Raw genomic sequence first — 115,343 nt, 5'->3', positions numbered from 1 at the left:
AGGTCTAAAATACAGAGCAATTTGACTGTGTTGTGGAAAGTCGTAATGAGATTCAACAGCACGGTTTGAAACAGAATCACACCCGAACTCAAAATCGGCTGATTGTTGCCCTTCACAAATATCTGCGACTGGTGTGCCTATTTCCCCAAAAATCCATCTTGAGTTAAATATCAATCCATCTTGAGTTAAATATCAATCCATTTTGTCCTTCAATTGCTAAAACAGCATCGGATAAACTTTCAACGGCAACGTGAAAAGCCACATTAGACTCATGCTGATAGTATGCTTTTTCATTGGCACTTAAAGTTCCACTGAGTATTGCAATCAGTAAGTAAAAACCACTTCTAAACATCTTAATTCTTCAAGTACTAAATCAGCAGAAATAGGTTAGCACACAAGCTGATAAGTTAATCATTAAACAGACACCCACTTTATTTAGAGCCATAACCAGATCATCAAATTGGACAGCCACGTTAAATAAATTTCACGAAAGCTAGTGCGCTTCCCCAAAAATGGACACCCACTTTAAATGGAAATCCACTTTAAAAGTAACTAGACACCCATCTTAAATAACGTTAACTAGACACCCACCTTAACCCACCTTAAATAACAAAAATTTATGCTAGACACAGGCGAGCTCTCGGCACCCGACTTTACCGAGAATAATAAATAAGTTAATAATTGATAGCTGACCAATTTTGCACGGCTAATAAACAGGGTTATCAATGGCTAGCTTTCAGAATGTATTTATCTTTATTGCATCCCTATTGTTTGTTGGTTATGGGGTGTTGGGATTATTAACGGATAAAATTCGTGTAGGTAGCCGAAGTTATACAGGGAGCATTACCACCATCTATAGGCACCAAGAACCAGTGCGCTTTTATTTTTGGTGTTGCTTATTTTTATTTGCTGGCTGTGGAGGATTTTATTACCTTTTAAAATAATAGGTAATAAAGAAAAAGCCCTAACAGTTTGCTGATAGGGCTTTTGGTTGAGAGTCAATCTGTATTAATTGGCGTGACGCTGTTTAGGTACTTTGATCTTAAACAGCATGGTATAGAGCACAGGCACAACAATCAGTGTTAGCACTGTCGCAAAACCAAGACCAAACATAATGGTTACCGCCATTGACTGGAAGAATACGTCAAATAGCAGTGGGATCATGCCTAAAATGGTGGTAATTGCTGCCATCGCTACAGGGCGAACACGGCTTACACCTGAGTCAAATACTGCTTTGTAAGGGGCTTTGCCGCTATCAAGTTCAAGGTTAATTTGATCAACTAATACAATGCCGTTTTTGATGAGCATACCGCTTAAGCTCAGTAAGCCAAGCAATGCCATGAAGCTAAATGCTGCATTCATTAGTAATAAACCAGCTGATACACCCACAATGGCAAGTGGCACTGTTGCCCAAATCACTAGAGGCTTTTTAACTGAATTGAACAGCAATACAGTTATAGCGAACATGGCTAAGTAACCAAGAGGTAATGAGCCAAAAATCGCTTTTTGCGCATCTGTTGATGACTCATATTCGCCGCCCCATTGCAATTCGTAGCCACGAGGTAGTTCAATAGCTTCTATGTCTTTGCGAACACGTGCAAACAGCTTCGCTGGAGTTTCATCGCCAATAACATCGTGGTCGGCCATTACAGTGATGGTACGCTTACGGTCACGTCGCATGATCAAGCTGTCTTCCCACTCAACAACAAAATCATCAACCACTTGTGTCACCGGAACAAACACTCCTAACACTGGGCTGTAAATTTGTAAGTCACGCAAGCTTTCAACGTTTAAACGCTCTTCAGCAGGTGAGCGAGCAATAATAGGCAGCATTTGCGTGCCGTCTTTATATACGCCCACTTGTTTACCCGATAAGCTAGTTAACAGCAGCTGATCAAGGTCTGATTTAGCAATCCCTAAACGACGGGCTTTTTGCTCGTTAAATTGTGGACGAATTAACTTCGAGCGAGCACGCCAATCGTCACGAATATTAAATGCCCCCGCATCTTGATGCAGAATGTCTTTCGCTTCTTTTGCTAATTGGCGAAGTACCACAGGATCAGCACCAGAAAAGCGCGCTTCAATTTTTGCATCTGTTGATGGGCCAATTTCCATACGTTTAACTTTAAGCTGAGCATCAAGTACATGTTCATGTTGGTAATCGCGTACTTTTTTAATCATGGTTGTAACAGCTTCGCGGTCTTTTACTCGAATAATCAATTGCCCATAGGCTGGGTATGATTTCTCAGGTGCGTAAGTCAGCATGAAACGCGGTGCACCTTGACCAACCGTTGTGGTTATTTCTTCAACCAGTGGGTCGGCTTGTAAGAATTTTTCGAGCTTTGCAACACCATCCATAGTGGTATGAATATCAGCGCCTTGTGTATGCCAATAATCAACATAAAACATAGGAGTATTCGATGCTGGGAAGAACGACTGCTTGATAAATTTAAAGCCATAAACTGAGCTAACAAGCATGATCACCATCAGCAGTAGCGTGGTTTTACGGTACCGCATTGCTGTATGTAACACGCCTTTATAAACATTAAAAATAACACCTTGATAAGGGTCTTCATCGTGATGCGGCTGTTTTTCAGTGGCTTGTTTAAACATTAAATCAGCGAAAAAAGGCGTTAAGGTAATGGCGGTGATCCAGCTTAGTAACAAGGAAATAAACAACACCCAGAACAAGCTGCCAGCAAACTCACCACTGGCATCTGAACTCAAGCCAATCGGTGCAAAGGCAGTAATTGCAATAACCGTAGCCCCCAGTAATGGCCACTTGGTTTGATTAACGATGTTAGTCGCCGCTTGCAGTTTTGTTTGACCGCGTTTGAGGTTTATTAATATGCCTTCGGTTACTACAATGGCATTATCTACCAGCATCCCTAAAGCTATAATCAAGGCGCCAAGCGAAATCCGCTGTAAATCAATGGCAAACAACTTCATGAAAATGAAGGTACCTAATACGGTCAGTAGCAGTATTACACCAATCAGTACGCCACTTTTAAAGCCCATAAATATTAAAAGTACAATAATAACGATGGCAACAGCTTCAAGTAGGCTGATAATAAAGCCACTAACTGACTTCTCAACCTCTTCTGGTTGGTTATAAACGCTGTTAATTTCCATACCATGTGGTCGTTGATACTCTAGTGACGCTAAATGGGCATCAATATTTGCACCTACATCAACAACGTTAACGCCAGTGCTAAACGACACACCTACCAGTAGTGCTTGCTGCTGGTTATAGCGAATAATATTGTTAGGGACTTCTGCGTACTCACGAAAAACGGTGGCAACGTCACCTAAGTAAATAAGCTCATTTTCACCAGGCTTAGAAATCAGTAGGTTTTCGAGCTCTTTTACGTCTTTAAATTCACCGGTTGGGTGTAAGCGAATTGATTCATCGCCAACACGCACTTTACCAGCGTTCGACACGCTATTTTGAGTTTGTAAAAGTTGATAAATACGATTAGGCGAAATACCTAACTGGGCAAGCTTGCGGGTTGAAATCTCAACCATAACTTGTGCTTGTTGCTCACCACCCACTGTTACTTTACTAACGCCATCAACCAAAACAAGCTCACGTTTTAAATAATCAACGTAATCTTTTAGCTCATCGTAAGAGTAACCATCGCCAGTGACTGCATACATCACCCCGTATACATCACCAAAGTCATCCATAATCTTGCTTGGATAAACACCTGAGGGCATCGACGATGCCTGATCATTGATTTTACGACGCAGTTCGTCCCATATTTGGCGTAAGTCTTGTTTACGATAATTGCTTTTCATCTCGACGGTAATTTGCGATTTACCCGGTGATGAAATACTGGTTACGTAATCAACATACGGCAGCTGTTGAATTGCATTTTCAATAGGGAAGGTGACTTCTTCTTCAACCTGCTGTGGTGACGCGCCCGGATAAAGGGTGATCACCATGGCTTTTTTTAGGGTGAATTCAGGGTCTTCAAGTTGTCCTAAGCCAAAGTAAGCGACGGTTCCACCAATAAGTAGAAACAGCGCGAACATCCAGCTAATGACTTTTCTTTCAATAGCGAGTGCAGCAAAGCTCATTATAAGCCTCGCTCTTTTTGCCATGGACGCACTTTCATGCCTTCTTCTAAAAAGTGCACACCAGCAGCCACAACGATTTGGCCTTCTTTAATACCTGATAGTACTTCAATGCCATCACGGTGTAATTGGCCAACTTCAACAGCTTGCTTGTGCACTAAACCGGTATTTTCGTCGTAAAGCCACACAAAGCTGTTGTCGTTTTCAGACTCAGTAGGCTCTGAGAATACCGCCTCAACAGGCAGTAATGTATAAGGTGATTGTGAACTGGTGATTTTGCTTAAGTCTATATCAACGCGGCCAGTCATACCGGCAAGTAGATTAAAATCTTCTGGCACAGGTAATGAAAACACAACTTTATACGTTAAAGTAATTGGGTCGGCTTGGGTATCAAACTCTTTAATGGTTAATTGATATGACTTGTTTGGATAACCATCAAATACAACATCAGGTTGATAGTGAACGTCTTTATCGATGCGTGCAATGAGTTTTTCAGGCACTTGAATAACCACATCCATTAGGTCGCGGGTTTCAAGGCGTAGGATGTTTTGTTTTGCTTGAATGTTTTCAAAGTTTTTCACAAATACCTTTGCCACAGTACCCGCGAACGGCGCGCGTAATTCGCTATTATCTAGGTTGGTTTTGGCAATTTTAAGCGCTGACTCAGCAACTTGTTTATTAGCAAGGGCTTGGTCTAACTCAGATTGGCTGGCAATTGAGCGGTTAAATAGCTTTTGCACACGCTCAAGTTGAGACGCTGCAAGTTCATAACGTGCTTTGCGCTCATCATATTGTAGTTGAAAATCTTCAGGATCCAGTTTGGCTAAAAGCTGGTCTTTCTCAACGTGTTGGCCCGCAAGAGCAGGGAACTCAAGTAACTCACCATTTACTCGAAAGGCAAGGTAAGATCCTTGGTTAGCAACCACTTCAGCAGGAAAGCTGCGAATGCTCTGCTCCGAATTATTACCAATATTAAACAGTTTTACAGGGCGAACTACCGGCTCTGCTTCACCTTGTTGTGCTTGCTCTGAACATGCCGCAAGTAACAGAAACATACTGCTCATTAACACGGCGGGTGCCAATCTCATTGTCTTCTCCATAGATAAGAAAGCATAAATTTGCTGCAGGATACGCTGCAAAGATATAAAATAAAAATTATTAAATTTTAGAAACAGCATAAGTTTTATTTATATAGTTTGCCATTAATGAATTTAAATCAATTAATCATTCTAGATGCTATTGTGCAAAGCTCTAGTTTGAGCCAAGCCGCACTTAAATTGCATAAGACTCAACCTGCGCTCACGCTAGCGATTAAGAAGCTGGAGTCAGAGCTAGGTTTTGAGCTGCTAGACCGTAGTCAATATCGATTACACTTAACTGAAAAAGGCCGAATTTTTTATCGAGAAGCCCGACAATTGCTTAATGCAAACAGTGAGTTAAGCTCACTCGCTAAAGAGCTTGCATTAGGTAATGAGGCCAATTACAAAATATGCTACGAGCAACTTTGTCATCAAAACAGCTATAACCAAGTGATCAGTCGTACATTTAAACGTTTTGCCAGTACAGAGTTTAGTATTTCTTCAGGTAAACGTTTTGTATCTCTTGAGCAAGTTAATAGCCATGAGGCTGATTTAGGAATTGGCCCTTGGTTTGATTTGTTTCATGCAACAGGGGATCTAGAAAGTTTGCCAATTGGTAAATTTGATATAGGTATTGTCAGCGCGCCTGATGTGGTGCCAAGTTCAATCACCTTTTCAGAAATTCAAAATTACCCGTGTTTAGCCATGTTTGAAAGCGACTTGAGCTTTGATAGCGATAGGCTTTCTTATACCTTAGGCTCTGCATTAATGAAAATTGACGATATAACCAGTGTTAAGTCGTTTTTACTCTCTGGTGCTGGCTGGGCAATGATCAGTTTGCAACATTGCCAAGCAGAAATCGACGCTGGTTTATTACAACAAATTAAAATAATCGATCGTGAACACCAGTTTGGTGCAGAAATTCGTGTATTTAGACAGCACTCGGTTCATCATGGCCCTGTTGCAAGAGCTATTTGGCAAGATTTTAGCGAGGTCAGTAAACATTATTTGGAGTCGAGTCGTGCAGCAGGCAACTAAAGAAGAGTTAATTTATACCATTATTTGTGCCATTCCTGAGGGGAAAGTTGCCAGTTATGGGCAAGTAGCAAAGCTTGCGGGATACCCTAATAACTCAAGGTTGGTGGGGCGGTTATTAAAAGTGATGCCCGAGGGATCAAGCATTCCGTGGCATCGGGTGGTTAATAGTCAGGGTAAAATATCGTTTCCTGAAGGCAGCAATAAGTATCTTGAGCAACGACAAAAACTACTCAGTGAAGGTGTTACCTTTAATAAAGCTAGAATTAACATGCGCCTGTACCAGTGGGACTAATATACATACAAGCTAATTGATAAGTAGTGACAAACACAGCCAACTAACACGAATACATGCCAAATTGCATGACTGTAATGGCGGGTTTTAGCGCTGTAAAACACAGTACCTAAACTGTAGGCAATCCCGCCAGCTAGCAGCCACCATAAAGCGCTTAAATCAAGGTTCAAATAAAGTGGGTAAACAAGTGCTAAGGCAAACCAGCCCATCAATAAATAGGTAGCGAGAGAGACTTTTTTATTCGTGTTTTTGACCAGTAATTTATACGCAACCCCACTAAGCGCTAAAGACCAAATAAATACCAAAGCGGCAATTGCCCAAGCCCCAGATAACGAAATAACTAAATAAGGCGTGTAGGTACCGGCAATAAGCAAGTAAATCGCACAGTGGTCACATTTTTTATAAATGGCTCGTATGCGCTCTCTGGTACTGGCGTGATATAAGGTCGAGGCTAAAAATAATACCAGTAGACTTGAGCCATACACGATGGCGCTCACCGTAGCTGACACAACTTTAGATTGTGAAATTAAGTCCCACAGTACATATACCGAAAACAGGACTCCCATGCCGTGAGTAAGCACATTAAGTTGTTCTTCTTGGTGTGAATAAGGGAGTTGTTCTGTCATATCTATCTACTAAAAATGAGTGAATAAAACAGTTTCAGTGTACAAGTGTGCGCTGAAGTTGGCAATGCTTATTTTTTCACTAAATGTTGGTCAAAAAATTTAAATTTGTTGGTTATATTAACCAGTCCTGAATGAGGTTGAAAAATAAAATTATATTTAAATTCTTATAAATCAATTAATTAAAAAATATTTTCAGTGTGGCACAACCTTTGATTAAGTAATTACGACTAATTACTTAAAGAGACAAGGAATACCACTATGAATAACTCACTTAAATTAACTACTGCTGCGTTACTTGTATTAGGGTCAACTCAAGCAAGCGCTACTGACTTTGAATTAGATATCAGCAACACAATTACACAATCTGTTAAAAGCTATGTTCAACAAGCGAGTAACGAGCTGAAGGAAAGTGTAATGAACAGCATTGAGTTTGATGCTCAAAAGTTACTAGATACTTACATGAGTGAAGATGCAATTGCTTCGAAAGAAGACGAAGTAAAAATTGCTCAAGCTCCTAAAGCAACAAACAAGCAGTAAGGAAACAAGACAATGAGTAGTGAAATCAGCTTATTTTTACTTATGGTTGCACCGGTTTTGAGTTTACTCAGTGCGTATGCATCAATCGAATTATTTCGTAACGTTGCGCAATGGTTCAACTTCTAGAGTACTAAGTAGATATTAAGATTTCATGAAATATTGATCGGCGGATTAAAAACGCACGTAATTAAAGGCATGTGGTTTTAGAATAGTAGACTTTATGAAGCGTGCGATTTTTCCTTTACCGGTTTTTATTTTACCTGAAGGGTTCACCAAGCTAAGAATTTTTGAGCAGCGTTACTTAACGATGGTCAAAGAAGCTGTACAAGATAATACAGGTTTTGTGCTGTGCACTTACCAACACGACACAGATCTTAACTTGCCAGAAATGGGTTGTTTAGTGCAAATAACCGACTTCAATCAAGATGATAGTGGCCAATTATTAATTGATGTTTATGCTGAACGTGCAGTGTCTATGCATAACGCATATCAAGATAAGCAGCAACTACGCCATGCCGACATCGAACTAATTACGTCGCCTTCATGGTATGTAAACACACCAATCAATGACGAAAACACCTTACTAAGCGACACGCTTCGTGCTGTGTTTGCAAATCAGCCTGATTTAGCAGGTCTATATAAAACCCCACAATTTGACAATCTTGCTTGGGTTGTTGCCCGCTGGCTTGAAATTTTACCTATTTCATTAGTTAAAAAACAACAACTTGCCTTTAAATCTAATTTTGAAAACTTGCTAAGTTTCCTCCATACTCTAATTAACAACGAATTTACTGATTAATGTGATCTCACATCAACTTTTTGGCGTATAAGTTTTTACGACAATAATTGGATGACACAAAGATGGTAAGTCAACAACTTCAAACCGGTTGTAAACCTAACACAGGTCAATATTCTGCCATGCCAGATACACCAAGCAAAGAGCTTGCTGATGCCTTATTTGCTGTAGCAACGCACCGTGATAAGCGTGCTTTTGCTGTGCTGTTCCAATATTTTTCGCCGAAAATAAAACGTTTTGGGATCAAACAATTTGGCTCTGAAGCGCAAGCGATGGAATTAGTTCAAGAAACCCTTACCTCTGTATGGCGCAAAGCGCATCTTTACCACAAAGAGAAAGGTGCGGCGACAACTTGGGTGTATACCGTGATGCGTAATGCTTCTTTCGATATGCTTAGAAAAATGAAGAGCAGTAAAGAAGAGTGCATTAGTGAAGATATCTGGCCATTGATTGATGAAGCCGAGCCAGGCCAGCATGAATTTAGTGACCATTTAGAAGATAAACAGATTAAACAATACCTTGATAAATTACCCCTTGCGCAACGTGAAGTTGTGCGCGGTGTATATTTCCAAGATATGTCGCAAGAACAGCTTGCTGAACATTTAAATATTCCCGTAGGCACAGTGAAGTCTCGTCTTCGCTTAGCCTTGCAGAAGTTACGCAATGAAATGGGAGATCACCATGATTAAGCACCATCCTAGCAACGAATTACTTGCCAAGTTCAGTGAAGGGAATCTACCTGCCACTTTGAGTGTTGCAGTCGCTATTCATGTTGAAATGTGTCCTGTGTGTCAAAAAGAGCTCGCTGCGCTTGAAGCGAAAAATGCAGACAATGTATTTACTGAAATAGCTACCGACTTGGATGATATGTTCGATCAAACACTTTTTGATGCCATCACCGCTGATGAAACGATTGATGAAGTGTACGAGCAAGCGCAGGTATCGGTTGATGTTAAAGACAAAACCTACACCTTACCCAGAGCGCTCACGCGTATTGGCCACAGCAAGTTTATGCAAATTGGTAAGCTTGCCCGCTCTCGTATTGATTTAGATGATGGCGCGTTACGAGCAAGCCTGCTGCATATTGATGCGGGTGGTGAAATACCTGAGCACACACATACTGGATTTGAGCTCACTTTATTACTAGATGGGGAGTTTAGTGATGAAGACGGAGACTATGTACCAGGTGACTTTATGATGTTAGATGGCCGTCACAATCACACACCAAAAACGATTGAAGGGTGCTTGTGCTTTACAGTTGTTAGTAGTGCCCTACACTTCAATAAAGGTATTAGTAAATTACTGAACCCAATTGGTAATCTTATCTATTAGAAGAGTTTATATGCAGCAATCGACAATTAAAATTGGTTTAAGTGCCTGTTTAGCTGGCGACAAGGTTCGCTTTGACAGCGGGCACAAGAAATCTAATTTTTGCATGGATGAGTTGGCTAACCATGTTGAATATAAAAAGTTTTGTCCTGAAGTAGCGGTAGGGCTGCCAATCCCTCGACCAACTATTCGTCAAGTGCGTGTTGGCGATACTATTAAAGTGTGTCGCCCAGATGGCACTGGCGATGTTGGCCCTAAATTAACTGAATACGGCAAACGTGTTGCAACAGAACAAACGGCAGATTTAAGCGGCTTTGTGTTTTGCGCGAAAAGTCCTAGTTGCGGTATGGAACGTATTAAAATCTACAACGAAGCGGGTACTGGCAATACCTCAGAAGGTATCGGCTTTTTTGCAGAGCAAATAATGGCGCATAACCCATTGTTACCATGCGAAGAAAACGGTCGTTTAAATGATATGCACCTTCGCGAAAACTTTGTAATGCGTGTTTATACCTACAAACACTGGCAAACATTAAGCGAACAACCACTCACAGTTCATCGATTGACTCAGTTTCATGCCCAATATAAGTACTTATTGATGGCTCATAACTACGAAGCTTACCGTAGTCTAGGAAATCTACTTGGCACTTTTGATGGCGAAGATATCCAAACTTTGGCTGATGAATATATTTTAGGGTTAATGACAGCCCTTAAAAAACCGGCTTCACGTAAAAATAACGCAAATACCTTAATGCATTTGCAAGGTTATTTTAAAAAATCGCTTTCTAAGATTGAAAAGCAAGAACTACGTGATGCCATCGATGAATATCGCCAAGGCTTAGTGCCACTATACGTACCACTTACGCTAATTAAGCATCATTTAAAAGTGCATCCAAACGAGTATCTTGCTAAGCAAGTGTATCTTGACCCCTATCCGAACGAATTAAAACTACGCTACGGAATTTAATGAATACATTATTTTGGTTTAGGCGCGATCTGCGCCTTTTTAATAACGACGCCTTGTATTATGCAATCGAAAATGGTTGCAGAAATGCGGTATTTTTTATTACTGAAAAGCAATGGCAAAAGCATGATGTGGCTGCTATCCAGCTAGATTTATTAAAGCGTAGGCTTAGCTTCTTGGGGGAGCTTTTAGCTAGCAAAGGTATTGAATTACATATTATTGATGCAGCCGATTACGCAGGCTGTGTTGAAAAATTAGCGTCATTTTGCGAGCAGCATCAAGTAAAAAATGTCTACGCTAACAACGAATATGAGCTTAATGAAGTAAACCGAGATAAAGCCTTTTTACAGCACGCTGACAGCTATGGGATTGCTTTTTATGCATACGACGGCGATGTGATTGCGCCACCGGGAAGCATCAAAAATCAAAGCGGCGAAATGTTTAAAGTATTTACGCCATTTAAAAATGCATGGCTAAAAGTTTATCAAGACACCCACTTTTATTTTGCTGAGCCGCCGAAGATGTTCGAGCCAATTGAGTGGCAGCCAAGTGAGTTATTAGCCTCAGACGGCAGCTCAGAAAAATGGCCTGTTGATGATGAAACGCTCAGTCACGTTTGCGCGCGCTTTATTGAAGAAAAACTCGCAACATATCAAGACCAACGAGATATCCCAAGCATTAAAGGCACCTCGGGGTTAAGCCCTTATTTAGCCCTTGGTATTGTCAGCGTTCATCAATTATTGGCACTGATCCAACAGCACCACCCAGATGTACTACGAAGCAGTAAAAGTAACTTATTTTGTTGGGTTAACGAATTGATTTGGCGTGAGTTTTACCGTCACCTTATCGCGATTTATCCAAACCTAAATAAGTACGAAAATTTTAACGATAAATACAACGCTGTGAAATGGCGTGATGATGACAGCGACTTTAAAGCATGGTGCGAAGGTAAAACAGGCTACCCGTTAGTTGATGCTGCAATGAGGCAGCTTCTGCAAACTGGCTGGATGCATAACCGATTACGCATGGTGGTTGCGAGCTTTTTAACCAAGCATTTATTAATTGATTGGCGTAAAGGCGAGCGTTTTTTTATGCAGCACCTAATAGACGGCGACCTTGCATCTAATAACGGTGGCTGGCAATGGGCTGCTAGTACAGGGTGTGATGCTCAGCCATATTTCCGAATTTTTAACCCTATCACCCAAAGCGAGCGGTTTGATCCAGATGGTGAATTTATCCGTAAATATTTACCAGAGCTGGAAAAAATACCTGCTAAGAAAATCCATTTTCCGCATGATTACCTAGCGAAACAGGGTAAGTCGAGCAGTTATTGGCCAGCAATTGTTGATCATAAAGCCGCACGAGAGCGAGCGCTTAACGCATTTAAGGTGTGACATGGACAAGGCGATCCTTGATAGGTTTATTGATGTTTATCAAACACTCAATAAAGACAATTTACAGTTATTGAATGAAATCTATCATACAGATATTCATTTCGCAGATCCCTTGCATGCGGTAAATGGTCTTGGGGAACTGCGTGAATACTTCAAAAACCTTTACGCCAATGTACTTTCTTGCGAATTTGTTATTGAAGACAGCTATGTTACTGAAAATACCGAGGGCAAAGACGACATCGCGTTTATCTATTGGACTATGCAATATCGACATCCAAAGCTTAACAAAGGCCAAGCAATCTCGGTTGCAGGACATAGTCGTTTAAAGTTTGCTGGCGATAAAATAATTAATCATCGCGACTATTTTGACGTAGGCGCTATGCTTTACAGGCATATTCCCGTGCTTGGCTCGGCTGTGAAATACATCGATAAAAGAGCGAGTGCATAATGACGACATTAATTACAGGTGCAACTTCAGGTATTGGCGAGTCATTAGCAACGCTTTATGCAGACAATAATGAACAGGTCATTGCATGCGGTAGAAATTCAGAAAAGCTTGCTAAATTGAGCCAACATCAAAATATTGAGTCTTGCCAGTTTGATGCAACAGACCTTCAAGATATTCGTTCGAGCACAGTGGCTTATACGCAATTTGACCGGGTTATTTTAAATGCTGGCAATTGTGAGTACATTGATGATGCTCGCAATTTTGACAGTAGCTTGTTTGAACGGGTGATCACGACCAATCTGCTCAGTATGGGCTATTGCCTTGAGGCGCTATTACCAAAAATAAAGCCCGGTGGTCAGCTGGTGCTCGTAAGCTCTAGTGTGACTTATTTACCCTTACCGCGCAGCCAAGCATATGGTGCGTCTAAAGCCGGTGTAAGTTATTTAGCTAATAGCTTAGCGGTTGATTTAAAAGATATCGATGTCACTTTAGTTCACCCTGGTTTTGTTAAAACGCCGCTGACTGATAAAAACGACTTTCCTATGCCTATGGCGGTGAGTGCAGAAAAAGCGGCAAATTATATTTATAAAGGGGTCGCGAAAAGGCGCAAAGAAGTGCACTTTCCGCACCGTTTTACCTTCATTTTAAAATTTTTAAGAATGCTTCCTACGCCACTTTGGCTGAAGCTTGCAAAAGGATTATCACGTTGAAAAAAGTGGCTGTTATTGGATCTGGCATAGCGGGTTTAAGCTGTGCGCACCTATTGCATAAACACTACGATGTAACCGTATTTGAAAAAAACGACTACATAGGTGGCCATACTGCAACCATAGACGTAAAAGTTGATGGCGTTGAGTACGCTGTTGATACAGGCTTTATTGTCTTTAACGACCGAACTTACCCATATTTTGAAAAACTACTTAAGCGCTTGGGCGTTGAGCGTCAGAAAACCCAAATGAGCTTTAGTGTGCATAACGAACAAACAGGCTTTGAATATAACGGTCATACTTTTTGGAGCTTGTTCGCACAAAAACGCAATATCTTTCGCCCTAAATTCTGGAAACTTTTAAAAGACATTGTGCGCTTTAATGATGTGTGTAAATCATTACATGCTGAAAAAAATTACAAAGCAAATCAAACTCTAGGTGAGTTTTTAGACGAGCATGATTTTAACGAGTTCTTCCGTTTTCATTATATCTTGCCGATGGGCGCTGCTATTTGGTCAACAAGCATTAAAGAGATGGCGCAAGTTGGCGTAGAGTTTTTTGTTAAGTTCTTTTATAACCATGGTTTGTTGGACATCACTAATCGCCCGCAGTGGTATGTTATTCCGGGTGGCTCTCGCGAATACATTAAACCTATGATCCAAGGTTTTGCTGATAAAATTCGTTTAAATAGTAATATCAGCTCGGTATCTCGAAAAGATGACAATGTGCATGTTCATTTTGATGATGGCCACAGTGAATCATTCGATAAAGTTGTGTTTGCTTGCCACTCAGATCAAGCTTTAAAGCTGTTATTAGACCCAAGCGAAGACGAAAAAAGTGTTCTCTCAGCGATACCTTATACGGCTAATTCAGTGGTACTACACACTGATACTACACTGCTACCAAAACGCAAAGCAGCATGGGCGAGTTGGAATTATCTGTTAAATAACAACACAGACAAAGCTGCTGTTGTAACTTATCAGATGAATATTTTGCAAGGGATTCAAAGCGACACGCAATTTTGTGTCACGCTTAACCACCTTGATGGCATTAAAAAAGATAAAATTTTACGCGAGTTTACCTATCATCACCCGGTATTTAATAAGCAGTCGATTGCCGCTCAGCAGCAAAAGTCTCTTATTGACGGTAAAAATAACAGCTATTTTTGCGGAGCGTACTGGTACAACGGCTTCCACGAAGATGGTGTAAGAAGCGCTGTAAATGTGGCAAAGCAACTCGGAGTCGAGTTTGAATAGCGCCATATATGTAGGTGATGTTCGCCATAGGCGCTTTGCCGTAAAAGAGCATCACTTTAAATACCCGCTTTATATGATGTGGGTCGATTTAGCTAAGCCTGATGAGCTTAATGGAGTTCATCCTTGGCTTGGCTTAAGTGGTTTCAAGGCGCTTAAATTTAATCAGAGCGACTATTTTAATTATCAAACCGATATGCAGTTGCCACTCAAGCAGCGTGCACTTAACAAAATTAAAGAGCTTGGCATTGACGATGAATTTACCCATGTTTTTATGCTCGGACAGGTGCGCTGTTTAGGAATTTATTTTAGCCCGGTTAACTTTTTCTTCTTCCAAACTAGTCATGGCGAGTTCACTCACATGCTTGCTGAAGTCAGCAACACGCCCTGGAATGAACGTCATTATTATGTCGTACCCCTTGAAAAAAAAGTGAACTTTAAAAAGGTTTTCTCCGTATCACCTTTCATGAACTTAGATATGAACTATCATTGGCATATTAGAATGAATTCTGATAACACCATGATTCATATTGAAAATAAAAAAGACGACACTCTTTTGTTTGATGCAACCCTGCGTTTGCAAAAGCAGCCTCTCACGAAAGAGCAGGTTAGTGCCGTGCTTAAACAGTTTCCGGCTATGACGTTAAGTATTTTTAAAGGTATTTACCTTCATGCTTTGAAGTTGTTTTGCAAACGTGTGCCATTTATTGGCCACTCGGGCAAATAAGAGAATTCAACTAGGTGATGTGATGGAAAAAGTATCAAATTTAACACAAGCCCAAACGACCGGCTGGATGACAAAGCTTTATAAAAAACTGGTAATAGGTGCATTCAACAGTATCAACATCGGTTGCATTACTCTTAAAGAGGGTAACCAAACAGAGCAATTCGGTGACATTACAAGTGATTTACACGCAACGGTCACGGTAAATGATGCTGCTATGTATAAGTCATTTGCGTTATCTGGCAGTGTGGGTGCCGGAGAGGCTTATATTCTCGGCTATTGGGATTGTGACAACCTCACTAAACTTATCGAAATATTTGCCCTTAATCAAGATCAGCTAGATGCATTCGAGAAAAAATTCGCCTTCTTAAGTGGCATTGCGCACCGAGTTAATCACATTAAAAATAAAAACTCAGCAAGCGGTTCAAAAAAGAACATTGCGGCGCACTATGATTTAGGCAACGATTTATACAGTGCATTTTTAAGTGACGAAATGTTGTATTCATGTGCTGTTTACCCGTCAAAACAAGCTAGCCTTGAAAAGGCCCAAGCGCACAAACTAGCATTGATTTGTGAGCAGGTTGATTTACAACCTGGTGATTCGGTGATTGAGATTGGCACAGGGTGGGGCGCATTTGCGATTTATGCAGCAACACATTTTGATTGCCATGTAACAACGACCACCATTTCTGATGAGCAACATGCCTATGTTGAACAAAAGGTTAAAGAGCTTAACCTTGAGCATAAAATAACGTTATTAAAGCAGGATTACCGCCTCTTAGAGGGCAAGTACGATAAGCTTGTATCAATTGAAATGATTGAAGCTGTTGGGCATGAGTATTTGCCAGGCTTTTTTGCCAAATGTCAGTCTTTATTAAAAGACAGTGGTGCAATGCTTATTCAAGCAATCACCATAGCTGATCAGCGTTACAGTCATTACCTTAAAAATTCCGATTTTATTCAGCAGTACATCTTCCCAGGTGGCTGTTTACCTTGTTTAGACGAAATGAACAAGCAAATAAAGCAGCAAACAGACATGGTTGTGCACAGTGTAAAAGATATTGGTGTTCACTATGCAAGAACTTTGGCTGATTGGCGTGAGCGTTTTGTGGCTAGCTGGCCTGAAATAGATAAAGTGAAATTTGACCAGCGATTCTATCGCTTATGGTTATTTTATTTAGCTTACTGTGAAGGTGCGTTTAGAACCCGTGCTATCAGTACCGTTCATTTAGTTGCCCGTAAACCTCGTTTTGGCCATTCTGGCGATGATATCGCGCTCGATTATTAATTTTGCTTTGTTTCAAGGGGTATGGTTTATGGCCTTACTCCTTGAGCACAACTCTCTGATACCCGCTTTAGCTGTTGTCGCTTTGATGATTTATCTATCAAAGCAACGCCAGCAAGATAGTTGGCTACTCTTATGTGGTTTGCCTCTCGCACTGGGCTATGAATGGCTTGCCAGCAGCTTAAATTTACTTGCCTTTAAAGTAAGCCCTTTTCCTCTATGGCTTGCTGTACTTTGGGCTGCACTACTTTTAACCATTAATACTTCGATGCACTTTCTACAAAAGCTGCCTTGGTATATTGCTTGGGGTGTTTGCGCGCTATTTGCTCCTGCTAGTTACTATGCTGGAATGCGCTTTGAAGTGCTTAATACTGAGCTCGTTCTTTGGCAGTTTTGGCTCGTTTATGGTTTGGGTTGGGCAAGTATGTTTATGGCTATTATCGCTATTAATAAGCGATTTTTAGCGGCTAAATGATCAGTTTTAGGTGGTTTTTCGTAGTGTTTTACAACACAACTTTAAGGATTATTCGATGAAACAGTCACTTAATTTAAGTTTATTTGCTGCGTTATTGTTCTCTGCGGGCGTATATGCAAATGGCTTTAAAACGGTGGGCCAAGCGAAAATGGAGTATCTGTTTTGGGATGTTTATAACGCTAAATTAGAGACCCCATCGGGTTCGTATCAGTTTGGCCAACACCCCAGCAAACTTACACTGACTTATTTGCGGGATTTCGATGCGAAAGACATCGTCAAAGCAACCAACGAGCAATGGCAACATTTAAAGCTCAATGACATGGTTGGTGCTTACGATAAACAATTATTAGCCCTTTGGCCTGATATCAAAAAAAACGATTCGTTGTCGTTTCAAACCAACGAGCAAGGAATTGGTACTTTCTACTTTAATGATAAAAAGCTAGGTCAGATCGATGATAATAGATTCGCTGACAACTTCTTAGCAATTTGGTTAAGCGCCGATACGTCTGAACCATCACTTCGTAAACAGCTTATTGGAGGGAAACATGATTAAGCTCAAAGCACTCTTTATTTTTGCTATGGTACTGTTAATTACCAGCTGCTCTGCGCCTGATGTTGATTATTATCAAGGAACAGAGCCTAAGTTTGACTTTAAGCAGTTTTTTAGTGGTGAGCTCAAAGCCTACGGCGTTGTGCAAGACCACAAGGGCGAGTTAACTCGTAAGCTGGTAGTTGACATGCAAGCATCTTGGAACGGCAATCAGGGAGTGATTGACGAGCAATTTGTTTATGATGATGGCGAAACGCAAACCCGTGTTTGGTACATTACCATTAATGATGATGGCAGTATCACAGGGACAGCATCAGATGTGATTGGCGAAGCAAAGGGTGAGAGCAATGGAAGCGTGTTCCATTGGACATATTCTGTCGAGCTTCCATATGATGGTAGTACTTTAGTGGTAAATTTCGATGATTGGATGTACTTGGTAACACAATCACGCTTGATAAACCGTACCGCTATTGATAAGTTTGGCTTTGAGGTCGGGGAAGTTACCTTGGTTATCGAGAAAATTGAATGATGGTTTGGCTATCATAAAATTTTGTGATGGAAGTTAAATTAAGTCTTTATTAATACTGATGTCACTAACCTTGTGATTGATAGTTAAATAGTAGTCATTTTTGAATAAATTACGTAAAAATAGCAATTTGCTGTTGCTAACTTCTCAAAAATGCATAAAGATAGGTTTTGCGAAGGCAAAATAATAACGAATAGGAATCTAACAATGAATAAAGCTCAATTAGTTGAAAAAATTGCTACTGATGCAGAAATCTCAAAAGCGGCAGCAACTCGTGCACTAGATGCATTCACTGGCGCAGTTACTAGCTCTCTTAAAGAAGGTAACTCAGTAGCATTAGTTGGTTTCGGTACTTTCTCAGTAAAAGAGCGCGCAGCGCGTACTGGCCGTAACCCACAAACTGGTGCAGAAATCCAAATCGCAGCAGCAACTATCCCAAGCTTTAAAGCGGGTAAAGGTCTTAAAGACCAAGTTAATCCTTAATAGGGTAACTTACTAATTATTGAAAAAAGGGCTTATAGCCCTTTTTTTGTATCTGGAGTTTTGTCGCGCTAGCGAAAAAGGCTTATGCCTTTAACGCTTTATCACCACGACCAATACCAACCGCACCTGAACGTACAACTTCAATAATGTCTGATTCATGACGCAAAGTATCAAGGAAGGATTCAATTTTTTCTGTGCTCGCGACAAGCTGCAGTGTGTAGCTGTGGCGCCCCATATCTAAAATAGCACCTTGGAATACATCAGCAACACGCGTTACTGCTGCTCGAGTGGTTTCATCTTGGGCAAAAACTTTCACTAATAATAGCTCACGCTCGATGTGCGCCATTTCGGTTAAGTCAATAATCTTAAGAACATCTACAAGCTTGTTCACTTGTTTAGTGATTTGCTCAACGATGCGATCATCACCCATGGTTGTAATGGTAATACGCGAAAGAGAATGATCGTCAGTCGTGCCAACAGTCAGGCTATCGATGTTGTAAGCGCGCTGTGAAAATAAGCCTACAATGCGCGATAACGAGCCAGGTTCGTTTTCTAATAAGATTGATAAAATACGGCGCATTATGCTTTTACTCCTTTACGTAACCACATATCATCGACTGCCCCTAGCTTGATTTGCATAGGGTAAACATGTTCTTTTTCATCTACACAGATGTCTAAAAATACCAGTCTGTCGTTAATAGACATGGCTTTTTCAATAGCAGGTTGTAGTTCATCAATATGATCAACGCGAATACCTACGTGGCCATAGCTTTCTACTAATTTCACGAAATCGGGAAGTGATTCCATGTAAGAAGATGAGTGACGACCTGAATACATCATATCTTGCCACTGACGTACCATGCCCAGTGAACGGTTATTCAACGACACAACTTTCACAGCTAAATTGTATTGTAAGCAAGTTGATAGCTCTTGAATGTTCATCTGAATTGAACCATCACCCGTCACACAGATAGACTCTTTATCAGGGAAGGCAAGCTTAACGCCCATTGCCGCAGGTAAACCAAAGCCCATGGTGCCTAAGCCACCAGAGTTAATCCATTGGCGAGGGTGTTTAAACGGATAATACTGAGCTGCAAACATTTGATGCTGACCTACATCAGAGCTAATGTAAGCATCACCATTGGTTGCCTTATAAATTGCCTCGATAACCGCTTGTGGTTTGATTTTATCGCCATCCGTGCTGTAGCTTAGGCATTTTTGTTCACGCCAGCTAATGATTTGACGCCACCAATCTTCTTGTGCAGAACGATCAATTGAAATAGGGCTTTTATCAATCGCTGTTTGTAACTGTTCAAGCACTGTTTGTAAGCAGCCAACAACCGGGATGTGCGCTTTAATTGTTTTAGAAATTGAGGTTGGATCTACATCAACATGAACGATAGTCGCATTAGGGCAGAACTTTTTAACGTTATTTGTTACCCGATCATCGAATCGAGCGCCTAAAGCTAAAATAACATCAGCATTTGCCATGGCTTTATTTGCCTCAAGGCTACCATGCATACCTAACATACCAATAAAGTTAGGGTGAGTACCGCTTATACCACCTAGGCCCATTAAGGTGTTAGTGATTGGCGCATTTAATGATTCAACCAAGTGAGTCAGTTGCTCAGAGGTATTTGATAGAATAATGCCGCCACCTGAGTAAATAACCAGTTTTTTAGCTTCTAAAATTGCGCTCACTGCTTTGCGAATTTGTTTTGAGTGGCCTTTAGTGTTCGGGTTATAAGTTCGAAGCTCAGTTGTTTTTGGAAATTCGAATGGGAACTTTAACTCAGGGTTAAGCATATCTTTAGGTAATTCAACCACAACCGGACCAGGGCGGCCTGTGCTGGCTAAGTAGAATGCTTTTGCTAAGATTGTTGGAATATCTTTTGCGCTACGACAGTTATAGCTGTGCTTTACGATAGGGCGAGAACAACCAACAATATCTGTTTCTTGGAATGCATCATCACCAATTAAACCAGTAGGAACTTGGCCAGATAACACCACCATTGGGATAGAGTCCATGTATGCTGTCGCGATACCTGTTACACAGTTTGTCGCGCCAGGGCCTGACGTTGCTAGCACTACACCGACTTCACCGGTAGCACGGGCATAACCATCAGCCATATGAGTTGCGGCTTGTTCGTGACGTACTAAGATATGTTCAATATCTTCTTGTTGAAATAACGCGTCATATAAATCAAGAACAGAGCCACCTGGGTAGCCAAAAATATACTTAACATTCAATTCTTTAAGTGCCCGAACAACTAGTTCGGATCCATTATATTCAGTTGTACTCATCCTCATTCCTCTGTGTGTGCAAGCATAAATGCATAAAAAAACCCCCGCATATGGCGGGGGTTTTTAAAAAGCGTGCTTTCACCTTTTAATAGCCTCCCGCTGGGCTTGTAACTAAGACCAGTACGAGAACGTTGACGACTAAAAGGTGACGGCGAATAATCATTATTCTTTAATTTTCTTCTAAAAAATACACAGCCGACTAGATGGCTGCTGTTTAAAAAATGTTAGGAGTATTTTTAAGCGTTTTGGAAACTGATGTCAACCGTAAATGTGGCTTTTTGCATTAATTTTTCTATATTTGAGCTTTTTGATATTTTTGTTGCATCTAGATGCTTAGTTGTCATTATTTTGGGGTGTAAATATGCATTGAATTGTTCGTGTGGAAAATGGCTAATCAAACCAATAGATAATACATTTACGTTACTGCCTTGCATAACTTAGCTACTATCAGAATCGGTTTCTTTTTTATAATTAGACACCCACTTTAACACCTCGCTACAATAAGGTTTGGATATTTTTATTAAATAGACACTCAACTTATATTTAATCAGTTTAATGAGACACCCAACTTATTTTTAAAAAGATGTAGTTTAAGTAAGATGTGAATTATTGAGAACAAGCTGAATTGCTAGAAAGAATAGTGATTTTTCATTGTCATTTATTAAATTTCAGCCTTATGTGCTGAGTTAATCTTTAAAATTTTACACACTGGTCAGCGCTAGTTGCAAAAGTCGTTATGCCTCTAGAATTAAAAGGATTGGATTTGTAAGACTGATTTTTAGTGTCGAATGCGTACCTAAGTAAATAAGGCTAAGCTATTAGCTATAGAACTTCTTCGTTTTCGTTTCATATGATTTGTATAAGCTGTGATAGCTTGTTCTTTACCCGCCGTATTTTTAAATGAGCGTGAAAAAGAGGTGGTGAGTGTAAGCCAGTTATCAATACAAATATTTAATCGTTCAAGAATTGGTAACGCATCTTCGGGGATTCTCCCTGGCTTATCTTCTCGTATTGAGCGGCCAGTCCAATCGACGAGTTGTAGGTATGTTTTGAGCTCAAAAGGTAGTCCGTTAGGCATATGTTTACGTGGTTTACCTGCAAAACGCATAAGTGATTTTGGTTGCTTATTGTTTTGAGCTGCATGAATTCTAGATTTAATACTGGTGTAGTCAGATTCTTCTGGTAAATCAGCCGCTTTTGCTCTTACAGGGTTCAAATCAACATAGGCAAGACAAGCGGCAAGTGCTGCTTCATCAAGTAAAGCTTGTGACTTAAAGCGACCTTCCCAAAACCGTCCTTTGCACTCATCTTCTTGATTCGCTTTTCGTGCAATACCCTCATTAAGAACACGCATAAACCAACTAATGCTGCTGAGCCTCTCACGATATAAATTTACTCTGGTATTAACTGAAGCGAGTTCGGCTTGTGTTAGCAATTCACCATTTAAGAATCGTTGGCATAGGAATGTAATTTTAAATAACTTGTGCCACCTAATCAGAATAGCCTTTTTATTTAGACGCTTAGCTTTTGCAATATCGATATGAAGAACGAGATGAGTGTGATTACTCATAACCGCGTAGGCGCAAATATCAATACAAAATATCCTGCCAAGTTGAAGTAGTTTCTTTTCAACCCAATCGCGCCTGTGTTCATATGAACGACCAGTTAGTGGGTCTTGCCCGCACAAAAAAGCGCGACGAACGCAGCGTGAAATACAATGATAGTAAGGTGTGCTTGAAACGCTAATTAAGTTTCTACGAGGGGTTGCCATGCTCTTCTCCTCCATGAGTTGAACAGTGTAAGTTTAGTCATAATTTTGAGAAGTGAGAAATATTAAATTGGATGTCTGGTTAGTATATTGAAAGAATAAATGTGGGTGTCTAGTTTTATGTGTTTAAATCTTGTTAGATAAAGTGGGTGTCTGATTAAGTTGTTGTTAGATAAAGTGGGTGTCTGGTTAAGTTGGGGTAATAAAAAAGCCAGTCGTAGACTGGCTTTTGCTAGGTGGTTAAGGGCTAAGTTTATTAGCCCCAAACAAGTGTTCTATTATAGACGCTCAATTACAGCTTGAGTGAAGTCTGTAGTACCGTGGCTGCCACCTAGGTCACGAGTTGTACGGTCGCCTGACTTGATAACATCAGCAACTGCGCTGCGGATGCGCTCTGCAGTGTCGCCCATACCTAAGTGCTCCAGCATTTGGATAGATGCTAAGATCACTGAAGTTGGGTTTGCAAGGTTTTTGCCTGCAATGTCTGGTGCACTACCATGTACAGCTTCGAAGATAGCAGCATCTTCACTGATGTTTGCGCCAGGAGCCATACCTAAACCACCAACAAGACCAGCACATAGGTCAGATAGGATGTCACCGAATAAGTTTGTAGTAACGATTACATCAAACTCATCAGGAGTCATAACTAGTTTCATACAAGTTGCATCAACAATCATTTCGGTTGATTCGATTTGTGGGTAACGCTCAGCTACTTCACGTGCAACTTTTAAGAATAAACCAGATGTAGATTTAAGGATGTTAGCTTTGTGTACAGCAGTTACTTTTTTACGGCCTTCACGTACCGCTAGCTCGTATGCAAAAGTAACGATTTTTTCTGCACCTTCACGGGTGATTTTTGACATTGCTTCTGCTTCGTTACCATCTTCAGAAACAACTTGGCCAAGACCTGAGTACATACCTTGCGTGTTTTCACGAATAGTGATGATGTCGATGTCATCGTAACGAGCTTTTGTACCTGCAAATGACTTAACAGGACGAACGTTAGCGTAAAGGCCAAACTTTTTACGTAAAGTTACGTTGATCGAAGTGAAACCTTCACCAACTGGTGTTGTTAATGGACCTTTTAAAGTGATCTTGTTACGCGCGATTGTGTCGATTGTTTCTTGCGGAAGTAACTCACCAGTTTTTTCTAGGGCAGCAAGGCCAGCATCAACGAATTCATAATCAAAATCGCAACCTGCAGCTTTAAGGATCTCAAGTGCTGAATCAATAATGCTAGGACCAATGCCGTCGCCTTTGATCACTGTGATGGTTTGTTTAGCCATTTACTTTTCCTATTTATGAGTAGATAAACACGTAAACTTATCGCGAAATAGCATGCGATTTACTTGTTAGAGGGCTTACGTGGATGTGTTTGAAAATTTAAGCGGCTTTTATAGCAATTTATTCAGCTTTTTGCCAGTTTATCCTGTGAATACTGACTATAAATAGACTAAAGTTCATATTTATTTAACGTTTTCGCACTTTTTAACAACACAATCTAAAAATTGTCTGCAAATTCACAGTTTTTGAGATATGCATAAAAATCTGCTTTTGATTGCCATCCAGCGGCCGATAAACTATCGAAAATAATTTGTTCCTGCCAACTACTAAAAAGTGCTTTTGGCTGAAAAACATAATAAGTAAATAGCTTAATCGCGACCCAATGCTTTTCATTGATATCAAGTGTTTGTTTATCATGTTGCTCACTACCAAGTAAATGTTGTGTCCAACTGTTATCGCCAATCAGTTGATTTAAATACGCCGTTAGTGGTTCTTGGTTTAACTGACTAATCCCAAACAAACAGCCAAGAGGAGGGCTAATCACTTGTTTTTCAGCTTGCTCAAATACCGTTTTACGGGAAATACTGGTTGCTTGATGTTCACAAAGATAAAGAACATAGGCATACAATGGCAAAGCAACCTGCTCAAATTGAATTGAATCGATGTGTTTAAATAACGCTTGGATAATACGTACCATGTTCTCAAGCCGCTTAGAGATATGCTGAAAAAGTGGGTGAGAGGTGGTTGCGACTAAGCGTTGAAATAATACTTTTTGAATAATCGCAGGGGCGTTATCGTATCCGACCATAGATAAACAATGGCGCAAGTCTTTAGCTCTTTGCTGCTCTTTATTATAGGGTTTAGCGGCAACAGTGAGCTGTGTTATTAATTCAGGGTAGGGGCTTAAAAGCTTATTTAAACCTTGATAGCTATATTCTTTTGATACTTTTAATGCACTAATTAACGTTAAATATTGTTGCCTACGTTGCTCATTTATTGGTTGTGGCTCAGCAAAACTTATGTTCTCACTAAACCATACTGTGTAGAGCAAGCGAGTATCTTTACAAGGCCTTTGCTTAGCGCAAGTCGTTAAGCTTGCCTTGATGCGATGCCAACGAATTTTTTCAGGACGACTCACATCGACTAAAATATGACGACCATGTTCATCTGTCGCTAAATAGATAAGTACTTGTTCGGCATATTTTACTTCACTGGCCGGAATGTAAGGGCCAATATGCGCAATCAGAGCTTTTATGGCATTTTGTGCAAATTCGTTCGGTGTACGCAAATATATATCAGCTAACGCTTTGTATACGCTTATGTGCCCACCTGACTCGCGATAAGTCGTATTCATCGCAATAATATTAGCCAAAGCAACTAAGGTTGTTGCACCATCGTAAATCATAATTTTCGGTGCACTTAGTAGTGCTTGTTTATACTTATTTAGACGCGCTAATAAATGCTGAATAGGCAGTGTATGCGAGCCTGACTCTTTTAGTAATTTTGCCGCTAATTGATGACGGCATTGCCATAGTTTTTTATCTTGCGGGGTGAGTGCTTTACTTGCTGCCAATTTATTACTTTGCGATTGCACGCACAGGTAATTAGCTAAGCAGCAACTAATAATTTGCTCACTAATAGCTTGGTTGTAATTAAGACTACGGCATAAAATGCAGGCTACAACACATTGGTTTACGACTAAATTTGTGGTGTAGCCGTGGTTCGCTACATACAAGCTTAATTGCGCTTGCATCCCTTTTGGGTAGGCTTGGTATAATAGGTAGTACCGCTCAGCAAGGTTACTTAATAAAGGGAAGATTTGAGACCATTTTTGCTTTTGATGGTAAAGTTTAAGTAATTGGTGCGTACTATCAAATAAGCGCGCTAGCTCCCGAGGGGTTACATTTTCCATCATAAGCGTTTAGGTTTCTTGTTGATAGCTTTCATAGGCACTTGGCCCCCATAACACCAACTGACCATTCTTAAAAAGTAGGCCCGTGCACTCGTCTATTGTCGTTATTCCATCGGATTTAACGTGCTGAGTGCGGTAAAAAATTATTTGCCAAACATTGTCTTCGGTGCGTTTTGCATAGGTTAGATCGGGGCTGCCTAAATAATCAAGCACCGCATTTAGATTTTCAGGTTTATCAACAGACAGCTTTGCAATATATCGCTTATTGAAGGCTTCACGGTCTTGCCAGATCATGGCTTGCGGATCATCTTTATAAAAAGTGATCACGAGGGTTGCTATCAGTGCATAAACACCTAACCCAAGTACCAGATATTGGAAAACCTTTTTAAACATGTGTAACTCTATAAAATTAACGCGAATTTTCAGTATACGCTCAGTTGGCCAACTGTGCTACGAGATTGCGACTAATTGAGCCTTAGCTGCTTTAAACTAAAGCCTAAGTTAATATCAGTACGCAGCATGACGAGGTTTTTTGATATCACAAACATCTCCATTTCTGAGCTTAGCTTGCGTTTAAGAGTAGGGTTTAGCTCATCGTCGTTTATGGCCGCTTCTATCGACTCATAATCATTAATTAATTGCTGTGCCGACTTATTACCGATCCCTTTAACACCAGGAATATCATTGGTTTTATCGCCTGCCAAAGCCCAAAAATCAGCAAGTCGATGCCTGGGTACATTAAAGCGCTGTTTAATATCTTCAACTTCAATGTATTGCTTTTTAAAGTAGTCATAGATAGCTATTTGTTCAGATAAAAACGGTAAAAAGCCTTTATCAGTAGACACGATAGTCGAAGCTACATTATTTGTAGCTGCTTTGTGAGCAAGGGTGGCAATGATATCGTCGGCTTCATCATTATCAGGTGAAAACACCACAATGCCAGTGTCTTCAATTGCTTGTTTAAAGCGTGATAAGTTTTGCTTGAGGGTGTCAGGCATTGGTGAACGAGTACTTTTGTAGGCCTCAAAGTAGTGATAGCGCCAGCTTCTTTCGCCATCAAACACGGCAATGGCATGAGTTGCATTAGATTGCTGTCGTAATTTTTTGCAAGCATGTGCCACTCGGGCACAGCTTGCTTTTATCATATGTTCTTCACTGTGATGACTCTGATTACTATCAACAGCATAGATGCGCCTAATAAGATTTAGCGCATCTATTAAAAGTAATTGGGTTGTCACATAGTCTCCTGTTAAGCTTTGATCTCATAGCAAGGGATGTACTTACTGCCAGGCAACTTCATGCGACCTTGATAAACAAATGCTGCCAGCAGCTTATCCATATCAGCCATTAACGAAGGCTCACCACTGAGTACAAAGCGGCCATGTTGTTTGATGGCTTGTAGACCTTCGTCTTTAACATTACCTGCAACAATGCCTGAGAATGCTCGGCGTAAGTTAGCTGCGAGTTGCTGAGTTGGTTGATCTAAATGTAAATCTAAGTTCGACATATTAGCATGAGTTGGTGCAAACGGCTGTTGGAAATCATGGTCGATTTTTAGCGTCCAGTTAAAGTAGTAAGCGTCACCTTGACTCTTTCGGTATTCACGCACATCAGCCATTTTCGCTTTGAGTGTTTTACCCACACGTTCAGGGTCATCAATGATAACTTCAAACTTCTCAAGCGCCGCTTTACCGAGTGTTTTCTCAACGAATTTACACAGCTCAATAAAGTAGTTTTCACTTTCTTTAGGTCCAGTTAAGATCACTGGTAAACATTGTTTTTCGTTATCAGGATGCAACAAAATACCTAAAAGGTATAACAACTCTTCTGCAGTGCCTGCACCACCTGGGAAAATGATAATGCCATGTGCGGTACGAATAAATGCCTCTAAGCGCTTTTCGATATCGGGTAAAATTACCAATTCATTTACAATCGGGTTAGGTGGCTCAGCGGCAATAATACTTGGCTCGGTTAAACCTAAGTAACGATTATCTGTAATACGCTGTTTAGCATGGCCGATGGTGGCACCTTTCATTGGGCCTTTCATTGCACCTGGGCCACAACCAGTACAAATGTTTAAGCCACGAAGGCCGAGTTCGTAGCCAACCTGTTTTGTATATTTGTATTCAACTTCGTTAATTGAGTGGCCGCCCCAGCAAACTATCATGCTCGGATCACTATTCACTCTCAGTGCGCCTGCATTTCGCAGCATGTCGAAGACCATATGAGTAATGGTTTTTTGCTCTGTTAAGTCTTTTTCGTATTTTTGACAAATAAACAGAATATCGCGAATAACCGAGAAGATATGTTCATGTATACCAGTGATAATTTCGCCATCAACAAAAGCGGATTCGGGTGGGTTTTCAAGTTCAATTTTAATACCACGCTCGCGGCTTAATAAGCGAATATCAAAGTCTTCGTATTTATTGTAAATTTCAGAGCTTGAATCGGTGTGGCTGCCCACATTGAGAACCGCGAGCACACAGTTCCTAAATAATTTATAGCGCTCGCTGGTGGATGACTGTTCGAGTAGATCAACTTCTAGTTGCGATAGTAAATCCAGTACACCTGTAGGATTCAGTTGTTTTAACATAAGCACTCTCCTGGCTCATCTATGAGCCTTTATCATTGTGTGTCAAAGACCTCACCATTGAGATAAGGGCTTTATTTGCTAATGCAAACTTTATTTCGTCCTTCATTTTTTGCTTTGTACAGAGCATCGTCGGCACGATCAAAAGCAATGAGGGGGGTATCACCTTTTTTAAGTTGGGTAGCACCAAGAGAAATAGTGATTTCTACTTGCTTATCTTTAAATTTAAACGGTATTGCCTGAATATTTTTGCGCAGTTTTTCAAGAGAGCTAACTGCATTTTCAATAGACATGCCTGTCATTAATAACACAAATTCCTCACCACCGTAACGGGCAATAAAGTCTGATTTACGAATTGATTTTTGTAGTGCTTTAGCAATAACTTGCAATGTTTTATCGCCAGCACTGTGGCCATACCTATCATTAATAGATTTAAAGTGATCGACATCAAGCACCACAAATGTCACATCAGACTCTTGGATGTTAAATAAATGAAATTCATGATTAAAACGTTCATCGAACGCGGCTCTGTTTGGTAGCTTTGTTAAACCATCAAGTAAGCTTTTATAGCGTTGTTCATTTAACCGTTTTTTGTAAGTTGAGAGCTTGCTTTCTAAATGACTTATTCTTTTATTAATGTCGTTAAAGCTATTTAATAAATGCTCTCTTTCACTCTGTTCTAATTTTTCTTTTGCAATTAAATCATCACTTAATGATTTTAACTCTTCTTCGACTAGCTCTTTGAGGGACGATATTGACGTTGCTTGTTGCGTCTGAGTATTAAGGTTTTTAATTTTTGCTTCTATTTGCTTATTTAGCGACTCGTACTCAGCGCTAAGTGACTCAGAATGTTTACTGGTTGAAACAATTGAATGATGTAAATCTTCAATTGTTTGATTTAAAGAGATCAAAAAACTCTGTGCTGATTGACGCTCTTTACTCATATTACGAGTAATAATCGTGATAATTTTTAGAGCAGAATCAAGTAAATCATCAATACAGTCGTTATGTGTAATGTTATTCTTTACTGCTTTGATTTGTTCAGCGCTTTCATCCTCTAAAACGAGATCATTTGCTAGGTTAAGTAGTTCGGCTGCAAGCTCGGGTTTAATTTGTGATTCAGTTTCACTTTTTGTCGAAAGCTTTGCCTGTAAAGCTTGATGATAAATTATTACCAGCTTAGATAATAAAGGGATAAAGTCATGGTTAGATTGGATGTTATTTAACTCATGATCAAGCAAATGGCGTAAAGAACGACGGGCATCATCCGGTAAACCTTTTACTTTTTGTAGCTGCTTTCCTGCATCAGTGACACTGTTGTTAAGTTCGCGTTGTAAAGCAATTTGCTTTGCTTCTTGGTGTTTTAATAGCCCTAGAACATCATCAATAAAAGGTGAAAGAAGGTTAAAGTCAACCCCTTTTTTCAGAGCACTTCTAAACTTAGCGAGGCGATTATCTAACTCAATATCTAAGCCCTTACAACTTAGAGATAACTTTGCAGCAAACTGAGAAAGAACCTCAACTTGGTGTTTGCGTGCATCCTCAACAACCGTCCGGGCATCGATTGCTTGTTTTAACTTTTTATTAAGAAGATCATGCTGTTGCTGCACCGAGTAATACCGCCGTTATTAATCAACTGTCTATAAGCTAAGTTTACAACAAAATAGTACGAAATGTAGGTTCCAAGTCAAAAACTTAGCCATTTTGTCTATCAAACTTGTTGCAATGGCTGTTTATCGGTTTTTAATTCACATTTTTTATCGCAATTGTTAGTCTATTTGGTAATTTTGATAGTAATAAAAAGAGTTGTTATGAAAAAGTTTTTGGCCATGTCTATTTTGGCGGCCTGTTCTAGCAGTGCGTTTGCAGATGTAAACTACTCACTGTCTATTACTCAGCCTGAACACCACCTAGGTAATGTAAGTGTTGAGTTTCCGCAAACTGCACAAGCACATTTAGATATTAAACTTCCTGCTTGGCGTACTGGTCGTTACGAAATTTTAAATCTTGCCAATGGCGTGCGCTTTTTCGAAGCAAAAGATGATGATGGTAAGGCATTAGAGTGGGAAAAAATTGACCACAGCACGTGGCGTGTTCACCTAAACGAACCTACTCAAGTCAATGTAGATTACCAAGTGTACGCTAACGAGCTAGGTAAACGTGCTCGTCATATTGATGACAGCCATGCCTTCATTGATGCATCAGGCTTTTTCATGTTCAGTGAATCATTCCGTCAAGATCCAGTTAAAGTTGAACTAGATGTACCAAAAGCATGGCGTTCAGTATCGGGTATGGAAAATGCGGGCTCTAAACACAGTTTTAAAGCCGCTGATTACGATATTTTAGTTGATTCACCAATCGAAACGGGTATCAACGAGCTACACAAGTTCACCGTTGATGGCCGTGAATATGAGTTAGTTATTTGGGGTGAAGGCAACTACGACGTAGATCAAATGCTAACTGACCTTAAAAAGCTAGTGACAACCGGTAATGTAATTTGGGATAGCTACCCGTATGAGCGTTATGTATTTATGGTGCATGCTACGTCAGGAGCAGGCGGTGCAACAGAGCATTTAAACTCAACAATTATCCAACGCCCACGTGACCGTTTTGGTTCTCGTAAAGATTACCTTGCGTTTATCAGCACCGCAGCACACGAATTTATTCATACTTGGAACGTAAAAGCATACCGCCCTAAAGGTATCGCACCGTACGACTACACCAATATTAACTACGCGAAAACATTATGGATTGCAGAGGGCTCAACCAGCTACTTTGAAGATCACTTAATGGTGCGCGCTGGTATTGAAACAACCGATGAGTTCTTCGGTACGTTAACAAAAACCGTTAATCGCCACCTACAAACACCGGGTCGTGAAGTACAAAGCGCAACTGAAACCAGTTTTGATAAGTGGATTAATCAAGGCGGCGACCACGCTCGCAACTACAGCACTAATATCTATTTAGAAGGTGCGTTGATTTCAATGGCACTCGATATTGATTTGCTAGAAAAAAGCGATGGCAAAATTAGTTACCGCGATGTACACCGTGCGCTTTATAACAAGCACCGTTTACCAGATGGTTTTACGCCAGATGATGTTAAAGCGATTTTAAAAGAGCTAACTGGTCGTGATTACAGTGCTTGGTGGCAATCGAATGTGGACGAGCCAGCTGCTATCGACTTTGATGAGCTACTTGCAAAAGTAGGCTTAGGTTTAATTCGCCCAGAAGGCGCAAAATCAGTACCGAGTATTGATTCGTTTGCTAAAAACAGCGGTGAGTTATTAACCCTAACGCATGTTCGCCGTGGTGGTGCTGCATGGCAAGCGGGCTTAACAACGGATGATAAAATCGTCGCGTTTAACAAAAAGCATGTGGGTAAAGATTTAACAGCCAGCCTCGAAACGTTCAAAGCAGGCGACACAGTGACTGTTGATTTCATTCGACGCGATGCACTGCAAAGCACAACGCTAACACTTAGCGAAGACTTTGATAAAGAGAAAAAGGTCAAAGCATTAAAAGATGCAACACCAGCTCAAATGGCATTGTTTAAAGCATGGATGGGTGTTGACCACCCAAATCAGGCTAAATAAATCGTTAATGGTTTTTGATTGGTAAGAGAGGGGCTGCGGTTCCTTTCTTTTTGCTTGGTACTTGCTGCGCTTTTACAAACTGATTAGTGTATTTTGCGTTTAGTAGTGCACTTTGTAGCTGCTGTTTTTTACGTCGCCAAAACGACTTTTTAACTTTGACTGATCTATCCCTAATATCGCTTTGTGAATTATCGGGTTGTGATACCGGGTAAGGCAGCAAAGAATACCCATAAACACCTGTTTCCCACACATGCTGTAAATCGCAGTCAACGGGGCGGCCAAATGTGGCTGTGGCTTTTAACAGCGCTTTTGCACCTTCAAAACTAACAGCAGTTGCACAGCAGCCAGACATAAGCTTTTTATGAATGACTAAGTGTTGCTCATCAGCAAGGTGTTTTGTAAAGGCAATTTCCCGACTTCGGTCTTTATAAGCGGCCAATTTTATTAGCTGCCAAGGCTGTTTTAATGTACTAATGTTTTCAATTGCACTGTGAATAGAGCGGTCGAGAACAAAGTCATCTTCTAAAATAATGGCGTAATCTAATTGCCTATCGACAATGGTTTGCCATGCTTTTCTGTGACTCAGGTAACATCCAATTTCACCTTTACTCAATGGCTTGTGGTATTTTTTCAGGTTTAAATCAGCACTGTAATGCTGGGCAATTGCTGTATCGGACAGCTTTCTACCATCAATTGCATCAAGGCGTTCAAATGCTAAATTTTGTGCGTTGAGTTCATGGCTTACACGGTTCAATCGTTCAGTAGAACTTGCTAAGTTGATTACAAAAATAGCGGTCATTATCGTTACCAGATGGTCAGTTTGAATCAGGCTAACAAGCTTTAATGACGCTTGGGTGTCAGAACTATTTCGCTTTTATGTCAGGGCGAGGAGTGTTTAAAATCGCTTGCTTTTCTTGCTCGGATAAAATGATCCAATCAAAAATCTCATCATTACTGCGACCACAGCCAGTGCAATAACCATTTAGGCGATGACATTGACCGATGCAATCTGTTTTGTATTGGCTGGTTGGTATTTTTGAATGTGTCATAGTGATGTGAAGGCTAATCTCTATTAGCCTTCCTAAGTGTATTACTTGCCTTCAATTGGCTTACCAATTTCAAGGGTAGTAGACCAAGGCTGTTTACGCGATAGGGTTTTACCCGAATGAATTGAGATAACAGGGTTGTTTTCGTCAAGTACAAACGTGGTGCGTAGCGATTCTGCAGACTCTTTTTGTGTTTGATGCCAGTTATTACTTGCTAAACAAGCTTGGGTAAAATTAACCGCACGGGTGTGATCGGCAACAGCTTGTTGCTGTTGCTCGTAGTTGCCTACACAGCGGTAGGTAACATTGTCTTTATCAAGCGCCGTGATTTGACAGTTATCGGCAATAAGGTTGTATTTCGCTGTCCATGTTTCCATGTATTTTGTATTTACACGGCTACGTTTTAAGCCTTCAAAGCGGTTGTCGTAAGCACCTAATAGGGCATTGATTTTCTCGCAAGGGGTTAAGTTATCAATGGCTGTTTGTTGTTCAGTTGTAAGTCCTGTACAACCTGTTAAAACAAGGCCAGTTAGTAAGGCGGCGAGTGGCTTTTTCATATCAGGCTATCCTTTTAAATAGCAGTTCCTTAAACGTTTCCTAAAGGATACCTAAGCCCTTGTAAAAATGCTAATAAAGATTGGTGATTACAAAGCAAAATGCCCTCGTAAAGGAGGGCATTTTAGTTGCGTATATGGTAAAAGCGCAGGCTTACATTTTAGTTTTACCAGCAATGTTGGTCACTTTTACTGAGCCAGAACCATCACTTAGTAACTCAAAGTTTGCTGCAGTATCAACGCGAATGCTGCCTGAGCCATCTGAAACGACAACATCACCCGAAATATCATTTAAGTCGATACCACCAGAACCATCGTGTACTTCGATATTGCCTTGTGCGTTGGCAACATCAATATTACCTGAGCCGTCATGAATTTTAATATCACGGCTGATATTACGTGCCTCTATGCTACCCGAACCATCATTGATTTCTAATGTGCCTGTAATGTCATTTGCGTTAATTGAACCTGAACCATCGTTGATCACAGTATTCTCAACTTTGCTAATGATAATTTCACCAGAGCCATCATGTACATTTACATTAAATGAGCGAGGGATCGCAACGGTTAAATCAATGCGAGTTTGCTTATTGGTGTGGTAATCGCACTGGCCTGCACTAAGTGCTGCGTTATTGCCTTTAGCTTTAAGGTCTAAGCAGTATTCATCATGAGGCTTTTCTTGATAAATCTCGGCTTTAACGGTTACTTGATCACTGTCACTACCGGTAATGTGTAAAAAACCAGAGCCTGCTTCTACTTTTAAAGCGCTTAATGAGGCTGCATCTAGCGTTAGGTTTTTCGTTGCTTGTAGAGGCATATCACCCCAAGCAAATGTTTGTGCTGATAATAAGCTTGCGGCAATGAGTGAGAGTGTTTTTACTGTACTTAACATGGTTCTTCCCTTTCATATCTGTTGTGTTATTAGCTTAGTCGCAGGTGCTGATAAAAAAGGTTTAAAGGGTTTAAAAATTTTTTATAAAAATAATAGGCTGAACTTATGAATTCTAAGGTTAAGGCTAATAATTACAAAGTACTGCGATAAGTGGGATTAATAAATGTACCTGTATTTTCTATGTACGAAATAGAACATTTAATAAGACTAACATTCTGATATACACGATTAAGTAGAGCTTGAATCATCAAGCCCTACTAAAAAGGACAAATTTTTAGTTTAATAATTTATTTCTATTTGACCAACTGAAACAGTTCCTTGCTGCCAAGTTGTTCTACATGTCAATGAAAGAATAGAATTGTCTTGATAATTATTATCTAAACTTGTTGTGAAATTAACACTTTGTTTAGATGAGTTATTTAGATCAGATATGCTAATCCAATCAAAACCCTGTCCAGTCCCATATTTAAGCCATACTTCACTGTTGCCATCATTTACTTTTTTAATCTGTGAAATTGAGCAACCACCAAAAGAGTTATTTAAACCTTGAGTAGTACCGTGAACTGTTAGTTGGTATTGACCAATGTTATCGTTCAATGGAACTGCACAATTGAAGTAACGTGAAGTTCTTGAAAATGTTGGGTTGAAAATAAAGTATCCGTTAGCGGTTGCGCCAACATTTTCTAAAGAGACTTCTTTTAGTGCTGATAAATCGCCATTTGTAGCAATTAGCTCGTTTAAAGCTGAAGTTTTTTTCACAGTATCTTCACTACAATGCGCAGAGCCAGTAAAAGTAATTGTTTGTGAAAATGCTGATGTTGATGCTATCGCTAAAAGGGTAGCAATTGATAATGAAATTTTATTCATGATAAGAATCCTTCTTCTTTGTCCTTTTCAATTGAATTAGACCATAATTAGACTTACTAATCAAATACTGAAATTATATATATTGTTGAATTTATTGCATTTATTTCAAGTTGACCATCAATTCACGTTTTTACTGTTATTGCAATGGATTCTAAAATCACACTTTATGTGAGGAGGTGACCTTGCAGGACTTAAAGGCTTTAGTGAACATGACTTTACCCGTGATGTTTTAAAGCACAGGGTAGATAAGAGTGGATTTAAGAAACACTAAAAAAGATGCACCTAAAAAGGTGCATCTAACTGAACTTCAATTACTTATGGCGACCTTGTAAACAGCTCACCACATCAGCCAATGATAGGCCTTGGCGCTGTAATAACACGGTTAAGTGATACAGTAAGTCAGCCGATTCATTGGTTAATTCATCGTTATCATGTTTCATGGCTGCAAGGGCAACTTCAACGCCTTCCTCACCCACTTTTTGGCAACTACGGCTTAAGTCTTTTGCAAACAAAGACGCTGTGTAGCTTTTACTTGGATCATCGTCTTTACGCGAGACAATCACTTGTTCAAGCTCAGCTAAAAACGATAAGCTAGGTTTAGCATCATCGCCGAAGCAGCTTTGTGTACCAAGGTGGCATGTTGGCCCAAGCGGGTTTGCCAGTACTAATAGTGAGTCGTAATCGCAGTCGGTGTGTACAGAGACGACTTCAAGGTAGTTTTCTGATGTTTCGCCTTTGGTCCATAAACGCTCTTTAGAACGCGAGTAAAAGGTTACTTTTTGCTTGTCGAAAGTGGCAGCTAATGCATCTTGATTCATAAAGCCTTGCATTAAAATTACCCCAGAGCGTGCGTCTTGCACGATAGCTGGGATCAATTCGCTTTTGGCAAAGTCGACTTGAGAAAGAGTGTCTTTGGTTAATTGCATAGTCTTGCCGCTACATTATTATCAGTTAAAAATTGTTTTAGTTCGCCAATATCAATGACGTTCTTGTGGAATACGCTGGCAGCGAGCGCGCCATCAACTTGGCTTTGTTGAAATACATCAACAAAGTCCTGCATTGTACCTGCGCCGCCCGATGCAATTAGTGGAATATCACACAGTGCACGCATTTTTGATAACTGAACATTGTCGTAGCCTTTACGCACGCCGTCTTGGTTCATGCAATTGAGCACGATTTCACCAGCACCTAGGTCTTGCACGCGCTTAACCCATTCTTCGGTTTTATAGCGAGTACGGCTTGATGCATTTGGGTCGCCAGTCAGTTGGTACACTAAATATTCGCCAGTGGTTTCATCATAAAAGCTATCAATACCCACAACCACGCATTGTTTACCAAACTCATCGTGTAATTCTTTGATAAGCTCAGGGCGAGCAATTGCAGGGCTGTTAATACTGATTTTATCTGCACCACGTTCTAAAACACGTGCTGCATCAGCAACAGATTTAATGCCGCCTGCTACACAAAATGGAATATCAATGTGGCGTGCAATATTCTCTACCCAATTAACATCAAGTAGGCGTTTTTCGACGCTGGCACTGATTTCATAAAACACCAGTTCATCCGCACCGGCATCGCTGTAAGCTTTGGCAAGCGTTAAAATATCACCAACCACTTCATGACCTTTAAATTTAACACCTTTAACGACTTGGCCGTCTTTTACATCTAAACAAGGGATTATGCGTTTTGATAACATGCTAGCGCCTCCTCAACATTAAAGGCACCATCGAGTAATGATTTACCTAAGATAACACCGCCAACGCCCAGTTTTTTCAGCTTTGCAATATCATCAAGTGAGCTTACACCGCCTGATGCTTGAACTTTAATCTCGCTGTTGTGGTTGGTTAAATCTTCATAAAGTGCAAACGAAGGGCCGGTCATGGTGCCGTCTTTACTGATGTCAGTACACAGAAAATCAACCACGCCAAGTGCCACGTAAAAATCAACAAGTTCGAACAAACCAAACTCAGATTCACTTAACCAACCATGTGTTGCGGGTGCCCAGCCGTTGTCAGTTTTATTAACATCTAGTGCGATAACAAAGTGAGAGCTGCCAAATTTTTCAATCCACGCCTTTACTTGTTCGCGCTTTTCAACGGCCATTGAGCCGATCACGACTTGGTTAGCACCGGCTTCAAGCCAGTCAGCAACATCTTGCTCTGAGCGAATACCACCGCCCACTTGATAAGGAACATTAAGCGCTTTGGTTGCAGCTTGAATATGCTGCCACTGTTTTTTATTTGGATCGCGCGCGCCTTCTAAATCAACCAGGTGCAATTTACCTGCGCCGCTGTTTGCGTACTCTTGTAGGCGGGCGCCAAGTTCGTAAGGGTAAAATTGTGCGGTATCATACTTACCTTGGTATAAGCGCACAATTTGGTTTTGTAATACATCGAGTGCTGGAATAATCACGTTTATTTCTCTTATTTTTTGCTGCGCTTACAGCTGCCAATCTAAAAAGTTTTGTAAAAGTCGCGTGCCTACTTTGGCGCTTCGCTCTGGGTGGAACTGCATGCCTGCGTAGTTATCTTTAGCAACAATTGCTGAAAAAGCTTGCCCATATTCACCGCTAACTAGGGTGGCATCGTTCACTGTGTGAGCAAAGCTATGCACAAAGTACACTTGATCTTGCGCTGATAACCCTTTGGTAAGAGCATGCTCTTTTAACACGCTTAGGTCATTCCACCCCATGTGTGGTGAGGTTAATGTGCCCACTTCTAAGTGCTTAACAACACCTGGAATTTTGCCAAGGCAATCAACGTTGCCTTCTTCAGTGCTGTCGCAAAGTAATTGCATGCCTAAACAAATGCCCATCAACGGACGCTGATATTCATCAATTGCTTGCTGCCAACCACCGTCTTTTAAGCGTTTCATGGCAACAGAGGCATGGCCTACGCCTGGTAAAATAGCACGTTCAAAGCCTTTTAGTTGCTCAGGTGAGGTGATCACCTCAGGCGTTTTCCCTAAGCGCTCAAAGGCAAAACGAACTGAGTTAATGTTGGCACAACCGGTATTAATTATGGCAATCATAAACACCCCTTAGAGCTGGCAGTTTGTTGCGAGGCATCTTTTGCAATCGCAGCGCGAAGTGCTCTTGCAAACGCTTTAAAAAGGCCTTCAACTTGGTGATGACAGTTACCATCGCTAACCGACAAAATAAGGCTCATGGCGGCATTATCACTTAAGCTTTTAAAGAAGTGTTCAACCATTTGCACGTCTAAGTCGCCCACTTTTTCACGGCTAAAATCGGCATTTAATACAAACGAGGCGCGGCCTGATAAGTCAATTTGCGCTTCTGCTTTGCATTCATCCATAGGGAGTGCAAAACCATAGCGACCAATTTGCGTTTTTGTACCTAGCGCTTGTTTAATGGCAAGGCCAAGTGCAATGCCGATATCTTCAACTAGGTGATGCTCATCAATGTGTAAGTCGCCAGTGGCTTGAATATTAAGTCCGATATTGGCGTGTGTACGAATTTGGTCAAGCATGTGGTCGAAAAAGCCAAGGCCAGTGCTAATTTCGCCATTTTTTGTTTGGTCTAAATTAACTTGCACATCGATTTGCGTTTCTTTGGTATTGCGAGTGACACGGCCTTCACGGTTCGCGGTTGTCAGCTTAGTGACAATGGCATCCCAACTGCCATCATACAAAATGCCTTCGCAGCATAAGTTATTAGCAAGTCCAATATCAGTTTGGCGGTCGCCAATCACAAATGAGCGTGCTAAATCGACTTTACCTGAGCGCATCAGCTCAGTAAGTAAACCTGTTTTTGGTTTACGGCAGTCACAATTTTGCTCATCAAAGTGCGGGCAGATCAGAACGTCATCAAATTTAATCCCTTGACTATTTAAGATATCCATCATCTTGTCTTGAGCAATATCAAAATCAGCGGTCGGGAAGCTATCAGTGCCTAAACCATCTTGGTTTGAAACCATCACAAGGCGGTAACCTGCCGCTTGAAGTTGTAATAGAGCAGGGATCACATTCGGCAAGAACACTAATTTTTCTAGGCTATCAACCTGTTTGTCGGTGATTGGCTCTTCGATAATCGTGCCATCGCGGTCAATAAATAAATACGGGTTGCTCATGATAATTCCTGTTCTACTGTTTTACTGGTCAGTGATAAGCCATCTAACCAAATTTTTACTTGTTCTAGTTCTTGCTCGTTACCGATAGAAATTCGTAACCAATCATTTTCGCCATACAAGGTGAAGGCACGCATCACGAGTCCTTGCTCAAGTGCGATATTAAATGATTGTTTGTCTTTTAGTTTTAAGGTGACGAAGTTACCTTCACCGCTCAGTACTTTGATAACAGCAGGTGATTGCTCAAGCCAACTTTTTAGTTTGCTTTTTAAGCTATTTAGAATTGTCACCTGACGGCGCATTGAAGCGATGTTGTCGCTGCTTAATGCATCTGCGGCAATGCTCGCCACCACCGTTGATACAGGGTAAGGCGCAATCACTTTACGAATAGGCGCAAGTAGCTCGCTGTTGGCTAGCGTAAAGCCTGTTCTTAAACCCGCAAGTGCAAATGCTTTTGATAAGGTCCTTAGTACCACAAGGTTACTAAACTCGTTGATCAGGCTTGCCGCTGTTTGTTCAGGGCAAAATTCTATATAAGCTTCATCCACCACGACAATCGCTTTACCCGCAAGTTGCTGGGTGATTTTTCTGATTTTGTCTAGGCTTGTCATGCTGCCGGTAGGGTTATTTGGATTACAAATAAATACCAGCTTTGAATCAGCAACCGCAGTGACAATCTCATCAACCGTGCCTTTTAATAACAGCCCTTGAGTTAAACCGTAAATCGCAATGTTGTGGGTATCAGCAGTGACTTTGTACATACCGTAAGTTGGCAAAAAGAGTGCGATGCTATCTTTAGCAGGGCTACAAAAAGTGCGTACTAATAGCTCAATACCTTCGTCAGCGCCACGAGTCATCAGTACTTGCTCTGGCTCCAAATTAGCATAGCAAGCGTAACGAGTGATCACTTGCTGAGGCTGCGGATCAGGGTAGCGATTTAAATCCGTTAAATTGATATTTGGCGTACGTGAATACGGGCTTTCATTGGCATTTAACCACGTTGTGCCTGTCAGCTTTTCACTTTTCGCTGAACTATAGGCTGTTAGCGCTGCAATGTTGTCTGGCAACAGCGTTGTTATTTTTGAATTATCGCTCATTATTCATAGCCTCAAGACGAATTGAAACAGCATTAGCGTGAGCATCAAGCCCCTCTGCTGCAGCTAAAGGTAAAATTGCTTTAGATAATTCACGTAAGCCATTTTTACTGATGGTTTGCACTGTGTAAGTTCTAAAGAAGTCCAGTAAGTTTAAGCTCGAATAGGTCGCACTGTAACCATACGTTGGTAGTACGTGGTTCGTACCCGATGCATAGTCTCCGGCAGACTCCGGAGTGTAATCACCCACAAATACTGAACCGGCATTTTTCACTAAGCTTAAATAAGGCTGCGCATCAGCAAGCTGTAGAATAAGGTGCTCAGGACCATATTGCGCAGACACTGCAAATGCTTGATCAACCGAGTCGACTAATATCAAGCTTGAGTTAGCAAGGGCTTGCTCGGCAGTGTCTTTACGACTTAATTTTGCTAGCTGCTCTGTTAATGCTTGCTGTGTTTTTTCAATAATGCGTTCGCTGTTACACAGTAAAATAACCTGTGAATCTGCACCGTGCTCCGCTTGCGATAATAAATCTGCCGCAATAAACTCTGGATTTGCACGCTCATCAGCAATCACTAACACTTCAGAAGGGCCCGCTGGCATATCAATCGCCATACCCGGAATAGTTTGCGCAACAAGTTGTTTTGCCATGGTGACAAAGCTATTTCCCGGGCCAAAAATCTTGTTCACTTTAGGCACTGATTCTGTACCGTAAGCCATCGCTGCAATCGCACCCGCGCCGCCACTTTCTACAATGGTTTTAATACCACATAGTTTTGCCGCATATAAAATGGCAGGGTTGATAGTTTCATCGGCTTTCACAGGTGTAGTAAGCACAACGGTTTGTGCACCACTCAACTGTGCAAGCACCCCTTGCATAATTACTGACGATGGCAGTGGCGCACTACCACCTGGCACGTAAATACCTACCGCTTCAATGGCTTGATATTTAAGTTCACACAATACGCCAGGTTGCGTTGTTAACTTAATATCTTTAGGTAATTGTGCTTGGTGAAAGCGTTTTACATTGGCGTAGGCCGTTTCGATGGCGGCTTTTAACTCGTTTGATAATAACTGCTCAGCTTGGTTTATTTCTTCAACTGGCACTAATAAGCGAGGTGTTTCGCGCTTATCAAACTCTTTTGCCATCTTTAATAACGCTGCGTCACCTTGTGCTTTAACTGCATTTAAGATGTCGATGCAAATTGCTTCAACCTCTTTACTTGCGGTAACAGCAGGGCGGGTAAGTACCGCCTGCTGTGCTTGTTGATTTTCCTCATTCCAGCGAAACATGGATAATTACTCCATCATTTTTTCAATTGGCATAACAAGAATTGAGTTAGCGCCTAGTGCTTTTAACTGTTCCATTGTTTCCCAGAAAAGGGTTTCGCTGCTAACCATATGTAGCGCAACATAATCGTCGCTACCAGCAAGCGATAGTAAAGTTGGTTGACCTGTGCCAGGTAGTAAGTCGCATACTTCATCAAGCTTTGCTTTTGGTGCGTGTAGCATGATGTATTTACTTTCTTTTGCTTGGCGTACACCACGTAAACGCGGCATTAGCGTATTGATTAAATCAAGTTTGCTTTGATCAGTTAGATTCTTGTTTTGAATTAAACATGCGTTTGATTCTAAGATGGTATCGCCTTGCATTAAGCCGTTTGCTTCTAACGTTGCACCTGTAGATACTAAGTCACAAATTGCATCAGCTAAACCAGCACGCGGCGCAACTTCAACAGAGCCCGTTAACATAACTGTGCTTGCGTTAATACCTTCGCGTTTTAGGTATTGGCTTAAGATTTCTGGGTAGGTAGTGGCAATGCGTTTACCTTCGAACCAGCTTTTATCTTGTGGACCAAGTTCTTGCGGCCATGCAAGTGCAAGGCGACAGTAACCAAAATCAAGCTTAGAAAGTTTGTTTACTTCGAATTCCACACCTTGGCGTTCGCGTTCGGCTTGTACTTCAACAAGTACGTTTTCACCAACGATACCCAGATCACACACACCGTCCATTACTAGGCCCGGAATATCGTCATCGCGTACACGCAGTACATCAATTGGCATATTGGTGGAGTGTGCGATTAAACGTTGTTCACGAAGATTTAATTTCACACCAAGTTGCTTTAGCAACTCTTGGCAGTCTTTTGATAAGCGGCCGCCTTTTTGGATGGCGATTCGTAAACGGTTGGTATTGCTCATTATTCATTTTCCTTTAATTCAAAAACTAAAAAACCCGAGGGAACCTCAGGGCGAAAATAAATAATTTGGTTGATTGCTCGCCAGAGGTTCCTTTTAGGAATAACCTCTCAGCGAAAAACCTGACAGGCTATTCCGGTGAATGATGGTGATGATGGATAGTTGTCAGATTGAAGCGCATAATTTTTCCTGTATTGCACTCGTTTATGTAAACCAGTGCGTTAATCTGTTTAAATAAGTTACGTATATAGATAAACATGCTTTGCTAATCTTTGGCAAGCATTTTTTTGCGAAATTAAAGTATATGCTATAACCGCCGATAATAAATGGATAGATAGGAGGTACAAATGGATATCATGATCCCCTTTTTAGGTCGAATTACACGGCTACAGTTAGAAAGTAAAGGCGCATTTCACATTGCGGGCGTAAAAGATGCGAACGTGCAGCGAATTGAACTTGAAAAACGCCAAAAACGAGAAATAGAGCGACGAAAAAAAGCTGCTAAAAAAGATGATAAAAGCGGTAAAAATGCCATAGAAGAAGATGAAGAGGGTAATAAACACCTAGATACATGGGCATAGCAGAAATTTAAGAAATTGTTTGTATGCAATAGACCATTTTTTTCTGCTAGGGTTAAGAAATACATGTGATTTTGATCAAAAGGCAATCTAATGGAACGACCAGCAGTGCCGTTAAACGAGCAAGCTAGGCTTGAAGAGCTTCGTTCGTTGAATGTTTTAGACTCTCAAAGTGAGCCTGCCTTTGACCGAATCACTCGCCTTGCCCAACAATTTTTCTCTGTACCCATTTGTGTTATTAGCTTAATTGACGAGCATCGACAGTGGTTTAAGTCATGTGTGGGGTTAGATGTGACAGAGACTGCAAGAGACATTTCTTTTTGCGCCCATGCAATTTTATATAAAGACCCCTTAGTGGTTGAAAATGCCTTAAACGATAAACGTTTTGCAGATAACCCGCTGGTAATGGGTGACCCAAATATTCGTTTTTATGCAGGTTGCCCAATCACACTTAAATCAGGAAATAGAATTGGCACTTTGTGCCTTATTGATCACCAACCTCGCAGTTTTAACAATAAAGATACTAAAGTTTTAAAAGACTTTGCAGCAATTGTCGAGCGTGAGTTTGCGGTTATGCAATTAGCAACCACAGACGAGCTTACCTTATTACCCAATCGTCGGGGTTTTATTAGCACAGCTGAACATTACCTTGATTTATGCATTCGCCAGCATTTAAAAGCAAAATTGGTATTTATAGATTTAGATAACTTTAAAGCAATTAACGACCAGTTCGGTCATGCTGCAGGCGATCGGTTGCTAAAAGATTTTGCAAGGTTGCTGGAAAGCTGCTGTCGCAAAGCGGATTTATATGCGCGGTTGAGCGGTGATGAGTTTGTAATTTTGTTTACAGATTTAAATACCAGTGATTGCGAGGCTATAATGCAGCGTTTATTTTTGTCATTCAGTCACTTACCTAATAGTTTTAATAACCAGGTTGAACTTAGCTTTTCCTATGGCATTGCCGATTTTTCAGATCAGCAGCCTTGCTCGCTGACTAAATTACTTGCTGTTGCAGACGCACGAATGTATGCCGATAAAGCACAAAAAAAGGCTCGATAATCGAGCCTTTAAAGTAAAAATCAGTGCTTAATTTTTCGCTTCTGCTGATTGAATACTGCTTTGGATCAACGGCGATATTGTCAAACCTTGTACGATAATCGAAAAGATCACCACCACATAAGTGACAATAACAATCAAGTCATGTAAATCAGAGCCTGCGATCATTACTTGATCGCGTGGGATGGCAGCTGCCATTGCAAGCGCTAAACCACCCCGTAAGCCACCCCAAGTGAGTATTTTCACTGAGTGCTTATCGTACTGGCGATACTTTTTAAAAAATACAAATGGCGTGCCTACACTTAAAAAACGAGCCAGCAACACCACAGGCACCATGAGTAAACCTAAGCCAATTTCTTCAAGAGTAATAGGCATGGTGACAATTAGCATTCCGATGATCAAAAACAGCAAGGCATTTAAAAAGCTATCTGTGGCATGCCAAAAGTCTTTCACGTAGCGAGTATCTTCAGGCCCGGTACGCTCTGTTGCTTTTGAACGAGTAATATTGCCAAGTAAGATACCACTGGTGACCATAGCAAGGGCACCTGAGATTTCCCAAATATTTGCTGCTGCAAAGCCGGCTGTTGGAATGGTCAGGGTTAGTAGCAAACGAATGTTCACATCGCGGCTATTAATAATTAAAAAATGCCCGACTAACGCAATCACCAGACCAAACACGATACCGCCAATTGCATCAACTAAAAACAATTCTGCAACGTCAGTAAAGGTGGCTTCGGTGCCATAAAAGGCCACTGAAAATATCGTTGTGAAAATCACCAAACCAATACCATCATTAAACAAAGACTCACCTTCAACTTGCACAGAAATACCTTCTGGGGCTCGCATTTGTTTAATAATGGCTAACACTGCAATCGGGTCGGTTGGGCTGATTAAAGCACCAAACAATAAACAGTAAATAAACGGCACGGGCCAGCCAACAAAAGCAAACAAATAATAGCTCAAGTAACCAACAATGACCGTTGAGGTTATGGTTGAAAATAACACTAATGCGGTAATTTCCCACCGTTGCTTTCGAAGGGCTGCTAAGTTGATTTCTAGCGCACCCGCGAACAGCAAAAAGCCGAGCATCCCTTTTAATAGCAACTGATTAAAGTTGATACTGGAGACAACTTGAGTCATTTCGAGGGCGGTGGTATCACCAAGCATTTTAACGGCAAGTATAAGAAGTAGAGAAATAACAACAGAACCTGTTGTTATAGCAATTGTAGTTTGCATTTTGAGGATGAATTGGTTAGCAAAAGCAATAAAAATAGCTAATGCTGAAAGAAAACAAATGAGGTACCAAGCATTCATTGTTTGACCTTAAATATTTGTATAACAAGACGCAGAAAGCAGTCACTTTCTGGCCGCATATAGTACGCCTCTAAAATAGGTATGTCACAGTGTTTATGCGATTTTTATGACATTTTAGAGTAAAAATTCAAGATGCTGATTGCATATGTATAATCGCTGTTAATAATGTCTCAAAAGAGACAAAAAAAACCTGATGAATGTGCAATTATGATAACTTCAGTTAGGTCAATCAGCCTGTTTAAAGTGGGCTGATTCTTGGCTGGTATTTATAGCTCTGATTGGGTAAGGGATCACAATTCCTTCTTTTGCGTAACGTTGATGTAATGCTTTGATAAACGCAGATTTTACCCAAAAGCGGTTAAAGTACTCTTTTGCTCTTAACATCACCGTAAAATTGATGCTTGATTGGTCAAAAGTATGAAAGACCACAAAGGTCTCGTAATCGTCGATGCCCCATTCATGCTTAGTCCTTAAATTCTAGGTACTTAGTATTGCTGCAAATTATGTACCCAGGCTTTTTGTGGATATTTAAGCCTTTAGCTTTGAACCACAAATAATGAAATGAGCAATATTAAATACAAATAAAAGGTACAAATGTATACCAAACGTTATTATTTTGTATCAATAATTTTACACTTTCACTTTATTTGTTAACAATTAATAAACTTTAATTTTCTTATCCTACTGTTAATTATAGGGTTTTAGTTTAGAGTTAATACTTTATTTGTAAATTTTTTGTTTCATTTTCAATTTCGTTCCAATCAATCTAGGCTGGTCACTAATCGGGAACAGTGCAGTCCGGTTACTAGGAAAATATTAAATACATAACAATCTAACGGAGCGTAAACGTGAATTTATCTAAAATCACACTAGCAACTCTTGCTGCTTTTGCTTTGACTCAAGCAACAAGTGCAGTAGCTGCGAACAAGAAATACCTAAACGAACAAACAGGGATTAACCAAGCTTTGCAAACCAATGCATCATCTGTATTGAGTGCAAATCCAAATCAGTTAGTTGGTTTAGGTGCAGGGAATGATTTAGTTGTATTAAAAGAAATCAAAACCAGTAACGGCAACACCACGCGCCGTTATCAGCAGATGTATCAAGGTCTACCTGTCATCGGCGATACGGTTAGCCTTACATTTGATGGTAATGGCCAGTTAAAGCGCGCACATGGTGCAGCGGTGTATGACATTGCCGCCGACATCGACTCAGTGTCTCCGGCACTTAACAAGAAAAAAGCAATGGCGAAGGGTCTTGCTAACTCACCCGCTGCAATTAAATCAGTTGGGTTAAAAAAGCATAATGAAAAATCCCGCTTAGCTATTTGGCTAGATGAAGACAGCGTTGCACACCTAGTGTATGAAGTATCTTATGTGACGTATGGCGATAACCCATCTCGTCCGTATCAAATTATTGATGCAAACAGCGGTGAAGTTTTATTTAGCTTCGATAACTTACAACATGCCAGTGCAACGGGCCCAGGCGGTAACTTAAAAACCGGTAAATACATTTACGGTACTGATTTTGATAGCCTAGATGTTACTCAGTCAGGCAGCACTTGTACGATGAATAACGCTAACGTAAGAACCATTAATTTAAATGGTGGTACAAGTGGTTCGTCAGCGTATTCGTTTACATGCCCAGAAAATACCTTTAAAGAAATAAACGGTGCGTACTCGCCATTAAATGATGCACATTATTTTGGTAACGTTATTTTCAATATGTATAGCGACTGGTTAGGTACCGCGCCTTTAACCTTCCAGCTAAAAATGCGTGTTCATTATGGTAATAACTACGAAAATGCGTTTTGGGATGGTAGTGCTATGACTTTTGGTGATGGTCAAAATACGTTTTATCCACTGGTTAGCCTTGATGTATCGGCCCATGAAGTGAGCCATGGTTTTACCGAACAAAATTCAGGGCTTATTTATTCTGGTAAATCAGGTGGTTTGAACGAAGCTTTCTCTGATATGGCAGGTGAAGCAGCTGAGTTTTACATGAAAGGCTCAAATGACTGGTTAGTGGGTCAGGAAATCTTTAAAGGTAACGGTGCATTACGTTACATGAATAACCCTACCCAAGATGGCAGCTCGATTGACCATCAAAACAATTATTACTCTGGTATGGATGTACATTACAGCTCAGGTGTATTCAACAAGGCATTTTATAACCTTGCAACCACACCAGGTTGGGATACGCAAAAGGCGTTTGTTGTGATGGCGCGCGCTAACCAACTTTACTGGACTGCCAGCACAAACTGGGATTTAGCAGGTAACGGCGTGATGGATGCGGCGTGTGATTTAAGCTATGACCCAGCAGATGTTCAAGCGGCACTTGCTGCGGTTGGTGTGACTTCGAGCTTGAGTGCGGGTAGTAGCTGTGGAACAACTGAGCCACCTCCAGGCGGTGATGAAGAACTAACCAATGGTGTGCCACGTACAGGGATCAGTGGTGCTGCTAAAGATCAAATGTTCTTTACTCTTGAAGTGCCAGCAGACGCTACGAACTTGCAATTCAATACAACTGGTGGAAGTGGTGATGCAGACCTTTACGTTATGTACGGCGCAAAACCAACACTGAGCAACTTTGATTGTAAAAGCACTTCATCTAGCAGTACAGAAAGCTGCGCTATTAGTAACGTACAAGCAGGTACTTACTACGTAATGGTTGAAGCGTGGAATCAAATTTCTGGTGTATCACTTACAGGTAGCTTTGATTCGGGCAGCGGTGGTGGTGTAACACCAATTAACCGCACTGAGTCTAACTTAAGTGTTGGCACAAATAGCTGGACTCGTTTCACGCAAGACCTAGATGCTGGTTATTCATCTCTTGATGTGACTATTTCTGGTGGCTCTGGTGATGCTGACTTGTATGTGAACTTTGGCTCGCAATCGACAACATCTAGCTATGATTGCCGTCCTTATAAAAATGGCAATAGTGAAACCTGCACATTTACAAACCCACAAGCGGGTACTTGGTATATCGACCTTCGCGGCTATCGCGCTGCAAGTGGTGTAACACTCACCATTTCGGCTAACTAGCCACCCTTTTAGGGAGCTTCGGCTCCCTTTTTTATTTTCATTAAAATACACATCATAAAAGGATTGATTATGACAACCCGCCTAACACAGTGCTTAGTAGGCTTTGCAACACTGTCACTGAGCCAACTAAGTTATGCAGCGCAAGACGAAACAATTTGGGTCACTATTGATGCCCTTGCTGCAGAGCACTTTCAACAAGATACCGTGAGTAAACGTAAACTAAACAGCAATTTTGCGATGCAAAAATCAGTTTTGAATCAAGTTAATTTTATGCGCGTTAACAAGCAGGATATCGCTGGTTTAAGTGAGTTTATGCACGATAACTATCATCGCTGCGGTGGTTTTGTAGCCCATGACTCATTAGCAGATGCAGAGCTCTATACTCAGCAATTAAATGCGGTTTCACAGACTGCGATGAATGCGAGCCTAGTAAACTACAGTATTGATAATGCCGCGACAGTTAACGCGCTAATATCATCGATTGATAGTAGCGAACTGAGCGATACGGTTAATAGCATGATGAACTTTCATAACCGATATTATGCCGTGCAAAGTGGTGTTGATGCAGCTGATTGGTTAAAGAGCCATTGGCAGCAAATAGCCAGTAGCCGCAGTGATATAAGCGTTGAGTATTTTAACCATAGTTTTTCGCAATCATCAGTTATTGTGACCATTCCTGGTGCAGAAAAAGCAGATGAAATCGTCGTTATTGGTGGTCATTTAGACTCAATCAATCAGTCTAATCCAAGTAATGGTCGTGCTCCTGGTGCAGATGATAATGCCTCTGGTATTGCAGTGCTCACACAAACCCTCAAAGCAATTGTGGAAAATAACTACCAACCTCAGCGAACCATTCAAATTATGGGGTTTGCCGCTGAAGAAGTGGGTCTTAGGGGCTCAAAAGATATTGCTCAGAGTTATAAAACTCAGGGTAAGAATGTTGTAGGTATGGTGCAGTTTGATATGACTGGCAATAACGGCAGCAGCACAGATATTGTGATGATGACCGATTACACAAACTCTTCTCAAAATCAGTATTTATCGCAGTTGCTCGATGCTTACCAGCCCACAGTGAGCTATGGCTTTGATCAATGTGGTTATGGCTGCTCAGATCATGCCTCTTGGTATCAACAAGGGTTTGCCGCCTCAATGCCATTTGAATCAACAATGAGTGATATTAACCCATTGATCCACACATCAAATGATGCTCAATTTGATGCGGCTCACGCGAGTAAATTTGCAAAATTGGCAGTGAGCTATGTTGCTGAAATGGCAAAGAACGCTGGTGATGTGGTAACTGAGCCGACTAATCAGCTTGAAAATGGCGTAGCTAAAACAGGTTTGTCGGGCGCAGCAAAAGATCAGTTATTCTTTACACTTGATGTACCCGCAATGAGCAGTAACCTTGAGTTTGTAACTGAGGGCGGCTCGGGCGATGCCGATTTATACGTTAAATTTGGCAGTAAACCAACTTTACAAGACTTTGATTGTAAAAGCACAACCTCTACAAGTAATGAAAACTGTGTGATGTCGTCAGTTCAAACTGGCACGTATCATGTCATGGTTGAAGCGTGGAATGAGATTTCGAATGTGTCACTCACGGGAAGTTATAGCACCTCAGGTGGCGGCGAAAACGTTGACCGAACTGAGACAAACGTGAGTGTCGCTACCGGTAGTTGGCAGCGCTTTACTCAACAAATACCGGCAGGCCTTAGTAATTTAACGGTGACTATATCTGGCGGTAGTGGCGATGCAGATTTGTATGTTAACTATGGCTCAGCGTCAACAAGTTCAAATTATCTATGTCGGCCCTACAAAAATGGTAACGAAGAAAGTTGTCAATTTGATAACCCACAAAGTGGAACTTGGTACATAGATTTACAGGGTTACCGAGCTGCATCGGGCGTTACATTAACGATTCAAGGACAATGATTTAAACGCAATCATACTTTTAACCATGAGGAAGCCTTGCTTCCTCATTTAGTCTTGCCCTTGGCAAGTCAGTTACGTAAAATCTGCCCATCACTTTTAATCTATTGGCGAAGTTTATCAAACAACTTTTCAGTGCCACTGGCCCCCTTGCACTTTCTCTTGATGGATATACTCCTCGGCAGCCACAAATTGACATGGCTGTTGCAGTTGATGATGCCTTAAAAAAACGTCACCAATTAGTGGTTGAGGCGGGCACAGGCACGGGTAAAACCTATGCTTACTTAGCGCCTGCGTTAAAATCAAAAGGCAAAACCATCATCTCTACGGGTTCAAAAGCACTACAAGAGCAGTTGTTTCACCGTGATTTACCCAATTTAGTCAAAGCACTGAGCGCTACTAAAAAAGTTGCCCTTTTAAAAGGCCGCGCGAATTATTTGTGTACGTATCGTTTAAGTCAGCATGTTGCGCATGTGCCAACTGATGATCCTGATGTAATGCATCAACTTGCGATGGTAGCAAAGTTTGCAAGTGAAACCCGTTCCGGCGATTTGGCAGATTGTATCGGCATAGAAGAAGACGCCAAGGTACTGCCTTATGTTAGCTCAACCGCTGATAACTGTTTGGGTAAAGAGTGCCCCGATTTTCAAGACTGTTATATTCGCAAAGCCCGCTTAAATGCCATGGAAGCCGATGTAGTGGTGATCAACCATCATTTGTTTTTTGCTGATATGGCTGTGAAAGACACAGGTTTCGCTGAATTAATGCCCACGGCAGACGCCTACATTTTTGATGAGGCGCATCAGCTCAGTGAAATTGCCAGTGACTATTTTGGTGAAAGTGTTAGCACTAAAAAGCTGGTGGATTTAATTAATGACTTACGTGCGATATACCGTGCAGATATCCCAGATATGCTGCAATTAGGTAAAACCCTCAACAAGTTAGAAACCAGCGTGGCAGATTTACGCTTGCAGTTTGGGCTTGATGGTAGCCGTGGTGATTGGCGTGAAAAGCTGGCTGATAAAGAGATTTGTGCAGCACTGCACCGGGTCATTAGCGACCTCGACTTTTTATACCAAGTATTAAAGTTATGCTTAGACCGTAGCGAAAAAATAGAGCATCCGTTTGAGCGCACACTGGCCTTTAAAGGTCAGTTAGAGCGGGTATTTGATACCGCACAAACGGGTTATAGTTATTGGTACGAAACCACTCGCCGATACCTAACGGTAAACATTACACCGCTTAATGTATCGGCTAAATTTGCACAGATGATGAAAGACACAGGAGCAGGTTTTGTGTTTACATCGGCGACTTTATCGGTCGATAACGACTTAGCGCACTTTAACGCTAGTCTTGGCTTAAAGCCAACGCAAAGCATGATTGTTGAAAGTCCGTTTGATTATCAACAACAAGCATTACTTTGTTTGCCGCGCTACTTACCTGAGTCTCATGCGAATAATATGCCCCATGCAATTATCAAGCTGACCCTTGAGTTGATTAAATCAGCAAAAGGTCGCTGCTTTGTGCTGTTTACTAGCTATCGTATGATGCACTTAGTGGCGGAAGGTTTAACCACGCAGATGGATTATCCGGTTTATATGCAAGGGCAAATGTCTAAACGCATTATCCTTGAGAAGTTTACCCGTCACGGTAATGCCGTTTTACTCGGCACAGCCTCATTTTGGGAAGGCGTAGATGTTAGAGGCAGCACATTAAGTTGTGTTATCATTGATAAATTGCCGTTTGCCGCACCTGATGACCCATTATTGCAAGCAAAAATGCAAGATTGCCAGTTACAAGGCAAAGACCCATTTGCGCATATTCAATTACCTCAAGCGGTCATTGCATTAAAGCAGGGGGTAGGGCGACTTATTCGCGATAGTAAAGATAAAGGTGTGTTGGTTATTTGCGATAACCGCCTAGTAACACGCCATTACGGCCAAGTATTTTTAAAAAGTTTGCCACCCATGCGCCGCACGCGCGACTTAGCAATGGCAAACGCGTTTTTAGAACAGATCAATTAGAGTAACTTAGATGATTAAACACAATATTCTTGCCTTAGATGCATCAACTGAAGCTTTATCGCTGGTGCTACATTATCAAGGGCAAACATTTCATCATTTTGAAGAGTGCCCTCAGCAGCACAGCCAAAAGATTTTGCCTTTAATTGATGAGTTACTCGCAAAGGCGCAATGTAAACTAACCGATTTAGATGTAATTGGTTTTGGCCAAGGGCCGGGTAGCTTTACGGGCGTGCGTATCAGTGTTGCGATTGCACAAGGTTTAGCTTATGCCGCACGCTTACCTTTGGTTGGCGTATCAACATTGCAGATGATGGCACAACAAGCGTTTGAACAAGACCAAGCCAGCGATGTGTTTTCTGCCATTGATGCACGTATGGGTGAGATTTATTACGCTCATTATAAAGCTGATGACAATGGCTTAATGACGCTTGTTGATGAAGAGCAAGTCATTAAACCTGAGTTGCTAACGCTACCTGAAATGGCTGCAACAGCGGTGGGTACGGGTTGGCAGAACTATCCTGCACTTGTTACAGAACTAGCAAATGTAAGTTTAAATGAAAACATTTTACTACCTGATGCGAGGTACATGCTGGCCTCGGTTGCAACGGCTTTTGCTAACGGTGAAACGGTGACTGCAGCTAATGCGCAGCCTAAATATGTTCGTGATACAGTGACTTGGAAAAAGCTACCAGGCCGAGAGTAACTGAAAGAATAACGGGACTTGCGTGCCCGTCAGTTATGGCACATAATTTAGTCATGTTTGATGTGGAATTACGAGTTTGACTTTACCTATTGGCTCAGGCTTTTATACCGGTGACATTCCCGGTCAATATAGCCGTAAAAATACCGTTACTGATAAGCCTAAAGCGATATCAGATCAAACGGCTGAGCAAAAATCGTCAACAGAGTATGTTAAATCAAGCCCTCAAGCTGTTGCTATTGCCGATGAATTTAAAGCTGAGTCGCAAAGCTATCAGCAAACAATTTATGACAAACCAAGCAACCCAAAAACCAGTCGCGCGATTTCAACCTATACGGAATTTGCTAACTTAGAGCGCCGCGCCGAAGTGCAAAGCCTTATTGGCGTTGATGTATATGCATAAGCTAACTGGTATGATTAATAAAAGCTAAAACTGAATTCACAAAAAAGCCTAAACAATATGTTTAGGCTTTTTTATGATTGAATAGTATTTCTAAGCAATAAAATTACTGCTTAATAAAATCTATCAGCTTGTCGGCAATCGCAGTATTGTTTTGCGAACCGTAGAAATCTTCTGCACGTTTACCATAGGCAAATACTTGTACATCAATAGCGGTGTGGCCACCAGTAGTCCACCCCGTGAAGCTGGCATGATTGATGATATCTTTTACAGCAAGTAGCAGTGCTTTATCACCCATTTTCTTAGCTTCGCTTAGCTTGATGCTGTTTGCATCAGTGAATTCGATATCAGAATACTTTTGCCATACTGCTTTTAAGTCATCGCTTTCAAGTAGATCTTTTGTGATAGTGCCAGCAGTTGCTTTAACACCTTTAACAACGTCAGTTTCCCACTTATATTGACCATGCGCACCCAGTGTTAAGCCACCTGTTGAGTGATCGGCAGTGATAACAAGTAGGGTATCTGGGTTTTTATCTACATACGCCTTTGCTTGTTCAATCGATTTAGCAAAGTCATCCATTTCGCCCATTGCACATGCGATGTCGTTTGCATGACCACACCAGTCAATTTGGCTGCCTTCGATCATCACAAAGAACCCTTTGTCGTTTTGACCATCCAGTAAATCAAGCGCTTTAGTTGTCATTTGCGTAAGACGCGTTGGATTTTCGTCAAGCGCAAACGGTAAACCCACTTCAGCGAATAAACCAAGTGCTGGAACCTGTTTTAAGTCACTCATTGCTGCAAAGTCATCACTGTACTGATAACCTGCTGCTTTAAACTCTTCAACTAGGTTACGGTCTTCACGAACGTAATATTTCGTGCCGCCACCTAGCATTAAATCAACCGGTAATTTACCTGCGATTTTGTTATCGATATAGTCGTTAGCAATCTCGTCGTAGTTACGGCGTGATTCGTTATGTGAAGCAAAGCTTGCTGGTGTGGCGTGGTTAATTTGCGAAGTAGCTACGAGAGCTGTTGTCATACCGCGCTCTTTGGCAACTTCAAGCATAGTTTTTACTGGTTTTTTATCAGTATCAACGGCAATTGCGCCATTATAACTTTTATGACCACTGCTTAGTGCTGTTGCACCTGCAGCGCTGTCTGTTACATAGGTATGATCGTCAGGGTAGGTATGAGCCATACCACGTAAAATTGTATCGAAAACAGTTGGGTCAACTACTTTAGTATTTGGATCATCTTTAAAGTAACGATATGCAGTTGTATACGCCGGGCCCATACCATCACCAATCATATAAATGATGTTTTTTGGTGCTGATTCAGCCATTACTGAGCCTGCTGAGCATAATAATGCTAAAAGACTTAATTTTAATTTCATTGATGTAACCTTATTATTGTGCCCTTATTTATACTGCGAAGATTATTGTATACTAGCCAGACGATAAATAAACGCCTTTAAGTTGAAACGCTTAATAAATAGGAGCAATTGTGCAACCTTTTTCTTTTCAAACTGGCACTCAGGCAATGCATGGCCTAACCTTTGGTCATGGCGAAGAGGTTGTGATTGCCTTACATGGTTGGCTTGATAACGCACATAGTTACATACCTATGTTACAAAATGCGAAGCTAAATCAGCGTTGGTATTGTCTTGATTTTCCTGGTCATGGTTTATCTGATTGGCGAAGTAGTGACGCCCATTATTACTTTATTGACTACGTTGATGATGTATATAAGTTTATTGGGTCACTTGAGGTAACGAAAGTGCATTTAGTTGGCCATTCAATGGGCGCTATGGTTGCTGGGGTTTTTGCTAGTTGTTTTCCTGAAAAGGTAGCATCGGTAAACTTTATTGAGGGAGTTGGTTGCGTTACAACCAACAGCAATGAAGTGAGCGGCCAACTTCGCAAGGCAATATTAAATAGAGCGCGGGTAAACAATAAAGGGCCACGTGCATTTGACTCAAAAGCGCACATTATTAGTGCAAGGCTTGCAAGTGGTGACCTTGAATACCCACAAGCTGAGTTATTAATGACACGAAATAGCTACGAAAAAGCAGGCAAGTGGTACTTAACAACCGATCCAAAGCTTAAAAATCACTCAGGATTTCGCTTTGATGAAGCACAATGTATTGCAACCATTAAACAAATTAACGCGCCATGTCAGCTTATTTTAGGCGATGAGGGGTTTCCTTTTGTAAAGCAAAACTTAGAAGCATATGGTAAATATTACAAAGAGTTAAAAATTCATAAGATACCTGGTGGTCACCATTGCCATATGCAATTTCCTGCATTAACCTTAGAACACGTTCATGCATTTATTGGGCAGTATAAAGCAAGTTAATTGTATAATTGCACCAAATGTGGGATTATCTGCACCATTAGAGTATTTACTCCATTGAGAAACGGCCTTAGTTAGCTTAAGGTTATTAAAAAATATAATTATAAACAGGAGCTAAGAGTGGAAAAAATCTGGCTTAAACGCTACCCAGAAGGTATGCCTGAAACAATCGACCCTGAGCATTATCACTCGCTACTCGACTTGTTTGAAAAAAGTTTTGCTGACTTTAGTGACCTTCCAGCTTTTACCAACATGGGTAAAGAGTTGACCTATCGTGAGTTAGACAGTGCTACAAAACGTGTTGCGTCGTACATTCAAAATGATCTTGGTCTTAAAAAAGGCGATAAAGTAGCGGTTATGATGCCGAACTTACTACAAACGCCTGTAACTATCTTAGGTATTCTTCGTGCAGGCTGTGTAGTGGTGAATGTAAACCCACTTTATACCGTGCGTGAATTAGAGCATCAGTTAAATGACTCAGAGTCTTCAGCAATTTTTATTCTTGCAAACTTTGCCGATACTCTAGAGAAAGCATTACCAAAAACTAACGTCAAGCACATCGTGGTTACTCAAGTGGGTGACATGGTCGGCGGCCTTAAAAAGCACATCGTTAATTTTGTGGTGAAGCACGTTAAGAAAATGGTGCCTAGCTACTCATTGCCAAATGTGATCAAATTTGCAGATGCGCTTGCTGGTGATGAAGCGGGTTACAAAAAACCTGAAGTTGATTTAAACGACTTAGCATTTTTGCAATACACAGGCGGTACAACGGGTGTATCTAAAGGTGCAATGCTATCGCATGGCAACATGGTTGGTAACCTTGAGCAAGTATCAGGTTGTCTAGACAAAGTATTAGAGCGCGGAAAAGAAGTGGTTATCACAGCACTGCCGCTTTATCACATCTTTGCACTCACAGCGAACTGCCTAACATTTATGAAATACGGTGGTTTAAACGTACTTATCACAAACCCTCGTGATATGCCGGGCTTTGTTAAAGAGCTAGCACAGCACAAATTTACGGCGGTAACGGGTGTAAATACGCTATTTAACGGTTTACTAAATACCCCAGGTTTTGCTGAACTTGATTTCTCAAGCTTAAAAATGTCACTTGGTGGTGGTATGGCGGTACAGCGTCCAGTTGCTGAAAAATGGCAAGCTGTAACGAAGACCAAATTAATGGAAGGTTATGGCTTAACTGAATGTGCGCCACTTGTAACTGTTAGCCCTTACGACCTTGAAGGTTATAACGGTTCAATCGGTTTACCTGCTCCTAGCACTGATATTAAGCTTATGCTTGAAAATGGTGAAGAAGCAGCGAAAGGTGAGCCGGGCGAGCTTTGGGTTAAAGGCCCACAAGTTATGCAAGGTTATTATAACCGCCCAGATGCAACAGCAGAATGCTTAAAAGATGGCTGGTTTGCAACAGGTGACATTGCTACTTACGATGATGAAGGCTTCTTCTACATTGTTGATCGTAAGAAAGACATGATTATCGTATCTGGCTTCAACGTGTTCCCTAATGAGATCGAAGAAGTAGTCGCTATGCACGATGGCGTGCTTGAAGTAGCAGCTATCGGTATTCCTCACGAGGTCAGTGGCGAACAAGTTAAAGTTTTTGTTGTGAAAAAAGATCAATCTTTAACTGAAAAAGATATAATAAAGCACTGTCGTGATAATTTAACGAACTATAAGGTGCCTAAACTCGTTGAGTTTAGAGATGAACTACCAAAAACAAACGTTGGTAAGATTCTAAGAAGAGCCTTAAAGGACGAAGAAAAATAATTAAAGCCGGCATTAGCCGGCTTTTTTATGGTAAAGAAAGGGGTATAAGTGCAATATCAACTGATCGAAACGCAAAATCAATTAAATGATTTTGTAGAAAAAATAACAGGAAAACCGGTACTGGCAATTGATACCGAGTTTATGCGTCGTCGTACGCTTTACCCTGAAGTTGCACTTATTCAAGTATACGATGGTGAGCATTTAGCGTTAATCGATCCTCTGGCTGAGCTGTCGCTTTTTGATTTTTGGCAAGTACTTAAAAATCCTGAGGTGTTAAAGGTACTACATTCACCGTCAGAAGATATTGAAGTGTTTCAAAAATACGCTGGCTTTGTACCAACACCACTGTTTGATACCCAGTTTGCACTACAAATACTAGGCCATGGTAACTGCATGGGCTTTGCGCACATGGTTAAAGAGTTACTTGATATCGAAATTGATAAAAGTGAATCGCGCACTAACTGGTTACAGCGCCCGCTAACAGAAAAGCAGCTAGATTATGCCGCTGCCGATACGTATCACTTATTGCCTTGTTTTGAAATTATTAAAAACCAAATTGATGAAGCTGGCTTTTTTGACATTGTGATCAGCGAAAGTGAGTTGGTCGCGCAAAAGCGTGCTTATCAAACACCTGCAGAGCAGCTTTATAAAGACATTAAAAATGCTTGGCAATTACGACCGCACGACTTAGCGGTATTACGCGAACTTGCCGCATGGCGCCGTGAAAAGGCTGAGCGCAAAAACCTCGCGCTCAACTTTGTGGTTAAAGAGCACAACATGGTTGAAATTGCTAAGCGCAAGCCTGCAAGTTTAAATGCGTTACGCAGAGTGCCAGGTGTTGAGCCAATGGAAGTTAACCGTTCGGGCGTTGAAATTTTAAAATGTATTGAACGTGGTAAAGCCGTTCCTGCAAGCGAACAACCTGCACAATTAAAACGATTAATTGATTTTCCGGCATATAAAAAAGCCGCAAAAGATATTAAACAAAAAATCACTAAAGCTGCAAAAGAGCGGGGCATTCCTGAAGATGTATTGGCCTCTAAAAAACAGATTAACCAGCTGATCAGCTGGAATTGGAAGCTCGATGCCGATGAACGTAAAGCAGCATCAAAGCCAGATCTATTCAACTCATGGCGCTATGAGTATGTGAAAGACGTACTTAAAGAGTGGCAAAACTAATAAAAGCCCTTTATTGCTATTTACTTATCATTATAGGCCCTGAAACTTGCTGCGTTTATGAGTTACCTGTAACCAATGCAGCAAGTTATAATCATACCGTTTTAATCTTTGTAGTTGTCTAGACGTTAAACTATAAAAAGGGGCAAAAGTAAAAAACTTTTCACCTATAATAATTACACAATTAAACCCAAACTTAGAATATTGTTTAATCAACTTCGTTTTAGTTGCTTCTATATGCGCGTTGCCAAAAGGCGAGCTATAAAATACTCCGTGGCGACAGATTGTGAGTTCATTTTTACTACTAAGTATTAATAATGTTAGAACTAACGAAATTAACATGAATAGTATAAGAAGCGGCTCATATAAAAAGTGCTTCTGTGAAAGGGTTTTTAAAAGGTATACAAAAATAGCCTCAAGGGTAGCTAACATCAGCCATATGCTTTTTTCAGAAGTCTTTCTTAAATTCAATACTTTCATTCTCAGTCCTTGAGAGGCTTTTTTAATATAATACTTCGCAACTTAGATAAAACAATCTGCCGAAAAAATGAAAGTAAAAGCTGTTTTTAATGTTTTATTATTAATTCCTAATGGTGTGATTTATTTATCTTGTTGAAAATAAATAAGATATTAAACAATGAAAGGTATAAGATATATCTAAAAGAGGGTAGTAGAATAAGTCACGTCATATATCTCCATTAAGGATAATGAGTTATTGAAAACGGCCAAACTATTCTTTGTACATATTTTTGTGAAAATGATCGACGCGAGTATATTAATGTATTTAACTTTACATAAAAGATTTTAAAAAACTTGTGATAGCAATACCTTAAGTAATTTGTTAAAACTATATCAAAGAGGTAAGCCACATAACAAACCGCTGTAGATCTGGGAGGAACATGCTGGGATTAAAGGATGTGAATCGTCCCCGCTTGTTAATATAGCCATCCTTTTTGTCCCTATGCGAGATGGGTGGTACATTTAAGGTATTCCCGCAATTAATTTTGACGTTGGTATTTTTTAAATATAAACAGATGCATTGAACGGAAATTTAGGAGTGCTTTTGTGAAAGGGACTGCATTCACTCTTCTCATCGTAGCAGCTTTCGGTATTCTTAAATTCGTTGCTCCAAAGATTGTGGAGTTTTTGCCTGAGTGGTAAATGGACTTATTTTTCTCATTGTATTTTTAGTTTTGTGTTTTCAATTTGGGCGATTTATCTTTAAACACCGAAGAAAGGACGATTAGCTGTTCGTTTTAAAGCGTATAACAAACAATTTAAGCCGTCGTTCGGTCGTTTCCACAGTGTGATTTTGGCATCAATAGGATTAAGATATGGAAAACTATGCACTAGCTGGCTTGGGGTTACTAATACTGTTCAATATATTAATTAGTTTAGTAATTTCTAAAAGAAATGATTTTGAAACTTTTCAAAAACTAGCACAAACAGTGCTTGTTTGGTTACTCCCCGTCATAGGTGGAGCTGGGATCTTGATATTCTATAAAAGTATAGATAAACCAATTAGGAAACCGGAAAGCTTTGCAAAACGTTCAGAAGGCAATAGCTCTTGGCAAGATGAACCCTAATATAGAGCTATGAGTGCGCAACTATTTAAATTAAACCTCAATCATGAGCTCACGTGGTTAAAGCGAGCTCATTCCTAAAATAACCCTACAAAACAAGTAAAATTTTATCTAAATTTTGTTTTGATTTCGCAACGCTTTGTAGTGGGGTTAATCCGCTTGGGTATTCTTCTTGTTCAAGCACTAACCACTTGGTGTTGCCGTGCGACTCTAAAGTATCGATGATGGCAGGCCAATCAATGTTGTTTTCGCCGATAATTGGGCTAATGTTGCTTCCCTCAATCGTACGTACTTTAATGTGCGTAGCAAGCGTGCGGTTAGGGTACTTTTTAATAAAGTAAATTGGATCTTTTGCTGCGTAATTGACCCAGCCAATATCTAACTGCAATGGCATGGTCTTGGGGGTATTAGTGGCAATGTAATCCCAAAACGTTGCGTTTTTAAATGCATTAAACTCTTTATTATGATTGTGAAAACCGATCTTCATATCAAAGCGGGTTGCATAATCACTGACTTTAGTAAGCTCTTTAACCAGAGATTTTACTCCCTCAGGGTGCCATGCTCTTTCATCCCAAGGTACATAAAGTGTAGTAACGCCAAGGGTCTTGTAAAACAGCAGGGTGCTATCAATTGTGTTTTCACTGAGTGCATCAAAGCCGATATGGGCACTACTGGCAACTAAGCCTAATTCACTGAGCTTTGCTTTTAAGGCTGCTGGGTTATGTGAGTATGGGCCAAAGTCTCCGGCAAACTCCACACCGGCAAACCCCATTTCGGCAAGAGACTTAAGCGTACCATGAAAGTCATTTTTTAAGGTGTCTTTGACTGACCATAGCTGCACACTCACGGGCAGTTTTGCGAATAATTGACCACTAAATACAAGGCTAATAATGAGCAATAAAATGCGGGTTTTAAACATACTTCAATCCTAAAAAAGCAGGGGAGTGACCCCCTGCACTGTGCTACAAATAACACAAGGGGGAAAGTTAATCGGTATAGGCGTACTCGCTTAAACCAAGCTCAGCTAAAACCTGATCTAAATGGACTTTTGCTTCATCAGAAGGGCCAGGGTAATCGCCTGCAATAGGCACATTACCAAGGTAACCTATGTCTTTACAGCCTTCAGGTGTACAGAAAAAGGCAGCAAGCACTAACTCTTTAAAGCGTAAAAAAGCTTTACCAATACGCTGAAATTGCAGAGGTGTTTGCTCGTTTAAAAACGCAATATCATCTAAAATCTCGCGATGTTGCTTTTCGTTAAGTGCAACAAATTGCTTTTTAAAACGAAGCTGTGCTTCATCGTCAAGCCACGCTAATGAATTTAAAATTTTAATTCTATCGCGTTGTTGACCTTCATAAGGCGCGCTCACCCACTCATTAATAACAGCTGGTACTTGTAGCTCACTGGCTGAAGGGATAGCGCCTTCGCGCGGCACAATGTAATCAGCTAAAACCGCTACTAACGTGAGTTCGTCTGCTGTTAAGGTCAGTGGCCAAGGTGATTCTGGTGGCATCACCAAATTAGGATCTTGACCATAGCCTTTAGCGGTTACAGGCTTGATATCTAAATCAGGCCAATGCTCTTTTGCAGAGACAGCAACGTCATCTTCCAGAGCTTTTGTGCAGCCAGCAGTTAAACCAACCGCTGAGCCCGCAGCTAATAGTCCAAGCCATTTTAAAGACTCACGGCGGCTCATGTTAGAAACATAGTTATATGAGTCGTGTTCGTTACGATGATGCATAATTAAAGTACCCCGTTATCAATTTGTTGAGCAAGCCAAGTTGAATTACGCATTGCCAGTGTCATGATGGTGAGCGTACAGTTTTTATGAGGGTTTGAAGCAAATACCCCCGCATCCATTACAAATAGGTTATTACAATCCCATGTTTGGCCCCATTGATTGGTGACTGAGTCTTTCTTTGAGCTGCCCATTCGTGTGGTGCCCACTTCGTGAATGATTTCGCCACCTTTTGAAATTGCTTTTTCAGCAGGCGGGAGTTCGCCAACAGTCGCACCCATGTTTTCGAGGATTTGCTTCGCGGTTTTTAAACCATGTTCGATTTGCTTTAATTCTCTGTCAGACCACTTAAAGTGGAACTTTGATACCGGAATACCCCATTTGTCTTTAACGTTTTCGTCAATTTCCATGTAGGTATCTTTGTTCGGTAACATCTCACCACGCAGAGCAAAACCAACGTAAGAGCCATATGCATCACGAACTTGCTGTTTAAGAGCTGGGCCATAGCCTTGTTTATCACCTGACACACCCGAACCCGGCTGGCCAAAGCCACTGCCAATTTCAAAGTGATAACCACGTGGGAAGTCTAATTCATTGTTAGCTTGTGCTTGATGACCCCACCAAGGAATAAATAAGTGATTAGCGGTATGTCCATCTTCGTTATAACGTGGGCGACCTTTAAGTGCCGGAATTTGCGCACCTAACCATGCACCCGTCGAATCCATTAAGTTTCGACCTACTTGGCCACTTGAATTGGCAAGGCCTTTTGGGTGCTTTTTATTCTTTGAATTTAATAAAATACGCGCTGATTCACAGGCGCTGGCGGCTAAGATAACCACATCGGCATCAATAGCATGTTCGGTTATCGTGTGTTTATCAACATAGGTGACGCCAGTAACTTTACCTTGCTCATCAACCTGGACTGATTTAACCATGGCATCAGTAATAACTTTTAAGTTACCGGTGGCTTTTGCCATTGGCAGTAATGATGTCGTAGTTTGAAAAGCTGCACCAATTGAGCAACCAGAGCCACATGGTGTTGCATAAAAACACGCCATGCGATCATCTTTAGGGCGCGTTAATACCGCGCGATGCATAGGCACTGCTTGAATGCCCATTTTCTTTGCCGAAGCGGCAATTAAAAGCTCAGGAACACGCGGTTTTGGTGGTGGCTGTAAAATACCCGGTGACGAATCTGGCATATCTTCATGGCCTGTATTGGTGCCACATACACCCACAAGTTCTTCAGTTTTATCGTACCAAGGTGCTAAATCAGCGTACTCAAATGGCCAGTCGGCACCATGACCATCACGGCTTTTGCCTTTAAAATCGTGCTCACTAAAGCGCAATGAATAGCGGCCCCAGTGATTTGTTCGACCACCTAACATACGTGCGCGCCACCAATAAAAGTCGCTTCCTTTGGCGCTGGTATAAGGCTCATCAGGTACTTGCCAGCCTCCATCAACGGTTGCGTCGTAAAAGCCAAAGTTTTTGTCTTTGTTACCTGCACCCATAAGTGGGGCTTCGTTGTTACGACGAAACATCGGGCTTTCTGTTTTCGGGTCATAATTACGGCCCGCTTCAAGTAATAACACCTTGTGACCAAGCTTGGTTAACGTGTATGCGGCCATTGCACCGCCAGCACCAGAGCCAACAACTAATACCTTATGTTTAAAATCAGACATCTTATAGCTCCTTGATTTTTATATTTTTAAACCACACTTTGTCACCATGGTCTTGAAGCCCGATATGACCTTGTTCAGCCGTTGCAAAGTTTTTCCAGGTTGCAAACTTACTGCCTTTTACAAGGGTGTTCCATGTTGTACTGCCAATCACAATGCTGGTGGTGCTAATACCGTTTTGCCAAACTTGTAAGTGGTTGTCTTGCATTTTAATGCGTACATGGTTCCAGCTATTTGCTGGTTTGTGCGCCGCAACTGGCGCTGCAAATAAATCGTAAATTGACCCTGCTAAGTGCGAGTCAATTTCGGTATCTGGGTGTTCTTCGTTATCGATAATTTGAATTTCAGGTGCATGAGAGTAAATCATCTGTCCGGTTTCATCAGCTAATACAAAAATACCGCTATTGCCTTTAGTAGAGATTTTCCAATCAATCTGTAATTCAAAGTTTTGGTACTGCTTTTTAGTAAGCAGGTCGCCACCACCTTTGGTTAATGTCATAGCGCCATCTTCAACGACCCATGCAGGATTTAAAGATTCGCTTTTAAAATTACGCCACTGCGACATATCTTTGCCGTCAAACAACAACTGCCAGCCAGCTTGCTTTTCTTGTTGTGTTAGCTGATTGTCAGCCGCATTAGCGAGTGCACAGCTACTAACGGTGAGCATTAAAGTCAGTGCTTTAAGAGATTTAAACATAGTGTTCCTCGACGATTTACTTGCTTAAGACGCACATTTTTCGGTGCGTTTGTTGTTATTAATTACCAAATGCAACCCAATGAATGCGACGATTAAAATAATTGGGAAGATCAGTAGGTTTTGTAATACAGCCTGTCCGGCTAAAATTTCAATTTGTTCAGCGCTTGCACCACTTGCCTGTGCCGATGAGCGTGCCGCATCTATCCAGCTACCAATTACAGGGTTCCAGATGCTCATTGCAAACATGCCTGCACCGCCCATTAACGACATACCCAGCGCCCCTGACTTTGGAATGTATTCAGCAACGCAGCCAAGCATGGTCGGCCAAAAGTAGGTAACGCCAAGTGCAAATAATATCGCTGCTAAATAAATCATGCTGCCCTCGGCTTGGCTCATCATAAAGATACCTAAGCTTGCACAAATGGCAGAGCCAAGTAATACACCGGTAGGGTTGAGCTTATGCACAATAGGGCCTGCAAAGAAGCGACCAACCGCCATTAGGCCAGTGATCAAGGCTAAGACCACCATAGGAGAGGCACCCGAAGAACCTAAAATACGCTCAATCCATTGTTGTGTGCCAAATTCAGTGGTTGCGGTAAACGTCATGCAGGCAATTAAAAAGATGTATAACGGCGTAAATAAGTGGCGAATATTGCTGCTGGTAGAGTGAGTACGCGTATCAAAGCGTGGAAATTGTGCTTTGATCAGCATAGCGCCATAGATAACCGTAGGAATTAAAATTAACGCAACTTGCCATTGCCAGTTTAAACCTGCTCCCGACATAAAATTCGACGCAAGTGCGCCAATCACAATGCCACCTGGGAACCAAACATGAAAACGGTTTAGCATAGTGGTGGTGTTTTTAGGGTACATTTCTGCAATTAGTGGGTTACAGCCAGCTTCAACAGCGCCGTTGGCAAAACCAATTAAAAAGGTAGAAACCAGTAAGCCCCAAAAACCATCAGCAGTGATGGTCAAAACAAGGCCAAGAAAATGACAGATAAACGCTAACGCCACTAATTTCTTCGCGCCAATGGCATTATAAATAATACCGCCGATCATAGTCGCAACCGGAAAACCTAAAAATGCCATGGCATTAACCCAACCTAATTCGGTGTCGGTTAAGCCAAACTCACTGCCAAGTTGACCCAAAATACCAGCACGAATGGCAAAGGTCATAGAGGTCACAATCAGTGCTATACAGCAAAGCCGAAAGACAATGCGGTTATAATTATTGTTGTCCATATTGTGTGTCCTGTGTGTTCTGTTGTTGTCGGTTTATAAACCTAAAATTCGATTATTCCGCTCAGTGTTTGTTGCGCCACTGGCAAAATCGTCAAAGGCTTTGTCTGTTGGGTTTATTAAGTGTGCTTTAATAAACTCAGCGCCTTCTCTTGCCCCATCTTCTGGGTGCTTTAAGCAACATTCCCATTCAAGTACAGCCCAACCATCAAAACCATATTGAGTTAACTTGCTAAAGATTTGCTTAAAATCTACTTGGCCATCACCTAAAGAACGAAAACGCCCCGGGCGGTCTTGCCAGTTTTGAAATCCGCCATAAACACCTGAGCGGCCATTTGCGATAAATTCGGCATCTTTGACATGAAACGCCTTAATGCGCGAATGATAAATATCGATAAACGCTAAATAGTCGAGCTGTTGCAATACAAAATGGCTCGGATCATAAAGAATATTAACGCGTGGGTGATTATTGGTTGCTGCTAAAAAGCGCTCAAATGTCACACCATCATGTAGGTCTTCACCCGGATGCAATTCAAAACACACGTCCACGCCATGCTCGTCAAAGCAATCTAAAATAGGTAACCAACGCTTAGCAAGTTCACTAAAGCCTTGTTCAACAAGTCCTTGTGGACGTTGTGGCCACGGGTAAAAGGTATGCCATAAAAAAGAACCCGAGAACGTCGCATGGTTGGTTAAGCCAAGGTTGTTACTTGCTTTAGCAGCCATCATCAGTTGCTCTGTTGCCCACTTTGTTCGCGCTGCAGGGTTGCCTTTTACATGCTCTGCGGCAAAGTTATCGAACATTTCATCGTAGGCAGGGTGAACAGCAATTAGCTGGCCTTGCAAATGTGTTGATAACTCTGAAATTGTAAGTCCATACTCTGTGGCAATACCAGTGACTTCATCGCAGTAATGCTGGCTTTGAGCTGCTTTTTCTAAATCAAAAATAGTCGGGTTTGAGGTTGGAACTTGAATCGCTTTGTAACCTAAACTGCTTGCCCACTCACATAAACCACGAAAACTATTGAACGGGGCTTGATCTGAAATAAACTGCGCCAAAAATATTGCTGGCCCTTTGATTTTATTCATTCTTTTTTATCCAATCTGTAATTTGTGCCATTTAGTATCTTGCTTCGATGAAGCAACAACATGCTCAATAAACGCCATACCCCGCACAGCCTCATTGATGGCAGGAACATCAAATGCTGAATTTGTTGCGTTATCGCCTTGCTTAAATGCATGGATCTGCGCTGCAAAATTGCGGTAAATATTGGCAAAGGCTTCAAGGTAGCCTTCTGGGTGACCGGCAGGGGCACGCAGGGCATTTTGCGTGTCAGGGTGTAATTCACCCACGCCTGCTCGAAGTAATGTTGCAGCTTGATTGTGGCCTCTTAGCCATAAGCTATTAGGCTCAAGTTGCGACCACTCAAGACTGGCTTTATCGCCATAAATACGCAGGCGTAAGTTGTTTTCATCGCCAATAGCAATTTGGCTCGCCAGTAAAACGCCTTTACAACCATTATTGAATCTAAGTAGCACAGTGCCATCATCATCAAGGGCTCGGCCTTCAACTACATGGTTTAAATCGGCGCAAAGCTCGGTGATTTCGAGATCAGAGACATACTCGGCTAAGTTAGCTGCATGCACGCCAATGTCACCCATACAACAACTAATGCCAGCCTTACTGGTGTCTAGACGCCAGCTCGCTTGCTTTGAGCCCTCGTCTTCGCTGTGCGCTAACCAGCCTTGAGTGTACTCAACAATGACTTTACGTATGCTGCCGAGCTCGCCAGCTTTTACGCGATGCTTGGCTTCTTTGACCATAGGGTAACCGGTGTAAGTGTGGGTTAAGCCATATAAAACCTGCTGCTTTGCAATAATGCTTTGTAATTGCTCTGCTTCTGCGAGAGTCAGCGTTGCAGGTTTATCTGAGAGCACATGAAAGCCATGCTCAAGCGCCATTTTCGCGACCGGAAAATGCAAATGGTTAGGGGTGACAATAGCCACAAAATCAATACGCTCATCAGCAGGTAATTTTGCTTCTTCGGTAAATAGCTTCTGGTAACTGTCGTAGCAACGGCTGCTATCAAGCCCAAGTAGTTCGCCAGTTGCTTTACATTTGTTTGCGTCTGAACTGAATGCACCTGCAACAAGCTCAATCATTCCGTCTAATCGCGCTGCAATTCGATGAATAGCGCCAATGAAGGCACCATCGCCACCGCCTACCATTGCCATGCGGATCTTAGCTTTGCTCATCTTAAGCGCTCCTAAATTTAAATAGCGTCTGCTACTGTTAATGTCATGTTATTGATAATAGGAAAGCTTAACCAATAAGCGCTAATAAAAATTCGGTTGACAATGCAACAAAATCGGCGTTTAAAATATATAAGGCTGTTCTTTATTGAGACAAAATTAAGCGATGGATATTCAAGAAATGATAAAAAAAGCTGGCGTAAATCAGCTAATTGCTGCATTTGATTTACTGCCAGACATCCTCTTTTGGGTAAAAGACACAGATAGTAGAATCTTGCATTGTAATCAGCATTTTATTGAGCATCAGGGTTATAAAACACTGGAGCAAATATTGCTAAAAACTGACTTTGATTTTTCGCCAAAGCACCTTGCGTTTCAGTACGTCAACGACGATAAACGAGTGATGGAAGGCTACATAGTGACTGACCGTTTAGAGCTTAACCAAACCCAACAAGGTGAGCTTGGTTGGTTTTCTACATCAAAGCATGCTTTAAAAGATCACGATGGCAATGTGATTGGCACTTATGGAGTGACCCGACATCTACAAAAAACCTCAAAAGCGCTTTCTCATGTAAGGGCAATTGAAGAGCCGGTAAAATTTATTCGCGAGCATTATCATCGTCAGATCAGCATTGATGAATTAGCAGAGCTTGCACACTTGTCGGTGAGCGCCTTAGAGCGTCGTTTTAAAAAGCACTTAGCAAAAACACCCAATCAATTTATAAACGAAGTACGCCTTGAAAATGCCCGCAAGCTACTAATTGAAACGCAACTGCCAATTTCACAAGTAGCCTACCAGTGTGGGTTTTCGGAGCCGAGTTACTTCAGTAAACAATTTCGGCGTTTGTTTGGCGAAATTCCCTCACAAATGCGCTCGCAATTAGGTGATTAAATTGCAGCTCTTGCCATTAAAATAGCCCCTTGCTCTGCACTGGCAAGGGCGGGAGTTAAATGCGCTTTACTGGCATCAGGTAAGTAAGGTGTGATAGCACTGGCAATGCCGCCCATCAAGCTGACTTTTTCAATACCTTGTTTTTCAAAGTAAGCGATATAACGGGTAATGTATGCGCAAGCTTCATTAATTAATTGCTGACAAAAAGCGTCGTCAGAATGGCTAAAAACAAGCGGTGCAAATTTGGCAAGCTCTGCAGGGCGCGCTGATATTAAACGCTGACTTAACGCTTGGCTTGAGTTGCAGTTAAGCTGGGTGAGTAGGGAATCTATTGCGGCAGAACTTTGCGCAACACCATCAAGTACTGCAAATGCTTTACGGCAAAGTTGTAAGCCTAACCAACCCCCACTTGCACCATCGCTCAGTAATAATCCGTAACCACCTAATTCGCTAAATTGGTTTTGCTGCTGGTAACCCGCACAAAAGCCCGTGCCCAGAATAATCACTGCGCCATCATGGTGTTGATGTGCGCCTTTACAGGCAATCAGCATATCTGTTGACAGGGTAAACTTGGCAAAAGGGTGCTGCCATTTGGTCATAGCATGATAGGCAGAGTCGATATTAGCACCGGCAAGTCCGGCATGCACATAGGTGTTTTTCAGCTCGCTTAAGGCAAGCCCAGCTTCATGAAATGCAAGTTCAGTGGCGTGGAGTATTGACTCTTGGCTTTGTTGGCAGCTGGTGGCCACGTTTGCTGAGCCACTTATGGCTTCGCTAAGCAATGAGCCGTTTTCGTTTTCTAAACGAACTTTACACTTACTGCCACCGCCATCAATACCTAAAAAATACATTGCCATGCTTAATCCTTTGAAAGAAGCTTATTGATAGCTTCAGCATTAATTGCACCGTTTTCGTTGTGCACACATGAGTGTACATGCACAGCTGCCTTTGCTGAATGGTTTTTTATTAATTGCCAAAGTGTTGGCGCGTTTTCTAAAGTAACGCCACCACCCATAACAATTTCTATCTGATTAGCGCTGTGCGCTAAGTATGTGTTGAGCTGATTTAGACCATCTACAGCACTTTGACCGCTTTGCCACGGCGTGCCTGCTGTTAAGATGCGGTCAACCTCTAAGCTAATCAGTTTCTCAAGTGCGCTTAACGGGTTTTTAAGGGTATCGAATGCACGGTGAAAGGTCACCATTAGGCCATGCTGTTTGGCTGTGGCAACTAAAGAGCGGGTCACTTTTAAATCAAGTTCGCCGTTTTTAACTGCACCAAATACCACGCCATGCGCCCCCGCGTTCGCTGCCATTGTTATTTGTTTTTGCATTAGGTTGCGACATTCAGCACTAACGAAAAAGTTGCCTGCTTCGGGGCGTATCATCACCACTAACTCTGCACTATTAGTCAGGTTTGTAACAGCACAGTCAATCGCATTATCACTTGGTGTTAAGCCACCTAGGTGTAAATTACTGCATAGCTCAAAGCGTTTCGCGCCTAAGTTACTAGCCAGCGAAATGTTGTTAGCAAGCAGCTTTAAGCACCCTTCGTTTAGGCATACTTCAAGAAATTTACCATTGTTCATGTTTGTATTTTTACCGTATCTGTTACAGCTACTTTTTTGCTAATTAGTTTAGCGAAAACTTAAAATTGTAATAAAAGTTAATTTAGTATTTACTATCAATTGGTTACTATTTTTACCAAGTTTTTGTTGATGAACAAATTAGCTCAATAATGATGAGCTTTACTATAAAGCAGAAAATATAAAAATGAACATAAAATATGCCAAACGCCGATTTTGTCATATCTCTCACCGAATTTTTATTATCACTTTTTGACTGCTCACCCTATTCTGAGTTTGAGTTTAACAAGCTGTTAACTACCGAAAATCAGTTTAAAAACCGACAACAATAAATCGTTTTTTGAGAATTAACGCCTCATAAACAAAAACAGAACACACAACTGGAGATAGGCATGGGCAAGCAAACTGTAATAAAAACAAAAGGGCAAGGAAGGCATTTTAAGCGTAATGCAATTTTAATTTCGCTACTGGCGGCAATTAATACAAGCTATGCAGCAGAGCAAGCAAATGATGATGTAGAAGTGATTGAAGTACGAGGTATTCGTTCTTCAACCGCAGAAAACTTAGCAATTAAACGACTTTCAACGGCGACAGTTGATGCAATCACCGCAGAGGATATTGGTAAGTTTCCTGATAAAAACGTCGCTGACTCATTGCAACGTGTATCGGGCGTTTTGATTGACCGCGACGGTGGCGAAGGTAGCCGCGTGAGTATTCGTGGTACGTCACCGGATTGGACTCTCACCCAATTAAACGGTAACTATATTGCTTCATCAGGTTCAGGTACTCCTACCCGTAGTTTTAATTACACGTTATTGCCTTCAAGCATGATCAAAAGTGTAGAAGTGTACAAAAGTGCTGAAGCTCGCATTGATGAAGGCGGTATTGGTGGTACGGTTATTTTACACACCCGTAAACCACTTGAAATGGAAGCAAACTCAGGGGCGTTAAGCGCTGAGGTAACTTACGATGATGTGTCTGAAGACACTAAGCCGCAAGTTAATGTGCTGTATTCATGGAAAAATGACGACGAAAACTTTGGTGTGCTTGCCGGATTTACTCGTCAAGATCGCACTGTAACAACCATCACTAACAACGCATCACACTGGCGTTTTCACTCAGATACCGTTGAAGGGGCAGAGCGTCCAGCGCTGGTAGACCAAGCCACTGGCGAAGTGTACAACAATGTGTGGGCGCCACGGGCTATGTACGTTACAAACTCAAACCAAGACCGTACACGCGATGGTTATCAAGTGGCTGTTCAGTGGGCACCGAGTGACAGACTTGATTTAAACTTTAACTATTTTGGTGCCAAGTTAGGCTACGACCAAACAGGACAAAGCATTACCTTTGCCGAGTGGAACGATAACCACAACCCGTATTACGGTATTGTGCTTGATGGCGATACCGTGGTTGCTTACGGTAATGGCGATAATGGTTTACTTAATGATAATAACTGGGGTGATGCCGATGTAAATGATGGTGTGGCTGTTCGTCGTGGCTTATTGTCGCCGCAGTTAACAGGGCGTGAGCGTTTTGGCGAGTCAAAATCAAATACCTATGATTTTGAAGGTACTTATTTTGGCGATACTTATAGCGTTACAGTGAAGCTTGGTCATACTGAAGCTGAAGGCGGAACCTCTAAAGAAACCTACGCCAATATTGATGCGCGTTTAGGCTCAGTAAACAGTTGGTCATGGTCAATTGAAAACGGTAAGCCAAGCTACGAAGTGTCGACTGATTTAGCCACCGATAAAGAAGCATATCAATATTATGATTGGTTTGACTCTTACTCATCTGAAAATGAAGACTCAGAAGACTACATTCAAACAGATGTAAAATTTGACCTTGATGGCAATTTTTTTACCCGTGTGTATGTAGGTGCTAAATACCGCGACCACGAAATTAAAGGCATTCGTAACGACTTTCGTTGGGATGACGGCATTGCTGACAACGGTGGCTACCGCGGTTACTTGCCAGGCACTGAGTGGTTCCATAATCCAGATTTTCACCCAGATGCGCCAACATTGGTAAGCGACCATGTGGTTGATAACAGTGCAGGTGATACTGGCGCATTTAACTTTTTAGCGTTTGATTTTAGAGCGCTGGATGATTACTTAAAAGAAAACTTTAGCCAGACAGTGGTGCCAACGCTTTCGGGTACTTATGCTTTAGAAGAAAAAATTTGGTCTGTTTACACACAAGCTGATTTTGAATGGCAAGATTTCCGCGGTAATGTCGGTGTGCGTTATGTGAATACAGAGCTTAGCACCTTGACTTACGATGACGTCATTGGTCAAGACGATGACGACACCGATCCAAACGAGCGTAGTAGCTATGGCAGTGAAGTACTACCAAGCTTTAACCTTGCATGGGATGCAACCGAAGATCTTGTGGTGCGCTTTGCAGCAGCACGCACTATGGCAAGAGTGAGCTATTCAGACTTAAGCCAAGCGGAGTCTTACGGTCCTCCTGTTAATATTAACTCTCCTGACTCATGGACAGGCCGTGGTTATGGTACCTCGGTAAACACAGGCCTTGAACCTATGTTATCTGATCAATTCGATTTAGGTATTGAATGGTATTACGGCGATGGTTCTGCACTAGGTGCGACATTATTCTCTAAAGATATTTCTAACTTACCGATTTCATCAGTGGAAATAGTTGAGCGTGAACACGATTGTTGTAACGGCCCAATTGAGGTCGAAATGAACACCAAAGTGGGTGGGGGTGATGCAAAATCAGAAGGTTTAGAGCTGTTCTTCCAGCACTCGTTTGATAATGGTTTTGGTATTTTAACTAACTATACCTACACAGATACCAGCACTAGCGAAGTCTCGACAGACGGACAAAAAACAGAGGCCGAAATACCAGGTACCGCTAAGCACCAATATAATGTGTCGGTGTACTTTGAGAATGACGACTTTAGTGTTCGTGCGTCATATAACTGGAAAGATGACCGTGCCAATGGTATTCACCAAGGCTACAACTTGTATACCAAAGACTATGGTCAGCTAGATGTGAATGCCTCGTATAACCTAACAGAGGATCTTTCGTTTACTGCGTCAGTGGTGAACCTAACGGAAGAAATAGAAGAAGGATATTGGAAACAAAGCAATCGCTTTACCTACAACCAATATTCGGGGCGCCGTTTTTACCTAGGCGCAAATTATAATTTCTAACCCAAGAGATGTTGTTTGTTGCAACCTAAAAAGGTACTTTTATTAAAGTACCTTTTTCTTTTTTAAGACAATAATGATTGAATTTGTAGCAGCTACAGAGCAAGACAAAGCCTATTTACTCGTCTTAAGATAATGATGGGCAATGTGTAGGCGCTGCCAAGTTCATCGTGAGTGACCAAGCAATCAGTTTATTACAGCTACAAATTGCACCTAAAGAGCAGGGCAAAGGCTTAGGCACAAAGGTATTAGATGCACTTAAAGCACAAACAGCAGAGATAAATTTAACGGTGCTAAAAGCGAATCCAGCGTATGGGCTATATCAACGGGCAGGGTTTAAAACGCTAGGCGAAGACGACTATGAGTTTCATATGCAGTGGCAGAAATAAAAAAGGGCGCTGTTAAAAACTAAGCGCCCAATTTTGACTATTTCTTTTCTTCGTCAGGTAAGGTGACGTTTAGCTCAAGTACGGCTAAGTCATCTTCGTTTTGGTCAAACTGCACCTGAACTGCATCAGTGTTTACATTCACATATTTACGAATAACATCAAGGATGTCTTGTTTTAGCTGTGGTAAGTAATCTGGTGTACCACGCTGTGAACGTTCGTGCGCGACAATGATCTGCAATCGCTCTTTTGCTAATGACGCACTGCTTTTCTTTTCTGAGCGGAAGTAGTCAAGTAAAGACACATTAACCTCCAAAAATCCGTTTAAATAAGCCTTTTTTCTCTACGTCTAAGAAACGAAAATCAACAGTTTCGCCTAATAAACGATTGATTGCATCTGTGTATGCTTGGCCTGCATCCGATTCGCCATCAAGGATAACCGGTTGACCAGAGTTCGATGCACTAAGTACAGCTTGTGATTCAGGAATAACGCCCAGTAGTTTAATCGCTAAGATTTCTTGTACGTCTTCTACCGAAAGCATTTCGCCTTTTTCAACACGCTCAGGATTATAGCGAGTTAGTAGTAGATGTTCTTTTACGCTTTCAAGGCCTTCTTCAGCACGTTTTGATTTGCTGTGTAAAATGCCAAGAATACGGTCAGAGTCACGTACTGATGATACTTCTGGGTTCGTTGTTACAATCGCTTCATCAGCGAAGTACATTGCCATCATTGCACCAGCTTCGATACCCGCTGGAGAATCACACACAATGTAATCAAAATCTTTTTTCAGCTCGTTTAGTACGCGCTCAACACCGTCACGGGTTAGGGCGTCTTTATCACGGGTTTGTGAGGCAGGTAAAATATGTAGCTTATCAACGCGCTTATCTTTAATAAGTGCTTGATTTAGGTTAGCTTCGCCATTGATTACGTTTACGAAATCATAAACAACACGGCGTTCACAACCCATGATAAGGTCAAGATTACGTAGACCAATATCAAAGTCGATAATAACGGTTTTAAAGCCTTTAAGCGCTAAACCTGTGCCAATCGCAGCACTCGATGTGGTTTTACCAACACCACCTTTACCAGAAGTAACGACAATCACTTTTGCCATGAGATTTATCCTTTAACCAAAGCTGAAATTTCTAATGAATCATTTTTTTGTTGGATTTGTACTGCGCTGCCCCAGTGTTCACCTTGTAGAGAGTCGCTGATCCAATAACTACCATTAATCGAAACAAGTTCTGCTTCTAATTTTTGGCAAAATATATTTGCTTCGTTGTAACCTTTAGCTCCTGCAATTGCACGGCCGCGAAGGGTGCCATAAATGTGCACGTTACCGTCGCTAATCACTTCGGCGCCATGACTTACAGCACCAATTACGATTAGGTCGCGGTCTTTTGCATACACTTGCTGGCCCGAACGTACAGTGCCATTAATAACTTGCGCAGGCAGGTGAACGGTTTTTTCAACGATAGATGTATTTGTTTGTTGTTTAGCGGTTGCACCCTTAACGTCTTGTGAATAATTTAACACCGACAGGCCCGCAGCTTTTGCGCTTTCGTTTTGCTCTTGAGAGCCATTACAAACCCCAACAGGGTTTAACGAAAGGCCGCTTAACATTGACTTTAAGAAAGAGAAATCAAGCGCTTCATCTTGTACGTCGCTTAAGTTGATTACGATAGGCGCACCGGCAAAGAACTTAGGTGCTTGGGCGATTTTCTCATCTAACTGCTTACTTAAAAGGGCTGTATCTGCTGAAAATAAATGTAAAACAGATAACGTAAAAAGGTTCCCTTTTAATTCAAAAATTTGTTCCGACATACACGCTCAATTGAATTGTCTGGATTAGCATTATTTAAGTATAAACACAGGCTGAACAAGGCATATACAGTAAAAATCTAATCTATTTTTTCTAACTTATTATATCACTCATGTTATAGTGTGCGCCTTCGTTAAGCAAGATATTATAGGGCCATAATGCTAACTGCGGTGTATAAAAGTATTAAAAAAGCGGATACATACCTTTTTGTAGAAAAAAGAGATGATTTCTCACGCGTACCTGAACCATTACTAGAAACGTTTGGTCAACCTAAGTACGTGATGATGATTAATCTAGCAAGCCGTGAAAAGTTAGGTGTGGCAGACTTAGACGCGGTTAAGCAAGCGTTAATTGACCAAGGGTTCTACTTGCAATTACCTCCGCCGGAAGAAAATCTGTTAACCCAATTTAAAAAAGACAAGGGAGTTGAGAGTGATTAAAAAACTTGCCGTCATTTTACTCAGTGCTTCACTAAGTACTTCAGTATTGGCAGAACAAAAGACACAAGCTGATTTTGACGTTTACGTTGCAGCATTAAAAAAAGAAGCACTTGAAAAAGGCTATGATGAAGCCTTAGTTGATCAAGCACTTGCAACAGCTAAATTCAAAAAGAAAGTGATCTCAGCTGATAAAAATCAGCCTGAAGTAAAAGAAACCCTCGAAACTTATTTACCAAAACGTGTGCCGCAATGGAAAGTTGACCGCGCGCGTAAGCTATACAAAGAAAACCAAGAGGTTCTTGAAAAAGTAGCCAAAGAATACGGCGTTCAAGCACGTTTTATTGTGGCACTTTGGGGCCTTGAAAGTAACTTCGGTAAAATCCAAGGTGGTCACAGTGTCATTGCATCATTAGTTACACTTGCTTTTGATGGTCGACGCGAAACTATGTACAAAAACCAACTTTGGGCAGCGCTTGATATCTTAAAAGAGGGTCACATTACCCTAGATAAGTTCAAAGGCTCATGGGCTGGTGCAATGGGGCAAACGCAGTTTATGCCAACCTCATTTAACGCTTACGCTGTTGATTACAACGGTGATGGCCGCAAAGACATTTGGACCACAGAAGAAGACGCATTCGCTTCAATTGCAAATTACCTCAAACAAGCAGGGTGGAACGATGATTTAACCTGGGGTCGCCAAGTTAAACTACCAGCAGGCTTTGATAACGCAAATATTCTTAAGCGTGGCACTAAAACGCGCAGCCAATGGTTAGAGTATTGGAAAGAGTCAGAGCGCAGCCTTGCTGATTGGCAAGCAATCGGTGTACGTAAAATGGATGGTAGTGACCTACCAAACGTTGATGTTACCGCCGCAATGGTAATGCCAGATGACGTAAACGGCCGTATGTATCTAGCCTACGATAACTACAAAGCACTTATGCACTGGAATCGCTCGTATTACTTTGCAACCAGCGTTGGTTACTTATCAGATCGCATCGGTTACCCAGCGATAAAGTAATTGATTAATAAAAGTTAGCAAGTACCAAGGGTAAAGCAATAAGTTTTACCCAAGCAACTTGCTAAATTTACTCTTGTAACTTGTAACTTATTCGGCGTTAAAACGCCTCATACAAACTTTACTCTCGTAACTTGCAGCTTTCCCCTCAATCGCGCTAAAGCACGACCTACAAAACAACGCGCGAAACAAGTTTCACGCCTACGATATAAACATTAGGCTCTAGGGTTTAGGCTCTAGGACGCGATATAAAATCGCTGCGACATGTTTGGCGTTAAACGCCCCCTACACAGAGATTATTTTGGTGTAGGTCGTCATTTATGGCGATACAATCTTGAATGCTTTCTCATATGACGCGCTAAAGCGCGACCTACAAACTTTCCCCTTGTAACTCGCTAACTTATTCCCCTTTCCCCGGCTTTTTCAAAATCTTATCTTTAAAATCAAGTACCTTACCAATACCAGAACCTAGTTTCATTAGGCTTTGAAGTTGTTCAGGGCTTAAGCGTTGTAGCTCTGCAGACCATTTAGTTACAGTTTCGAGCAGGTCGTGAATTTCTTGCATTTGCTGCTGAGCAAAGCGCTCATCATCAGTGTGGGCTTCTTCTAAAATGTTATCGCGAAGCAGGCTAAGGGTTGGGTCTATCTCGCGTTTTTTACGCTCTTCGAATACGCGGTTGGCCATATCCCAAATGCTGCCAGCAGGGCCGTAGTATTCTTTACGGTCACCGGGAATATGATGCACTTTAATTAAGCGCCAAGACTGTAGCTCTTTAATGCCCATACTGACGTTTCCGCGCGAGATACTTAAGGTATCGGCAATTTCATTGGCGGTCATTGGCTCTTTAGTAATGGTTAATAATCCACACATTTGACCAATGGTGCGGTTAAAGCCCCAACGGCTACCCATTTCACCGCAGTGCATAACAAAAGCTAAGTTTTTTTCAGATAGGCTCATAATTTTTAGTATTCAAAAATTTCAGAAATTAAATGCTAGCACGCTCGGGGTATAACTAAAAGAAATAGCCACTATGCAATCTGCTACTACTAAAGTGTAGATACGCCATTATTTAAATTTAAGTTATTGAATTTAAAATGTAGTTTAATCAAATGCCGCAGTGATTAGCTATTTGATGTGGATCAATAATAGTGACAGTTAATAAGTTTATCGTATAGGCTGAAATCTAATAATACCATGGAGGAACGTTATGAAAGCTGCAGTAAATAAAGAGTACAAAGGTAAATTAACAATCGAAGATATCCCATGCCCAGAGGTGGGAATTAATGATGTGCTAGTTAAAATTGCCGCGTGTGGCGTGTGCCATACAGATTTACATGCTTGTCATGGAGATTGGCCAGTCAAACCTAAAATGCCATTAGTACCGGGCCATGAAGGGGTAGGTACTATCGAAAAAGTAGGCGCAAACATTAAACACTTATCAGTGGGAGATCGTGTTGGTGTTCCTTGGTTATACAGCGCCTGTGGTCATTGTGAGTTTTGTTTAGAAGGCAAAGAAACCTTATGCCTTGATCAGCACAACACAGGATATTCAGTCGATGGTGGTTATGCGGAATACTGTGTAGCCCATGGTGATTACGTGGTTAAAATTCCCGAAGGATTAGGGTTTGCAGAAGCCGCACCTTTATTCTGTGCTGGGGTTACTACCTATAAAGCGCTTAAAGTGACTGATGCCAAAGCGGGTGATTGGGTTGCAATTGTTGGTGTTGGCGGCCTTGGCCACTTAGCAGTGCAATACGCAAAAGCAATGGGTTTTAATGTAATTGCCGTTGATACCGGCGAAAGCAAATTGGCACTAGCCAAAGAGCTTGGCGCAGACATCACCATAGATTTTATGAAGCAAGTGCCTTCAGAAACCATTTTTGAACAAGTAGGCGGGGCACATGGCGTTGTGTGTACGGCCGTATCAAAACCAGGTTTTGAGCAAGCTTATAAAAGTGTACGCCGTGGCGGTAAATGCGTGCTTGTAGGTTTACCACCCGAAGATATGCCATTACCAATTTTCGATACCGTGTTAAATGGTGTGTCTGTTGTAGGCTCTATCGTTGGTACGCGTAAAGACTTACAAGAATGCCTCGACTTTGCAGCAAAAGGTAAAGTTAAGGCCATAATTGAAGAAAAACGCCTAGAAGATATCAACGATATATTTGACGACATGTTAAAAGGCGATATCACAGGTCGAATAGTGATGACGCTTTAAACTGAGCCTATTGCGAAGTACTGTCAGGTTTGGTTGAGTGATTCAATCGAAGCTGGCAGTTGTTATATTTGTAAAAGTAGGGAAATGTAACTCGTTATTGCCCCATAATAAGTTAACGTAATTACTCTATAGATCACCTTTTAGCTATCAGATACAGTGATTCAGCTAGTGATATTGGCTCTACTCCATAATCTAATATTCCACTAACTTTCTTTTTCTGAATACCTATAGTGTCAATATAAATATTAAAGTTGGCAATGCATTACGTTATTTGTTAAAAAAGACTAATTAAATACATTAGCGTAACATCGGCGCAAAGATGCGCGATGAGCGCAATATAAAATTGTTATGTGCCAATAAACATTTAACAGAAAAGGATGTTTCCAATGGGAAAGGAAAACAAGGATTGCTTTATCATCATGCCGATTGCGGACACAGATGGTTATGAGAAAGGGCATTTTTTAAGAGTTTATGAAGATATAGTGAAGCCTGCAGTTCTAGAGTCCGGTTTTGTCGCGACTAGAGCTGACGAAGTAAAAGAGACTAATTTTATTCACTTGGATATTCTGAAAAAGCTAATTGATGCTCCAATCGCAATTTGTGATTTGAGCTCAAGAAATCCGAATGTGTTATTCGAACTGGGCATAAGACAAGCTTTTGATAAGCCTGTTGTACTTATTCAAGAAAAAGGCACTCCTAAAATCTTCGACATTGGCCCGTTGCGCTACCTTGAATACGATAAGGGAATGAAATATCACGATGTGTTGAAGACGCAAAAAGAGCTAACAGAAACGATCGTCGCTACAAAGGCAGCCGAAGGACAACAGGGAAACATTAACTCAATCGTCAGATTAATGGCTTTGAGTAACCCTGCTTCGATACCAACTTTAGAGGGGGATAACAAAGAAGCTCTCGCCATTGATATTCTTCAATCTCAATTAAATGATATGCGAAAGATGATGGAAATTTCCTTAATGGAGAACCGACGAGGTTCTAACAAAGGAAGTGTTTATCTAATAGAATATGAAAGAATTTCAAACAAGCTAGATAAATTAATTAATTCAAGAAATCGTATGTCAGGTTCTAGCCTGGAAAAAGAGTTACACCGTTTAATGATGGAGACTGAAGAGCTTTCTATACATTGTGATGAAAAGTCTGATCATCGAATGTTCCGCTACTTAATGGAAAGAATCCATCGTTCAATGCATAGTGATTTTGGTACTGAGTAAGGTACATAACAAGCCAATGAACTTACTCACTTCGTTCGCTGAAACGCATACACGCGGGGCGGCTTCGCCATTATGCCCCACGCGCCTGCGCCCGTTATTGGAAAGTTAGCAAAAGGGAAGTGTAGTGAATGATTTAAAGTTTTCGCCTAATACAGACGGAATTGAACAAATAGATTTCAGACCGTACATGCTAGAAAATGCTTATGATTACTACAAGATTTGTACTTCTTCTACTCATCAAAGAATGAGCATTCAAGCAGTTTTGTGTGCTCTAAGTATTGAGATTATTCTTAAAAGTTTTCATTCGACGGTAAAAAGCAATAAAGGTCAAATAAATGAAACTTATGAGTTTGAAAAGAAAAAGGCTTTGCCAAAAGGTACAAATGCACATGATTTAATGGTTTTGTATGAAGCTTTACCAGGAAATATTCAGCATTACCTTTTCAATTCATTAGACCTTAAAACATTATCTGCAAATAAAGACCTCTTCACGCGAAACCGTTATTCTTATGAGCAAAATGCTAACAGGTCACATAATGATAGGATTATAAAGTTAGCCGCAAGCCTAATTTGTAAAATGGTTTATTTATATCGAATTTTTGGTTGTGAAGATCCATTCATAAAATTCTTTGATATAGAAGCCTTGTATTTCGGCGAGGTTCAGTCATTTATATTGTGCAGTGAGCCATAACAAAGTTGTAAACGCGGACAAATAACAGTTGGCTTTGTTCGTGCCCCACAAATTTTAGCCAACTATTATTTGCCGGTTACAACGGCGATACCGAATAAATACTCTAACTCATTTTTGTCCAATAATAAGTCACTACTCAAGCTTGCTCTAACTAAACCAAACACAAAAAGCGCGGCTTAACTTAACTAAGCCGCGCTTTTGCACTTATTTCACAATTAAAGAGTGTAGCTAAAGGTTAATTTAGCATTACGCTCTTCACCTGACATACCGCCTACCAACATTATTAACTAGAAAAAATATTATTTAGATCTTCGTCAATAAATACACCAGTCAAATTGTTAGCTTCTACAGCAGATTTAAACTCATCTGTACAATATAAACGAGAACCACCGGTAAACTTGCTTTTAAAGACAGGCTTATTTTTTACATCGTCATTGATAAAAGCAATTTTAATATAATCTAGCGGGTAACCATCTAAATATTCACGCTCGCATTTAGCTTCATCTTCTTGTCCAAATGTACGCAAGTTAAAAATTACAATTGGTTCACCATCAGCCTTTGTTTCAATGAACTCCCCTAAAGGAGTTAACAAGTCTTTTAAAACTTCATAGGCATTCATTCGAAGAGCAATAAACCCATCCATGATGCTGATATCATGGTTATCTTCTAAGTACTCAGGTAAAAAAGATAACTCATACCCTTCAGGCCAATACTCCAATAAAGAGTCATTATTCATATGTATATCTAGAAGGAACATGCAAGCATCTTGATCAGATGGCAACATGGGTTGTATTTTATCTGCGAATGAAAGTATATCCCACTCAACCATGTCGTAAGAATTAGTTACAGGCTTTAATGAATACAGCTTCATGATTTGCCATCCCACTTAACATTTTTGGGTAACATAACGTTGGCTGGCATCATATGATTTTTAATTTTTATTTTTACGCCCCGTAATGCGTTTATAAAATCAAGTTTATTTACTTTGGTTCTTAAACTAGTAGACACCCACACTTCGTAATTATGACGGTGTAACCTTCTGTGCGAAACAGTATCAGGTGTAGCCCAATCATCTGATTTGTTTTTTTCAAAGTTTCTGAGCCATACCCCATTCGTCGGATCATTAATACCAATACCAAATGAGTGCATTCTTAAACGAGCGGCATAGGTAAGGCGCTGTAAATAGCGGCCTTTACCACATACAATATGATGAGCTTCATGATTTGAAGTTGGTTTTGGCTCACCTGCTGCTCGCAAAAACTTTGCAAGTTTTTCAGTTGGGTGATGATCTTCTTCTGCTAACTCCTTAACAGAAGAACTTTCACTTTTAGCTCGGTAAGACTCTAAACTTTGTTGTGCGATAAGCAAATACTCTAAACGTTTGCGTTCTTTTTGTAAGTGTTCGTAATCTCTTTGAAGCTTTTCTTTAGACGCAGCAGATTTACGGCGTTTATCGTCATAGTGTTTTTTGGCTAGTAATTCATAATTATAAATAGCCATTTCTAAAGGGGTTGGGTTACTTGGTCGATCAGGCATAGGGTATTGCTGTAGTGGGTTCATCCTTAAATCCTTAAATTATCCATTTATGAGCGTGTAAAATAGCAAATAGAATTTTGCGGTGCAATTTTAAACATGGCATATCTAATTCGCGAAACCAGTTAGTAGAAGAAATGCATTCATTTTTAAATAGGGCGTTGTACTAAAACAAAAAAGCGCGGCTTAACTAAGCCGCGCTTTTGCTCTTATTTCACAATTAAAGTGTGTAGCTAAAGGTTAATTTAGCATTACGCTCTTCACCTGGCATACCGCCTAAGAACATTGCTTTTGAGTAATAGGTTTTGTTAAACAAGTTATTTAGATTTAACTGAAGTTTCCAATCATCTGTTTGATATTGAATTGCGGCGTCGTAAACCGTGTAGCTCGGTACGTAGCCATCAGGAATGCCAAACGAGGTTGAGTTTGTGCTGCGGTCATCAACATATTGTACGCCTGCGCTAATTGTCAGTGGCTCGGCTAAATCAAACCATTTAGCGTCATAGCTTAACCAGCTGCTTGCTGTTACATAAGGCACACCTTTTTGGCGAGTATCGAAAGATGATGAGTTAGGGTTTTTCTTATCGCGAGCGTCTTGATACACCGCGTTTACGTTAAGTTTCCACTGCTCGTTTAAATCGGCATTTAAATCAAGCTCAACGCCTTTGGTTTGCTCTTCACCATCGAAAAAGCTCTTTGGTACTGAGGCATCAGATACACCGGCTTCGTAATCTGGGTTGGCATACTCAAGGTTGGTACGAGCACTATCAAATACCACAAGTGAGGCCAGTAGTTGATCGTCAAACGCTTTTACACGCATACCAATGTCGTTACTGACTGACTCGGCGTCATCGCGGTCTGCTTCGTTACCCGATACACTACCAAGCACGCTGTAGGCAGTACGGCCTTTAGAGTGGTTTACAAAGAACGAGATATCATCGCTAAGTTTGTAGGTTGCACCTAGGTTGTAGGTCATACCGCTGTCTGATGTATCTGCTTCTGGCGTTGGCTCGGCGGCACTAGCGCGGTAGCACGCATCAACACCAAAGTGTTCGTAACTTTGTTTAATACGGTTAAACGCAACACCTACACGGGTAGTAAAAGTATCGTGAATATAGGCAACATGTTGAATACCCACACCCCAAGCTTGAACCTTTTTGTTGTAATCGCTGGTTTTTAGCGGGTCGTAGTCGTAAAAGCTGCCTTCGCCCCAGTTCGGGTTACGAATATCAAAAATGTAAGGTAATTGACCTTGGTAAATAACCTCTCCATCTTTGTTTTTAATAACCTTGTCGGCATCGTAAATTGAGTATTGTTTAAAACGAATATCGCGGTCTTCGTAGTTGGCGTTTACAAGTAGTTCGTTATCGATTCCGGCAAAGCTAAAGTCATAACGCAAGTCTGCAAAGTATTGCCATGATTTTTCGTCAGCTTCTACTTGGCGGTACTCTTGGCGACGCGCTGCAAATGGGTAAAGTACGTCATCAACCACTAAAGGAGCGCGCGGGTCGGCATTGATCACGCCATTACGGTTCCAATAAACATAGTTATAAGCACCCGTTTGGCGGGCAAAGCTCGATTCGTAATTACGATATTGTAATTGCTGATTTAAAAATAAATTATCAGTAATAAAGTAGTTATGAGTTAACTTAAAGCGCAGCTCTTCGCCTTCGTTATCATTTGCCATCGGCGAGATAATACCATTATGACCAAAGGTGTAAGGAGTTAAGCCATCATTTGCTGCCAGTGAGTCTGCTAATTGTTGGCGTTGCTGATCGGTTAGTTGCAGGCCTTGTGCCGTTGCGTCGTTAATTAAATCGGCAGCGGTTACTTCACCTGCGGTTTTGCCATTCACTGAGTCGCTGTTAAAAATACGAATAGGGTGGCCAATTGAGTCAACGGCAATGGCATCTTTAATATAAGCGGCAGAAATCATGATGTCTTGTTTGTCGCTTAATACGTATTTTAACGCGCCATAAATTTCATCACGGTCGTCTTTTAAGTCGCGGTAGCCATCGCTGCGAGCGGTTTTTGCGTTAACGCGATAAGCAAGGTTGTCGGTTAATGCTGCTGTGCTATCAAAGCCTAATGAGTAGCTATCCCATTGACCAAGCTCTGCATTTACCGTGTGTTTTTCAGTAAATTGTGGTTTCTTCTCGATTAGGTTGATAACACCACCTGCGCTACCCATACCATATAAACCTGTTGCAGGGCCTTTAAGTACTTCTACAGATTCAACATTGGTCATTGAGCGTGTAGGGTTAAAGGTGTTACCTAGGCCTGCACCGCCATACATGCCATCGTAAGTATAGTTAGCGCCTAAACCGCGGATCACTAAGTTATCGCCAATACCATAGTTGTTACCGGCTTGGGTTACACCACTGATGTTACGCACTAAGTCTTGTAAGTTAGTTGCGCCTTGCGAGTTGATAAGCTCTTGATCAACAACTACAACAGGTGCAGGTGTTTCCATTAGGGTCATATTTGACTTTGTGGCAAGGCCAGATTCAAGTACCACACGGTTTTGTTTGTCGTAAACGGTAATACGTTCAACTGAGTCTAAATCGTTGGCGTTTGCATTGAATGCGCTTAAGCAGGCTAGGGCTAAAATTGAATATTTATATGTCATGATTATAGGTAATTGTCGAAATTTTTCGGCAATGATAATGCGAGACATTTTCATTTCAAGTTTTATTTAACCATTGTGAGTATTTTTTTAACCTAGATACATTTTTTTAACGGGTGTGTTTTTTGTTGGTAAATTTGTTTTCAAAATGGTTACATGAGGTGTGGTTGGCTTTGCAAGTGCAAAGCCAACATTGTGGCTTATTTAAAAACTTTACCGTCTTTCATTACAAATTGTACATCTTCAAGTACTGCAATGTTTTCAAGCGGGTTGCCTTTAACGGCAATAATATCGGCTAAGAAACCGTTTTTGATTTGCCCAAGTTGATTATCAGCTTTAAGTAGTTTGGCACTATTGATGGTGGCAGATTGCAATGCTTGCAGCGGTGTCATACCAAATTCAACCATACGCGAAAACTGCTTTGCGTTATCGCCATGAGGGTAAATCGCTGCATCGGTACCAAATACCATGTTTACACCTGCTTTTACTGCACGGCTAAAGCTATTGCGTTGCTTTTTAGATACTTGGCGTTCTTTGTTGAGGTTTTCTTCTGCAACCCCGTTTTGTTCGCCAAAGGCAAGGGTGTACTCAGTGTTGTAAATATCCATTGAGAACCAAGTGCCGTATTTTTTCGCAAGTTTAATGGCTTCGTCATCAACAAAGCTAACGTGCTCAACACTGTCTACACCGGCAACAATGGCCGCTTTAATACCAGTGGTACCGTGCGCATGGGCTGCAACGGTTAGGCCTCGTAAATGAGCTTCGTCAACAATGGCGTTCATTTCATCTTGGCTATATTGTTGAATACCGACTTTTGTGCCTTTTGAAAATACCCCGCCTGTAGCGCAAAACTTAATAGCATTGGCACCGTACTTAATGTTTTCACGTACTTTAGCGCGCACTGCCCATGGTCCATCAGCAACACCTTCGGCGGTGTATTTCATTTCTGGTGGTAAACGGTTGTTATCACAGTGACCGCCAGTAACACCTAAAGACGGGCCAGCCGCCCAAATACGCGGGCCAACAATATCGCCTGCATTAATGCCATCGCGTACTGCAATCACGCTGTAGCCTTCTGCGCCTAAGTTACGCAGCGTTGTAAAACCTGCATACAGTGTTTTTTCGGCAAAGTGCGCCGCTTTGATTGCTTTACGCGGAATCGATTGACCAATTCGCTCACTGCGCGGCACGGTAGGATCGCTCGTTAAATGCACATGCATATCCATTAAACCTGGCAGCAAAGTCAGTTCTGGTAATTGAATGTGCTTATCGCCGTCTTTTAAGTTTGGCTGTTTATTGCTTTGCACAGCTGTAATTTGACCATTATCTATACTAATAAGTGGTGATTTAATCAGTTTACCTGAATTTACATCTACCATGGCTTTTGCCGATAAGTAGGTTGTTGCGTAGGTATTTAAAGAGGTTAGGCAAGCTAGGCCTAGGCTAATAGCAAGAGCTGTCTTTTTCATTTTTATTCAAAATTGGTAAGTCGAGCCGCCACTCTAGCAATCAGCTTACAAAGTGTAAATAAACTGCGATAAGTTGCAGCGATACTTGCTAAATAGGGAACTAAACCCTCATAATTTACGCGTACTTAATATAAGGGCAGGGAAAGAATGAAAAACGTAAAACTAGCACTACTTAGTTCGGCAGTGATGTTTGCATTACTTGGTTGTAATGAATCAACGCCAAGCAACGAAAAAACAACGCAGGCAGTAAGCAAACAAGCACCAAGCGCAACGTCAGCCACAGAGCAACTTGATTTATTACTAGCAGATTACTTTGAAGCAGGTTTAAAATTTAGCCCTGTTAGCGGCACTTACATTGGCCGTAGCGAATTTAACGATCAATTTATTGCACCCATTAGTAAAGCTAACCGCGAAGAGCGGCTTAATTTTGTTAAAGAATACCAAAATAAATTAGCAAATATCGACAAAGCGCAATTAAAGGGTCAGTCATTATTGAGCTACGAAATTCTAGCTCGCGATTTAGACCTTGCGATTGAAGGTGCTCAATTTCCAAGTTACTTAATGCCAATTAATCAAATGGGCGGGGCGCACAATACCTTTGCTGCGTTAGGTTCTGGGCAAAGTGCACAGCCTTTTAACACGGTTGAAGATTATCAAGCATTTGAAAAGCGAGCAGATGGTTTTATCGCGTGGTTAGACAGTGTTGAGCAATCAATGCGTCAAGGCATGAAAGACAAAGTGGTTCTTCCTAAACCGCTTGCTGAAAAACTATTACCGCAATTTCAAACTCATATTGTAGAAAAACCAGAAGAGTCATTATTCTGGGGGCCAATTGCTCAGTTACCTGAATCTTTCAGCGACGAGCAAAAAGCACAGCTAACAAGCGCGTACACGGCGATGATCAGCGAACGTTTAGTGCCTGCGTATCAAAAAATGGCTGACTTTTTAGCGAATGAATACATTCCAAATGCCCGTGAAAGCATTGGTTACAGCGACCTACCAAATGGTAAAGCATGGTATGAGTATCAAATTAAACAGCATACAACGCTGAGCCTAAACGCCGATGAAATTCATGACATTGGCTTAAGCGAAGTGTCGCGTATTTTATCTGAGATGAAAAAAGTCAAAGAGACTGTCGGTTTCGAAGGCGATTTAAAAGCGTTTTTTGAACACCTAAGAACCTCAGATGAGTTTTACTACGATACGCCAGAAGAGCTAATTGCCGCGTACGAAGCAGTAAAAGAAAAGATTGATGCTAAGCTGCCGCAAATGTTCGATATTGCGCCAAAAGCGCCATACGTTGTAAAAGCAGTTGAAGATTTTCGCGCAGAATCAGCTGCGGGTGCATCTTACCAGTCGCCAACGCCAGATGGTTCGCGTCCGGGTATTTTCTATATCAATACCTTTAACCTAAAAGCACAGCCTAAGTTTTTACTTGAAACCTTGTCTATTCATGAAGCAGCGCCGGGTCACCACTTTCAAATTGCCTTGCAACAAGAAATTGAAGGATTACCACTGTTTCGTAAATTTGGTGGCTACACGGTATTTGCAGAAGGTTGGGCATTGTATGCAGAAAGCTTAGGTAAAGAGCTTGGCTTATTCACCGACCCTTACATGTGGTACGGCCGTTTATCAGATGAGCAATTACGTGCAATGCGCTTAGTGCTTGATACTGGTTTCCATGCAAAGGGTTGGACACGTCAACAAGGTATTGATTATATGTTGGCGAACTCATCAATGGCCGAAAGTGACATTATCGCCGAAGTTGAGCGTTACATTGCATGGCCGGGCCAAGCGCTGTCGTACAAGTTAGGCCAGTTCAAAATTCAAGAACTACGTGATTACGCGAGCAAAGAGCTAGGCGATAAGTTCGATATTAAAGCTTTCCATACGCAAGTGCTAATTGATGGCGCATTACCGATGCCAATTCTTGAAGAGAAAATTAAGCGTTGGGTTAACGAGCAAAAGTAATAGCTCAAACGCGCTAAACTTTGCGCGCATGCTGGCTTTACGCTAGAATGCGCGCTGTTTAGGGGCTTTGAGTAATACCATGTTAGAAGATCAATTTTGGCTTAAGCGCTCGCTTGAGCAAATGTCACAACCCGAATGGGAAGCTATTTGTGACGGCTGTGGTAAATGTTGTTTAAACACATTTATCGACAGTGAAGACGAAGATGAATTTACCGCAACGGATCAACTTCGCGAGGGTGAAGAACTCATTTTCACTAATATCGTTTGCCAATACCTAGACAACGATACCTGTGGGTGTAGCGAATATGCGAACCGCCAAACTTTGGTGCCTTCATGTGTAAAGCTCACTAAAGAAAACCTAAAAGATATCTTTTTTATGCCGCAAAGCTGTAGCTACCGTCGCCTTTACGAAGGCCGTGGCCTTGCGTCTTGGCACCCGTTACTGAACGGTTGCAGTAAAGACATGATGCATCAGCTGGGTATTTCTGTGCGTGACAAAACAGTAAAAGACTGCGACGTAGACCTTGATGACTTTGATCTTTACGTGGCCGAGTGGCCAACCAGAGACATTGATTAATGAGCGTCCTTAAAGCAAGCATTGGCTTGTTAAACCCAAAAAGCCCAACCAATGTGGGTGGGGTATTACGTGCCGCGGGTTGTTACAACGCTAAGCAAGTATTTTTTACTGGTAGCCGCTATTTACGCGCTAATAAGTTTCACACCGATACCAAAAATGTGCTTGAGCATATTCCGCTAACGCAAGTTGAAAGCCTAGAGCAAGCAAAGCCTGAAGGTGCCACAACGGTGGTGATTGAACTAGTTGAAGGGGCAACGCCGCTGCCTGAATTTAAGCACCCTGAAAATGCATTTTATGTGTTTGGCCCTGAAGATGGCTCAGTCAGTAAAGACGTGCTGAAATGGTGTGATGAAGTAGTGTATGTGCCAACCATAGGCTGTATGAACCTAGCTGCAACCTGTAATGTTGTGTTGTACGACCGACTTGCTAAACTCGGTGGTATTGAGAGTTCAAACGACACCATTTGTAATAGTCGAGACACCAACAACTCACTCAAATGGCAACAAAAAAAGAGCGCTAAATAGCGCTCTTTTTAGATTCAAACTCAAAACTACTTTTTAGTAATTTGTACGTTACTTTCAAGGCCAATGCCGTTGTCGGTAATGTCTGTGGCAAAATAAACACCGACAGGTTGGTCGCGAAGGGAGTCAAGCTCAGCCATTTCTTCATTAGTTAATTGACCCGTTGATGCAATCGTATCAAGCAAAGGTAATAAGATTTTTTGTACGTCGAATGCCATGTTCACAAAGCCATTTTTAGTGACACTTTGCGACTCTAAAGTATCGGCAATCTGCGCTGACTTATCACCCGTGAAAATCACAATATGATTTCCTTTAAGGGCCATTTTTATATCAAAGTTAAGTGGCACAGGCGATGGAATGTATTCATTGATCAGTACTGCATCACCATTGGCTGGTAGTTTTATGTTAGCAAGCGGCGGTACAAAACCTTGTGCAATTGAATACAAGCCATGGGCATCGGTTGCAGATAGGGTAACGATGGCATCAAGCTTGTCTATTTGTGGGCCGTTGTAGTCATCAATGGTAAATGCCGCATCTTGAACGCTGACACTCATGCCTTGCACGCCATTTGCAAAACCCGACATCATAGCAATGCCAGCGGTGCTAACTTCTTGCATTTCATTTTGTAGTGCGACAATTGGGCCACAGTTAAACTCAGCCGACTTAATTGCACCGGTTAGTGTATTGGCCAGTGGCAGTACTTTTGCCACATCAATACCATAGGCAACACTCATCATTTGCCCGTCAAGCCCGGTGGTGTGTTTTGGTACAAAACCACGCACAGCTTGTAGGGTATTTAGTAAGTCTTGATCTGTGCTTTGCAGTACTGCTTTTACGTCAAAATCGGCGTAGTCGGCGGTAATACGGGTTTTTGTTGTGCCTGATACTGTTGCAGGCCATTTAGCGGCAATGGCTGCTATATCATCTTGACACTCAGGTGTTGAAATCATTGCTAACGCATTTGCTTGTTGGGCTTTATCAAGTAATTCTTTGAGCATTTGGTGTAAGCGAGAGTCTTCTTTGCCAGTTACAGCATTGGCGATACGTTGATGATCAACAAAGCCAACCGAATTACCATCAAGTGAGAAAGTTTTAATAAGCTCAGGTAGTTTTTTAGTTTCAGCCAGTGATTGAGCCGGTTTTTCTACGCCAAGGGCTATACGTAAGTCTTGGTCATTAGAAAGCGCAGTGGTCAGCGTTAAGGTAGCCCAATTATTGTGAGTTGATGCAATTAGGTTGAAGTTATCTAAGCCTTCAAGCTCAATGGCAAAGCGCGTGTAACTTACACCTTCAAGGTTTTCTGTAGTATAAGCAATACCGGCTTCATCAGCAGATTGTTTAATGCTTTTGATAATGCTGCTTTGATCAGCGACCTGAAAACGCACAATCGGCATTAAACCTTGCGCATACATCATGCCTTTGTAGTCATCACCAAAGCCCCATATCGATTTGAAGGCATCGTAAGAGCTCAATGATTGCTGGTATTTTTCCATCAGTGATGCAAGGAATAGGGCATTCTTATCATCAACTGTTTTAAGCTCAGTAATGATGGGCGTTAAATCGCTCGTGCCTTTCATTGCATCTGGCATAAGCGCAAAGTATTTGCTGTACGGAAACGGTTTAAGTTGACCATAAAAAACTGCCGTATCGGCAGGTACGTAGGCAAGCTCAGGTAAATCTACATCAACACTGGCTTTATTTTGTGAGTACAACAACGCACCTGCAACAATGGCAATCGCGCCCCCAGCAAGAAGCTTATTATTCATAGGATGAATTCCTTTTTCTAAAATTAGGAGAAAACATACCATGAATATTAAGCACCCACCACTAGAGTGCTTAATTCATTTGTAAGCAAATATAAGTTTGTTAAGAAAGGTCAGCTGCGCTTGGTAAAGACGCAAATGCACCGTAGCGGCTTACAGCAAATGCGCCAGCTTTAGCTGCATAAGCAATGGTTTGTTCGATGTTAGCTGGGGTTTGGCAAAACGCTTTAAAACTTTGTTTGTTTTCACAGTGCTGACCAACCTTTGACAGCATGCCGCCAATAAACGCATCGCCTGCGGCTGTGGTATCAACTACTTTTGTAGCTGGTGGGCTAACTTGGCCTTTAAAGTCTGCGTGATAAAAGCTGATTGCTTCGCCGCCATTGGTAACTAGTAAACAGGTTACACCGGCCTTTAAAATGGCATCGATTGTATGCTCAACTGGCATCTCTTGATGGCTTTTTTGATTTAAAAACTCAAGCTCTTCATATGAGAGTTTAACGATATCTGCCAGAGAAATAACATGCCACATTCTATCAAGCGTATGGCGCATACTTGGCCACAGGTTTTCGCGCAGATTCATATCAAAGCTACAAATTGCTCCAGCTTTTTTCGCCTGCGTTAAACCATAAATTGTTGTTTGATAGATATTGTGCTCAGTTAAACTGTTGCTGCATACATGCATGATGGCGTGACTTGCAAACATAGCATGATCAAAGTCGTCTACGCGATATAGTAAATCGGCGGCTGGTGGGCGATAAAAGCTAAACGAGCGTTCACCACTGTCATCAAGTGATACAAACGCCAATGCTGTTTTTGCCGCATTGGTGAATGTACAGTACTGGGTGTTTACCGCATGCTGGTCAAGCTCTTGTTTAATAAAGTGACCGAACATATCATCGCCTAACATGCCGCAAAAGCTGGTGTTTAGGCCTAGTTTTGCTGCTGCAACAGCCACATTAGCAGGTGCGCCGCCTGCGTATTTGGTAAATGACTCTGGTTGTTTACCATCTGATAAAAAGTCGATTAATGCTTCGCCAAAACACACTAAACTCATTATGCATTCCTCAAGGTTAAGGTTCTTAATACTTCGTAGCAGGCACCCATAGTATGGTAGTCGGTTTTGCCTGCTGGCGATTTTTCGTCACTGTAGGGTTGGTTTTGTGCTGATAAAATGCGATACCAAGCACCATATTGGTGATCTACCATATGTTGCCAACTGTATTGCCAAATTTTTTCGTACCATTGCCAATAGCTTTCGTCATTTGTGGCATCAGCGAGTAGGGCAGCTGCGGCTAATGATTCGGCCTGCACCCAAAAGTATTTATCGCTATCACAAATTTGTTTATCTGGTGCAAAGCCATAGAAAATGCCCCCATGTTGCTGATCCCATGTAATCCTAAGGGTTTCATCAAACAGGCTTTTAGCGCGCGTTACCAGCCAAGGTTCATCAATATGGCGGTTTAGAATAAGTAACAGTTTTGCCCACTCAGTTTGATGACCTGGCTGAAACCCCCAAGGTCTAAATAAATGCTGCGGGTCGTCTTTGTTGTAATCTAAATCGATTTGCCAATTTTTAGAGTAGTGCTCCCATACAAACTGCTTGCTCTGTGATGCCAGTTTTACTGTAAAAGTTTCGGCAAGCTCTGTAGCACGCTTTAAATAACGTGTTTCGTTAGTTGCTTCAAAACACATGAGTAAGGCTTCACATAAATGCATATTGGCATTTTGACCGCGATAGTCATCTGCATAGCTAAAATCGGCATTTTGCTCATCTAAATACGCATTATGCTGGGGTTCAAAGTAGTGCTGCTCTAATAAATCCCATACCTGCGAAAGGGTACTTTTACAGTCGCTAATACCTGCTTTTAACGCAACCGCATTGGCAAGCATAACAAAGGCAAGCCCGTAGCAATGGTTGGTGTCATCTAACACAGCTACTTTGCCGTTTTCTTCTTGTTTTATAAGCCAAGCATAACCACCGGATGCTTGCTTATGCGCATGTTCAAGGTGGGCTAAACCGTGCTTAGTAAGGCTTAAATACTCAGGATTTTTAAATTCGATATACGCCATTGCATAGTTAAAAACAAAGCGCGTGCTCGAAACAAGATGGCGTGTTTGTTTATCATATATAGTGCCATCATCTTTAAAGAATTGATAAAACCCCCCTGAGCCATGTACTGAATGATCAACACAGTGTGGATGATAAAAAGCAAGGGTATCTTGAATGTGCTGTTTAAGAAAAGTAGGACTTTTAAAGTTAACTTTGGCCATGGTCTATCAATAAATCAGTGTTGGTGATGCAACTATAGCAGGAAATAAAAATATTGGAACGTTCCCAATAAATCGTTGTGTTATTTTTACATCATTGTGTAGAATCAGAGATAACTTGTTAACGGAGTGAAAACCACGTGAGTGAAATAAATACAAACCAATCGTTTGTCGCCGATGGTTCGCAGCAAAATAAAAACTACCTGCTACCACTGACAGCAATGACAACCCTGTTCTTTTTATGGGGTTTTATTACAGTTTTAAATGACGTGTTGATCCCGCGCTTAAAAGGGGTATTCGATTTAACCTACACAGAAGCAATGCTGGTTCAGTTTTGTTTCTTTGGTGCATATTTTATTGTGTCGCTACCAGCGGGTATGTTGGTTAAAAAAATGGGCTACAAAAATGGTGTACTAACTGGCTTAGTCGTAGCATCAATTGGCTGTATGTTATTTTACCCAGCGGTTGTAGTACATGAGTACTGGTTATTTTTAGGTGCGTTATTTGTATTAGCGGCAGGTATTACCGTATTACAGGTATCTGCTAACCCGTACGTTGTGGCGTTAGGTCCTGAAAAAACGGCATCATCACGTTTAAATTTAGCTCAAGCACTTAACTCACTCGGTACCACTGTTGGCCCTTACGTGGGTGGTATTTTATTCTTTGGTACAGCAGGCACACTAGCTGCAAACGCGGCCACCGCTGAATCTGTAAAAGTGCCTTACCTTATGCTTGCAGCTGCACTACTGACCATTGCTGTAGTATTTGCCTTCTTTAAATTACCCGTGATTGCAGAGCACACAGAAGAGCAAGACTGCAAAGCGAAAGGCCACAGTCTAGCTGAAGCACCTCATTTAATCATGGGTGTTGTAGGTATCTTCTGTTACGTCGGTGCTGAGGTTTCAATTGGTAGCTTCTTAGTAAACTACTTTGGCGAAGCGCACATTGCTGGCCTTGAAGAGCATGCGGCGGCAAGCCTAATTGCTTATTATTGGGGCGGTGCAATGGTGGGTCGTTTCATTGGCTCTGCAGCATTGCAAAAGATTGCGCCTTCAAAAGCGTTATTCTTTAATGCCATGATGGTTATTGTATTGCTGTTAGTGACTATATTCACTGAAGGTGATGTGGCGCTTTATTCAGTACTTGCGATTGGTTTATTCAATTCAATCATGTTCCCGACTATTTTCTCTGTTGCTATTGAAGGCCTAGGTTCACTCACAAGTAAAGGTTCGGGTTGGTTATGTTTAGCAATCGTTGGTGGCGCCTTAGTACCATTAGTACAAGGTGTGGTAGCTGATACAGTAAACATTCAACAAAGCTTCTTTGTACCTGTGATTTGTTATGCATTTATCGCTTGGTATGGCTTAAACGTTGTACGTTTAGCAGATAGCTGGAAAAAACGCATCAACTAAAAATAACTATTAATAAAAACCCCGCACAGAGTTGCGGGGTTTTTTTGTGCCATTTTTTGCTTTAGCCAACAAAATTAGATGACAGAATGATTTAATGAATACGTATTCAGAGGGGGTTAAAGCGGTAACTTGTAGGAACGTTCCAAAGATGGTTTTGCTGCTTTTTATTAATGTGGCTTTAGAAGTTGGATTTACTGCCGCTAATAAAGTAATTGATTTATAAAGAAAGCGTACTTTAATTATAAGTAACGATTTCCTAGTTTTAGCTTAATTTTATAAGACAAATGGCTTTAAATTTGTTAAATATAAAAGTGCTAACAACGAAAAAAATAACAAATAGGTTTGTCATGCAAAGCTCCAAAAGCACTTTGAAATTTACCACCAAGGTAACTGCGGCTGCATCACTGGTTTTAGTGATTGTGCTCGGATTATTTACCGTCAATAACTTCGTCTCTATGCGCAGCCAAACGCAGGAGCAGCTTTCGCTTGTTCTGCAAGAGATTTCTCAATCAGTATCGCAAAATATAGCTAACTGGTTGAACGCTAAATTAGCGATTGTTTCGTCTGTCGCAGACACCTATCAGCTAGGTGATAGTAAAGAGTTAACACTTAAACAACTAAACACAGCCGACAAAGCGGGGAGTTTTAAAAATACCTATATTGGTATCACTGATGGCACTTTTGTATTGAATGATCAATCGGTTGTCTTACCACCCGATTACGATGCTACCAAACGTCCATGGTACAAACTTGTTGAAAATAAAAGCAGTACTGCGTTTACAGCCCCTTATATTGATGTAACTACCAATGAACTAACTATTTCTGCTGTAGCGCCAATGCAAGCAAACGGTGTGTTTAGCGGGGTTGCAGGTGCCGACATCGACATGAAAACGATTACTAAAATCGTCAACGAAATTGACTTTTTAGGGTTTGGTTATGGCTTTTTACTTGATAGCGAAGGGCATATTTTAAGCCACCCAGAAACGAAGTTTATCGATAAAAACATGCGTGACTTATTTGGCAAAGACTTATCGCTTCAATCTGAGTTCGTTGAAGTTCAAATTGATGACTCAGACAAATTAGTATCGTTTACCAAGGTTAAAGGTATTCAAAACGTTGATTGGTATTTAGGTGTAGTTATTAACGAGGAAATAGCTTATTCATCGGTTGCCTCATTTAGAAATATGGCTGCTATTTATATGCTGTTAGGTATTGTCGCGATTGTACTGATGATGCAGTTTTTACTTCGCTACTTAATGCGCCCAATGCAGCGCTTGAACGATGCAATTAAGGATATTGCACAAGGCGAGGGGGATTTAACCCGTCGTCTTGAAGTTGAAAATAATGACGAGTTTGGTGAGTTGAGCCATTACTTTAATGCGTTCATCGAGAAGATTCATACATCAATCGAGCAAGTTAAAAATACCACCGTTGAGCTTGAGCGCTTAGTTGAGAGTTTAGTTAATCAAACGCAAGGCACGCTCGACATGTATGCTGACCAAACAAAGCGTACAGATAACGTAGCAACTGCAATCAATGAACTGACATCGAGTGCGGTAGAAATCTCAAATAGTGCAAGTAACGCGTCAACCTTAGCAACCAGTGCTAACAGCCAATCATTACAAAGCCAATCTGCATTAGCTGATAATTTAACGGCAATTAATGCCTTGTCTCGTAATATGGAGCAGGCGCAAAAAACCATTAATAGTTTAGATGCACACACCGTAAGCATCGGCCAAGTGCTTGAAGTGATCAAAGGGGTTAGTGAGCAAACTAATTTACTAGCCCTTAATGCCGCAATCGAAGCTGCCCGTGCGGGTGAAGCGGGTCGAGGCTTTGCGGTTGTTGCCGACGAAGTACGCCAACTTGCGCACCGTACACAGCAATCAACGCAAGAAATCGAAGACACAATTTCTCAGTTACAACAAGGCTCTGCGTCTGCGGTTGAAGTAATGACTGCAAGTATTCGTGATAGCGAAAAGAGTGTTGAACAAGCACATGTAGCAGGCAATAAAATGGCTGAAGTAACTCGTGCCATTGAGTCAATTGATGAGGTGAACCACAGTGTTGCAAATGCCACGACTGAGCAAAACCAAGTCATTCAAAGTTTAGACAGTGACATACACTCAATTAGCGAGCTTTCTAATCAAGGCCAGAGCAATCTGAATAACACCTTAAACGAGTGTACAAAATTAAAAGCACAGTTTTATGAGCTCGAAAAATTAGTGCTCAAATTTAAAGTTTAGTTGTTAAGAGACTGCAATTTTGGATCAAAACTGGCTTAATGCCATTACTTTAAACAGTGTCGACACGGCGGATAAACAGCGCCGTGCCTTCACCTTATTTACCATGGCTTTTTTTGCCATTGTTTTAATCACTTCGTTGGTGTTATCTAACTATCAAATTTACGCTTTACCATTAACTATTATGTTGGTGGTGAGCGATATAACTATTGTGCTGTGCATGCTGTATTACTTTCGCACAGGTGCTCTGGTGCCTGTTAGCTGCATTATTTTATCTATTATCTTATTGCTTTGTCTGGCCTTAGTGTACACCGGCGGTAAAGAGAATACCGCTTTATATTGGCTAATGTTTTACCCCATTGTGGCTTATGTCACCTTAGGGTTAAAAGTGGGCAGTGTGTTGGTTGGGATTATGTATGCTAGTGCAGTTGCACTGCTGTTTAGCCCCAACTTTGGCCAAGCGCATTACGGGCAAGTTGAAACTTCACGCTTTTTAGCGTCCTTTAGTTTAGTAATTTTGTTCGCTGCGATTAGCGAATACTTTAGACAAAAAAGCCATCAAAAAATTGCTGGTATTACCTTAATAGAAAAACGCGATGCATTGACTGACCCACTTACAGGTCTTGCTAATCGTCGTTACATTTATGAACATATTCAACCCCGCCTTGAAGCTGAAGCGGCAAACTACTTACCTATGTCGGTATTATTAATTGATTTAGATAATTTTAAGTCACTCAACGATAGTTATGGCCATGATTTTGGTGATCAAGTACTTATTGCATTTACCTCTATGTTGCACGATAAACTGCGAGGAACCGATATAAAAGCACGCTATGGCGGCGAAGAGTTTATTATTTTGCTACCTAAAACAGGGCTAACAATTGCACACTCTGTAGCTGAAAAGTTGCGCGCTTTTGTTGCTCAAAAACAGATCCCCTATGATGTTGGGCAATCTATATCTATAACTTGCAGTATTGGTATTGCCAGCCTCGAAAGGGGAAGCCAATTTAGTAAAGCAATTAAGCATGCTGATGAAAACTTGTATAAGGCCAAAGCAAAAGGGCGCAATCTAGTTGTGTCAGGTTTAAGTGAGGTTAATTAAATGGCAAAGCTAATTTATGTTTATGACCCAATGTGTAGTTGGTGCTGGGGCTTCAGAGAAACTTGGTTAAAGCTTCAAGCAGCCATTGGCGACAAACTTGCTATTGAATATAAAGTGGGTGGCCTTGCGCCTGATTCAGATGAGCCAATGCGAAAAGAAATGCAGCAGTTTTTACAGCAAACATGGCAGCGTATTGAGCAGCAACTTGGCACACCATTTAATCATGAGTTTTGGCATACCGCGCAACCGCGCCGTTCTACTTATCCTGCATGCCGTGCAGTGCTTGTCGCAAGGCAGCAAAATAAAGAGCAAGAGATGCTTTATGCCATTCAAAAAGCCTACTATTTAAATGCACAAAATCCATCAAATATCAGCACCCTTGCAAGCCTTGCTGAGCAAATAGGGTTAGATAAAAATGCATTTATTCACGAAATAGAAAGTGAAAAAATAAATTCATTACTTATGGACGAAATAAACCAAGCGAGAAACTTACCAATTCAAGGCTTTCCGTCTTTAGTCATTGAAAATAAAGGGCTCTATGCTGCTGTCCCTGTTAATTATCAAGACTGGCAAAGTACTTATCAGCAAATAACATCTCATATTTAGTTCCCGAAACCCTGAAACTTTTGCCTTATCTTTGCACAATATAAACTAATTGTTACAGCTGTCATATTTTTGTATTTTTTGCGCAACATGCTTGTCATTTTTCATCGTTATCCTTTCGCACAATAAAACAACCCAACTAGCAAATTAAGCTAACTTAACGAGTAAAGGTGTATGCGATGAAAGGCGTTAAACCACTGATTTTAGCAGGTATTGTAGCGGCATCTGCAGCAGTACATGCAAACGATCTAGATAAAGTAATTGATAAAAGCAGCGAGATAAACAAATCTGCAGCGCAATCACAAACTAAAATCGACAAGATTGCAGATTCAATGCAAGGTCGTTTACAACAATTCAAAGCCCTTAATAAAGAAATTGACGGCTTAACTGTTTATAACGCGCAACTTACTAAGCAATTAAACAACCAAATTGCAGAAATGGACGCGTTAAACGAGTCAATGGATCAGGTATCAGTTATTGAGCGTCAAATAACGCCGTTAATGATGCGTATGATCACAGGTCTTGAGCAATTCGTTGCACTAGACGTGCCTTTCTTAACTGAAGAACGTAGCAAGCGTATTGCATCATTAAAAGAAATGATGGACCGCGCAGACATCACTTCAAGTGAAAAATTCCGCCGCCTACTTGAAGCTTACCAAGTAGAAGTTGATTACGGTCGCACTATCGAAGCGTACACATCATTACTGAATGTAGATGGCCAAGAGCGCGAAGTGGATTTCTTACGCATCGGTCGTTTAGAACTTATTTATTTAACACGCGACGGCAAAAAAGCAGGTAGCTGGGATAAAGAAACAAAATCGTTTGTTGAATTACCAGATTCTGCAATCAGCCAAATCAACAAAGGTTTACGCATTGCACGTAAGCAACTTGCCCCAGATATGTTAACACTGCCAGTCCACGCTGCTGAATAAGAGGTTTGAGATGAAATTATTAACGAAAATGACAAAAATGGCCGTGTTTGCAGCTGGCCTTGGTTTTGCTGGTAGTAGCCTAGCGGCTGAGCCAATGGATTTAGACTCATTACTAAAAACATTAGAGCAAGGTAAAGCACAGCAAAGCGCTGAAAATAAACAACGTGAACAAGAGTTCATGGCGCGTCAAAACGAACAAGTACAAATGCTTAAAGATACACAAGCAAAACGTACTGCAATGCTTAACGAGTCTGAGCGTTTAGAAACTCAATTTGAAGAAAACGAAGTAAAGCTAGCTAATTTAACAGACACACTTTCAAACCGCATGGGTTCACTTAAAGAACTATTCGGTGTGTTACAACAAGTAGCAGGCGATTCAAGCAATAAATTCATGACGTCAGTTGTTTCTGCAGAGCTTCCTGGTCGTAGTAACTTCATGGATGAGCTGGCACAAAAAATGGGTTCAACGTCAAAGCTTGCTTCTATCGATGATATCGAAAAAGTATGGTTTGAATTACAACGCGAAATGACTGAGCAAGGTAAAGTATCTCGCTTTACAACAGATGTTATCGTCGAAGGTGGCAGCAAAGCACAAAAAGAAGTGGTGCGCGTTGGTGCATTTAACTTAATCGCTGATGGTAAGTACCTAGAGTACACACCAGCTACAAATACAATCAGCCAGCTTACGCGTCAGCCTAGCAGCCGTTACACAGCAACTGCAGCTGATTTACAACAAGCAAACTCAGGAGTTGTACCGTTTGCACTTGACCCAACTGGCGGTTCAATTTTAGGTCTTTTAGTACAAGCACCAGATACTGAAGAGCAAGTTCACCAAGGCGGTACAGTAGGTTACATCATCTTAGGTGTTGGCTTAATCGCTTTACTAATCGCACTTGAGCGTTTTGTATCTCTGATGATTATGGGTAGCAAAATCCGTCGTCAGCTTAAAGACACAGTGGCACGTGATGACAACCCACTTGGTCGCGTAATGAAAGTGAAAGATCAGTACCCAGATGTAGCGTACGACACGCTTGAGCTTAAATTAAGTGAAGCAATCATTCGTGAAATGCCAAAAATTACTCGTAACCTAACGCTAATCAAGATTATCTCAGTAGTAGCACCGCTACTTGGTCTACTAGGTACGGTAACCGGTATGATTAACACCTTCCAAGCAATTACCTTGTTCGGTACAGGTGACCCTAAACTAATGGCGGGTGGTATTTCTCAGGCACTTGTAACAACGGTACTTGGTCTGGTTGTGGCTATCCCTACAGTATTCTTATACACACTTCTTAACACGCGTTCTAAAAATATGCTGTTGATTTTACAAGAGCAAAGCGCAGGTATCATCGCAGAGCGAAGCGAGAAAGGAGCATAAATCATGGTGCTATTGATTGATGCAATCAATGCTCTACGTGATTTCCTCGACACAGGTGGCCAAGTTCTCTTGGTCATCGGGGTCCTCATCTTCGCGATGTGGTTATTGATACTTGAGCGTTTTATGTATTTCTTTGGTGGCTTTAAACGCTACAAGAAAGACGTAAAAAGCACTTGGAGCAATAGAGCAGAGCGTAACAGCTGGAACGCAGAGCAAATTCGCCAAGCGATGATTTCACGCGCTGGCATGCAACTAAATAATAACCTTGCGCTAATCAACGTAATGGTTGCGTTATGTCCACTTTTAGGTCTGTTAGGTACCGTAACCGGCATGATCGAAGTATTTGATGTAATGGCAATCACAGGCACAGGCAGTGCACGTTCGATGGCATCAGGGGTGTCTAAAGCCACTATCCCAACAATGGCCGGTATGGTGGGTGCACTTTCAGGGGTTTTCGCATCAACGTTTTTACAACGTCGTGCAAAACGCGAAGTGCAATTACTTGAAGACAACATGGTCTTAGACCACTAAACGAATTTTAGGGTGATGTGAGCATCACCCACTAGGAGACTAATAATGAGAGCGCCACTAGGTAACTTATTTCAAGAAGACGACGCAGAAGAAATCAACATGACGCCAATGCTAGACGTTGTTTTCATCATGCTTATCTTCTTTATCGTAACTGCATCATTCGTAAAAGAAGCCGGTATTGATGTAAACCGCCCTGAAGCGGCAACGGCAGTGAAAAAAGAGCGTGCCAACATCTTAGTTGCTATTTCTGACAAAGGTGAAATTTGGATCAACAAACGCCAAGTAGATATTCGTGCAGTACAAGCAAATATCGAACGCTTAAAAGCTGAAAACCCACAAGGTAGCGTGGTTATTCAAGCTGATAAGAAAGCCACAACCGATGTACTTATCAAAGTAATGGATGCATCGCGAGCTGCAGGCGCATTTGATGTGTCGATTGCTGCGCAAGAAGCATCATAAGGAATGTGAGCGATGCGTTATATAGTTGCATTAATCATCGCGGGTATCGTGACTGTCATGCTGTTTTTAGGCATGCAGGCACTGATCACCGGTGGTGAAGGGGCCATGTCTGAGCCCGTAAAAGGAAACGTACTTGATTTTGTTCGTCTGAAAAAAGAAGAGACAGTGCAAAAGAAAGAACGTAAACCGCAAAAGCCACCAACGCCAAAAGAGCCACCTCCGCCAATGGAATCACCGCAAATGCAAAACAGTGATCCTAACGCGAGCAATGCCAACTTTGACTTTGGTGCCAGTGTTGAAGCCGACGTTAACTTAGCTGGCGGCTTAGCCCTTGAATCAAGCGATGGTGAATACCTACCGATTGTAAAAGTAGCGCCTGTTTACCCGCGCCGAGCTTTATCGCGTGGAATCGAAGGCTATGTGATTGTTGAGTTTACAGTAACCAAGCAAGGCACAGTTCGTGACCCGAAAGTGATTAAAGCTGAACCAGAATCACTGTTTGACCGCGCTGCGATGGATGCAGCACTTAAATTTAAATATAAACCGCGCGTTGTTAACGGTGAAGCTGTTGAAGTAGCGGGCGTACAGAACAAAATTTCTTTCCAAATTAACGGTTAGAAAAGAGGAATGCGATTATGAAACCTTTAAAAGTTGCCGTGATTTGCGCGGCTGCTTTCACAAGCAGCCTTGTAGTCCCAAGCGTTGTTAGCATGTTACCAGGTGTGACACTTGCAACAGCTTACGCTGAGGAACAAAAAACCAAACGCGTACCTGCACTGCGTGAAAAAGTGTATAGCCAATTAGCACGAGCACAAAAGCTGGCTGATGATGGTGATGCAAAAGCAGGGCTAGAAGCACTCGATAGTATTCAAGAGCGCTCTTCAAGCATGAACTCGTATGAAATTGCCATGATGCATAATTTCTACGGTTTTATTTACTACAACGAAAACGACTTAGATAAAGCAATTGCCTCGTTTGAAAAAGTAGTAAACGAAGATGCGATTCCAGAAACATTACGTGTAAGCACCACCTTTAGCTTAGCGCAACTTGCCATGGCTAATAGCGATTACGAAAAGGTAATCAAATATTTAGCGCAGTGGGATGTGATTAACAACAAGCCTAAAACAGATGCTTATTACGTATTAAAATCTCAAGCGTATTATCAGCTTAAAGATTACCAAAAAGGCATTGAGAACATTAACCTAGCTATCGCTGAAGCCGACAGCAAAGGTGAAATGCCAAAAGAAAACTGGTTGATCTTACAGCGTGCTATGTACTACTCACTTAACCAGTCTGACAAAGTGGTTGAGGTACTTGAACGTTTAGTTAAGCTTTACAACAAGCCAGAGTACTGGGTTCAGTTAGGTGGCATGTACGGTGAAACGGGCGCTGAGAAAAAGCAATTAGCGATTTTAGAAGCGGCGTATCAACAAGGTTTCATGAAATCTAAATCAGATTTACGTCAATTATCGCAAGTTTATTTATACAACGGCCTGGCTTTTAAAGCGGCGAACGTGATGAGTAAAGCTATGCAAGAGGGTGTCGCTGAAAAATCAGCGAAAAACTATGCCTTTGTTGCAGAAGCAATGGTACAAGCAAAAGAGGGTGAAAAGTCACTTGCTTATTTTGCAAAAGCCGCTGATTTAGTGTCGCATGGTCAGTACGAACAACGTATTGCAGAGGTAAGCATTAACCTTGAAAAATACGAAGAAGCAGCGGATGCAGCACGTAAAGCCCTAGATAAAGGTGGCTTAGAGTTTGAATCAAATGTGTATGTTGCCTTAGGTATGGCGCAGTACAATTTACAAAACTTTGATGCCTCGATTTTAGCGTTTGAACAAGCGGAAAAACACAAAAAGTCACAGCGTTTAGCTGAGCAATGGATCAAGTATGTGAAGCGTGAAAAAGTACACGCCGAAACATTACGTACCGCTTTACTCTAAATCGTATTCAACAGGTAAGCGTACAAAAGAACTAATTTATAATCGCAACACCAAAGCTGCCTTCGGGCGGCTTTTTTCCGTTCCTAAAATTAACTAACTTACTCTTTTTTAAATAATTAATATTGTCATTTTATGTTTATTAAAGTGTAACTAGTTTGTCATACAGCTCCCGTAAGGTAGTCGCTGTTTAAAACTCAAGTGACCCAAAAGCATTAAGTTTTAGTGCTTTTTCGGTGACTTGAGTTTATGCGCTAACACAATAATTAAATATCTATCTTAACGGAGTGAACAATGAAATTATCTGGCTTATTCAAGGTTAGTCTTGTAGCTACAGCAATCTCTTTAGCAGGTTGTGGCGGTGGTGACATCAACATCAACGTGGACGAAACAGTTGAGCAACCAACTACACCTACTAACCCAACTACACCACCAACAACTGAAGAGTTACCAGGTGTATACAGCCAAAGCCTTTCGAATGAAGTATCTGCTGCATTAGGTCGTGATGTAACAGTTCAAGTTCTTTCAGGCGTAATTACAGAAGATACAACATTATCAACAGACGCATTCTGGGCACTTGATGGTGCAGTATTTGTTGGTAACGATAAAGCAGACAGTGCAACATTAACAATTGAAGCAGGTGCGGTCGTATTCGGTAACAGCGGCTCTGATTACCTAGTTGTTAGCCGTGACTCTAAAATTGAAGCTACAGGTACTAAAAACGACCCTATCATCTTTACTTCTAAGCAAGATGTAGTGGGTGATGAAACATCTGCAGGCCAATGGGGCGGTATGGTGCTTCTTGGTAATGGTATTTCTAATAAGTGTCCTGCTGAAGGCGATTGTGCTCTTCAAGTTGAAGGTGTTGAATCAGGTGCTGTATTTGGCGGTACGGATAACACAGATAATTCAGGTACATTAAAATATGTTGTTGTTAAAAACGCTGGTTATGAAATTGCACCAGACAACGAACTAAATGGTATTACGTTTGGTGCTGTTGGTTCTGGTACTACAGTTGAATACTTACAAGTTCACAATAATTCAGATGATGGTGTTGAATTCTTCGGTGGTGCAGTAAACCTTAAGCACGTTGTATTAACAAGCATCGATGACGATAGCATCGACTGGGACAATGGTTACCAAGGTAAAATGCAATTCGTTTATGTTGAACAAGATCCTGATTCAACAGATGCAAACCGTGGTATCGAAGCAGATAACGACGGTAGCACACCTTCTAAAGAACCGAAATCATTACCAATCATCTCTAACTTAACAATCATAGGTAACAACTTTGATGGTGAAGATGATGCTGAAGGTATCTACCTTCGTGAAGGTACAGGTTTACACCTTTATAATTCAGTGATCACTGGCTCTGATGAAATGGGTGAGTGTTTAGAGATTGAAGGTGCAGAAGACGGTGCTAGCGAAACAGTAAATAACGCTAACGATGGCACTATCTTAATGCAAAACACGTTTATGTCGTGTACTAATGGCGAAAACTTCAAAAATCCAGTTGATGGTAGCGGCAACACGTTACTTGAGCTTGAAACATGGTTTACAGCACAATCTGGTAACGTAATCAATGACAAGCCAATGCTTGGTGCAAACGGTCAACCAATTGCAGGCTCGCCATTACTAGGCGCGGGCCAAGATGTAGCAAATACTGTTGATGCGTTCTTCGATACAGTTGACTTTGTTGGTGCACTGAATGATTCAGATGACTGGCGTGAAGGTTGGGCATTTGGTTACGGTGGCGGTGAAGTAACGGCACCACCAGCTGTAGCAGGTTGTCCATCTGGTACAACGTCAATTTCTCCAGTTGATGGCAGCACAACAACATGTGAAGTGTCTGGTCGCATTACTGCAGATTTAACACTTACTGCGGGTAACTACTACGCATTAAGCGGTGCAGTATTTGTAGGTGATGATAATGCAGATTCAGCTACTTTAACAATCGAGCCAGGCGTAACAGTATATGGCCGTACAGGTGATGATTACTTAGTAATTAGCCGTGGTTCAAAAATTAATGCTAACGGTACTAAAGATGAGCCAATCTCGTTCACTTCAAGCCAAGATGTTATGGGCGGCACTACAGCTGCGGGCCAATGGGGTGGTTTAGTTCTTCTTGGTAATGCACCATCGAACAAGTGTCCAGCAGAAGGCGATTGTGCACTTCAAGTTGAAGGTGTGGAGTCAGGTGCCGTGTTCGGTGGTACTGATACAACGGACAACTCAGGTACGCTGCGTTATGTTCGTGTGATGAATGGTGGTTACGAAATCGCACCAGATAACGAATTAAACGGTATTACGTTCGGTGGTGTTGGTTCTGGTACTACTGTTGAGTATGTGCAAGTTCACCAAAACGCGGATGACGGTGTTGAATTCTTCGGTGGTAACGTACAAGCGAAGTACTTAGTACTAACAAGCATTCAAGATGACAGCATCGACTGGGACAATGGTTTCCAAGGTAAAATGCAGCATATTCTTGTTAAGCAAGCAGCTGATAACTCAGACGCGAACCGTGGTATTGAAGCAGACAACGATGGTACTACACCGTCTAAAACGCCTAAGTCAAACCCAACAATTGCTAACTTAACAATCATTGGTAATACCTTTGACGGTGAAGATGACTCAGAAGGTATGTACTTCCGTGAAGGTACGGGTGCGCAAATCTATAACGCAATCGTAACGGGCCCTGAAGGCATGGGCGAATGTCTTGAGATTGAAGGTGCAGCTTCTGGTGAAAGTGAAACAGTGAACAATGCTCAAGATGGCACCTTAATGATTAAATCATCAGTAATTGCATGTTCTGAAAACTTCAAAGACCCAAGTGGTGTAGATTTCAGCGTTGAGAACTGGTGGACAAACACATTAGGTAACTTAGTTGCTACAGGTCAAACGCAAGTTGTAAATGGTATCTTTACTATCGATACAACAACAGCAACAGACGTTAAAGCAATCGACGGTTTCTTCGATACAACAACGCACATTGGTGCAGTATCTGCTGATAACAACTGGACTGAAGGTTGGACGGTAGGTCTGGAATAACACAGTAAGCGAGGTGCTAAACAACGTGTTTAGCACCTTTAAACAACTTTCTGTAACTTATTTCAGATAGAGGTAAACATGAAACAATATTCAAAACAGTTCAGCTTAACAGCACTAAGCGCAGCTATCTTATGCGGCTTGAGTGTCTCAGCACACGCAGCTGAAGCAGACGAAGAAGCTGTTCTTGAAGAAGTTGTTGTTAGTGCAAGTCGTTTAAAAGGCACTGCAACAGCTGTTCTAGAAGAGCGTAAACAGCAAGCATTCGTTGCTGATATTATGGGTGCAGAGCAAATTTCACGAAGTGGTGATAGTGACGCTGCTGCAGCGCTACGCCGTGTAACAGGTTTAACACTTGTTGATGGTAAGTTTATTTACGTTCGTGGTTTAGGTGAGCGATATTCAAGTACACAGTTAAATAACTCTGCTGTACCAAGTCCAGATCCAACACGTTCTGTATTACCACTGGATTTATTTCCATCAGGTATTATCGAAAGTTTATCAGTACAAAAATCGTATTCACCGTCAATGCCAGCGTCTTTTGGTGGTGGTAACGTTGATATTCGTTTGAAATCAATTCCAGATCAATTTGTATTTGATGTGTCGGGTCAGCTTGGTTACAACACTAATAACTTTGATGATGGCCTTGAATATAACGGTGGTTCGGATGATTGGTACGGTGTTGATGATGGCACACGCGAAATTCCACGTCCTATCCTTGATGTATACCAAAGTGGTCAATCGCTTGATGATTTAACACCTGAGCAAAGCCGTGCTTTAGCCCTATCGTTAAATCGCGATTATGATCCAAAATCAGCAAAGGTTGACCCGAATACGAAGTTTACTGCCACATTAGGTAACAGCTTTGAATCTGATAAATGGCGCTACGGTTTCTTATCGTCGCTTAGCTACGATAATAAGCACGTTGTTGCAGATGAGTATCAAGGTCAAGGCTTCTTGATTGGTGAAAATTCAACAACCATGATCCGTGGTTATGACCAAGTACTAAGTACAGAGCACACGGTTAAAACATCAGGGATGGTTACGGTTGGTGTTGAGTATGACAAAGCGCATAAAGTTGACTACACAGCTTTAATCCTACGTGATACTGAAGATAAAATTTCAGATCGTTTAGGTATTGACCAAAACAACAATACCTCAGACAACAAGCGTGTACGCTCGTACGATGTTCGTTATGAAGAGCGTGAGCTGATCGTTAATCAATTAAAAGGTATGCATACTTTTGATTGGTTGAATTACGCGGGTTTTGACTGGAAGTATTCAATTGGTCGCTCAAACCGTTACGCACCAGGTAACATGGAAACTCGTTTTATTGTTACTGATGCTAACGAAGATGGGTTTTACGATACAGTTAACGAAAGCGCACTAACGAATGCAACAACAGCTGCACGTTACACTTTCCAAGATTTGGATGATGAAGTAGAGAACTACGGTTTTAACTTTACGTTGCCTATCATGCTAGATGGCGTGGATGTTGAGCTTAAATCAGGTGCTGACTTTATCTCTAAAGAGCGCTCAGCAACTAACCGTCGTTTTGATATCAATACACGTGCATTCTCAGATGTTGACTTAAACGGAAATGAGTTAAACACTATTTTGTCTGATGATGTACTCTCGAACGCGACACTAACGCAACCAATCTTGAACGACACAACGGTTTCAGGCGATGACTATAAGTCAGCGCAGAAAGTGGATGCCTATTACTTCGAAGCAGATTTCTTCTTCAATAATACATGGCGTATTACCGGTGGTTTACGTTGGGAAGATTTCCGTCAAGTATCTGTTCCTCTTGACCCATTTACTGGTGGCCTTGCATCTTCAATTGATTATGATGAGTTAGATCAGCTCGCATTCCGTGAAGACGACGTTTATAGTGCACTTGCTTTAACTTATGTGCAAAACGACGAAACGCAATGGCGTTTAAGCTATGGTGAAACAGTTGTTCGTCCAGATTTACGTGAGATTTCTGATGCAACTTACATCGATCCACTTACTGAATACCCTGTAGGTGGTACGCCAGGTCTACGTACAACGCAAATCAAAAACTATGATTTCCGCTGGGAAAACTATTTTGATACGGGCGAGAACTTCTCTGTTGGTGTGTTCTATAAAGACATGGTTGACCCAATTGAGTCCGTTCAATCACCTGCACAAGATGGTCCACCTCTGGTACGTATTGCTAATGCAGAAGATGGTTATGTTGCGGGTGTTGAATTTGAATACCTGAAAGATTTCGCTTTCTTAGGTGGATTCTGGCAAGACGTATTCATGACAGGTAACGTGACGTTAAGTGACTCAGAAATCAACATGGACCGTCAGGCAATTGTTGAACAAACAGGAGTTTCTGCAGCGGTTACAAATACAACACGTCGCATGACGGGCCATTCAAAATATGTTGTGAATATGCAGTTAGGCTATGACGCACCTAGTGGGCAGCATGCTTCAACGCTAATCTATAACGTATTTGGTGAGCGAATTATTATTCCTGGCATTGAAGGTCAAGAAGATTGGATGGAGCAACCTTTCCACTCTCTAGACTTTAACTACACCTATTTCCCTGATTTCAACTCAAGCTTAAAGTTCAAAGTGACGAATATCTTGGGCGCAAAATCTGAAATAGAGTCAGCGGGAACTTTAACTCGCTCTAAAGAGAAAGGCACTGAGTTCTCAATTGAGTACAAATACCAGTTCTAATACTCTGACCAAGGAAGGATACAATAATAAATCCTAACGTTGATTTAGCCCTGCACTAGCAGGGCTTTTTTCTATACCCAAACCACCTCAAGATGCAGAATTCAGCGTTTCACAGGTGCTTAATATCAAGGCGTTACTTTGCAAGAGTGGCAGTCCCTTTTAAGAAGTAACAACGATGAGAGTAAGTGCCTGTGAAGCGCCCAAAGGGTTGGTTTAAAAGCGATTTATACTGCGTTATTGATTTTAACAATAGAACCACTATTACTTGCAATCAATGCCTTGCCTAAATCGCTTTTAATTCCAACTGAAACTCGCATCTTGAGGTAGTTTGGGTATATTAAACCATTGCGTGTTATGGTAGTTCTAAGTGTTAAAACAGGGATTAAAAATGGACTTACGGTTAATTATAAATGGCAAAAAAGCGGCTGATGAGCAGCTTCGTGACTCCATCGGTCAATTTCGAACTCGTCAGCCACTTGCAGTGCGTGTTACTTATGAAGGCGGTGACATTGAGCGCTTTATTAATGAAGCCGTCGCAGAGGGTGTAAAACGTATTGTCGTAGCTGGTGGTGATGGCACCGTTAATGAAGCCGTTAATGCATTAATGAAACTGGAAAAGTCACAACGTTTAGAGCTTGCTATTTTACCTATGGGCACAGCAAATGATTTTGCTACAGCCGCTAATATTCCTCACGGGTACTTGCCAGCACTGAAACTTGCCACACAGGGTCAGCCGCATGCAATTGATACGGTAGAGGTTGATAAGCGTTATTTTGTGAACGTAGCCAGTGCAGGCTTTGGGGCAAAAATTACCGCAACCACACCGCCAGCATTGAAAAACTTACTCGGTGGTGGGGCATATACCTTGGCTGGTCTTGTACAAGCGCTGAGTTTTGTACCTTACAGTGGCGAGTTAACGCTGCCTGATGGTGAACGTACTTCGGGCGATATTATTGCCGCTGCCGTATGTAATGGCCGCCAAGCGGGCGGTGGCCAATTACTTGCGCCACATGCGTACATAAATGATGGCTTGGTTGATTTAGTGGCGTTTACCTCATTTGCAATCTCAGATGTACCAGCGGTTATTGAAGAGCTCAGCAATTACCCTAACTCTTCACAACAGTGGGTAAAGCGCTATCAAGTGCCTTGGCTTGAATGGCAAACACAAACAGAAATGCCAATAAACTTAGATGGCGAGCCAATCACCTCAAAACAACAACGTTTTGAAGTGCATGCTGGCGCGCTAAACATGGTACTACCAGACGCTTGCCCATTACTTAAATAAGCGATGATGAAAAATTTTGATGTTACTCGGTTTACGCTGGTTTTGCTTGGACCGCAATGCTAGATTACTCCTGTAAAAATTAAATTCTCACGCAATGGACTTTAATTTTTAACAGTTTAGGTAATTTGAATGAATCAAACAGTGGAACAAACAATGAAAAAAGTAGGATTAGTCGGTTGGCGGGGCATGGTTGGCTCTGTGTTATTAGAACGTATGCAGCAAGAAAATGATTTTTCTAATATCGACACGACTTTTTTCACCACCTCACAAACCGGTCAATTAGGCCCTGATCTTGCTGGCCCAGCTAAACCGCTTTTAGATGCTAATGATATCGCTGAGCTTGCGAAGATGGACATTATTGTCACTTGCCAAGGCGGTGACTATACCAAAGCCGTTTACCCGCAATTACGTGAATCAGGTTGGCAAGGTTATTGGATTGATGCGGCATCGGCACTGCGTATGAGTGACGACAGTATTATTGTGCTAGACCCAGTAAACAAAGACGTTATCAGTGCAGGCTTAGAGCAAGGTGTTAAAACCTATGTGGGCGGTAACTGTACCGTATCACTTATGCTATTAGCCCTAGGCGGTTTATTTGAACAAGACTTGATTGAATGGGTAAGCCCAATGACATATCAAGCGGCTTCTGGTGCAGGCGCACGCAACATGAAAGAGTTAATTGCGCAAATGGGTGCAATTCACGAAACAGTGGCAGACAAGCTTGCAGATCCAAATGCTGCGATTCTTGAGATTGATAAGTTAGTCACCGAAAAAATTGCCTCAAGCGATTTACCACAAGACCAGTTTGGTGTTCCTCTAGCTGGTAGCCTTATCCCTTGGATTGATGTACCAATGCCAAGCGGTCAAAGTAAAGAAGAGTGGAAAGCGCAAGTTGAAGCGAACAAGATTTTAGGCAGCAGTGAACAACCTATCCCTGTTGATGGCTTATGTGTTCGCATTGGTGCAATGCGTTGTCACTCACAAGCAATGACAATTAAGCTGCGCAAAGACATTAGCGTTGAGCAAATTGAAGAAATTCTTGCTTCTCACAATGAGTGGGTCAAAGTGATCCCGAATGATCGTGACATTACCGCTACAGACTTAACGCCTGTAAAAGTAACTGGCACGCTGTCTATTCCGGTAGGTCGTATTCGTAAATTAGCGATGGGCCCAGAGTATATCAGTGCGTTTACGGTTGGTGACCAACTGTTATGGGGTGCTGCTGAGCCACTGCGTCGCATGTTACGTATTATTGTCGATGGTCAACATTAATCATACAACTCAATATTAAGGCTAGCAGTTTGCTGGCCTTTTTTAGCACTAAAGGAAAGTAATGCACACCCCTAATAAATGGAAAATGACACCAGAGCGAGTATCGCAGTTCATCAAAACCTACAGCTTTGCATTGATGGTTGATAGTGAGTTTGAGGCAACCCATCTACCATTAGTTTATAAACCCGATGAGGGCGAGTTTGGTACCTTGTATGGTCATGTGTCACGGGCAAATCGTCATGGCAAAAGCTTGCAAGATACCCGTGTATTGGTGGTTTTTAATGGCCCACATAGTTATATTTCACCGACTTGGTATAGTGAGAAGCCAGCTGTATCGACTTGGAACTACGCTGCGGTGCATGCCCAGGGCAAAGTAGAATACCTCGATGATGACAACACCTTAGCCTGCCTAGATGAACTAATTAGCCAATACGAGCCAAGTATTTTAAACGACACCAGTTTGTTGCCAGCTGATTATCAAGCCAAATTACTCCGTGGCATAGTGGGTATTAAAATCGAACTTGATTCAATTCAGGCAAAAGAGAAGTTAGGCCAGCATAAATCGGCGGCGGATCAACAAGGTGTTGTAACAGGGTTAAGGGCAGATAAACACCCAGATGCCCAAGCTTTACTTAGCTATATGCTTAAACATGAAGTAGGAATAGGCAGCTAATTTGCATCCCGCAAATGCTGCCAATTGGTTGGAAAGTATCAAGCACTGCTTTGTTAAAAGCATGTTAATTACTAAAACTAAAGTTAGTACATTCCATGCCCCTGTCAACTAAATGTCATATTTATCGCTCGCGGGAGTTATGTCTGAAATCGTGACAATGCTTTACTTTGGTTTATTGCTTGAATAATACTTGTGTGAATTCTAAAACCTGATGTTACTTTGCTAGCAGCAATTATGAGTATTTAATCAATGAAAATAGACAATGTGAACGCTGAAGATTACCCAGAGCTACTTGCTGTATGGGAAAACTCAGTACGAGCAACCCATGATTTTATAACAGAAGACGACATCGCTTTTTTTAAGCCAATTATCATAGAGCAGGCGTTTCCTAATGTTACTTTAAAGTGTATTAAGGATGAGCATCAGGCAATTTTAGGCTTTGTTGGCGTACATGAGTGCAAAATTGAAATGCTGTTTATTTTAGATGCCGCAAGAGGTAAGGGTATAGGTAAAGCCCTACTAAACTATGCGGTTGAGCAATTAGCTTCTCACAAAGTGGATGTTAATGAGCAAAACCCACTTGCAGTTGGCTTTTATCAGCATATGGGCTTTAAAGTTGCCTCACGCTCGCCCTTAGATGATATGGGTAAACCATTTCCAATATTGCACTTGGAACTCGTGTAAGAACGGTATGAGCTAGTAGGTCGTCATTTATGGCGACAATAAACGTGAACCATAAATGTTCGGTGTTGAACGGCTCTTATAAACAAACGCGCGAAACAAGTTTCACGCCTACGATAGAAAACATTGGGCGCTAGGATTCAGGCTCTGGGACGCGATATAAAATCGCTACTACTTGTTCAGCGTTGAAACGTCTCCTAGAAACTTTATGATCTGACTCCATAAAAGTAGACACCTTTTTGGAGTCAGTAACCATGAAAGTAAAACCATATCGCAAACATTCGCTCGAATTTAAAATAAAAGTCGTTCAAGAGTCGTTATACACCACAGATACAGTTAAGATGGTCGCGAATAAATACGGAATTCATCCTGACATGCTATCAAGTTGGAGAAGTCACATGACCTCGAAAAAGAAAACCGCAAAGCCACTAAAGAACCAAGGCCCTGACAAATCATACACAGATTTAGAACGCCAAATTCGTAAGCTTGAGAAGCAACTCGAAGATGCTCAGTTGGAGAATGACGTTTTAAAAAAGGCGAAGGTCTACTTCGACAGCCT

The 115,343-nt window shown here is 41.4% G+C and carries 106 protein-coding genes and 2 pseudogenes; 57 read left to right on the top strand and 51 right to left on the bottom strand.

Going from position 1 to position 115,343, the window contains the following annotated elements; genetic code table 11:
* Positions 1-163: 163 nt before the first annotated feature.
* The 3 genes from ISP07_RS14715 to ISP07_RS14705 all read right to left on the bottom strand — a co-directional run bounded on the left by ISP07_RS14715 (position 164) and on the right by ISP07_RS14705 (position 5,165).
* Positions 164-352, bottom strand: a complete 189-nt coding sequence (locus ISP07_RS14715; RefSeq protein ID WP_209328033.1) for a hypothetical protein — start codon at positions 350-352, stop codon at positions 164-166.
* 656 nt (positions 353-1,008) lie between these two features.
* Complete coding sequence (locus ISP07_RS14710) at positions 1,009-4,080, bottom strand: efflux RND transporter permease subunit (RefSeq protein WP_199529503.1); 3,072 nt, start codon at positions 4,078-4,080, stop codon at positions 1,009-1,011.
* On the bottom strand, positions 4,080-5,165 hold the full coding sequence (locus ISP07_RS14705; protein WP_199529504.1) for an efflux RND transporter periplasmic adaptor subunit: 1,086 nt from the start codon (positions 5,163-5,165) through the stop codon (positions 4,080-4,082). The genes ISP07_RS14710 and ISP07_RS14705 overlap by 1 nt, the downstream gene beginning before the upstream one ends.
* A 117-nt stretch (positions 5,166-5,282) precedes the next feature.
* On the opposite strand from ISP07_RS14705, the gene ISP07_RS14700 reads away from it, so the two are divergent.
* Positions 5,283-6,194 carry a LysR family transcriptional regulator gene (locus ISP07_RS14700; protein WP_194441382.1) on the top strand — a complete coding sequence of 304 codons (912 nt, stop codon included), beginning with the start codon at positions 5,283-5,285 and terminating at the stop codon, positions 6,192-6,194.
* On the top strand, positions 6,178-6,486 hold the full coding sequence (locus ISP07_RS14695; RefSeq protein WP_324616131.1) for an MGMT family protein: 309 nt from the start codon (positions 6,178-6,180) through the stop codon (positions 6,484-6,486). The genes ISP07_RS14700 and ISP07_RS14695 overlap by 17 nt, the downstream gene beginning before the upstream one ends.
* On the opposite strand, the gene trhA is transcribed toward ISP07_RS14695, so the two are convergent.
* On the bottom strand, positions 6,483-7,112 hold the full coding sequence (gene trhA / locus ISP07_RS14690) for a PAQR family membrane homeostasis protein TrhA (protein WP_054551983.1): 630 nt from the start codon (positions 7,110-7,112) through the stop codon (positions 6,483-6,485). The genes ISP07_RS14695 and trhA overlap by 4 nt on opposite strands.
* Positions 7,113-7,370: 258 nt before the next feature.
* Between trhA and ISP07_RS14685 the strand changes: the two genes are divergently transcribed.
* The 15 genes from ISP07_RS14685 to ISP07_RS14615 all read left to right on the top strand — a co-directional run bounded on the left by ISP07_RS14685 (position 7,371) and on the right by ISP07_RS14615 (position 18,583).
* Positions 7,371-7,649: a hypothetical protein gene (locus ISP07_RS14685; RefSeq protein ID WP_138616580.1), complete on the top strand. Its 279-nt coding sequence runs from the start codon at positions 7,371-7,373 to the stop codon at positions 7,647-7,649.
* A 220-nt stretch (positions 7,650-7,869) separates the two neighbouring features.
* A complete protein-coding gene (locus tag ISP07_RS14680) occupies positions 7,870-8,448 on the top strand; it encodes an LON peptidase substrate-binding domain-containing protein (protein ID WP_138616582.1) in 579 nt (192 codons plus the stop codon).
* Between the two features lie 62 nt (positions 8,449-8,510).
* Positions 8,511-9,134 (top strand): sigma-70 family RNA polymerase sigma factor, encoded by a 624-nt coding sequence (locus tag ISP07_RS14675; protein WP_054551986.1) that lies wholly within the window; start codon positions 8,511-8,513, stop codon positions 9,132-9,134.
* Positions 9,127-9,777: a ChrR family anti-sigma-E factor gene (locus ISP07_RS14670; protein ID WP_209328031.1), complete on the top strand. Its 651-nt coding sequence runs from the start codon at positions 9,127-9,129 to the stop codon at positions 9,775-9,777. The genes ISP07_RS14675 and ISP07_RS14670 overlap by 8 nt, the downstream gene beginning before the upstream one ends.
* A 10-nt stretch (positions 9,778-9,787) precedes the next feature.
* On the top strand, positions 9,788-10,741 hold the full coding sequence (locus ISP07_RS14665) for a YbgA family protein (protein WP_054562362.1): 954 nt from the start codon (positions 9,788-9,790) through the stop codon (positions 10,739-10,741).
* A complete protein-coding gene (gene phrB, locus ISP07_RS14660) occupies positions 10,741-12,132 on the top strand; it encodes a deoxyribodipyrimidine photo-lyase (RefSeq protein ID WP_209328030.1) in 1,392 nt (463 codons plus the stop codon). The genes ISP07_RS14665 and phrB overlap by 1 nt, the downstream gene beginning before the upstream one ends.
* A 1-nt stretch (position 12,133) precedes the next feature.
* A complete protein-coding gene (locus ISP07_RS14655; RefSeq protein ID WP_054551990.1) occupies positions 12,134-12,580 on the top strand; it encodes a nuclear transport factor 2 family protein in 447 nt (148 codons plus the stop codon).
* Positions 12,580-13,290 carry an SDR family NAD(P)-dependent oxidoreductase gene (locus ISP07_RS14650; protein ID WP_194441388.1) on the top strand — a complete coding sequence of 237 codons (711 nt, stop codon included), beginning with the start codon at positions 12,580-12,582 and terminating at the stop codon, positions 13,288-13,290. Before ISP07_RS14655 ends, ISP07_RS14650 begins: the two co-directional genes overlap by 1 nt.
* Positions 13,287-14,543, top strand: coding sequence for an NAD(P)/FAD-dependent oxidoreductase (locus ISP07_RS14645; RefSeq protein WP_054551992.1), 1,257 nt, complete (start codon positions 13,287-13,289; stop codon positions 14,541-14,543). The genes ISP07_RS14650 and ISP07_RS14645 overlap by 4 nt, the downstream gene beginning before the upstream one ends.
* Positions 14,536-15,267 (top strand): DUF1365 domain-containing protein, encoded by a 732-nt coding sequence (locus ISP07_RS14640; RefSeq protein ID WP_138616594.1) that lies wholly within the window; start codon positions 14,536-14,538, stop codon positions 15,265-15,267. Before ISP07_RS14645 ends, ISP07_RS14640 begins: the two co-directional genes overlap by 8 nt.
* 22 nt (positions 15,268-15,289) lie before the next feature.
* Entirely contained in the window at positions 15,290-16,552 is a 1,263-nt protein-coding gene (locus ISP07_RS14635) for an SAM-dependent methyltransferase (RefSeq protein WP_138616596.1), read from the top strand.
* On the top strand, positions 16,530-17,024 hold the full coding sequence (locus tag ISP07_RS14630) for a DUF2878 family protein (RefSeq protein ID WP_138599482.1): 495 nt from the start codon (positions 16,530-16,532) through the stop codon (positions 17,022-17,024). The genes ISP07_RS14635 and ISP07_RS14630 overlap by 23 nt, the downstream gene beginning before the upstream one ends.
* A gap of 55 nt (positions 17,025-17,079) precedes the next feature.
* Positions 17,080-17,577, top strand: coding sequence for a chalcone isomerase family protein (locus tag ISP07_RS14625; protein WP_054551996.1), 498 nt, complete (start codon positions 17,080-17,082; stop codon positions 17,575-17,577).
* The gene (locus ISP07_RS14620) at positions 17,570-18,103 is read left to right on the top strand and encodes a DUF3833 domain-containing protein (protein ID WP_054562353.1); all 534 of its coding nucleotides are present in this window, start codon (positions 17,570-17,572) and stop codon (positions 18,101-18,103) included. The genes ISP07_RS14625 and ISP07_RS14620 overlap by 8 nt, the downstream gene beginning before the upstream one ends.
* Positions 18,104-18,307: 204 nt before the next feature.
* Positions 18,308-18,583: an HU family DNA-binding protein gene (locus tag ISP07_RS14615; protein WP_004586404.1), complete on the top strand. Its 276-nt coding sequence runs from the start codon at positions 18,308-18,310 to the stop codon at positions 18,581-18,583.
* 82 nt (positions 18,584-18,665) lie between these two features.
* Here ISP07_RS14615 and ilvN read toward each other — a convergent pair whose 3' ends face one another.
* The 10 genes from ilvN to ISP07_RS14565 all read right to left on the bottom strand — a co-directional run bounded on the left by ilvN (position 18,666) and on the right by ISP07_RS14565 (position 30,051).
* Complete coding sequence (gene ilvN / locus ISP07_RS14610) at positions 18,666-19,163, bottom strand: acetolactate synthase small subunit (RefSeq protein WP_054551998.1); 498 nt, start codon at positions 19,161-19,163, stop codon at positions 18,666-18,668.
* Entirely contained in the window at positions 19,163-20,887 is a 1,725-nt protein-coding gene (locus ISP07_RS14605) for an acetolactate synthase 3 large subunit (RefSeq protein WP_138616600.1), read from the bottom strand. Before ISP07_RS14605 ends, ilvN begins: the two co-directional genes overlap by 1 nt.
* A gap of 236 nt (positions 20,888-21,123) precedes the next feature.
* On the bottom strand, positions 21,124-21,321 hold the full coding sequence (locus tag ISP07_RS14600; RefSeq protein ID WP_209328029.1) for a hypothetical protein: 198 nt from the start codon (positions 21,319-21,321) through the stop codon (positions 21,124-21,126).
* A gap of 362 nt (positions 21,322-21,683) precedes the next feature.
* Entirely contained in the window at positions 21,684-22,658 is a 975-nt protein-coding gene (locus tag ISP07_RS14595; RefSeq protein ID WP_209328028.1) for a transposase, read from the bottom strand.
* 275 nt (positions 22,659-22,933) lie between these two features.
* Positions 22,934-23,941 (bottom strand): isocitrate dehydrogenase, encoded by a 1,008-nt coding sequence (locus ISP07_RS14590; RefSeq protein ID WP_054552001.1) that lies wholly within the window; start codon positions 23,939-23,941, stop codon positions 22,934-22,936.
* 215 nt (positions 23,942-24,156) lie between these two features.
* Positions 24,157-25,854 (bottom strand): hypothetical protein, encoded by a 1,698-nt coding sequence (locus tag ISP07_RS14585; RefSeq protein WP_209328027.1) that lies wholly within the window; start codon positions 25,852-25,854, stop codon positions 24,157-24,159.
* Between the two features lie 6 nt (positions 25,855-25,860).
* The gene (locus tag ISP07_RS14580; protein ID WP_054552003.1) at positions 25,861-26,244 is read right to left on the bottom strand and encodes a DUF3192 domain-containing protein; all 384 of its coding nucleotides are present in this window, start codon (positions 26,242-26,244) and stop codon (positions 25,861-25,863) included.
* Between the two features lie 71 nt (positions 26,245-26,315).
* A complete protein-coding gene (xni, locus tag ISP07_RS14575) occupies positions 26,316-27,089 on the bottom strand; it encodes a flap endonuclease Xni (protein WP_209328026.1) in 774 nt (257 codons plus the stop codon).
* A gap of 11 nt (positions 27,090-27,100) precedes the next feature.
* Complete coding sequence (gene ppnN / locus ISP07_RS14570; protein ID WP_209328025.1) at positions 27,101-28,444, bottom strand: nucleotide 5'-monophosphate nucleosidase PpnN; 1,344 nt, start codon at positions 28,442-28,444, stop codon at positions 27,101-27,103.
* Between the two features lie 71 nt (positions 28,445-28,515).
* Positions 28,516-30,051, bottom strand: coding sequence for a GGDEF domain-containing protein (locus tag ISP07_RS14565; RefSeq protein WP_138600731.1), 1,536 nt, complete (start codon positions 30,049-30,051; stop codon positions 28,516-28,518).
* Positions 30,052-30,252: 201 nt separating this feature from the next.
* On the opposite strand from ISP07_RS14565, the gene ISP07_RS14560 reads away from it, so the two are divergent.
* The gene (locus ISP07_RS14560; protein WP_166340831.1) at positions 30,253-32,034 is read left to right on the top strand and encodes a M61 family metallopeptidase; all 1,782 of its coding nucleotides are present in this window, start codon (positions 30,253-30,255) and stop codon (positions 32,032-32,034) included.
* Positions 32,035-32,038: 4 nt separating this feature from the next.
* Here ISP07_RS14560 and ISP07_RS14555 read toward each other — a convergent pair whose 3' ends face one another.
* The 13 genes from ISP07_RS14555 to hisG all read right to left on the bottom strand — a co-directional run bounded on the left by ISP07_RS14555 (position 32,039) and on the right by hisG (position 42,772).
* Complete coding sequence (locus tag ISP07_RS14555; RefSeq protein ID WP_209328024.1) at positions 32,039-32,833, bottom strand: glycosyltransferase family 25 protein; 795 nt, start codon at positions 32,831-32,833, stop codon at positions 32,039-32,041.
* Between the two features lie 64 nt (positions 32,834-32,897).
* A complete protein-coding gene (locus tag ISP07_RS14550) occupies positions 32,898-33,083 on the bottom strand; it encodes a DUF1289 domain-containing protein (protein WP_054552009.1) in 186 nt (61 codons plus the stop codon).
* Between the two features lie 41 nt (positions 33,084-33,124).
* Entirely contained in the window at positions 33,125-33,637 is a 513-nt protein-coding gene (locus ISP07_RS14545; RefSeq protein ID WP_054552010.1) for a hypothetical protein, read from the bottom strand.
* Between the two features lie 151 nt (positions 33,638-33,788).
* Entirely contained in the window at positions 33,789-34,526 is a 738-nt protein-coding gene (locus ISP07_RS14540) for a hypothetical protein (protein ID WP_209328023.1), read from the bottom strand.
* Between the two features lie 279 nt (positions 34,527-34,805).
* Positions 34,806-35,393 carry a hypothetical protein gene (locus ISP07_RS14535; RefSeq protein WP_209328022.1) on the bottom strand — a complete coding sequence of 196 codons (588 nt, stop codon included), beginning with the start codon at positions 35,391-35,393 and terminating at the stop codon, positions 34,806-34,808.
* A 311-nt stretch (positions 35,394-35,704) separates the two neighbouring features.
* Complete coding sequence (gene hisIE / locus ISP07_RS14530) at positions 35,705-36,319, bottom strand: bifunctional phosphoribosyl-AMP cyclohydrolase/phosphoribosyl-ATP diphosphatase HisIE (protein WP_054552013.1); 615 nt, start codon at positions 36,317-36,319, stop codon at positions 35,705-35,707.
* The gene (hisF, locus tag ISP07_RS14525; protein ID WP_054563887.1) at positions 36,310-37,089 is read right to left on the bottom strand and encodes an imidazole glycerol phosphate synthase subunit HisF; all 780 of its coding nucleotides are present in this window, start codon (positions 37,087-37,089) and stop codon (positions 36,310-36,312) included. Before hisF ends, hisIE begins: the two co-directional genes overlap by 10 nt.
* Positions 37,071-37,805 carry a 1-(5-phosphoribosyl)-5-[(5-phosphoribosylamino)methylideneamino] imidazole-4-carboxamide isomerase gene (locus ISP07_RS14520; RefSeq protein WP_063707479.1) on the bottom strand — a complete coding sequence of 245 codons (735 nt, stop codon included), beginning with the start codon at positions 37,803-37,805 and terminating at the stop codon, positions 37,071-37,073. The genes hisF and ISP07_RS14520 overlap by 19 nt, the downstream gene beginning before the upstream one ends.
* Positions 37,806-37,832: 27 nt before the next feature.
* Positions 37,833-38,423: an imidazole glycerol phosphate synthase subunit HisH gene (hisH, locus tag ISP07_RS14515; RefSeq protein ID WP_063707478.1), complete on the bottom strand. Its 591-nt coding sequence runs from the start codon at positions 38,421-38,423 to the stop codon at positions 37,833-37,835.
* Complete coding sequence (gene hisB / locus ISP07_RS14510; RefSeq protein WP_209328021.1) at positions 38,420-39,481, bottom strand: bifunctional histidinol-phosphatase/imidazoleglycerol-phosphate dehydratase HisB; 1,062 nt, start codon at positions 39,479-39,481, stop codon at positions 38,420-38,422. The genes hisH and hisB overlap by 4 nt, the downstream gene beginning before the upstream one ends.
* A complete protein-coding gene (gene hisC, locus ISP07_RS14505) occupies positions 39,478-40,575 on the bottom strand; it encodes a histidinol-phosphate transaminase (RefSeq protein WP_228290628.1) in 1,098 nt (365 codons plus the stop codon). Before hisC ends, hisB begins: the two co-directional genes overlap by 4 nt.
* Complete coding sequence (gene hisD, locus ISP07_RS14500) at positions 40,565-41,866, bottom strand: histidinol dehydrogenase (protein ID WP_209328020.1); 1,302 nt, start codon at positions 41,864-41,866, stop codon at positions 40,565-40,567. Before hisD ends, hisC begins: the two co-directional genes overlap by 11 nt.
* A gap of 6 nt (positions 41,867-41,872) precedes the next feature.
* Positions 41,873-42,772 carry an ATP phosphoribosyltransferase gene (hisG, locus tag ISP07_RS14495; RefSeq protein WP_054552020.1) on the bottom strand — a complete coding sequence of 300 codons (900 nt, stop codon included), beginning with the start codon at positions 42,770-42,772 and terminating at the stop codon, positions 41,873-41,875.
* A 344-nt stretch (positions 42,773-43,116) separates the two neighbouring features.
* Here hisG and ISP07_RS14490 point away from each other — a divergent pair, with 344 nt between their 5' ends.
* Positions 43,117-43,350: a hypothetical protein gene (locus ISP07_RS14490; protein ID WP_054552021.1), complete on the top strand. Its 234-nt coding sequence runs from the start codon at positions 43,117-43,119 to the stop codon at positions 43,348-43,350.
* A 90-nt stretch (positions 43,351-43,440) separates the two neighbouring features.
* Positions 43,441-44,406: a sensor domain-containing diguanylate cyclase gene (locus ISP07_RS14485; RefSeq protein ID WP_209328019.1), complete on the top strand. Its 966-nt coding sequence runs from the start codon at positions 43,441-43,443 to the stop codon at positions 44,404-44,406.
* A gap of 27 nt (positions 44,407-44,433) precedes the next feature.
* Here the strand turns inward: ISP07_RS14485 and ISP07_RS14480 are convergent, their stop codons facing one another.
* Both ISP07_RS14480 and ISP07_RS14475 read right to left on the bottom strand, forming a co-directional pair.
* On the bottom strand, positions 44,434-45,717 hold the full coding sequence (locus tag ISP07_RS14480; RefSeq protein WP_054552023.1) for a cation:proton antiporter: 1,284 nt from the start codon (positions 45,715-45,717) through the stop codon (positions 44,434-44,436).
* Between the two features lie 225 nt (positions 45,718-45,942).
* Positions 45,943-46,179 (bottom strand): annotated as a pseudogene (locus tag ISP07_RS14475) (mechanosensitive ion channel family protein); the annotation flags it as partial.
* Positions 46,180-46,565: 386 nt separating this feature from the next.
* Between ISP07_RS14475 and ISP07_RS14470 the strand changes: the two are divergent.
* The 5 genes from ISP07_RS14470 to ISP07_RS14450 all read left to right on the top strand — a co-directional run bounded on the left by ISP07_RS14470 (position 46,566) and on the right by ISP07_RS14450 (position 53,817).
* On the top strand, positions 46,566-48,761 hold the full coding sequence (locus tag ISP07_RS14470; protein ID WP_209328018.1) for a M4 family metallopeptidase: 2,196 nt from the start codon (positions 46,566-46,568) through the stop codon (positions 48,759-48,761).
* A gap of 69 nt (positions 48,762-48,830) precedes the next feature.
* Positions 48,831-50,693: a M28 family metallopeptidase gene (locus tag ISP07_RS14465; RefSeq protein WP_209328017.1), complete on the top strand. Its 1,863-nt coding sequence runs from the start codon at positions 48,831-48,833 to the stop codon at positions 50,691-50,693.
* Positions 50,694-50,797: 104 nt separating this feature from the next.
* Complete coding sequence (locus ISP07_RS14460) at positions 50,798-52,714, top strand: ATP-dependent DNA helicase (protein ID WP_054552025.1); 1,917 nt, start codon at positions 50,798-50,800, stop codon at positions 52,712-52,714.
* A 10-nt stretch (positions 52,715-52,724) separates the two neighbouring features.
* Complete coding sequence (gene tsaB / locus ISP07_RS14455; protein WP_209328016.1) at positions 52,725-53,417, top strand: tRNA (adenosine(37)-N6)-threonylcarbamoyltransferase complex dimerization subunit type 1 TsaB; 693 nt, start codon at positions 52,725-52,727, stop codon at positions 53,415-53,417.
* Positions 53,418-53,493: 76 nt separating this feature from the next.
* Complete coding sequence (locus ISP07_RS14450; RefSeq protein ID WP_062565644.1) at positions 53,494-53,817, top strand: hypothetical protein; 324 nt, start codon at positions 53,494-53,496, stop codon at positions 53,815-53,817.
* Positions 53,818-53,920: 103 nt separating this feature from the next.
* On the opposite strand, the gene ISP07_RS14445 is transcribed toward ISP07_RS14450, so the two are convergent.
* Positions 53,921-55,210 (bottom strand): alkaline phosphatase, encoded by a 1,290-nt coding sequence (locus ISP07_RS14445; protein ID WP_209328015.1) that lies wholly within the window; start codon positions 55,208-55,210, stop codon positions 53,921-53,923.
* Positions 55,211-55,320: 110 nt separating this feature from the next.
* Between ISP07_RS14445 and ISP07_RS14440 the strand changes: the two genes are divergently transcribed.
* The 3 genes from ISP07_RS14440 (at position 55,321) to rnd (ending at position 59,130) form a co-directional block, all read left to right on the top strand.
* Entirely contained in the window at positions 55,321-56,172 is an 852-nt protein-coding gene (locus ISP07_RS14440; protein WP_209328014.1) for an alpha/beta fold hydrolase, read from the top strand.
* Between the two features lie 117 nt (positions 56,173-56,289).
* Entirely contained in the window at positions 56,290-57,951 is a 1,662-nt protein-coding gene (fadD, locus tag ISP07_RS14435) for a long-chain-fatty-acid--CoA ligase FadD (RefSeq protein WP_054552030.1), read from the top strand.
* A 48-nt stretch (positions 57,952-57,999) separates the two neighbouring features.
* Positions 58,000-59,130 carry a ribonuclease D gene (gene rnd / locus ISP07_RS14430; RefSeq protein ID WP_209328013.1) on the top strand — a complete coding sequence of 377 codons (1,131 nt, stop codon included), beginning with the start codon at positions 58,000-58,002 and terminating at the stop codon, positions 59,128-59,130.
* 30 nt (positions 59,131-59,160) lie between these two features.
* Here rnd and ISP07_RS14425 read toward each other — a convergent pair whose 3' ends face one another.
* Entirely contained in the window at positions 59,161-59,607 is a 447-nt protein-coding gene (locus ISP07_RS14425) for a hypothetical protein (RefSeq protein ID WP_209328012.1), read from the bottom strand.
* Positions 59,608-60,461: 854 nt separating this feature from the next.
* Between ISP07_RS14425 and ISP07_RS14420 the strand changes: the two genes are divergently transcribed.
* Positions 60,462-60,713: a hypothetical protein gene (locus ISP07_RS14420; protein ID WP_209328011.1), complete on the top strand. Its 252-nt coding sequence runs from the start codon at positions 60,462-60,464 to the stop codon at positions 60,711-60,713.
* Positions 60,714-60,798: 85 nt separating this feature from the next.
* On the opposite strand, the gene ISP07_RS14415 is transcribed toward ISP07_RS14420, so the two are convergent.
* From ISP07_RS14415 to ISP07_RS14385, 7 genes are all read right to left on the bottom strand, one after another.
* Complete coding sequence (locus tag ISP07_RS14415) at positions 60,799-61,629, bottom strand: sugar phosphate isomerase/epimerase family protein (RefSeq protein ID WP_209328010.1); 831 nt, start codon at positions 61,627-61,629, stop codon at positions 60,799-60,801.
* A 67-nt stretch (positions 61,630-61,696) separates the two neighbouring features.
* On the bottom strand, positions 61,697-62,452 hold the full coding sequence (locus tag ISP07_RS14410) for a gluconate 2-dehydrogenase subunit 3 family protein (protein WP_209328009.1): 756 nt from the start codon (positions 62,450-62,452) through the stop codon (positions 61,697-61,699).
* Between the two features lie 2 nt (positions 62,453-62,454).
* On the bottom strand, positions 62,455-64,134 hold the full coding sequence (locus ISP07_RS14405; RefSeq protein ID WP_209328008.1) for a GMC family oxidoreductase: 1,680 nt from the start codon (positions 64,132-64,134) through the stop codon (positions 62,455-62,457).
* Between the two features lies 1 nt (position 64,135).
* Complete coding sequence (locus ISP07_RS14400; protein ID WP_054552038.1) at positions 64,136-64,828, bottom strand: 3-keto-disaccharide hydrolase; 693 nt, start codon at positions 64,826-64,828, stop codon at positions 64,136-64,138.
* A 24-nt stretch (positions 64,829-64,852) separates the two neighbouring features.
* Positions 64,853-66,073, bottom strand: coding sequence for an MFS transporter (locus ISP07_RS14395; RefSeq protein WP_209328007.1), 1,221 nt, complete (start codon positions 66,071-66,073; stop codon positions 64,853-64,855).
* Between the two features lie 33 nt (positions 66,074-66,106).
* Positions 66,107-67,159: a sugar phosphate isomerase/epimerase family protein gene (locus ISP07_RS14390; protein WP_209328006.1), complete on the bottom strand. Its 1,053-nt coding sequence runs from the start codon at positions 67,157-67,159 to the stop codon at positions 66,107-66,109.
* 6 nt (positions 67,160-67,165) lie between these two features.
* Complete coding sequence (locus ISP07_RS14385; RefSeq protein ID WP_209328005.1) at positions 67,166-68,326, bottom strand: Gfo/Idh/MocA family protein; 1,161 nt, start codon at positions 68,324-68,326, stop codon at positions 67,166-67,168.
* Between the two features lie 178 nt (positions 68,327-68,504).
* On the opposite strand from ISP07_RS14385, the gene ISP07_RS14380 reads away from it, so the two are divergent.
* Positions 68,505-69,215 (top strand): helix-turn-helix domain-containing protein, encoded by a 711-nt coding sequence (locus tag ISP07_RS14380; RefSeq protein ID WP_420706851.1) that lies wholly within the window; start codon positions 68,505-68,507, stop codon positions 69,213-69,215.
* On the opposite strand, the gene ISP07_RS14375 is transcribed toward ISP07_RS14380, so the two are convergent.
* Positions 69,212-70,072 (bottom strand): BadF/BadG/BcrA/BcrD ATPase family protein, encoded by an 861-nt coding sequence (locus ISP07_RS14375; RefSeq protein ID WP_209328003.1) that lies wholly within the window; start codon positions 70,070-70,072, stop codon positions 69,212-69,214. The two genes, ISP07_RS14380 and ISP07_RS14375, sit on opposite strands and share 4 nt — an antisense overlap.
* Positions 70,073-70,074: 2 nt before the next feature.
* Positions 70,075-70,803 carry a copper homeostasis protein CutC gene (locus tag ISP07_RS14370; protein ID WP_209328002.1) on the bottom strand — a complete coding sequence of 243 codons (729 nt, stop codon included), beginning with the start codon at positions 70,801-70,803 and terminating at the stop codon, positions 70,075-70,077.
* A 389-nt stretch (positions 70,804-71,192) separates the two neighbouring features.
* Here ISP07_RS14370 and ISP07_RS14365 point away from each other — a divergent pair, with 389 nt between their 5' ends.
* A complete protein-coding gene (locus ISP07_RS14365) occupies positions 71,193-73,982 on the top strand; it encodes a TonB-dependent receptor (RefSeq protein ID WP_209328001.1) in 2,790 nt (929 codons plus the stop codon).
* A gap of 143 nt (positions 73,983-74,125) precedes the next feature.
* Positions 74,126-74,368 (top strand): annotated as a pseudogene (locus tag ISP07_RS14360) (GNAT family N-acetyltransferase); the annotation flags it as partial.
* Between the two features lie 37 nt (positions 74,369-74,405).
* Here ISP07_RS14360 and minE read toward each other — a convergent pair.
* From minE to minC, 3 genes are read right to left on the bottom strand one after another with little or no spacing between them, the layout of a single operon-like run.
* Positions 74,406-74,669: a cell division topological specificity factor MinE gene (gene minE / locus ISP07_RS14355; protein ID WP_054552047.1), complete on the bottom strand. Its 264-nt coding sequence runs from the start codon at positions 74,667-74,669 to the stop codon at positions 74,406-74,408.
* A gap of 1 nt (position 74,670) precedes the next feature.
* Complete coding sequence (minD, locus tag ISP07_RS14350; RefSeq protein WP_054552048.1) at positions 74,671-75,480, bottom strand: septum site-determining protein MinD; 810 nt, start codon at positions 75,478-75,480, stop codon at positions 74,671-74,673.
* 5 nt (positions 75,481-75,485) lie between these two features.
* Positions 75,486-76,190 carry a septum site-determining protein MinC gene (gene minC / locus ISP07_RS14345; protein ID WP_209328000.1) on the bottom strand — a complete coding sequence of 235 codons (705 nt, stop codon included), beginning with the start codon at positions 76,188-76,190 and terminating at the stop codon, positions 75,486-75,488.
* A 156-nt stretch (positions 76,191-76,346) separates the two neighbouring features.
* Between minC and ISP07_RS14340 the strand changes: the two genes are divergently transcribed.
* Together ISP07_RS14340 and ISP07_RS14335 are read left to right on the top strand one after the other, a co-directional pair.
* On the top strand, positions 76,347-76,628 hold the full coding sequence (locus ISP07_RS14340; protein WP_054552050.1) for a YcgL domain-containing protein: 282 nt from the start codon (positions 76,347-76,349) through the stop codon (positions 76,626-76,628).
* On the top strand, positions 76,621-77,646 hold the full coding sequence (locus ISP07_RS14335; RefSeq protein ID WP_209327999.1) for a lytic murein transglycosylase: 1,026 nt from the start codon (positions 76,621-76,623) through the stop codon (positions 77,644-77,646). The genes ISP07_RS14340 and ISP07_RS14335 overlap by 8 nt, the downstream gene beginning before the upstream one ends.
* A 397-nt stretch (positions 77,647-78,043) precedes the next feature.
* Here ISP07_RS14335 and ISP07_RS14330 read toward each other — a convergent pair whose 3' ends face one another.
* The gene (locus tag ISP07_RS14330) at positions 78,044-78,601 is read right to left on the bottom strand and encodes a GbsR/MarR family transcriptional regulator (protein ID WP_055021667.1); all 558 of its coding nucleotides are present in this window, start codon (positions 78,599-78,601) and stop codon (positions 78,044-78,046) included.
* 250 nt (positions 78,602-78,851) lie between these two features.
* Here ISP07_RS14330 and adhP point away from each other — a divergent pair, with 250 nt between their 5' ends.
* The 3 genes from adhP to ISP07_RS14315 all read left to right on the top strand — a co-directional run bounded on the left by adhP (position 78,852) and on the right by ISP07_RS14315 (position 81,782).
* The gene (adhP, locus tag ISP07_RS14325) at positions 78,852-79,862 is read left to right on the top strand and encodes an alcohol dehydrogenase AdhP (RefSeq protein ID WP_209327998.1); all 1,011 of its coding nucleotides are present in this window, start codon (positions 78,852-78,854) and stop codon (positions 79,860-79,862) included.
* 386 nt (positions 79,863-80,248) lie between these two features.
* Positions 80,249-81,091: a hypothetical protein gene (locus ISP07_RS14320; RefSeq protein WP_209327997.1), complete on the top strand. Its 843-nt coding sequence runs from the start codon at positions 80,249-80,251 to the stop codon at positions 81,089-81,091.
* Positions 81,092-81,215: 124 nt separating this feature from the next.
* The gene (locus ISP07_RS14315; RefSeq protein WP_209327996.1) at positions 81,216-81,782 is read left to right on the top strand and encodes a hypothetical protein; all 567 of its coding nucleotides are present in this window, start codon (positions 81,216-81,218) and stop codon (positions 81,780-81,782) included.
* 283 nt (positions 81,783-82,065) lie between these two features.
* Here ISP07_RS14315 and ISP07_RS14310 read toward each other — a convergent pair whose 3' ends face one another.
* The 4 genes from ISP07_RS14310 to ISP07_RS14295 form a co-directional block, all read right to left on the bottom strand.
* Complete coding sequence (locus ISP07_RS14310) at positions 82,066-82,653, bottom strand: hypothetical protein (protein WP_209327995.1); 588 nt, start codon at positions 82,651-82,653, stop codon at positions 82,066-82,068.
* On the bottom strand, positions 82,650-83,342 hold the full coding sequence (locus ISP07_RS14305; RefSeq protein WP_209327994.1) for an AHH domain-containing protein: 693 nt from the start codon (positions 83,340-83,342) through the stop codon (positions 82,650-82,652). Before ISP07_RS14305 ends, ISP07_RS14310 begins: the two co-directional genes overlap by 4 nt.
* Positions 83,343-83,535: 193 nt before the next feature.
* The gene (locus ISP07_RS14300; RefSeq protein WP_420706852.1) at positions 83,536-85,944 is read right to left on the bottom strand and encodes a TonB-dependent receptor; all 2,409 of its coding nucleotides are present in this window, start codon (positions 85,942-85,944) and stop codon (positions 83,536-83,538) included.
* Positions 85,945-86,141: 197 nt separating this feature from the next.
* Positions 86,142-87,410, bottom strand: coding sequence for a metal-dependent hydrolase family protein (locus ISP07_RS14295; RefSeq protein ID WP_209327993.1), 1,269 nt, complete (start codon positions 87,408-87,410; stop codon positions 86,142-86,144).
* Between the two features lie 147 nt (positions 87,411-87,557).
* Here ISP07_RS14295 and ISP07_RS14290 point away from each other — a divergent pair, with 147 nt between their 5' ends.
* The 3 genes from ISP07_RS14290 (at position 87,558) to ISP07_RS14280 (ending at position 90,482) form a co-directional block, all read left to right on the top strand.
* On the top strand, positions 87,558-89,381 hold the full coding sequence (locus ISP07_RS14290) for a DUF885 domain-containing protein (protein ID WP_209327992.1): 1,824 nt from the start codon (positions 87,558-87,560) through the stop codon (positions 89,379-89,381).
* 79 nt (positions 89,382-89,460) lie between these two features.
* Complete coding sequence (locus ISP07_RS14285; protein WP_209327991.1) at positions 89,461-89,958, top strand: YcgN family cysteine cluster protein; 498 nt, start codon at positions 89,461-89,463, stop codon at positions 89,956-89,958.
* Complete coding sequence (locus ISP07_RS14280) at positions 89,958-90,482, top strand: RNA methyltransferase (protein ID WP_209327990.1); 525 nt, start codon at positions 89,958-89,960, stop codon at positions 90,480-90,482. Before ISP07_RS14285 ends, ISP07_RS14280 begins: the two co-directional genes overlap by 1 nt.
* A 26-nt stretch (positions 90,483-90,508) precedes the next feature.
* Here ISP07_RS14280 and ISP07_RS14275 read toward each other — a convergent pair whose 3' ends face one another.
* The 3 genes from ISP07_RS14275 to ISP07_RS14265 all read right to left on the bottom strand — a co-directional run bounded on the left by ISP07_RS14275 (position 90,509) and on the right by ISP07_RS14265 (position 94,516).
* Positions 90,509-92,245, bottom strand: a complete 1,737-nt coding sequence (locus ISP07_RS14275; RefSeq protein ID WP_209327989.1) for a hypothetical protein — start codon at positions 92,243-92,245, stop codon at positions 90,509-90,511.
* A gap of 100 nt (positions 92,246-92,345) precedes the next feature.
* Positions 92,346-93,299 (bottom strand): carbohydrate kinase family protein, encoded by a 954-nt coding sequence (locus tag ISP07_RS14270; RefSeq protein WP_209327988.1) that lies wholly within the window; start codon positions 93,297-93,299, stop codon positions 92,346-92,348.
* Positions 93,299-94,516, bottom strand: a complete 1,218-nt coding sequence (locus ISP07_RS14265; RefSeq protein WP_209327987.1) for an AGE family epimerase/isomerase — start codon at positions 94,514-94,516, stop codon at positions 93,299-93,301. The genes ISP07_RS14270 and ISP07_RS14265 overlap by 1 nt, the downstream gene beginning before the upstream one ends.
* Positions 94,517-94,653: 137 nt before the next feature.
* Here ISP07_RS14265 and ISP07_RS14260 point away from each other — a divergent pair, with 137 nt between their 5' ends.
* From ISP07_RS14260 to ISP07_RS14180, 17 genes are all read left to right on the top strand, one after another.
* Positions 94,654-95,925 (top strand): sugar MFS transporter, encoded by a 1,272-nt coding sequence (locus ISP07_RS14260; RefSeq protein WP_209327986.1) that lies wholly within the window; start codon positions 94,654-94,656, stop codon positions 95,923-95,925.
* Positions 95,926-96,272: 347 nt separating this feature from the next.
* Positions 96,273-98,171 carry a methyl-accepting chemotaxis protein gene (locus ISP07_RS14255; protein WP_209327985.1) on the top strand — a complete coding sequence of 633 codons (1,899 nt, stop codon included), beginning with the start codon at positions 96,273-96,275 and terminating at the stop codon, positions 98,169-98,171.
* A gap of 19 nt (positions 98,172-98,190) precedes the next feature.
* The gene (locus tag ISP07_RS14250) at positions 98,191-99,270 is read left to right on the top strand and encodes a diguanylate cyclase (RefSeq protein ID WP_228290625.1); all 1,080 of its coding nucleotides are present in this window, start codon (positions 98,191-98,193) and stop codon (positions 99,268-99,270) included.
* A complete protein-coding gene (locus ISP07_RS14245) occupies positions 99,271-99,876 on the top strand; it encodes a DsbA family protein (protein WP_209327984.1) in 606 nt (201 codons plus the stop codon).
* 176 nt (positions 99,877-100,052) lie between these two features.
* Positions 100,053-100,805 carry a DUF3450 domain-containing protein gene (locus ISP07_RS14240; protein WP_054552068.1) on the top strand — a complete coding sequence of 251 codons (753 nt, stop codon included), beginning with the start codon at positions 100,053-100,055 and terminating at the stop codon, positions 100,803-100,805.
* Positions 100,806-100,815: 10 nt separating this feature from the next.
* On the top strand, positions 100,816-102,183 hold the full coding sequence (locus ISP07_RS14235) for a MotA/TolQ/ExbB proton channel family protein (RefSeq protein ID WP_054552069.1): 1,368 nt from the start codon (positions 100,816-100,818) through the stop codon (positions 102,181-102,183).
* A gap of 3 nt (positions 102,184-102,186) precedes the next feature.
* Positions 102,187-102,714, top strand: a complete 528-nt coding sequence (locus ISP07_RS14230) for a MotA/TolQ/ExbB proton channel family protein (RefSeq protein ID WP_054552070.1) — start codon at positions 102,187-102,189, stop codon at positions 102,712-102,714.
* Positions 102,715-102,759: 45 nt separating this feature from the next.
* Entirely contained in the window at positions 102,760-103,173 is a 414-nt protein-coding gene (locus tag ISP07_RS14225; RefSeq protein ID WP_063707380.1) for an ExbD/TolR family protein, read from the top strand.
* Positions 103,174-103,185: 12 nt separating this feature from the next.
* A complete protein-coding gene (locus ISP07_RS14220; protein WP_054552071.1) occupies positions 103,186-103,791 on the top strand; it encodes an energy transducer TonB in 606 nt (201 codons plus the stop codon).
* A 17-nt stretch (positions 103,792-103,808) separates the two neighbouring features.
* Positions 103,809-105,116, top strand: a complete 1,308-nt coding sequence (locus tag ISP07_RS14215; RefSeq protein WP_209327983.1) for a tetratricopeptide repeat protein — start codon at positions 103,809-103,811, stop codon at positions 105,114-105,116.
* 291 nt (positions 105,117-105,407) lie between these two features.
* The gene (locus ISP07_RS14210) at positions 105,408-108,161 is read left to right on the top strand and encodes a hypothetical protein (RefSeq protein ID WP_209327982.1); all 2,754 of its coding nucleotides are present in this window, start codon (positions 105,408-105,410) and stop codon (positions 108,159-108,161) included.
* 78 nt (positions 108,162-108,239) lie between these two features.
* Entirely contained in the window at positions 108,240-110,873 is a 2,634-nt protein-coding gene (locus ISP07_RS14205; RefSeq protein ID WP_187490928.1) for a TonB-dependent receptor domain-containing protein, read from the top strand.
* Between the two features lie 388 nt (positions 110,874-111,261).
* Complete coding sequence (gene yegS / locus ISP07_RS14200; RefSeq protein WP_209327981.1) at positions 111,262-112,158, top strand: lipid kinase YegS; 897 nt, start codon at positions 111,262-111,264, stop codon at positions 112,156-112,158.
* Between the two features lie 129 nt (positions 112,159-112,287).
* Positions 112,288-113,430, top strand: a complete 1,143-nt coding sequence (gene asd, locus ISP07_RS14195) for an aspartate-semialdehyde dehydrogenase (RefSeq protein WP_209327980.1) — start codon at positions 112,288-112,290, stop codon at positions 113,428-113,430.
* Positions 113,431-113,491: 61 nt separating this feature from the next.
* Positions 113,492-114,103, top strand: a complete 612-nt coding sequence (locus ISP07_RS14190; protein ID WP_105173469.1) for an FMN-binding negative transcriptional regulator — start codon at positions 113,492-113,494, stop codon at positions 114,101-114,103.
* A gap of 249 nt (positions 114,104-114,352) precedes the next feature.
* Positions 114,353-114,787 carry a GNAT family N-acetyltransferase gene (locus tag ISP07_RS14185; protein ID WP_105173468.1) on the top strand — a complete coding sequence of 145 codons (435 nt, stop codon included), beginning with the start codon at positions 114,353-114,355 and terminating at the stop codon, positions 114,785-114,787.
* A 251-nt stretch (positions 114,788-115,038) separates the two neighbouring features.
* On the top strand, positions 115,039-115,343 hold a 305-nt coding region (locus tag ISP07_RS14180; protein ID WP_209327979.1), incomplete at its 3' end, for a transposase.

The sequence above is a fragment of the Pseudoalteromonas sp. PA2MD11 genome, from assembly GCF_017808125.1.
GTDB classification, from domain to species: domain Bacteria; phylum Pseudomonadota; class Gammaproteobacteria; order Enterobacterales; family Alteromonadaceae; genus Pseudoalteromonas; species Pseudoalteromonas simplex.
The sequence above is the reverse complement of the archived record's forward strand: the minus strand, read 5'-3'. Positions and strand labels throughout refer to the sequence as shown.

What these genes read in the sequence shown, in the direction of transcription:
- ISP07_RS14635 (WP_138616596.1), top strand. Translation starts at nt 15,290, where the DNA reads ATGGAAAAAGTATCAAATTTAACACAAGCCCAAACGACCGGCTGGATG.
- ISP07_RS14290 (WP_209327992.1), top strand. Translation starts at nt 87,558, where the DNA reads ATGAAAAACGTAAAACTAGCACTACTTAGTTCGGCAGTGATGTTTGCA.
- ISP07_RS14185 (WP_105173468.1), top strand. Translation starts at nt 114,353, where the DNA reads ATGAAAATAGACAATGTGAACGCTGAAGATTACCCAGAGCTACTTGCT.
- ISP07_RS14560 (WP_166340831.1), top strand. Translation starts at nt 30,253, where the DNA reads ATGAAAAAGTTTTTGGCCATGTCTATTTTGGCGGCCTGTTCTAGCAGT.
- ISP07_RS14190 (WP_105173469.1), top strand. Translation starts at nt 113,492, where the DNA reads ATGCACACCCCTAATAAATGGAAAATGACACCAGAGCGAGTATCGCAG.
- ISP07_RS14305 (WP_209327994.1), bottom strand. Translation starts at nt 83,342, where the DNA reads ATGAACCCACTACAGCAATACCCTATGCCTGATCGACCAAGTAACCCA.
- ISP07_RS14655 (WP_054551990.1), top strand. Translation starts at nt 12,134, where the DNA reads ATGGACAAGGCGATCCTTGATAGGTTTATTGATGTTTATCAAACACTC.
- hisG (WP_054552020.1), bottom strand. Translation starts at nt 42,772, where the DNA reads ATGAGCAATACCAACCGTTTACGAATCGCCATCCAAAAAGGCGGCCGC.
- ISP07_RS14615 (WP_004586404.1), top strand. Translation starts at nt 18,308, where the DNA reads ATGAATAAAGCTCAATTAGTTGAAAAAATTGCTACTGATGCAGAAATC.
- ISP07_RS14365 (WP_209328001.1), top strand. Translation starts at nt 71,193, where the DNA reads ATGGGCAAGCAAACTGTAATAAAAACAAAAGGGCAAGGAAGGCATTTT.
- ISP07_RS14600 (WP_209328029.1), bottom strand. Translation starts at nt 21,321, where the DNA reads ATGCAAGGCAGTAACGTAAATGTATTATCTATTGGTTTGATTAGCCAT.
- ISP07_RS14630 (WP_138599482.1), top strand. Translation starts at nt 16,530, where the DNA reads ATGATATCGCGCTCGATTATTAATTTTGCTTTGTTTCAAGGGGTATGG.
- ISP07_RS14465 (WP_209328017.1), top strand. Translation starts at nt 48,831, where the DNA reads ATGACAACCCGCCTAACACAGTGCTTAGTAGGCTTTGCAACACTGTCA.
- ISP07_RS14220 (WP_054552071.1), top strand. Translation starts at nt 103,186, where the DNA reads ATGCGTTATATAGTTGCATTAATCATCGCGGGTATCGTGACTGTCATG.
- ISP07_RS14330 (WP_055021667.1), bottom strand. Translation starts at nt 78,601, where the DNA reads ATGAGCCTATCTGAAAAAAACTTAGCTTTTGTTATGCACTGCGGTGAA.
- ISP07_RS14280 (WP_209327990.1), top strand. Translation starts at nt 89,958, where the DNA reads ATGAGCGTCCTTAAAGCAAGCATTGGCTTGTTAAACCCAAAAAGCCCA.
- hisH (WP_063707478.1), bottom strand. Translation starts at nt 38,423, where the DNA reads ATGATTGCCATAATTAATACCGGTTGTGCCAACATTAACTCAGTTCGT.
- ISP07_RS14605 (WP_138616600.1), bottom strand. Translation starts at nt 20,887, where the DNA reads ATGAGTACAACTGAATATAATGGATCCGAACTAGTTGTTCGGGCACTT.
- ISP07_RS14550 (WP_054552009.1), bottom strand. Translation starts at nt 33,083, where the DNA reads ATGACACATTCAAAAATACCAACCAGCCAATACAAAACAGATTGCATC.
- ISP07_RS14255 (WP_209327985.1), top strand. Translation starts at nt 96,273, where the DNA reads ATGCAAAGCTCCAAAAGCACTTTGAAATTTACCACCAAGGTAACTGCG.
- ISP07_RS14410 (WP_209328009.1), bottom strand. Translation starts at nt 62,452, where the DNA reads ATGCATCATCGTAACGAACACGACTCATATAACTATGTTTCTAACATG.
- ISP07_RS14390 (WP_209328006.1), bottom strand. Translation starts at nt 67,159, where the DNA reads ATGAATAAAATCAAAGGGCCAGCAATATTTTTGGCGCAGTTTATTTCA.
- ISP07_RS14685 (WP_138616580.1), top strand. Translation starts at nt 7,371, where the DNA reads ATGAATAACTCACTTAAATTAACTACTGCTGCGTTACTTGTATTAGGG.
- ISP07_RS14555 (WP_209328024.1), bottom strand. Translation starts at nt 32,833, where the DNA reads ATGACCGCTATTTTTGTAATCAACTTAGCAAGTTCTACTGAACGATTG.
- ISP07_RS14590 (WP_054552001.1), bottom strand. Translation starts at nt 23,941, where the DNA reads ATGGCTAAACAAACCATCACAGTGATCAAAGGCGACGGCATTGGTCCT.
- ISP07_RS14585 (WP_209328027.1), bottom strand. Translation starts at nt 25,854, where the DNA reads ATGATGGAAAATGTAACCCCTCGGGAGCTAGCGCGCTTATTTGATAGT.
- ISP07_RS14705 (WP_199529504.1), bottom strand. Translation starts at nt 5,165, where the DNA reads ATGAGATTGGCACCCGCCGTGTTAATGAGCAGTATGTTTCTGTTACTT.
- ilvN (WP_054551998.1), bottom strand. Translation starts at nt 19,163, where the DNA reads ATGCGCCGTATTTTATCAATCTTATTAGAAAACGAACCTGGCTCGTTA.
- ISP07_RS14270 (WP_209327988.1), bottom strand. Translation starts at nt 93,299, where the DNA reads ATGAGTTTAGTGTGTTTTGGCGAAGCATTAATCGACTTTTTATCAGAT.
- ISP07_RS14240 (WP_054552068.1), top strand. Translation starts at nt 100,053, where the DNA reads ATGAAAGGCGTTAAACCACTGATTTTAGCAGGTATTGTAGCGGCATCT.
- ISP07_RS14370 (WP_209328002.1), bottom strand. Translation starts at nt 70,803, where the DNA reads ATGAACAATGGTAAATTTCTTGAAGTATGCCTAAACGAAGGGTGCTTA.
- ISP07_RS14375 (WP_209328003.1), bottom strand. Translation starts at nt 70,072, where the DNA reads ATGGCAATGTATTTTTTAGGTATTGATGGCGGTGGCAGTAAGTGTAAA.
- hisIE (WP_054552013.1), bottom strand. Translation starts at nt 36,319, where the DNA reads ATGCAATTAACCAAAGACACTCTTTCTCAAGTCGACTTTGCCAAAAGC.
- ISP07_RS14265 (WP_209327987.1), bottom strand. Translation starts at nt 94,516, where the DNA reads ATGGCCAAAGTTAACTTTAAAAGTCCTACTTTTCTTAAACAGCACATT.
- ISP07_RS14580 (WP_054552003.1), bottom strand. Translation starts at nt 26,244, where the DNA reads ATGTTTAAAAAGGTTTTCCAATATCTGGTACTTGGGTTAGGTGTTTAT.
- phrB (WP_209328030.1), top strand. Translation starts at nt 10,741, where the DNA reads ATGAATACATTATTTTGGTTTAGGCGCGATCTGCGCCTTTTTAATAAC.
- ISP07_RS14485 (WP_209328019.1), top strand. Translation starts at nt 43,441, where the DNA reads ATGGAACGACCAGCAGTGCCGTTAAACGAGCAAGCTAGGCTTGAAGAG.
- ISP07_RS14210 (WP_209327982.1), top strand. Translation starts at nt 105,408, where the DNA reads ATGAAATTATCTGGCTTATTCAAGGTTAGTCTTGTAGCTACAGCAATC.
- ISP07_RS14420 (WP_209328011.1), top strand. Translation starts at nt 60,462, where the DNA reads ATGGAAAACTATGCACTAGCTGGCTTGGGGTTACTAATACTGTTCAAT.
- ISP07_RS14295 (WP_209327993.1), bottom strand. Translation starts at nt 87,410, where the DNA reads ATGAAAAAGACAGCTCTTGCTATTAGCCTAGGCCTAGCTTGCCTAACC.
- ISP07_RS14650 (WP_194441388.1), top strand. Translation starts at nt 12,580, where the DNA reads ATGACGACATTAATTACAGGTGCAACTTCAGGTATTGGCGAGTCATTA.
- adhP (WP_209327998.1), top strand. Translation starts at nt 78,852, where the DNA reads ATGAAAGCTGCAGTAAATAAAGAGTACAAAGGTAAATTAACAATCGAA.
- ISP07_RS14405 (WP_209328008.1), bottom strand. Translation starts at nt 64,134, where the DNA reads ATGTCTGATTTTAAACATAAGGTATTAGTTGTTGGCTCTGGTGCTGGC.
- ISP07_RS14400 (WP_054552038.1), bottom strand. Translation starts at nt 64,828, where the DNA reads ATGTTTAAATCTCTTAAAGCACTGACTTTAATGCTCACCGTTAGTAGC.
- ISP07_RS14620 (WP_054562353.1), top strand. Translation starts at nt 17,570, where the DNA reads ATGATTAAGCTCAAAGCACTCTTTATTTTTGCTATGGTACTGTTAATT.
- hisF (WP_054563887.1), bottom strand. Translation starts at nt 37,089, where the DNA reads ATGTTATCAAAACGCATAATCCCTTGTTTAGATGTAAAAGACGGCCAA.
- ISP07_RS14700 (WP_194441382.1), top strand. Translation starts at nt 5,283, where the DNA reads ATGAATTTAAATCAATTAATCATTCTAGATGCTATTGTGCAAAGCTCT.
- ISP07_RS14665 (WP_054562362.1), top strand. Translation starts at nt 9,788, where the DNA reads ATGCAGCAATCGACAATTAAAATTGGTTTAAGTGCCTGTTTAGCTGGC.
- ISP07_RS14320 (WP_209327997.1), top strand. Translation starts at nt 80,249, where the DNA reads ATGGGAAAGGAAAACAAGGATTGCTTTATCATCATGCCGATTGCGGAC.
- ISP07_RS14300 (WP_420706852.1), bottom strand. Translation starts at nt 85,944, where the DNA reads ATGACATATAAATATTCAATTTTAGCCCTAGCCTGCTTAAGCGCATTC.
- minC (WP_209328000.1), bottom strand. Translation starts at nt 76,190, where the DNA reads ATGTCGGAACAAATTTTTGAATTAAAAGGGAACCTTTTTACGTTATCT.
- ISP07_RS14285 (WP_209327991.1), top strand. Translation starts at nt 89,461, where the DNA reads ATGTTAGAAGATCAATTTTGGCTTAAGCGCTCGCTTGAGCAAATGTCA.
- ISP07_RS14625 (WP_054551996.1), top strand. Translation starts at nt 17,080, where the DNA reads ATGAAACAGTCACTTAATTTAAGTTTATTTGCTGCGTTATTGTTCTCT.
- asd (WP_209327980.1), top strand. Translation starts at nt 112,288, where the DNA reads ATGAATCAAACAGTGGAACAAACAATGAAAAAAGTAGGATTAGTCGGT.
- hisB (WP_209328021.1), bottom strand. Translation starts at nt 39,481, where the DNA reads ATGAGCAACCCGTATTTATTTATTGACCGCGATGGCACGATTATCGAA.
- ISP07_RS14215 (WP_209327983.1), top strand. Translation starts at nt 103,809, where the DNA reads ATGAAACCTTTAAAAGTTGCCGTGATTTGCGCGGCTGCTTTCACAAGC.
- ISP07_RS14275 (WP_209327989.1), bottom strand. Translation starts at nt 92,245, where the DNA reads ATGAATAATAAGCTTCTTGCTGGGGGCGCGATTGCCATTGTTGCAGGT.
- ISP07_RS14395 (WP_209328007.1), bottom strand. Translation starts at nt 66,073, where the DNA reads ATGGACAACAATAATTATAACCGCATTGTCTTTCGGCTTTGCTGTATA.
- hisC (WP_228290628.1), bottom strand. Translation starts at nt 40,575, where the DNA reads ATGAGCGATAATTCAAAAATAACAACGCTGTTGCCAGACAACATTGCA.
- ISP07_RS14225 (WP_063707380.1), top strand. Translation starts at nt 102,760, where the DNA reads ATGAGAGCGCCACTAGGTAACTTATTTCAAGAAGACGACGCAGAAGAA.
- ppnN (WP_209328025.1), bottom strand. Translation starts at nt 28,444, where the DNA reads ATGTTAAAACAACTGAATCCTACAGGTGTACTGGATTTACTATCGCAA.
- ISP07_RS14445 (WP_209328015.1), bottom strand. Translation starts at nt 55,210, where the DNA reads ATGAAATTAAAATTAAGTCTTTTAGCATTATTATGCTCAGCAGGCTCA.
- ISP07_RS14340 (WP_054552050.1), top strand. Translation starts at nt 76,347, where the DNA reads ATGCTAACTGCGGTGTATAAAAGTATTAAAAAAGCGGATACATACCTT.
- ISP07_RS14425 (WP_209328012.1), bottom strand. Translation starts at nt 59,607, where the DNA reads ATGAAAGTATTGAATTTAAGAAAGACTTCTGAAAAAAGCATATGGCTG.
- ISP07_RS14535 (WP_209328022.1), bottom strand. Translation starts at nt 35,393, where the DNA reads ATGAATAAAATTTCATTATCAATTGCTACCCTTTTAGCGATAGCATCA.
- ISP07_RS14235 (WP_054552069.1), top strand. Translation starts at nt 100,816, where the DNA reads ATGAAATTATTAACGAAAATGACAAAAATGGCCGTGTTTGCAGCTGGC.
- ISP07_RS14595 (WP_209328028.1), bottom strand. Translation starts at nt 22,658, where the DNA reads ATGGCAACCCCTCGTAGAAACTTAATTAGCGTTTCAAGCACACCTTAC.
- ISP07_RS14680 (WP_138616582.1), top strand. Translation starts at nt 7,870, where the DNA reads ATGAAGCGTGCGATTTTTCCTTTACCGGTTTTTATTTTACCTGAAGGG.
- ISP07_RS14245 (WP_209327984.1), top strand. Translation starts at nt 99,271, where the DNA reads ATGGCAAAGCTAATTTATGTTTATGACCCAATGTGTAGTTGGTGCTGG.
- minD (WP_054552048.1), bottom strand. Translation starts at nt 75,480, where the DNA reads ATGGCAAAAGTGATTGTCGTTACTTCTGGTAAAGGTGGTGTTGGTAAA.
- ISP07_RS14380 (WP_420706851.1), top strand. Translation starts at nt 68,505, where the DNA reads ATGATAAAAAAAGCTGGCGTAAATCAGCTAATTGCTGCATTTGATTTA.
- yegS (WP_209327981.1), top strand. Translation starts at nt 111,262, where the DNA reads ATGGACTTACGGTTAATTATAAATGGCAAAAAAGCGGCTGATGAGCAG.
- ISP07_RS14545 (WP_054552010.1), bottom strand. Translation starts at nt 33,637, where the DNA reads ATGAAAAAGCCACTCGCCGCCTTACTAACTGGCCTTGTTTTAACAGGT.
- ISP07_RS14540 (WP_209328023.1), bottom strand. Translation starts at nt 34,526, where the DNA reads ATGTTAAGTACAGTAAAAACACTCTCACTCATTGCCGCAAGCTTATTA.
- ISP07_RS14205 (WP_187490928.1), top strand. Translation starts at nt 108,240, where the DNA reads ATGAAACAATATTCAAAACAGTTCAGCTTAACAGCACTAAGCGCAGCT.
- ISP07_RS14670 (WP_209328031.1), top strand. Translation starts at nt 9,127, where the DNA reads ATGATTAAGCACCATCCTAGCAACGAATTACTTGCCAAGTTCAGTGAA.
- ISP07_RS14675 (WP_054551986.1), top strand. Translation starts at nt 8,511, where the DNA reads ATGGTAAGTCAACAACTTCAAACCGGTTGTAAACCTAACACAGGTCAA.
- hisD (WP_209328020.1), bottom strand. Translation starts at nt 41,866, where the DNA reads ATGTTTCGCTGGAATGAGGAAAATCAACAAGCACAGCAGGCGGTACTT.
- trhA (WP_054551983.1), bottom strand. Translation starts at nt 7,112, where the DNA reads ATGACAGAACAACTCCCTTATTCACACCAAGAAGAACAACTTAATGTG.
- ISP07_RS14385 (WP_209328005.1), bottom strand. Translation starts at nt 68,326, where the DNA reads ATGAGCAAAGCTAAGATCCGCATGGCAATGGTAGGCGGTGGCGATGGT.
- ISP07_RS14230 (WP_054552070.1), top strand. Translation starts at nt 102,187, where the DNA reads ATGGTGCTATTGATTGATGCAATCAATGCTCTACGTGATTTCCTCGAC.
- tsaB (WP_209328016.1), top strand. Translation starts at nt 52,725, where the DNA reads ATGATTAAACACAATATTCTTGCCTTAGATGCATCAACTGAAGCTTTA.
- ISP07_RS14715 (WP_209328033.1), bottom strand. Translation starts at nt 352, where the DNA reads ATGTTTAGAAGTGGTTTTTACTTACTGATTGCAATACTCAGTGGAACT.
- ISP07_RS14490 (WP_054552021.1), top strand. Translation starts at nt 43,117, where the DNA reads ATGGATATCATGATCCCCTTTTTAGGTCGAATTACACGGCTACAGTTA.
- ISP07_RS14480 (WP_054552023.1), bottom strand. Translation starts at nt 45,717, where the DNA reads ATGAATGCTTGGTACCTCATTTGTTTTCTTTCAGCATTAGCTATTTTT.
- ISP07_RS14415 (WP_209328010.1), bottom strand. Translation starts at nt 61,629, where the DNA reads ATGTTTAAAACCCGCATTTTATTGCTCATTATTAGCCTTGTATTTAGT.
- ISP07_RS14310 (WP_209327995.1), bottom strand. Translation starts at nt 82,653, where the DNA reads ATGAAGCTGTATTCATTAAAGCCTGTAACTAATTCTTACGACATGGTT.
- ISP07_RS14710 (WP_199529503.1), bottom strand. Translation starts at nt 4,080, where the DNA reads ATGAGCTTTGCTGCACTCGCTATTGAAAGAAAAGTCATTAGCTGGATG.